A 113772-nucleotide genomic window follows, 5' to 3' on the forward strand; every position below is an offset into this window, starting at 1 on the left:
TCGCGCCATCCATGGCGCTCACGCCCCCGCAACCGGACCCACCCCGCCTTCGACAGTTTCCTGCGGTGTGTTGGAACGGATCTGACCCCAGATTGATTTCGATATCTGACAGAAGTGTCGACCAAGGTCGACACCTACCAACAGCCGTGGAGTTCTGTCAGAGGTGGGGCGGTGTCGGAGTGCGGGGTGTCAGCCGCACGGATGCGGCTGCCAAGCTTACAGGGACGTACTTGCCGCGTCCCCGCACTCCGACACCGCTCCGCCATCCCACGGAAAGCCCGCTTTTGCTGTTGAGGTTGCCGGCCAGCGGCCGGCACTGCCGCGGGTGCAGGGCTGCAAGCCCTGCCGAACAACCCCCTAATCGTGACCGCTGTCGTCCAGGCTGATGATGCCGCGGCGCAGCGCCTGGGTTACCGCATGCGTGCGATCACCCACGCCCAGCTTGTCCATCAGGCTCTTCATGTGGGCCTTCACCGTCTGCTCAGAAATCTGCATGCGTTCGCCGATGCGCTTGTTCGACAGGCCACCGGCCACGTGCCGCAGTACCTCGGTCTCGCGCGGTGACAGGCGGTCTTCGATCACATGCGCGGCGATGCTGGCGGCCACCGCTGGAGGAATCGGCGCACGGCGGCCACCGGCCACCATGCGGATGGTGTCGACCAGTTCGTGGCGCAGCATGTCCTTCAGCAGATAAGCGCTGGCACCCGCCTGCAGGGCCCGCACCGCGCGTACATCGCCGCGGTAGGTGGTCAGCACAATGATGCGCGCACGCGGGTCCATCGCGCGGATCCGTACGATCGCTTCGACGCCATCCAGGCGTGGCATCTGCAGGTCCATCAGCACCACGTCGGGCTGCAGCTGCTGGTAGCGTGCGATGGCTTCCTCGCCATCGGCGGCTTCGCCGAGCAGGCGCAGGTCGGAATGGGCGCCCAGCAGCGCCGCCAGGCCGTCACGCAGCAACGGGTGGTCGTCGACCACCAGCACGCCGATCGGGGCAGGGGACTCAGTCATGGTTTGCTTTACTCCAGGGCCAGCGCCAACGCGATGGGCGGCGGTGATACAGGCGCCGGGCGGGAACCGCCAGCGCGACTTCGGTCCCCAGCCCGGCGCGGGTCCACAGCTGCAGTTCCGCACCGAGGCGCTGTGCGCGTTCGCGCATGCCCTGCAGGCCCCAATGACCATGGCCGGCGTTCTCGTCGGCGATGCCGACGCCATCGTCGCGCACGTGCAGCAGGAAGCAACGCGTGCCGTACGACAGCTCCACTTCGATGGCGCTGGCGTTGGCGTGGCGCAACGCGTTGCGGATGGCCTCGCGACCAATCAGGAACACTTCCTCCGCGGCATCGGCCTGTAGTGGTGGCGTCGCGCCCTCAACGGTCAGGCGCAGAGGATTGGTGCCATGCCCCGCGTACTCGGCGTGCACATCGGCCAGTGCCGAAGCCAGGTCGCGGCCGGCGAAAGGGCCGTCGCGCAATGCGTTGACGCGTTCGCGGCCCTCGGCCAGATTGCGCTCGGCCAGCTGCATCGCCGACTCCAGCTGGCCGCGCACTGCTTCTGGCGTCTGCGCGGACTGGCTGATTGCATGCAGGCGCAGGATCAGGCCCTGGCTGCCCTGCAGCAGGGTGTCGTGCAGGTCGCGCGCAATGCGTTCACGTTCGCCATTTCGCTCCTGCAGGCGGGCGCGGAACAGCGCGGCGAGCTGGCCACTTCGGATGCGCACGGCCAGTACGAGCAGCGCCAGCACGGCGGCCACGCACAGCAGCTTGAACCACACGGTCTGGATGAAGGTGGGCGCGATGCGGAAGCTGCGGCTGGCCGGGACCGTGCTCCAGATGCCGTCCTCATTGGCGGCTTCCACGTCGAAGCGATAGCTTCCCGGCGCCAGGTTGGTGTAATAGGCGCGGGTGCTGCTGCCTGCGTCCTGCCAGCCGTCATCGACGCCGGAGAGTCGATAGCGATAGCGGTTGCGCTCCGGGCGGGCCAGTGAAAGCGCCACGTAGTCGATCTGCAGCTGGCTGGTGCCGGCCGGCAGGCGCAGGCCGTCCCGCAGTGGTTGCTGTTCGCTGCCATACAGCACGTCGCCGATGCGAACGCTGGGTGCCAGTGTGTTGACGTGCGAACGCTTGGTGTCCAGCCAGGCCAGGCCCTGGTTGGTCGCCAGCCACAGAAGACCGTCGTCGGCCAGGGTGGCGGTGGCGATCGGCCCGCTCTGCAGGGCAATGCCGGGCATGCCATCCACCGCATCGAACAGGCGGGGCGTCACCTGCTGCCCTGCCTGCATTGCTCGGCGCAACAGGCTGCTCTCAAGACGCACCAGGCCACGGCTGCCATTGAGCCACAGATGCCCGCCCGCATCGGCGACCATGCCGGTGATGCCTTCGAGGACGCCGGCCATGTCGGTGCGCACTGCAACGAAGGGCCCCTCGCCGATGCGTGCGGCGAGTCCGGCTTCGCCGGCTACCAGCAGCAGGTCCTGATGCTGCAGCAGGGCGGTCACCGGCCCTACCGAAAGGCCCTGCGCTGCGCCGAAGGCATCGATGGTCGTGGTGCCCATCCGGCGCACGCGACCATCGGCGTAGCCGAGCAGCAGCTGGCCATGGGCGTCCAGCGCCAGGGAGGAGCAGGCCTGCTCGGGCAGGCGACTCGCCCGCTGCCATTGCTCGTCCCGGTAATGCAGCACACCGCGTTCGCCCGTGCATACCCAGGCCTGCGTCTCGTCAGGAAACAGCAGGGCGTGCAGCGGCTGCCCGGTGAACGGCGCGGGCAGCGGAATCAGCGTGGTACGGCCTTCGACAGTGCGCGCCAGATTGACCCAATCGAACTGCCAGATCGGCGCAGGTGCCTGCCGCGCTGCGGCCTGCAGCTGTGCGGCGCTGCCTTCCAGCAGGGACCGCCGCAGGTCGTAGGGCTTGAGGTCTTCACCGTAGCCGTACACCCGTCCGTCAGTGGTGCGCACCAGCGAGCGGTAGGGATCACTGGGGCCGACCGCCAGGGTGTGCACGCTGCGCGCGCGGAAGCGGTTGAGGCCAAGATTGGTACCTACCCAGAGGTTGCCTTCGCGGTCGGCGATGATCGGCACCGCCGAGGTGGCCGTCAGGCCATGCGGTGAATCGAAGCGCTCCATGCGCACGGCTCGGGTGCCGTCGAACGTGACCCGGGCGACGCCTCCATGCGGGCTCATCGTCGCCCACAGCGCGCCGTCGGTGGTGAACTGCATGCGGGCAGCGACCAGGTCGGGCAGGCGCCTCGCCTCACGTTCGGGCCCGGTCAGCAGACCATGTGCGTTTGCCAGTGGCGAGGCGCCACGGACGCGGTCGGCCAGCCACACCTCACCCTGCGGGTTCTCCACCAGTGTTGCCATCTGCGAGACGGCGATGCCGGTATCAATGAAGACCGCCTGGTGGGGTCCGCGCATCCATATCTTCAGATCCGCCAGTACCCAGAACGTGCCACGGCTGTCATGCAACACCCATTGCACGCGGTGTTCCGGCAGCCCGGTGGAGGCCGGCGGGGGTTGCCAGCGCCGGCCATCGAACCAGCGCAGTCCACCATTGATCGCTGCCCAGAGGCGGCCCTCGCGGTCCTGGCTGAAGTGCGGCACCACGCCGACCGGTACGCCCTGTTGCCGACCGTAGTTGTGCAGTTGGCCGCGTGCGAGTTGGCTGATGCCGGCCTGGAAGTAGCCGATCCACATTGCGTCATCGCGCCCGACTGCCAGGGTGACCATGTTGGTGGACGGGAAGCTGCTGCCCGGTGGTGGCGCCTGGCGTTCAAAACGGCGGCCGTCGAAGCGGTACAGGCCAGAACCGGTCGCCAGCCACAGCAGTCCATCACGGTCCTGCGCAATGTCCCATATATCGCCAGGCGCACCCTGGCCGACCCGCCATGCGGTGTGCTCGTAGCCGGGCAGTCCGCTGCTCAGGGCGGGACGCTGCACGGCGAGCGCGGGCAGGGCGGTCATCAACAGCAGGCACGTCAGCAGCGCCGGTAGGCGACGCAGGAACGGGAAGGGGCGGCCACGCATGGTGCGCATTCTGGCAGGTGCGGGGCAGGCCAGGGTGACCCGAACGGGGTAGGCGGCACGCGGTCCGTTTCGATATCACGCCGGCATGCCCCGCGGAGCCCGGTCATGCAGCGCCTGTTCGTGATGTTTCCCGACCGTGGCCCGGGCCTCGGCCTGCTGTGGCTGCGGCTGTGCGTTGCGGCCGCTCTTTGCGGGCCCGATATGCCAAGCGGCTGGTGGTCGGCCTTGTACCTGCTGGCCGTAGCGATGCTCGCACTTGGTGTGCTGACACCACTGGCGGCAGTGATGGCGGCCGCGGGTCTGTCCACGCTGCCCGGGCCTTGGCCACTGGCGCTGCTGCCTCTGGCCCTGCTGGTGCTGGGGCCGGGCGCCTATTCGCTGGACGCACGGCTGTTCGGTCGCCGCGTGATCGGCCGCCGGCCTCCCCCATTCGGGTAGGTGCTGGCCTCGACCGACGGGGGTAGGGCATCGTGCAGACGCCCCGCACCATGGGCCACCCCCTCGCGGCGACCTCGATGGCCACCGTTACTCCACAGGAATTCCCCGCTGCGTCGCTGGCACCACAGCAGGTCGCAGCATTGCAGCGTGCATTGCGCTATGTCGATGAACACCTGTCGCAGCCGCTGCGGGTGACCGAGCTGGCGGCGGCCGCCTGCGTCAGCCGCTTCCATCTGGTGCGCCTGTTCCGTACCGGTACCGGTGCCAGCCCGTTGCGCTATGTGCGTCGCCGCCGCATCGAGCGTGCGCGCCAGCTGCTGCCGGGTGCGCAGTTGCCGATGGCCTGCCTGGCCCAGCAGCTGGGCTTCTTCGACCAGAGCCATTTCGTCCGCAGCTTCCGCGCGGAGACCGGCTGCAGCCCCGGCCAGTACGTCGCCGGCGATGCCGCCCTGTTGCTTCCCCTTGATCGTGTTTCCAACGGAGTCCATCCATGAGCCTTGCCACCGCCACTCCCGCCCCGGCGCTGCTGTCGCCGACCGACCACGCCCTGGTGCTGATCGACTTCCAGTCGCAGATGGCGTTTGCCACGCACACCATCGACATCTCCGCGCTGCGCAACAACGTGTCGCTGATCAGCAAGGGTGCCAAGGGCTTCCACGTGCCGGTGCTGCTGACCACGGTGGCGGAAGCCTCGTTCTCCGGCCCGATGTTCCCCGAACTGCCGCAGATCTTCCCGGGCCAGACGGTGTTCGACCGCACCTCGATGAATACCTGGGAAGACCAGCCGGTGATCGACGAGATCAACCGTATCGGCAAGCGCCGGCTGGTGATGGCCGGCCTGTGGACCAGCGTCTGCATCGTCGGCCCGGCGCTGTCGGCACTGGCGCAGGGCTTCGAGGTATATGTGATCACCGATGCCTGTGGTGATGTCAGCGAAGAAGCGCACGAGCGTGCGATCACCCGCATGGTGCAGGCCGGCGCGGTGCCGATGACCAGCGTGCAGTACCTGCTTGAGCTGCAGCGCGACTGGGCACGGGGTGAAACCTACGACCTGACCACCGGCATTGCCCGCGACCACGCCGGCGGCTACGGCATCGGCATCCAGTACGCCAAGCGCATGTTCGGCGCGCAGGAAGGCGGGCACTGAGCATGGTGGCTGGCCATGGCCTCGACCTGGCCCTGCTGATGCTGCGCGTGGCGGCAGGAGGCTTCCTGCTGCCGCACGCACTGGGCAAGCTGTTCGGCTGGTTCGGCGGTCCGGGGCTCTCTGGTTTCGCCACCGAGCTGCGCGGCTTCGGGCTGCCGGCAGCGGCACCGTTGCCGTTGCTGCTGGCCCTGCTGCAGGTGCTGTCCGGGCTGGCCGTGCTGCTGGGATGGCAGACCCGCATCGCTGCGCTTGCGGCGGCCGCCTTCATCGGTTTCACCGTCCTGTTGGCCCTGCCCAAGGGCTGGTTCTGGATGCGCGGCGGCAGTGAGTACCCGGTGATGTGGACCACGGTACTGCTGGCCATCGCGCTGGCCGGGCCCGGCACCTGGGCGCTGGACGTCCACCGACTTCCGGGAGACCTCGCATGAGTCACGATCCACTCGATCACGGCCGCCGCAACGTGGTGCTGGCCAGCGGTGCCGCTGTTGCGCTCAGCCTGGCCGGTCGCGCCGGTGCTGCACTCGATTCCACTTCCAAGGAGCGTCGCATGAGCACGCTGGTCATCCGCAATGCCCGCATTACCACGCTCGATCCGCAGCAGCCGCATGCGCAGGCGCTGGCCGTTCAGGACGGGCGTATCGTCGCCGTTGGCAGCGACGAGGACATCATGCGTGGCTGGGGCAATGAAGCGACCCTGATCGACGCGCAGGGCCGGCGCCTGCTACCCGGCCTCAACGACAGCCACACCCACCTGATCCGTGGTGGCCTGAACTACAACCTGGAGCTGCGCTGGGACGGCCTGCGTTCGCTGGGCGACGCCCTGGACATGCTGAAGGCCCAGGTCGACCGCACGCCCGCTCCGCAGTGGGTACGCGTGGTCGGTGGCTTCACTGCCGCGCAGTTCAACGAGAAGCGCCTGCCGACGCTGCAGGAGCTCAATGACATCGCGCCGGATACCCCGGTGTTCCTGCTGCACCTGTACGACCGCGCACTACTCAACCGTGCCGCGCTGCGCGCCTGCGGCTACACCAGGGACACGCCGGATCCGCCGGGCGGGCAGATCGTGCGTGATTCGCTGGGCAACCCGACCGGGCTGCTGCTGGCCAAACCCAATGCGTTGATCCTGTACGCCACGCTGGCCAAGGGCCCGCGCCTGCCGATCGAATACCAGGCGAACTCGACGCGCCACTTCATGCGCGAACTGAACCGGCTCGGCATCACCTCGGTGATCGACGCCGGCGGCGGCTTCCAGAACTACCCCGAGGACTACCAGGTCATCGAGCAGCTGCGCCGCGATGACCAGTTGACGGTGCGCATCGCCTACAACCTGTTCACCCAGAACAAGGGCAGGGAAGTGGATGACTTCCGTGGCTGGAGCGAGATCCTGCAGCCGCGCCAGGGCGATGACCTGCTGCGCCACAACGGTGCCGGCGAGATGCTGGTGTTCTCCGCGGCTGATTTCGAGCTGTTCAACGAACCGCGACCGGAGCTGCCACCAGAACTGGAGCCGGAACTGCACGACGTGGTGAAGCTGCTGGTCGAGAAGCGTTGGCCGTTCCGCATCCACGCCACCTACGACGAGAGCATCAGCCGCATTCTCGATGTCTACGAACAGGTGAACCGTGAGGTGCCGTTCGATGGCCTGCACTGGTTCATCGACCACGCCGAGACCATCACCCCGCGCAACATCGAGCGCATCCGCGCGCTGGGTGGCGGCATCGCCGTGCAGCACCGCATGGCCTACCAGGGCGAAGCCTTCGTCGAGCGCTATGGCGTGCAGGCCGCGCGGCATACGCCGCCGGTCAGGCGCATGCTGGCCGAAGGCGTGCCGGTCGGTGCCGGTACCGACGCCACCCGCGTGGCCAGCTACAACCCGTGGGTGGCGTTGTCCTGGCTGGTGACCGGGCGCACCGTGGGCGGGCTGGCCCTGTATGGTGATGAGAACCTGCTTGAACGCGAACAGGCCCTGCGCCTGTGGACCCAGGGCAGCGCCTGGTTCTCCGGCGACGAGGCGGTGAAGGGCACGCTGAAAGCCGGCCAGCTGGCCGACTTCATCCTGCTCTCGGCCGACTTCTTCCGCGTCGACGATGCGCAGATCGCCGACATCACCAGCGTGCTGACCGTGGTCGGTGGCCGCATCGTGCATGCCGACGGCGACTACGCCGGGCTGGCGCCGCAGCTGCCGCCGGCGATGCCCAACTGGTCGCCGGTCAACAGGTTCGGTGGCTACCATGTCGGCGGTGCTGCCACCGGGTTGGCCGCCGCCCATCTCCACCATCACGGCGTGGCCTGCAGTACGCATGGTGCTCACGGTCATGCCGCGCGACATGCGGCGCCCACCGATGACCTGGCCGCCTTCTGGGGCGCGATGGGATGCTCGTGCTTCGCGTTCTGAGCCTGGCGCTGCTGGCCGTGCCATCGCTGGCGCTGGCCTGCGAGGGTGGCCATTGCACTGGCGCCGGCGGCGGCCAATTGCGGTGGGACGCCTCGCTGCGCCTGCGTGGCCTGTACTACGACCCGACCCGGTTCGGCATCGGTGGCAGTGAAGATGGCTACGGCCTGCTGCGCGCGCTGGCCTCGGCCACCTATGCGGAGGACAGCTGGCAGGCGAAGCTGCAGCTGGGCGTGCATGCCGAGAATGGCAAGGCAGGCGGCCCTGGCCGCACCGACCGCAGCGCGCTGGACGTGCAGCAGGCGTACTGGCGCTGGCAGCGTGGCAGCTTCCACCTGCAACTGGGCCGGCAGGAAGCCGGCTATGGCAGCTCGCGGCTGCTGTCGGTGCGCGATGGGCCGAATATCCGCCTGGCCTTCGACGGTGCGCGCCTGGGTTGGAAGGGCCGCCTCGGTACGCTTGACCTGATGGCGCTCCGGCCGGTGCAGAACCGGCCGGGAGCCTTCGATGATCATGGCGAACACGGTGCCCACCTGTGGGGTGCCTATGCCACCACGGCACGCGGGCAGGGCGCAGGACAGTGGGATCTGTATCTGCTCGACTATCGCCGCGAAGGTGCGCGCTTCTCGGCGGGTTCCGGCACCGAGCGCCGGCAGACCGTGGGCGCGCGCTGGTTTGGCCAGGCCGGTGCACTGGACTGGAACAGCGAGCTGGTGGCGCAGGGCGGCGACCTGCGCACGGCCTCGGGCAATCTCGATATCCGCGCCTGGACGCTCGCTACCGATACAGGGTGGCGCTGGACGGACCTGCAGCTGCAACCGCGGTTGGGGCTGAAGGCGGACATCGCCAGTGGCGATGGCAATCTGCGCGATGGGCGGCTGGGCACGTTCAACGCGCTGTTCCCGAAGTCGGCCTATTTCAGCGAAGCCAGCCTGCTGGCCCCGGCCAATCTGATGGACGTCCAGCCGACCCTGGCCCTGCGTCTGCACGACGCGGTGACGACGGAACTGGGCGTACAGATGGCCTGGAAGCATCGCCGTGCCGATGCGGTCTACACCACGCCGGCACCGCTGGTGGCTTTGCCGGGCAGCGCCGGTGGCGCGCGCCGCATCGGCACTCAGTACAAATCCGAAACCCGCTGGCAGGCCAGCAAACACTGGCAATGGCAGCTGCAGCTGGCCTGGGTCGATGCCGGTCCTGCACTGAAGCAGGCCGGTGGCCAGGACACGCTGTTCGCCTCGATCGTTGGAGCATGGCAATGGTGAACGCAACCGCGTCGCAACCCCCCGCACAGGCCGCAGGTGCCTGGTCCCCGCTGAAGATCAGGATGTTCCGCTCGATCTGGCTGGCGATCCTGGCCAGCAACATCGGCACCTGGGTCAACGACGTGGCCGCCGCCTGGGTGATGGCCGAGCGTACCGGCTCGCCGTTGATGGTTGCCCTGGTGCAGTCGGCCACCACCGTGCCGATCGTGCTGCTGGCGCTGGCCGCCGGAACGCTTGCCGACATCGTCGATCGCCGCAGGTACCTGCTGGCGACCCAGGGCTGGATGCTGCTGGTCGCCGCGATAATGGCGACACTTACCGCGATGGACATGCTCACCCCGCAGCTGCTGGTGCTGCTGACCTTCTGCATGGGGTGCGGTGCAGCGATGGCGATGCCGGCGCAGGCCGCGATCGTGTCTGAACTGGTGCCGCAACCGATGCTGGCTTCGGCAGTGGCGCTGAACTCGATAGGCATCAACATCGCGCGCTCGATCGGCCCGGCTATCGGCGGTGTGATCGTGGCGCAGCTGGGTGCGGTCTGGGCGTTCGGCTTCAACGCCATCACCTTCGCCGCGATGCTGTTCGTGGTGTGGGGCTGGAAGCGCGACCCGAAGCAGTCGAGCCTGCCGCCGGAGGGTTTTGGCGCAGGGCTGAAGGCGGGCCTGCGTTATGCCAGCCGTGCCGGACGCCTGCAGGCCGTGCTGATCAAGTCGGTCGGCTTCTTTTTCTTTGCCGCGGCGATGAACGCGTTGCTGCCGGTGGTGGTGCGTGGGCAGATGCACGGTGGGGCCGGGCAGTACGGCATGCTGCTGGGCTGCATCGGTATCGGTGCAGTGGGCGGTGCCTTGCTGCTGCCGAAGCTGCGCGCGCAGATGGATCGCGACCTGCTGGTGCTGCTGGCCACGCTCTCACTTGCGCTGAGCCTGGTCGGGCTGGCGCTGACCCGCAGCTGGTACGTGCTGCCATTGGTGATGCTGATCAACGGTTTTGCCTGGATCACCGTGCTGTCGTCACTGCAGATTGCCGCCCAGACCGCGGTACCAGCGTGGGTACGCGCGCGTGCACTGGCGCTGTACATCATGGTGTTCTCCGCCGGCATGGCGGCCGGTGGCCTGAGCTGGGGTGCGCTGGCTCAGCGTACCTCGCCGGAGCTGGCGTTGCTGGTGGCTGCCGCAGGTGCGGTGATCGGCGGATTGCTGGTGTGGCGCGTGCGCATCGCCGGTACCGAAGACCTGAACCTGCGTCCGGCCGGGCACTGGCCGGCACCAGAGCTGTCGGTGCCGGTGTCGAACGATCGCGGCCCGGTGCTGGTCACCATCGAGTACCGTATCGACGACGCTGATCGTGCCGCGTTCCAGGCGCAGATGCGCGCGCTGGGCACGATCCGCCGCCGCGATGGGGCCGTGGTCTGGGGCGTGGTCGAGGATGTGGCCAGCCCGGGCATCCACCTGGAGTATTTCGTGACCCCGTCGTGGCTGGAGCACCTGCGCCAGCACGAGCGCATCACCGCCGACGACAAGGCGATCCAGGAAGTGCTGCGGGAACTGCATCGCGGTGAGCGCGCACCGGTGGTACGCCACTTCGTGGGTGGGCATGACCCGCTGCCGAAGACCGGGGTCCCGCACCACCACAGCGACATCTGACAAAAAGGGGACGGAGGGGATCAAGTCGTTTGTGCACAAACGACTTGATCCCCTCCGTCCCCTTTTTTGTGCGGCGGCGCTGGGTAGCGCCGCCGCGGTGAATCACTTACGCGCGAACGCCAGCAGGTCGGCGTTGAACTGGTCGGCGTGGGTAACGGTCAGGCCGTGCGGCGCACCGGGGTACACCTTCAACTCGGCGTCCTTGATGATCTGCGAGGACAGCTTGGCCGAGGCATCGAACGGCACGATCTGGTCGTCATCACCGTGCACGACCAGCGCCGGCACATCGATCTTCTTCAGGTCCTCGGTGTAGTCCACTTCCGAGAACTCGTGCACGCAGTCGTACTGACCCTTGACGCCACCGAGCATGCCCTGCAGCCAGAACGCATCACGCATGCCCTGGGTAACGGTGTTGCCGTCGCGGTTGGCGCCGAAGAACGGCGTGGTCAGGTCCTTGAAGAACTGCGAGCGGTCACCGCCGGTGCCTTTGCGGATGCCGTCGAAGACGTCCAACGGGGTGCCGGCCGGGTTGGCTTCGGTCTTCAGCATCAGCGGCGGCACCGCGCCGACCAGCAACACCTTGGCCACGCGCTTGCTGCCGTGGCGGCCGATGTAGTGGGCCACTTCGCCGCCACCGGTGGAATGGCCGACCAGGATCGCATCCTTCAGGTCCAGTGCTTCGATCACTGCGGCCAGGTCATCGGCGTAGGTGTCCATGTTGTTGCCGTCCCAGGTCTGGCTGGAGCGGCCGTGGCTGCGACGGTCGTGAGCGATCACGCGGAAGCCGTTCTGGCCCATGAACAGCATCTGCGGGTCCCAGGCATCGGACGACAGCGGCCAGCCGTGGGCGAACACGATCGGCTGGCCGGTACCCCAATCCTTGTAGAAGATGCGGGCGCCGTCGGCGACGGTGACGAAGTTGCTCATTGCGGTTTCCTTGGCGGAAGGGAGGGAAGGCACTGGCAGTTGTGCCGGTGCCTCCGGCAGTACAGCGCAGCGCCAGGCCGGCGACTTGCACGGCTGTGCTGGATTACACCGGATGTGACGCATATCGCTCTGGCACGAAGCCGTTCCGGCATTGAGGATGGCGATAGCCCTGCTGAGGAGCCTGCGATGTTGAATGCGTGTTGGAGTCCGCTGTTGTGCCTGCTGCTGGCCGCGGGCGCGCACGCTCAGACCAACGTCTACAAATGCGTGGACGGGCCGCATCCGGTCTACCAGCAGACGCCGTGCCAGGGGCATGCGGAATGGCGCTGGGAGGTGCCGGCGGAGCCGGCCTCAACGGGTGCAACCGTGTCCAAGGCGGCGAGCCCAGCCTCAAGCCGTCCGCGTGTGGTACGGCAGGCGCGTGCGCGGGCTGCACTGATATCGATCAGCGCGGATCCTGCCGCCTGTGAGCGCGCGCGGCAGCAACGCGCAAAGGTGCTGGCCAATGGCAAGCGCATGGACTTCGTGCAGCGCCGGCAACTGGACGATGCCGTGCATGAGGCGTGCCGCTGACACGAAATGGTGCCGGAAACGACAACGGCGCCCGCAGGCGCCGTTGGACAGGATGCGAGGTGCTGGACCTCAGCGACCGTCGCTGGCAGCCGCCGGTGCCGGCGAGGGCACGCTGTCCGGCTTGGGCAGGCTCAGCTCCGGGTTGCCCTGTTCGGCCTGCAGGATCTGGATGCGGCGCTGCAGGGAATCCAACTGGCTGTTGGTGCTCTGCACGTCGCTGCTCAGGCTGACCGCCTGCTGCTGGGCCTGCTGAAGGGCGGCGCTGACCTGGGCCGACTGTGCCTGCTGCTGTTCCATTTCCTGCTGCAGGGTGCGCAGGCGTTCCTCGTTGTAGGCCACCAGGCGCTCGGTATAGCGCTTGCCGGCCTCCAGGCGGGTGGTGTCGATGTAGACCTGGGCCAGCTGCTCGGACTGCTGCGCGAAGGTGCGGTAGACACGCTCGGCGTTGTCGACGGCATCGGTCTTGATCACCCGCCAGAAATTCTTCTCCTGGAACAGGGCGACGTAGTAGGTCAGGGTGTTGGCATTGAACAGCAGGCTGGCGCCGTAATTGCCGTTGTAGGTGGTACGCAGCTCGGTCAGCTGGCGGGCATCCATCAGCTGCTTGAGCTCGTCAACGGTGTTGCGTACCACCGGTGCGGTACGTGCGGCCGGCTCTGCGGCTGCTTCGCGGTCGCCACGGGCAGCCATCGCCGCCGGTGCCACCAGCATCATGGCCACGGCCAGCAGTGCCGCGCCGCGCGCGTGCCGGGCGAAGACCGCGCCCCCTGAAGTTTCTCGCATGTCTAGACCATCCACGGATGAGTGTGGGTTGAGATGAAGGTGGTTCCCCGCCGGGAGTCTAGCATGTGCGCGGGCGCCGCCAAGGGCGCCCGTCACGGGTCAGTAGACCAGTTGTGCGGGCGTGCACTGGATGGACTGGACACGCACATCCGTACGGCCCAGTTCCAGGCCCAGTACCTGGGCCAGCAGCGAGCGCAGCAGCGAGCCGACACTGTTGAGCAGCGGCTTCAGGACGTCCAGGGCGGGCTTCAGCAGGAAGCACAGCAGGCCCGAACAACTGACCGGACCATTGCCGGGGGCGGTGACGCCGTCGCCGGCGAACTGGTCCAGGAAGCCGGCATCGGCGGTCTGCAGGTAGGAAGTCAGGTTGTACTTCATGCAATTGTTGTAGGTGGTGTCATCCAGGGCGCCGATCAGGCTGTTGCACTGCTTGACCAGCAGCCCACCCACAAGCGCTCCCAGGACGCCATCGAGGAGCCCCGAGCCAACCCCGGTCACTGCGTTGCGGAATCCTTGCCAGACCTTGCCGTCGACCATGCAGGTCACCAGCACACAGCTGGTCGGTACCCCCTTGGTGATGTCCCAGTTTCCCAGTGGTTTCAATCCCTGCGTACTGTCTCCGAATTCCAGCAGCTTGATGGTTGCGTCGACATCGTATCGCTTGCGACCAACGTTGGCTGCTTTCAGGTAGCGATCGGCCAACTGCGCTGCGGTCGAGCCCTGGCTCATGCCATCGTCGCGCGGATCGAGCACCCCGGACAGTACGCGCAGCAGTTCGCTGACCAGCTCGGACACGGCGGTGCCCACCTCCAGGGAGTTGACCTGGGTTGAACCGGTCGCGCCGGCGGGGAGGGTGAGGCTTTGCGTGTCGGTCAGCGTATTGACCTTGATGCTGTCATTGATCAACGGGGCGCCGAGCAGTGTCAGCATCTGTTCCTTCTGCAGGGTGTCGCCACAGACATTCTGCTTGGAAAACCGCTCGCTGTCGGCCACCTTGCCGACGCAGGCGCGCAGCACGGAGGACTCGACCTTGATCGTCGCCGTGGGAGGCGTGCTGCCACATTGCAGGCTGGTCAGGGTCGCCATTGCATTGGTCACGTCTGCATGGACCGGCAGCTTCAGGCGGATGCCCAGCAGTGAAAGTACGCCGCCTGCAACGGGGATGTTGTTGGTGTCGATGTCGAGGAAGACGCGGATCTGCGCGTTGTAGGCGCGCGAGCCAATGCCTCCGATGGCGATCGACGGCGGCTCCACCACGGCGGCTTTCGCATTGACCAGGCCCAACAGGTTGAGGTCGTTGACCGAGACCGCGCGGCCGCCATTGGCTATGCTGATGCTGGTCCCTATAAGGTCCAGCACATTGACATCGGCCTGCAGCGCGCTGGAAATCGTTCCATCCGGCGCGACCACGCGTGCGAACAAGCCGCCGCCGCTGTCATCGGAGCCGAGTTTCACCTCCAGCTGCTTGAGGTCGATGCCCTGCACGACCAGGGCATTCTCCAGCGCACTCAGGTCCACGTGGGCAACGCCCTGCTGGGTGAGCAGGTCAACGGTCGCCTGAAGGATCTTGCCCAGCTTGACCCTGCGGCCCGCCAGCAGATTGTTGAACTCGGCCACGCCCATGTTGACGTCGATCGGAATGCCCAGTGCCTGCAGCAGTCCGTTCGGGGTGATATGCGCCTGTGCAAGGCCGTCGTAGCCGAGCAGGGTGGTCTTGTCGAGGTCGGCACCCACCAGTTTCAGGACATTTCCCAGTGGCGTGTTGCCGTTGATGCGGAGCAGTTGCGAGCCGACACTGAAAACCGCCGTGGGCTCTGCACGGCGCGCCACGGCCTGGGCGGTCACGGTCGGCAGGCTGCTGTTCTGCCCGAAGAAGGGAAGCACCGCGCGGCGGGTGATGACACGAACGGCGTTGCGTTGATTCGCAGCATCGACGGCCGGGCTGAAGTGCCCCTCGGTGGCCCGGGTCACGTTCCAGTTTCCGCAACGGATTTCCAGGCTCCCAGCGAACCTGTTCTGGGTGAGTGCGCTCTGCCGCGCAGCACTGTTGTCGCTGTTGTCCGAGGTGCACAGCTCCAGCCGTTGCGCTCCCGCCAGTGCGGCCAGATCAGCGACTTTCTGCGCATCGCGCTTGGCCCAGAACAGGTAACCGATCTCGATCAGGCCCAGCATCGCCAGCAACGCCAGCATGACCAGCATCATGGTGATCGACATCCCGCCCCGTGGGCGGCTGAAACTGAACTGGCGTGGGCGTTTCATGGCCTACCTCAGCGTCCGGATGAGGATGATCCCTTGGACTTGGCGACATCGGTTTCAAAGAAGTCCGGGATCTCGTGTTCGAAGCTCTTGATGTAGCGGGCGTAGCTCAGCGTCGCTTGGTCGCCGAGGATCGGCAGGTGCTGCCCGGCCTGTTGCCCCGATGCCTGCAGGCGGAACAGGTTGCGCGTGGTATCGCCGATCTGGCTGCGGCCGGGTCGCGCGGCTGCAGCATTGCCATCGGTGATGGCCACTGCTGCGGGCGCCGCCTGCGGCACCGGTGCTGGCGGGGCCACCAGGTCCACGGTGGCCAGTGACTCGGACTGCAGCGGCTGCGACGTCGGCACAGCCGGCGTGCTGCCGCCAAGCATCTGACCGGTCAGCGGCTGTTGCTGCGCCTGCACGGCAGTGGCCGGTAACAGGCAGATCAGAACGGGCAGCAGGCGTCGGGTCAGGGGCGTCGCGGTCATGGTGTGTTCCCGTTCGGGTGGTCGGAGGTGCTGAAGCGTTCCAGCATCGAGGGCGGCAGGCGCTGCGGATCGCGTTCGTCGCGGCTGTCGCGGCGTGGTTCCGCCGCCAGTCGCGTGGCGGCGGGCGGGTTGCCGACGGCATCTCTGGCGAGAGCACGCGCAGTGGCCGGCACGGCTGCGGCAGCGGCCGATGCGGCCTGGCGTTGTTGCAGGCGGGCACGGATCTGCGCCGCCTGCTGCTGGATGCTGAGCCGGGTCTCGTCGTTGAGGTTGGCCTGCTGGGCGAGGCGTTCGGCGGTGGTGGTGTCGCCACGCAGCACCGCCCACAGCGCGAGGTTGGCAGTGGCCTTGGCATTGCCCGGCGACAGCTCCAGCGCCTTGGCCAGGGGTTCGCGCGCGCGCTCGAACTGCCCGGCGCGCAGCCGCGCATAGCCGAGGTCGCCGAGATAGCTTGTATTCAATGGCTGCAGTTCGGTCGCCCGCGCCAGTGCCTGCTCACTGCCGGCGTCGTCGTCGCGGCGCGCGGCAATCAGGCCCAGGCCATGTGCGGCCGCGGCGGCCTGGGGACCACTGGAAAGATCGCGGTACAGGGCGATCGCAGCATCGGCCTGGCCGGTCTCGCGCAGCGCGTCGGCCTGCAGCAGACGCAATGCCGGCGGATCGCCGTGGCGCTGACGGAAGGCGTCGACGTGGGCGAGCGAGGCATACCATGCGCCTTGCTGCTGCATGCGTTCGATCAGCTCCAGGTAGGCATTGCGGCTGTCCTGCGGCGCCGGTTCGGGCGCGGCCAAGCTGGGCGCGCGCAGGTACTTCGGTGTGGTCGATGCACAGCCGCTGGCGCCGGCAACGGCGGCCAGGGCAACAATCAGGCAGGAAGTGCGCAGGGCAGGCATCAGGGGGACCCCATCTTGGACATGGTAGTGGCCAGCGCGACCAGCGCCGGGCCGGCAAGGACCAGCATCAGCGCTGGCAGCAGGGTCAGCATCATCACCACGGTCATCTTCACCGAGAGCTTGCCGACCTTTTCCTTCAGCGTGTTGCGACGCTGTTCGCGCAGGCGGATGCTGAACTGCCGCAGCGGCTCCTGCACCGCGCCGCCATGGGCGTGCACCTGCAGGATCAGCTGCATCAGGCTGGTCAGGTCATCGTCTGCATAGACCTCGCTCAGCCGGCGCAGCGACTGCGCGCGCGTGCGGCCATGGGTATAGGCGACGTTGGCCTCCTGCAGTTCGCCGCCGAGGACCGGCAATGCATCGCGCAGCTTGTCGCCGAGCGTCTGCAGGCTCTGGTCCATGCTGAAGCCCACGCCCTGCAGCAGGCGCAGCAGGTCGATCAGCAGCGGCAGCTCGTTGTCGACCGCGCGCCGACGGCGCTTCACCCAGGAGGAGAGAATGAACTTGGGCAGCAGCAGGCCAGCGGCCAATGCGCCGATGATCACCATGATCCTGGCCAGCCCGGTGACGCTGCTGAATGTCAGCACCAGTGCCAGCACCAGCACGGCCAGCAGCAGGCGCAGGCCGAGGTAGATGGCCGTACCGCGGCGGGTGTTCCACCCGGCCAGATCCAACAGCAGCCGGTCTTCATTGGCCAGCAATGCCGCTTCCAGGCGGCCGCCGCTGAGGGCACGGCCGAAGCGTTCGAGCCAGCCCAGCGAATCGTGCCGTGCAGGTTCGGGGTCACGGGACGCCTCGCGCGGCTGCAGGGCGGTCTTCAACGTGGCCGTTGTACGCTGCTCACGATGGCTGCGTACCCAGCCGCCGATACCCAGCAGGGCGATACCTGCAGCCAGTACGAGCAGGGAGAGGGCGAACCAGGCGCTGGCGCTCATCGGTCGTCTCCGGCGGGGCGGGGGTGGTTCATAGCGATTTGGCCAGGCGATACAGCAGGAAGCCACCGACAAGCTCCATGCCCAGTGCAAGCAGCAGGATCTTGTGGCCAAGCGGATCGTGCAGTACCGGCTGGAAGAAGTCCGGGCTGGCGATCGCCATCAGCACCGCGCAGGCCGGTGGCAGCAGGCCCAGCACCCAGGCTGACATGCGCGTCTCCGAGGTCGTTGCCGCAAGCTCCTGCTGGGCCTGTTCCAGATCGCGCATGAAATCGCCCATGCGCTGCAGGATCTGGTCGGAGCGCCCGCCGATGCGCACGCTGACACCGATCACCACCGACAACACCTTCAACACATCCATGCGATAGGGATGCGAGGCCTGTGCGAGTGCACGGTCCAGCTCCATGCCACTGCGCGCAAAGCGCACCGTAGTGTCCAGCAGCCCGCGCAACGGCGCGCTGGTCTGCATCGAAGCAACCTGGAACGCGGCCTGCAGGCTGTTGCCCAGTGCCGTCAGCCGCACCAGGTTGTCGAGGAAGTCCGGCAGCTGATGCAGCAGTTGCGCACGCAGCTTCGTGGTCCGCCGCATCACCCACAGCCAGCAGCCAAGCAGGTACAGCAGCAGGGTCAGCGGAAACATCCATGCGGTGCCCAGCCGCAGCATCGCCACCACCGACAGTACCAGCCCCGGTACCAGCAGCATGATGGGAATTTTCCAGCCGGTCTGCAGCCCTGCGCGCTGCAGCAGGCCATCCAGCGGCAGCACGCGGCGCCCGGTGCTGGCGGGCCGCGCCGGATCGTTGGCAGCGGTGACGGACGGCCCGGCGGGTGCTCCGCCCGTGGCGCTTCCGCGCGAAAGCTGCTGCTCGGCGTGCCGCATTGAAACCTGGCGTTGTTCACGGCTGCTGGCCGTGCCCCACAGCCAGGCTGCCAGCGCCAGCAGCACGGCGATGATGCTCAACATGCCCAGCAGCGCGCCGGTTCCCATGCTCAGAAGTCTCCGTAGAGCGATTCGCGCAGTTGTTGGCGGAACGGCTCCAGCTTGTGTGAGTGCGGATGGAAGCCCAGCCCGACCCAGCGATCGATCTCTTTGCCGTTGCCGTCGATCTGCAGCTCGTGGCGGAACATTTCCTGGGTGGTGATCAGGTTGTCGCTGACACCGGTGATCTCGGTGATCGATACCAGCACGCGGCGCCCGCTGCCCAAGCGCGAGATCTGCACGATGAAGTCGATGGCACTGGCGATCTGCCGGCGCAGGCTGTCCTCGCTGCCCTGGAAGCCGGCAAAGCCGGCCAGCATCTCGATCCGGTACAGGCAGTCGCGCGGTGAGTTGGCGTGGATGGTGGCCATCGAGCCGTCGTGGCCGGTGTTCATTGCCTGCAGCATTTCCAGCACCTCGGCGCCGCGCACCTCGCCCACCACGATGCGATCGGGGCGCATGCGCAGGCTGTTGCGGACCAGATCGCGGATGCTGACCGCACCGTGGCCTTCGGCGCCACCGATACGGCTTTCCAGGCGGACCACATGCGGGTGGTTGAGCGAGAGCTCGGCGGTGTCCTCGACGGTGATCACGCGCTCGTTCGCGGGGACGTAGCTGGCCAGGGCGTTCAGCAGCGAGGTCTTGCCGGAGCTGGTGCCGCCGGATACCAGGATGTTGCAGCGGCCCAGCACCATCGCCTTCAGCAAGGCCTGCATCGGCGCATCGAAGGTGCCCTTGGCCAGCAGTTCATCGGGGGTGAACGGGTCCTTGCGGAACTTGCGGATGGACACCATCGGTCCATCCACCGCCAGTGGCGAGATGATCGCGTTGAGACGGCCGCCGTTGGGCAGGCGCGCATCGACCATCGGATTGGAGTCATCCAGCCGGCGCCCAAGCGGGGCGAGGATGCGGCGCAGGATGCGCAGCAGATGCGTATCGTCGGTGAAGCGCTGGGTGGCCCGCTTGAGCTGGCCGCCCTGGGACACGTGCACATCCTTGAAACCGTTGATCAGGATGTCTTCGATGGACGCGTCGTGCAGCAGGTCGTCCAGCGGGCCAAAGCCGGTCAGCTCCTTGACCAGGCCGTTGGCCACCACCTGCATTTCCTCTTCGTTGATCGGGATGCGCCACTCCTGGATGAAGCCCACCGTCTGCACCTGCACCCAGCGGGCGATGGTGTCGGGCGCCCAGGAATCGATGTCGATGCGCTCGTCCTCGATGCTGTTGAGCAGGTGCTCATGCGCTGCCGACAGCACCTTCTGGTACTGCTCGGTCTGCGCGAACGGCTGATGGCCCGGCGTGCTTTCGGGCAGCACCGGCCGGGCAACGGCATGCGGGAAAGGGGTTACCTTGTCTTCCATTGCGATCCACCCAGGGCAAGGGAGAGTCTTTCCCGCAGGCCCTGCGCCTGCACCCGGCAAGCGGCCGGGTCCAGGCGCGAAACCAGTGGGGCGAGGGCACGCAGATAGGGGTCACGCGGTGCATCCTGCAGCAGCAGGTGGCCCTGGCTGGCAGCCAGGCGCACGCGCGGTCGTTCGGGAAGCGTCGCCAGCAGGGGCACCTCGAAGCGGCGCGCGATCTGCTCCGGGCTCATGCCGCTGCTGTCATCGTGGCGGTTGATCACCAGCTGCAGGCGCTTCTCGCGTTCGCGCTGCCCGGCAAGATGCTTCAGTGCCTGGTCGAGCGACACCAGTGTGGCGATGGAGGCATCGGTGACCAGCCAGATCTCGTCGGCCTGGTCCAGCAGCAGCGGCGGCAGCTGACGCAGCGGGCAGCCACCGGCATCACACAGCACGCTGGCGAACACGGTGCGCAGGCGCTGCAGCAACGCACCCGGATCGGACGGCGGTACCGCATCGCTGCCGCTGGCGCGGTCCAGCAGCACCAGCCCGGAATCGTGACGGGCCATGGCCGTGCGGGCGAGGGTGGCATCGATGCGGCTGGCGTTGCGCAGCGCGTCTTCGTAATGGAAGCGGCTGTCCAGGTTGAGGTACAGCGCGAGGTCACCCGAAGGCTGGGCCAGCTCCATCAGCAGGCCGTCCTGAAGCAGTGCCTCGCCCTGTGCCAGCGCACGGGTCTGCTGTGCCAGCACCGAGAGATGTGCGGCCAGCGTACTGGTGCCGACCCCGGCGCGCACGCCCAGCAGCACGATCAGGCGCGCCTTGTGCGCGTGCTGCGCGGCGGCAGCTGGTCGTGGCGACAGGGCGCGACGCAGCGCGGCCTCGATACCGACGTTGTCGCTGTCCAGATCCAGCACATCACGCAGGCCCGCCCGCAATGCGATGACGACGCCTTCCACCTGGCCGGCGCTGGTGGCACCGACGGCAACCAATGCCAGATCCGGCTCTGTCTGTTGCAGTTGCTGCGCCAGCACGCTGGAGGCGGCCGCATGCTCGGGGCGGAAATCGAGCAGCACAAGGCTCTGCGGCCCACGTTGCAGATCCTGGGCGGAGGTCGGCGTACTGCTGTCCTGCCAGTGCAGGGTAGTGGTCGGCGGCAGTTTGGCCGCCAGCCGGGGCAGCAGTTCGCGATCCATTCCATACAGGACCAGGTTCATCGGCGGTCCTTGCGGATGCAGCGGCTGGGCAGTGGCATAGGGCATGGGCGTGGTATCGCAGGCATCATGGAATCAGCGTGAGAAGCCGGGCACCGGGTCCTGGCTGATCGGACCCAGCAGCCAGGCGCCCCATTCGGGCATGTGCGGCTTGGCTTCGCGGTCGCCGGGCAGTGGCAGGTCGGTGTTGCGTGCCAGCGGCTTCACCAAGCGTGGCGTGACGATGATCACCAGTTCCTTGTCCTGGCGCTTGTAGTCGAAGTTGCGGAAGAACGAGCCGATGATCGGCAGGTCACCCAGCAGCGGGATCTTGCCGACGCTGGACACCACGTTGGAGCTGACCAGGCCACCGATCACGAAGCTCTCGCCATCGCCCAGCTCGACCGTGGTGTCGGCACGGCGGGTGGTGATCGAGGGAGTCTGCACGCCGTTGAGCGCGATGGCGTTGCTGTAGTCCAGGTCACTGGCTTCCGGTGCGACTTTCAGGGCGATGCGGTTCGGCGCCAGTACCGTCGGTGTCACGGTCAGGCCGATGCCGAAGGGCTTGTAGGTGATCGTCGTGGTGCCCAGCCCCTGCGGTTCCAGGATCGGCAGCTCGCCGCCGGCCAGGAAACTGGCGCTCTGTCCGGACAGCGCGACCAGTGTCGGCTCGGCCAGCACGCGCGCCATGCCATTGCTCTGCAGCAGGTCGACGTCGGCATTCCACAGGCCCTTGGTCGAGCCGAATACCAGGCGGAAGGCCGAAGAAATGGGTGATTCGGCTTCGTTGCCGGAGTTGCCTTCCTTCATGCCGGGCAGGATGCCGGTGTTGCCCGGCAACTGGCCGCCCGGGCGGGCGAAGCCGTAGGCGAAGTTGCCGTTGCGGTTCTGGAAGCTGATGCCGATCTGCTTCAATGCGGTCTTGTTGAACTCGACCACCTTGACCTCGACCTGGACCACGCCGCCGCTGCTCACCGTGGATGCGTCGGCAAGCAGGCCCTCCTTGCCCAGCGCCATGGCGGCGGTCTTCTGTTCCTGCATGTGCGAGAGCACGCTGTCGGTGCTTCCCTGCAGCAGGCCCTGATTGTCCTGCTGGGTGAATACCAGCCCGTTCGCGCCGGTGTCGGCCGCACCCTGCACCGCGCTTTGTACCCGCACCTGCAGGCGCTGTGGTTCGGCCTGCTTTCGGTGCCAGAGCAGCAGCGTGGTAGTGCCAGGCGCCTTGCCGACCAGCAATGCCTGGCGCTGGCCGCGCAGCATCACGATATCGGCCACGCCCGGATCGGCAATGGCGACCCGCTCCAGATCGCCCGGCAGGGTCCAGGGACGCTGCTCACGCGCCTGCAGCACCAGGTCGTCGGCGGCCACGCTCGTCGCCGGTGCCAGCAGCACCAGCAGCAGGGCCAGCCAGCGCTGGCGGGGGGAAGGGCGTGGACTGCGGCGACGTTCGGTCATGGATGCGCTCGATGCAGGTCAAAGGGAACCACGGGGGGCGGAGCTGTCGCCTCGGATGATTTCGATACCCGATGTGCGCGGGGCACTGCGCCGCGGTGCGGGTGCGCGTGCCGGGGCATCCTGGGCGCTGCGCGCCGGTGTGTTGCTGCGCCCGGCCAACGCATCGCCGTCGATGCCGGCGAAGGCGTGATTCTCTGGCCGTTGCAGCGCAAGCTGCTGCTCCGCATCAAGCCCCCGCAGCGGATCGATCACCCCGCGTGCCTGCGGGAACAGCGCCAGATCGGGCTGGCCGGAATCGGCAGGGTTGCGCAGGGCCAGGAACAGCTTGCCCTGCTGTGCACCCAGCAGCAGCCGGTTGGCGTCGGCCACCGGTACCGCCAGTACCGCGCTGCGTGCGGGCTGGGCAGTCTCGCTGCCCGTGCTCTGGGTGCTGCTGCTTCCGGTGATGTCAGCGGCGCGCGGATCGTTGCGGGCATCGGCTTCAGTGCTGGCAACAGCGTCATGGTTGGCCGGGGCGATGTCCTGCTGGCCATAGCTGAGCACGCGCAGGCGTGACAACAGCAGGCGCGTCTGTGCTGCATCGGCCGGGCCGCTGGCGCTGGATTGGGCAGTGCGCAGGTTGAGGAACACGTCGACGAAATCACCCGGAAGGATGCGGTTGCCGGCACCCACCAGCTCGTCCACCGGGACCGCGAGTGCGCGTTCCCCGGGGCGCAGCTGCAGCGAGAATCCCTGCGCGAGTGCATTGCTGCTGATCGCCGTGCCTTCGGCGATGTCCTGCACCGGTACCTTTCCGACCACGGCGGAAATGCTGGTGGCGGCACCGGCAACCGGGGCGCTGCGCTGTGCCAGACGCAATCCGTTGGCAGAGATCGGTTCGCCGGCCGGCAGGCGTGCCACCGCCTCCACCACGGTGATCGCCTGGGCATCGCTCCGCGCGACCGGGGCAACCGTGGCCGGCGCGGCCTGCTTGCGCCCGATCATCAAGGCGATCACCGCCAGCAGCACGGCCAGCCCGATCAGGGCGACGGCAGCAATGCGGGTCAACTTGAGCATGGAACCGTCTCCTGTACCGAACGTCAGTTGCCGCTGCCGAGGTCGAGCTGAGCGACCGCGACGCTGCGGATGGGAGCCCGCATCACCCACTTGTAGAGCGTGGCGGTGCCGGGCAGGAAGGGGTGGCTTGCGTAGTCGTAGCTGACTGTCACGGTCATGCACTGGGCGCTGGCCAGTCCGGCGCAGGGGGCCTGCGCCGAAACCAGAATGGCGTTGCTTCCGCCATTGCTGCAGTCGACCGGCTGACCCGAGAAGTTCAGCAGCCACTGCATCGAACTGCGCGCCGCAACACAGGCTGCAGTACGGCGTTCGTTGGCGCTGCCATAGCGGAGCGATGCGCGCGCACCCTCGGCCGAGGCGGTTGCCAGGGTCTGCTGGGCCGCCATGATCATCACGCCGGAGAACGTGAACAACAGCAGTGGCAGCAGGCCCAGCATCAGCATCAGTGCGAACTCGATGCTGGCCACGCCGCGTTGCCGGCGTGGGTTCTGGATGTTCATGCCACACCTCCGTACGTGCTGATGAGGATCCAGGCGATGGCGGATACCGCCAGGTAGGCGGCGTAGGGAATGCCTTGGCGTCCCTGGCGGGCGCTCTGCATTCCGCGTAGCGCCGGGTGCGAATGCCATTGCGAACTTGCCCGATGCATATGGGCTTGAAGGCCGATGGGCAGTGCTGGACCCAACCGGCGTGATACCAGCACCAGTGCGGCATGTGCGCCCGCTGCCAGGCTGGCCGCGATCCAGATCGGCAGCAGTGCCTGCCAGCCCAGCATCAATCCCAGTACCGAAAAGAATTTGACATCGCCGGCGCCCATCCAGCGCACTGCATGGAAAGGCAGCAATGCGACCAGGCCGAGCGCCGCGCCGGCAATGTGGGAAGCCCACGGCAGGCGCGGCGCGTTGAACTGTCCGGCGATGAGCACGACAACGGTGATCGCGCATGCGGACAGCAGCCAGGCGTTGGGCACCCGACGGGCGTACAGATCGCTGATCGCGATCCGCAGGCACACACCGATGGCCAGCAATCCCAGCAGTGTCATCGCACCCTCCTTTGTCCGTCAGTGGACGGTCAGCAGCTGCTGTCCCTGATCAGCCTGGGAGCGGCTCAGGCCGGTGGGTTGCCTGACGCCTTGTCGGCAAGCTTGGTGAGATTCTCAAAGAGCGTTTCGAAGAAATCCTTGATCTGCGTGCTGCCCAATGCGATCAGGACACCCGCAATCACAGCCGCCAGCAGGCCGTACTCGAGTGCGGTAACGCCATCTTCTTCCTTCAGGAACTTGCGGATCGATGCGTTCATGACGTTTGTCTCCCTCTACCTGTCTGCTACAGGACACCTGTTGGGCGGTGGCCCGGCTCCGCCGGGATCGTCCGCGGACCTCCGCACGTCCTGGCGGAGGAGGCACGCCGGGATGGACCCGCCATGCTCAAGCAGGGTGATCGATTCCAGGCGGGACGCCGTTCGCGCAACCGCGACCGCACGGCGCGGAGCCGGTGGTCGAGGTGTCGAGCGATACGTGCATGGTCATGCTGTCCCCCTGGGTGCGGTCATTATCAAAGACCGGATCACCGTGTTATCGACTTTGCCTGAATGGCGGCCGGCTGCAACCGGAACCTATATGCAAATTCGGCAGAATCCCTTCGGTCCTTAATTTTTCACGCGGGTTCTGTGACGGAAATCCGTTCGTTCGCAAAACGATTCATCGACGTGCAGATAATGTGAGGCAGGTTTTTCAGTCGCATGCGAAAACTGTGCCAAACACCACGACCTTGTTTTCACGTCTGTATCCATCTTATTCAATGCAGTGCAGATGTTTACCCCGTTGAATTATCGGGCATACTCGTATTCAAGTACTCGCGTTTCTTTTGGGGTGCGCACTTTGCTGGCGCGCATCCCGGCGATGGAAGAGATTCCATGAGAGGTGCGCGCCCTGTCAGGCAGTGGGGGCCGTATCGCACGACGGATAATCGGGGGACGACACTGTCATGGTCGATGGTGGGGTAGGAGACAGCGACGACAGCGGCCTGCGGTCGATCGACCTGGCGACGCTGAGCGGCGTGCTTCGTGTATGTGATGTCGAACTGCTACTGCTCGATGGCAATGGGCCGCGGGCGGCCTTCGCTTCACGCGTGCACGAGGAGGCGTTGTTCTGCAGCATCAGCTGTGGATTCCATTGCCGTGGACGATTCATGCTGCCGCCGGACTGGGCGATGCTGGGGTATCTGCACGCGACCGATGAAACCCTGAGCTGGTGCCACGGTGTACCGCTCGTACCTGGAATGGCGTTGACCGTGATGCCGGAGGGTATCAGCGAGTTCACCCTGAGCCCGGGCACGCACATGACCCTGATGCTGGTGCCGGTGGCACGGGTGCAGCGCAAGCTGACCGAACTGAGCCTGCGCAGTACACCGCCGGCCGGACAGGCACTTTCGCTGTTCAATCTCGCCAGCGAGGCCGCCCCGCTGGCACAGCACTACCAGCAGCTGCACCTGCAGCTGGGCCAGGGCACGGGGCTGCAGCCGGAAGAAACCGAGCGGCTGCTGCACGAACACGTGCAGGCACTGCTGGGCGCGGGTTCCGCCGATCGCCCGGGTTGCAGCCGTGCGCGGCGCACGCATTATCTGATCGCACAGCGGGCGGAAAACTTCATGCGCCTCAACCTGCGCCGCAATATCTACATGAACGAGATCTGCGATGCTGCCGGTGTCAGCGAGCGTGGCCTGCGCTACGCGTTCGAGGACCTGTTCGGCACGTCGCCCAATCGTTACCTGTCGATGCTGCGCCTGTGCGCGGCCTGCCGCAGCCTGTCGATGGCTGATTCCAGCCGCCGTTCGGTCAAGGCCATCGCCCTCAGCTGTGGCCTGTGGGACCTGTCGCGCTTCGCCGACAACTACCGCAAGGTCTTCGGTGAACTGCCGCGTGACACGCTGATGCGCGCTCCCGCGCAGATCGGCCAGCCAGCTTGATTCAAGCCCCGTAAGGGTTTCCCGGCAGTTCCTGCCGGAATTGCATATCCGCTTGCCGATATGGTTGCCGCTTCTGCATAACCGGCTGCCGATTCCGACCGTGGATTTGCCGGAATGCGCGATTGCCGTGCCGGAATGAAGTGCGCAGCCGCCGTTGCAAACGCTGAAATGTCAGTCACCTGCCTAACGGCAAGTCCACTGACATTCCAGTTGTTCGCCTACGGGGGAAATGCTCATGAACCGCATCTACCGGCGTGTATGGAACCGCCAGCTCAATGCTCTGGTTGTGGCCTCGGAACTGGCCACCGGCGACAGCGGCGGCAGCGCCGCCCGCGATCCGCGCAGTGCACTGCTGATGCCGACCGCACTGGCCCTGGCCCTGCTGTGCGCGCTGGCCAGCGGGCATGCAGGCGCGTCCGAATCCAATCAGTCTCTACGTGACCTGCAGGCACTGGCCGCGAAGTACGCGCAGCCGATGCCGGCCAAGGTCGACGCGGAAGTGGCGCTGGCTGCCGCATCGCGCCAGGCGCAGAGCAGTCCGGCGATCAGCGCTGACGCGCGTGTCGACCTGCAGCTGAGTACGAACTCGCTGCCGATCGTACGCGACGTGCTGCCGGCCACCGTGCAGGTGAAGCTGGCGGCGAACGCCGCGCCGAAGCAGGTCGCGGTTCCTGCGCTGGCTGCCGATGTCCGCGCCAATGTCGGGCTGGGTCATGCAGCGTCCCATGTGGCGAAGATTGATGCATCGCTGGCGGCCAACGCTGCGCCGTCCGCGCATGCGCCGCTCGGTGTGGCTGCGGATGCCCAGGCGAAGGCCGGCGTTGGCATCGCCGGTACCCAGGTGGCCTCGATCGATACCGGTGCCAAGTCGGCCGCCGCTGTTGCTGGCGCACCGGCTGGCTCGCTGTCCGGCCTCAAGGCGTCCGTTGACGGCAAGGTGGATTCGCAGCTGAAGCTGGCGGGCCACCAGATCGACGGCCAGGGGCAGGTCAAGGCGACGGCGGCGGTCACGCTGCCGGCCAAGGAGGAGCTGCCGGGCGAGACTCATGATCGTGCGATCACCGCGGCCTTCGATACCGGTGTTGCCGGCAAAGTGCGCGTGCAGGCGCCGGATGGCCAGGAGGTCGTGGCCGACCGCAATCTGAAGCTGGCCGGCCAAGCCACCGTGGCAGCGCAGAACAGCGCGCTGGGCGTCGGTGGCCTGGTGGGCGGCGTTGTCGGCGCAGCAGGTGGCGCCGTGGGCGGCGTGCTTGATGGCACCGTAGGCAACACGGTTGATGCGGTCGGCGGCGCCTTGCACGGCACGGTTGGAACGGTAGGCGGCGCAGTGGGCAGCACGCTCAATGGTGCCGTTGGCACGGTTGGCGGAGCCGTAGGCGGTGCGCTCAACGGCACCGTTGGAACTGTCGGTAGCGCGGTGGGTGGTGCGCTCAACGGTGCGGTTGGCACGGTCGGTGCAGTTGGCGGCACCGTGGGTGGTGCACTCAACGGGACGGTCGGTTCGGTCGGCAGCACCGTCGGTGGTGCGCTCAACGGTGCGGTTGGCACGGTCGGTGCAGTTGGCGGCGCCGTGGGTGGTGCACTCAACGGGACGGTCGGTTCGGTCGGCAGCACCGTCGGCGGCGCGCTCAACGGTGCGGTTGGCACGGTTGGCGCAGTCGGCGGCACCGTGGGTGGTGCACTCAACGGTACGGTCGGTTCGGTTGGCGGTGCCGTGGGCGGCACGCTCAACAATACGGTGGGTGCAGTAGGCAGCACCGTCAGCGGTGTACTCAACGGCGCAACAGGTGGCAGCACCGGCGGCCTGGGTGGCCTGCTGGGCGATACACTCGGCAATGTCGGCGGCGCCGTCGGTAACCTGCTGAATGGCAACCTCAACGGCACCATCGGCAATCTCGGCAGTGCCGTAGGCGGCCTGGTCGGTGGCACGCTCGGCGGCCTCGGCCTGACCAAGCCCTCGGCGATCCCGCCGACCAGCCCGAAGGCGCCGGCTCCGGCCGACCCGAACGCTGGCCTGATCATCGGCACCGGCGGCCTGGTCGGTAATGTCGGGCAGCTGATCGGCCCGACCACCACCAGCCTGTTCGGCGGCAACGGCTACCTGAGCAACGGCAACCTCAAGCTCAGCAACGCCAACGTGATGCAAACCTACTCGACGGTCAATGTGCTGGGACTGCCGGTGGTCAACCTGTCGCCGGTCGGCAGCACCCTCAATGGCCTCGGCGGCGCTGTCACCGGCGGCAGCTCGCACCTGACCCTGATCGGTGGCGTCACCTCCGACAGCTACATCTACAACATCAACAACGGCAATCCGGGCGGCCTGCTGGGCCTGTTGCTGCCGAAGGATTCGCCGGCCTGGGCAGCCAAGTGCCTGGACATCGCCTTGGCCGACATCTCCTGCTGGGCCGTCAACGCCGCGCAGGACTACCAGGTGCTGATGGGCGACGGCGCCTTCGCCAACGGCTCGAAGGAAGTGGTGATCGGTGCCAATGCGCGGCACGAACTGCCGAAGGTCGATGCCAACGTGGCCTTCCCGGGTGCAGGCACCAATGACCCGAGCAACCCGACCGGCGTGCCGACCGCGGACTACGCCGCACGCATGGGTCACTCGGTGATCGTCGGTGACAGCGCGGTGGGTACTGCCAACGGGCAGACCCTGCTCGGTGCCGAGGCCACCTCGAACCAGGCCAATTCGGTCGCACTGGGCTACCGCTCGGCCGCGCTGCGCGGTGCCCAGGCCAGCTACAGCGCCTATGGCCTCACTGCGCCGCAGGTCTCTGCCGGTGAAGTGTCGGTGGGTACCGCCGGTGGCGGTGAGCGCCAGATCACCAACGTCGCGGCGGGTAGTGTCAATACCGATGCGGTCAACGTGGCCCAGCTGAAGGGGGCCATCAGCCTGATCGATGATGTGGCGGCCGCTGCGGTGACCTATGACCTGGACGGTGCCGGCAACCCGAACTATCGCCGTGTCACGCTCGGCGCGGGCACCGGCACCACCACCATCGGTAACCTGGCTGGCGGTGCGGTCACGGCCGGCAGCCTGGAAGCGGTCAATGGTGGCCAGCTGGCGGCGACCAATGCTGCCATCGCCAGCTTCTTCGGCGGCCGCGCAGCCTTCGATCCTGCCAGTGGCGCGTTCACTGCGCCCCTGTTCGAGATCAGCACCATCTCCACCGGCGGCGCCATCGCCAAGGGCCTGTATGAGAACGCTACCGATGCCTTCGCCGCGGTCGATGGCTCGCTGGTCAACCTCAACACGCAGATCACCGACATCCGTAACGGTGGCACCAAGTACCTGCGGGTGAACTCGACCGGTACCGAGGCCCTGGCCAGCGGTGCCGACTCGATCGCAGTCGGCACCAACGCCCGCGCAACCGCGGCCAACAGCATCGCGGTCGGTGCCGGCAGCCTGGCCGATCGTGCCAACAGCGTGTCCATCGGTGCCGCCGGTGCCGAGCGTCAGGTCACCAACATGGCGGCCGGTACCGCAGCGACCGATGCAGTCAACCTGGGCCAGCTGCAGGCCTCGGAGCAGGGCGCCCTGCGCTATGACCTCAACGGCGACGGCAGCGTCAACTATGCCAGCGCCACGCTGGGCCAGGCTGGCACCGCCACCACGCTGCGCAACCTCGGCCCGGGCCAGGTCAGTGCCACCAGCAGCGAGGCCATCAACGGTGCCCAGCTGTTTGCCGCCAACCAGGCCGTGGCCACCCACCTCGGAGGTGGTGCAGCGGTCAATGCCAGCGGTGTGCTGACCGCACCGACCTACGCGATCAACAACGTCGCCGCCAACGGCACCGTCACCAAGGGCAGCTACAACGACGTCGGTACCGCCTTCGATGCCGTCAGCAACTCGCTGGCCAACGTCGCCGACCAGACCGGCGAGATCGACAAGCTGGCCGTGAAGTACGACGTCGACGGCAGCGGCAACGTGCTCAACAGCGTGACGCTGACGGGCACCGGCACCGGCGCGGTGAAGATCACCAACGTCGCCGCCGGCAGCATCCTGGCCGGCAGCAGCGATGCCATCACCGGCGACCAGCTGTTCAACACCAACAGCACCATCGCCAACTACTTCGGTGGCACCACCGCGTACAACGGCACCACCAATGTGTGGACCGCGCCGAAGTTCAGCATCTCCAGCATCGCCACCGACGGCACGTTTACCAGCGGCGACTACAACAACGTCACCGCCGCCTTCACTGCGGTGGACGGCTCGCTGAAGGTCCTCAACCAGCGCATCACCAACGGCGGCGGTGGCAGCGCCTACCTGGCGGTGAACTCGACCGCAGCGGCTGCAACGGCTGCCGGCGCGGAAGCGGTGGCTGTCGGCCCGCAGGCCAGTGCGGCCGGTGCCAACAGCGTGGCGGTCGGCAACGGTGCCAGCGCCAGTGCAGGCAACAGCGTCGCCCTGGGTGCCGGTTCGGTGGCCAGCGTTGGTGCGCAGAGCGGCTACACCGGTGCCTACGGCCAGACCGGCGCCAGCAACTCGGCCGGTGAGGTCTCGGTCGGCAGCACCGGCAGCGAGCGCAAGATCACCCACGTTGCCGATGGCTCCGACACCTACGACGCAACCAATGTCGGCCAGCTGAAGAATGGTGTGAACTACGCCATCGATGAGTCGAAGAAGTACACCGACCAGAAGATCCAGAACATCACCAACGTGGCCGGCAGCTTCCGCGCCAACAACACCAACAACCTGGCCGATCCGTCCGCCAGCGGTGCCAACTCGGCCGCCGGTGGTGCAGGCTCCACCGCCGCCGGTGCCAACTCGACCGCGCTGGGCAATGGTTCGCAGGCGCAGGCCGACAACTCGGTGGCGCTGGGGGCGGGTTCGGTGGCGAACCGGGCCAACACGGTCTCGGTCGGTGCCAGCGGCGCCGAACGCCAGGTCGTCAACGTGGCTGACGGTTCGCAGGCCACCGATGCGGTCAACGTGCGCCAGCTGCAGGCCTCGCAGCAGGGCACGATCCGCTACGACACCACGGTGAACGGTGCGACCAACTACAACAGTGTCACGCTGGGCAGCACCAACAGCGGCCCGACCACGGTGCGCAACGTCGCCGCCGGCACCGCCGGTACCGACGCAGTCAACGTGGACCAGCTGAAGTCGGGCATGGCGCAGACCCTGGACTGGTCGAAGGCCTACACCGACGAGCGCATGGGGGGCTTCGAGCGCGACCTGCGCAAGACCGACAATCGCGCCTCGGCCGGTATCGCTTCGGCGATGGCCACCGCAGCCCTGCCGCAGCCCAGCGAAGCGGGCCGCAGCATGGCCTCGGTCGCTGCCGGCAGCTACAACGGCGAGTCGGGCGTGGCGGTCGGTATCTCCGGTGTCTCCGAGGGAGGGCGCTGGATCTACAAGTTCAGCGGCTCCACCAACAGCCGTGGCGAGGCCGGTGTGGCCGTCGGTGCCGGCATCCAGTGGTGATCCCCGCCGCCGGGCCGCACGCGCGGCCCGGCATCGCGGAAACGTCCATAGGGGGAATGACATGAAACAGCATCGCATCGCCCGCACCGGCCAGATGGCCGCAGTGCTGGGCCTGGTCCTGGGAATGGGCCTGCTGGCCGCCTGTCGCAGCCATGCGCCGGCCGCCGAGGGTCCTGCCGAAACCACCGCCGTGCAGTTCCCGGAGGCTTCGAAGGCCTCGTTGAAGGAAGGCATCTATCCCGACGTCGCCGACCTGCGCCGCTTCGCGCCGGGCATGAGCAAGCGCCAGCTGTATACCTTGCTGGGCACGCCGCACTTCAACGAAGGCATGTGGGGCGTGCGCGAGTGGAACTACCTGTTCAACTTCCGCACTGCGCAGGGCGCGGAGTATTTCACCTGCCAGTTCCAGGTGCGCTTCGACAGCAAGGGCATCGCCCAAGGGGGCTACTGGAAGCCGGAATCGTGCGCGGCGGTGCTGGAACCGCCGCGGCCGCCAGCGCCGCCAGCACCGGCACCGTTGCCGGAGCAGCCGCTGCGGTTGTCGGCGGATGCGCTGTTCGGGTTCGACAGCGCGGTGCTCAGTGCCGAAGGCCAGCAGGCCATACAGGGCGTGCTGGCGCAGGTGCGCGAGGCCAGTCAGGTGCAGTCGATCCGGGTGACCGGGTACACCGACCGTATCGGCAGTGCCAGCTACAACCAGACCCTGTCGCAGCGGCGTGCCGAGGCCGTGCGCAGCGCGCTGGTGCAGGGTGGGGTGCCTGCGGCCAGCATCAGCGCCGAAGGGCGGGGCGCAGCCGAGCCGATCGTGCAGTGCGAGCAGCGCAACCGTCGCGAGCTGATCGCCTGCCTGGCGCCGAACCGGCGTGTGCAGATTGCTGGAATGGCCCAGCCGCGCTGAGAGTCCAACACCGGGGTCATGCCCCGGTATCCCGAGTCCCCCCTGACCGTCGGCAGGACGTGGTTACGTCTCCCCCGTTGACCATGCCTGCCGGCGGCTCAGGTTTTCCATGGTGCACGCGATGAACGCCCAATTCCTGCCTCTTTCCATGAAGACGGAAGCCACATTGAGTGTGTACGGCCAGCTCGGCAACCATGCGGTGGTGCGCATTCCCGGGCGGCGCCTGCCGGGCTTGATCCTGCAGGCAGACACCGTGGCCGGCTTCCTTGCCCAGCTGCAGGAAGCCCAGGCCTGCCTGCGCAGTGGTCGCGCACAGCGCACCGACGCCGAACTGGACATGCTCATCGACGTGTTGCAGCAGTGGTATGCGCTGATCGAATCGCGCCTGGCCGACGCCGGCGAGGCACTGTAGAAGAAAAAGGGGACGGAGGGGATTAAGTCGTTCCCGGCACGGCAGGGACATGGACGACTTAATCCCCTCCGTCCCCTTTTCTGTGTCATGCGCGTGCGCGGATCAACCAGCAGGCAGCATCCACGCGGACCCGATCGCCGTCGATGAATGGTGTGAATGCTGCCAGCGCCTGGTCGCGCAGCCCAGCGGCCTCCGCTTCGGGCAGCGCCCGCAGCGCCTGGCCCACCGGGCCCAGCTGGCCGACGTAGGTCGGCAGCTCATCGCGTGCGATCGAACACGGAAGGTCCACCGCAACCACCTCCACATCCTTCCAGCCGGCAGCCTGCAACAGGCGCTGCACGCGTTGGCCATCTGCGAAGGCGAACTGTCCCGGGGCACCGGGTACGCGCGGCGGAAGCTCAAGCGCATCGCCGACCGCGCGCTCGGCCGTGGTCATGAATGGATTCTCGTCAGCGCTGCGCCAGGCAATGAAACGCAGGCCGGCACCGGGCCGCGTGGCGCGGTGCAGGTTGGCGAAGGCCGCACCGGTATCCTCGAAGAACATCACCCCCAACCGCGACTGGATCCAGTCGAAGTGCGCGGAAGGCAGAGGGTGCCGTTGCGCGTCGGCAAGGATGAAGTCAGCGTCCAGCCCCGCCGTTTCTGCCCGTTCGCGCGCCATTGCCAGCATCGGTGCGGAGATATCCAGGCCGGTGCAGTGGGCGGCCGGGCGTGCCGCACCGGCGGCAAGCAGGCTTGCGCCCGTGCCGCATCCGATGTCGAGCAGTTGCGTGACGGTTTCTGGCAACTCGGCGACCAGCAGGTCGGCCATCGGCTGGAACAGGCCATCGAGGATGGCCTGCTGGGCGACCCAGATCTGGCCGCCGGGGCCGTTCCAGAGGGTGTTCTGATCAACGGGGGATGGGCTGGCCATGGTCTTGCCTTGTCGGGAAGTGGCCCATAGGTTGCTGCTTGAAGACGACTTGAGGTCAAGCCCATGCGTGAACTGGATATCGGCGAGGTGGTCAAGCGCAGTGGCGTGCCGGCCTCGACCCTGCGCTACTACGAACAGCTGGGGCTGCTGCAGGCACTTGGGCGTCGCGGCCTGCGCCGGCAGTATGACGAGCAGGTGCTGGAACGGCTGGCGCTGATCGGTCTCGGCCAGGCGGCCGGGATGTCACTGCAGCAGATCGGGGCATCGCTGCCGCCGCAGCGTGGATGTATCTCCCTGGATCGTGAGGCGCTGCTGGCGCAGGCTGATGTGCTGCAGAGGCAGATCACCCAGCTGCAGCGGGTGCGCCGGCACCTGCAGCGCGCGGCGGCCTGCCCGGAAGCGCAGGATGCGCGGCAGTGCGGTTCATTCCGCAAGCTGCTGCGGGCGCAGCAGCGCATGGCGGGTGGGTGAGTTGCCGGAACCGGCTCAATCGCGGGTGCTGACTTCCCAGGTGGCATGCAGAACGCCCGGCACGTGCTCCATCCGCGCCAGCACCACGTCCAGCTCATCGGCACTGACGGCCGTACTGACCAGCACCGCGATCACATCGGTGGGTGCATCGGCATGCTCGACCACCTGCACATCACCGACCGGATACTGCGCTGCTTCCAGCGCGTCGACCAACCGCTCGCGCACGCGCGGCACGGCTTCGGCATCCACGCTCAGGCGCACTTCGTAGGTCGCCTCGGTGGCGGCCTCATTGATCGGAATGCGGTTGATCGCATTCACCAGCGGCCGCAGCAGGGTGTTTCCGGCGATGATCAGCACGGTCAGCAGCACGCCTTCGGCCAGCATGTCCGCGCCGGTGCAGCTGCCCACCGCCGCAGAGCACCACAGGGTGGCGGCGGTGTTCAGGCCGCGCACGTTCATGCCTTCCTTCATGATCACGCCGGCGCCAAGGAAGCCGACGCCGGAGACCACGTAGGAGATCACCCGCACCGCCTCGGCGCTGCCGGCGATGCGCATGCCCAGGTCGACGAAGGCAGCGGCGCCGACGGCCACCAGCACGTTGGTGCGCAGGCCGGCGGTGCGCTGCCGGTACTGGCGTTCGGCGCCGATCAGCGTGCCCAGTACGAAAGCGGCCAGCAGGCTGACCACGGTGTCGGCGAAGGGACCGGCCTGGAAGGTCTCAATAAAGCGCATGGCCGGAGTCTACCCCGGTCATGTGACGGTAGATCCATGCCATGCGTGGATACCCGGATGGGCCACAAACGAATTAATCCCCTCCGTCCCCTTTTTCGGGATCAGTCGGTGTCGTCGACGCGCTCGCCCATCAGCTCGCGCTGGCGCTTGTCCAGTTCTTCGGCGTAGCGCTTGCGCACGAAGGCTTCGGAGACGACGCCCAATACCTGGCCGTCGGCAGCCACCACCGCCAGCTCGTCGGCCTGGGTCTGGTCGAAGCGCTGCATCACGCTGACCACGTCGGAGGACGGTGCCAGCGAGACGTCACGGTTCTCGGCCAGTTCGCCGATCAGGGTTTCCGGCTTCACGCCATCGCCGTAGACCCGTGGAATCTGCACGATGCCGGCGTAGTGGCCCTCGCTGTCGATCAGGATCACCCGGGTGCCCGAGCCCAGCGGGAAGCGCTGGCGGAACGCGGCGGCATCGAGATCGGCCGGGGCGGTCGCCACGCCCTTGCGCATCAGCCGGCCGGCGTTGAGGTTCTGCACCCACCCCACGTCGCGGGCGCTCTTGATGGTCTCGCCGCGCAGGTGCATGCGCCAGGTCGAGAACGAGTAGCCGAACCACTGCCGCACCAGCGTGCTGGACACCAGTACCGCGCTCATCACCACGCTGGTCAGCAGGAAATCGTGCGTGCCTTCCAGCACCAGCATGGCCATGGTCATCGGCGCGCCAACGACGGCGGCGGCCAGTGCGGCCATGCCGGCCAGCGCGGCCGAGGTGGCGTCGATCACCGGAACGCCGGTGGCCATGCCCAGCAGTCCAGCGAACAGCGCGCCGACCAGGGTGCCCATGAACAGCGAGGCGAAGAACAGTCCGCCACGGAAGCCGAAGCCCAGCGAGATGCCCGAGGCCAGGCACTTCAGGGTCAACAGGCCGCCGATCCAGATCAGCGGCAGGTGCGTGGTCAGGTCCAGATGCAGGGCGCCGTGGCCGGACGACAGCACCTGCGGGCTGGCCAGTGCCAGTGGAATCAGCAGCAGTCCACCCACCACCGGCCGTCCCCACGCGGGCAGGGGGCTGCGCTTGACCGTGCCTTCGATCGAGGCGATCAGGCGCATGATGGCGATGCCGACCATCGCGCAGCAGCAGCCGAGCAGGCCGTAGATCGCGTAGTCGGCGGCGCGCACGTCGATGGTCGAGGCCGCTGGCAGTAGATAGGCTTCGATGCCGGCCTGGTCGGCCACGAACGCGCCGGCCAGCGCTGCGACGGCCACCGGTGCCAGCGCAGCAGGGGTGTAGGCGCCGATGACGATCTCGAAGGCGTAGAACGCACCGGCCAGCGGCGCACCAAACGCAGCGGCGATGGCACCGGCGGCACCGGCACCGACCAGGATGCGCACGTCGTTGCGACGCAGGCGCATCACCCTGCCCAGCTGCGAGCCGCTGCCCGCGCCCATCTGCGTATACGAAGCCTCAAGGCCGACCGACGCGCCGCAGCCGTTGGACAGCAGGGTCTGGGTCAGCACGATCAGGTTGTCGCGCATCGACATGCGGCCGCCGTGCAGCGCATTGGCTTCCACCGCATCGAGCAGTGGCCGTTTCAGTCGCGTCGCCGCCAGGCTGACCAGGCCGACCAGCAGCCCGCCCAGTGGCAGCACCAGTAGCGCGGTCCAGGTCAGCGAGGGCAGGGAGCTCAGCCGCATGCCGTCGTCCAGCCCATACAACGTGCCCTGCAGCCAGCGCGCGATGCCCGACTGCAGCAGGGTCAGGTAGCCGGCGATCAGGCCAACCAGCAGCGCCAGCGCGATGAACCACAGGTCGCTGCCGCGCAGCCGCAGGCGCAGGCCCTGGAAGGCCAGATGCAGGCGCGATGGCGAAACGGGCGAAGACATGGTGGCGGCATGATACGCCGCCACCGTGAGCGCCACCGTCACCGCATCGGGCGGCTACCGGCTCAGAAGCGGTAGCGGCCCTGTACGTAGAAGGTGCGCGGCGCGGCCACCATGCGGCCTGCGTTGCCATCGACGTTGCGGGTGTACCAGCGCTTGTCGGCCAGGTTGTTCACGCCCAGTGCGATCTCGCTGTCACCCAGCCCCGGCACCTGCCAGGCCACCTGGGCATTCCACAGGCGTACGCCCGGCACGCGTCCCACGCGCGCGTCAGCGCTCTCGGCCCAGGTGTTGGCGGCGTCGGAGAACTGGCCGCTCTGGTGGGTGCTGGAGACGTTGAAGGTCCAGCCGGCCAGCGCGTAGCGGGCGCCGATGCTGTCGGTGTCGCGCGAGTAGAACGGCACGTCCAGGCCACGGTTGTCACCGGACTGCTGGATCGCCTTGGTCCAGGTGTAGTTGGCGTACAGCTCCAGCCCGGCCAGCGCGCCGTCCTCGGCGAAGTGGTACTCCAGTGCGCTCTCCACACCCTTGTGGTCGGTGGCACCAATGTTCTGGAAGGTGGGCGGGGTGATGCCCGGCACCTGCAGGATCTGGTTGTCGAAGCGCATCTTGAACACGGTCATTTCCGCGCGCAGTGCCCCATCCTGCCAGCGTGCGCCCAGCTCGGTGGTCTTGGCCACTTCCGGGTTCAGCGGATTGCTGGTGGTCTGCGAATTGAGCTGGATGTTCTGTACCGGTCCGAACGAGGTGGTGTAGTTGCCGAACACGGTCAGCTGCGGAGTCAGCAGGTAGGCGATGTTGATCGAGGGCAGGGCCTTGTCGTTGCGGCTGCTGAAGGTCGCCGTGCCTCCGGCCTGGCGGCGGCCCATGTCGATCCATTCCATGCGCACGCCGGGCGTGATCCGCCACTGGCCGATCGCAATGCGGTCGTCGATGTAGAAGGCGTGCGCGTCGGTGGCGTTGTCGAAGCGGGTGGTGGCACTGGCCGCGCCGGTGCGGCGGGCGACGGTGTAGCTGCGGTCGTTGCCGCGCTCGCGCAGGAAGCGGTAGCCGGCGGTGATGTCATGCACCGCGCTGCCCCAGTGCAGGCGCTGGGTATAGCGCGGCTCGATGCCGAGCACGCGGTAGTCGCGCGGCTGCACGGTCAGCTGGGTGTTGGCGGCGTTGATCAGCGAGCTGGCACGGGTGCTCTCATTGTAATAGGCCAGCACCTCGAACTCGCTGTTGGCCGACAGCGTGTTGGTGTAGCCCAGGTCGATGCCGGTGCGGTGGCCCTTCCAGAAATCGGTCGGCCGGGTGTTCTGGAACGGATCGGCCTCGTACTGCGCACGGGTCAGGCCGCCCGGCGTCAGCGAGCGTACGTCGTAGTAGGACAGCTTGGCACGCAGCTCCTGCTGTTCGTCGATGGCGTAGGCGAACTTCAGCGCGAGATCGTTGAAGCGGTCATCGCTGCCCTGGCGCCAGCCGCGACCATCCTGGCCGGAGTACAGCAGGGCGGCGCCCAGATCGTTGTCGCCGGTACCGCCAAGGAAGGCGTTGTACTGGGTGCTGTCACCGCCGCCATGGTCGTAGGCGGTGTAGCGGACGCCGGCTTCGCCGTGCAGGCCGGCCTCGGTGGGAATGGCGCGGGTGCTGAAGTTGATGATGCCACCGACGTTCTGCGGCCCGTAGCGCACCGCGCCGCCGCCGCGCACCACGTCGATCGACTCGATGTTGGACAGGCTGGTCGGCGCGAACGACAGCTGTGGCTGGCCATACGGCGCCACCGCCAGCGGCACGCCGTCCAACAGGACGGTCGAGCGCGGCGAGTAGCGCCCGGTGAGGCCGCGCACGCCGATGTTCAGCGACACCGAACTGCCAGCGGTGCCGGAGTTGTCGGTGACCTGCACACCCGGAATACGGCGCATGGCATCGCCGATGCTGGCCGCGCCGCTGGCCTCGATGCGCTGGCGGTCGACCACGGTGCGCGCGCCGGCAAAGCGCTTGACGCTGTCATGCAGGCCGGTACCCAGCCAGCTGCCGGAGACCTGGATGCTGTCCAGCGTGGTGGCGCCGTCCTGGGCGAAGGCACGGGTGGTCGGGAGCAGGCACAGGGCGAGGGCGGCGGCCAGGGGCAGGCGGGCCGGTTGCAGGGCGAGGATGGGCATCGGTGCAGGCTGTGGAAGGTCGTAAATGAGAATTATTGCTGATTCCATTCGCTATTGGAATGCGCCTTCGGTTCATGCCGATGCCCCGGTGATACAGTGGGCGATTGCTTCCTGACTCGCTGAGATCTGCCATGTCCCAAGCCGCTTTCTACCCCGTCGGAACCCCTGGCCAGCCGTGGGGAGCGGCGGAACGGGAGGCGTGGCGTGGCCGCCAGCAGCGCCTGCGTCGCTATGACGAGGAGGTGCTGCCCCGCATCGAGGCGCTGGCTTCGCGCTTCGACAAGGTGGCCTATGGCCAGCTCGACTACGCTGGCGAGACCTACACTCTGTTCGCCCTGCGCAGCCGCGATTGGAACCCGGCGCTGCCGGCTGCCCTGGTTACCGGTGGCGTGCACGGTTATGAGACCAGCGGCGTGATGGGCGCGCTGGAATTCCTCGAAAAGCACGCCGCCGACTACGCCGGCAAGGCCAATCTGCTGGTGGCACCGTGCGTGAATCCGTGGGGCTTCGAGCGCATCAACCGCTGGAACTTCGATGCGATCGACCCGAACCGCAATTTCCGCGCCGATGGCCCGGCCCGCGAGTCGACCGCGCTGATCGAGCTGATCGCACCGATCAAGGACCAGTTCGTGCTGCACATCGACCTGCACGAGACTACCGACAGCGACGAGAGTGAGTTCCGCCCGGCGTTGGCCGCGCGTGACGGCAAGCCGTTCGAGCCGGGCCTGATTCCGGATGGCTTCTATCTGGTGGACGACAGCGAGAACCCACAACCGGCCTTCCAGCAGGCGGTGATTGCCGAGGTGGAGAAGGTCACCCACATCGCGCCGGCCGACGACAAGGGCGAGATCATCGGTTCGCCGGTGGTCGCTCACGGCGTGATCGAGTACCCGCTGGTGAAGCTGGGCCTGTGTGCCGGCATCACCGGTGCGACCTACACCACCACCACCGAGGTCTACCCGGACAGCCCGCGGGCGACCCCGCAGCAGTGCAACGACGCCCAGGTGGCAGCGGTGTGCGCGTCGCTGGATTACGCGCTCGCCCATCGTTGATCGGATAACCGGCTGCCCATCCACGCATGGTGGGTGTGTCACCCCAACGCGTCGGCCCACCACAGCGCCGCCGGCCCCGGCGGCGTGTCGCGGCGCCACAGCAGGTCGCTGTGGATGCGTCGTGGCCAGCCGGGCAGAGTCAGTTCCACCAGCTGCCCGCGGTCGTAGCGCTGTACCAGCGCGCGTGGCAGCTCGGCCCAGCCGATGCCGTCCTCGGCCATCTCCATCACCATCAGGTAGTCGGTGGCGGTCCACGCCAGCCCGGTAACCGCCCGCGCATGGTCGACCTCCGCGCTCAATCGCACCTGCCGGTACCGTGCCAGCTGGGAAGCTGCGCGACGGCCGGCGTCGGCCAGCGGATGGTCGTGCGCCACATACACCGACAGCTCGCTGTGATGGGCCAATGGCCGTGCCACCAGACCATCCGGATAGCTTTCCTGGCGCGGCAGCAGGCCCAGCGCGGCGCGACCACTGTCGACCAGTTCCAGCACGTCTTCGCCTTCGGCATCCAGCCATTCCAGTTCGATCTCGGGGAACGCTTCGGCAAAGCGCTGCAACACGCGCTGCTCCGGATCGAGCTGATACACGTCGGAGAACACCACGGTCAGCCGCGCTTCGACCGGGGCGGCCAGCCGCACGCTCAACTGCTGCAGGCGGGTATCGGCGGCGAGGATTTCCTGGGCATGGCCGAGCACCTGGCGCCCGGCTTCGGTCAGCTGCGGGTAGCGTCCACTGCGGTCGAACAGGCTGACGCCCAGGTCCGCCTCCAGGTGGGCGATGGCGGTGCTGACCGTTGATTGGGTCTTGCGCAGGCGACGCGCCGCCGCCGAGAACGATCCGAGCGCAGCCGCTTCGACGAACGCCTGCAGGGATTCAGGGGAATAGGGCATTGATCCATCGCTCCTGTCGATGGTATCCATTTTGAATCGACCGTAAAAGGCGATGATACTGTCCGCCGTCGCCCCTGTCTGCGGGGCATCCACGCATGGCGTGGATCTACTGAGGGCGGGGCGCTGTCCGCGTCCCGCAAGGAGTTTTACATGTCCCGTACTGTTCCCGCCCGTGGCGCGCTGGTCGCCTGGGCCTGCCTGACCGTGGCGATCGTTGCCGAAGTGGTCGGCACCTCGTTCATGGCCCATGCCGCCCGCGATGGTGGCTGGACCGGCTACCTGATCATGGCCGGCGCGTTGGCGCTGTCCTACTTCTTCCTTGCTCAGTCGGTGCGCCGCATCGCCGTGGGTGTGGCCTACGCAGTCTGGGAAGGCCTGGGCCTGACCCTGCTGACCGTGGTCGGCCTCACCGTGTTTGGCGAGAGCCTGTCGCTGCAGCAGCTGGCCGGCCTCGTGCTGGCGGTGGTCGGCATCGTCTGTGTCACCCTCGGGGAGGCGCACTGATGAATACCCTGGCCCTGTTTTTCGTGATCTGTTCTGCGCTGATCGACGTTGCCGCCAACATGATGGTGGCCAAGTCGGAGGGCTTCCGCCGCTGGCGCTGGGGCGTCGGTGCGATCGTCATGGTCTGGATCGCCTTCGCCCTGCTGGGCCAGGCGGTGCGCTACATGGACCTGGCCACCGCCTATGCGATGTGGGGTGCAATCGGCGTGATCGGTACCGCCACTTGCGGCCGCCTGCTGTTCGGCAACCGCCTGCGCCCGATCGGCTGGATCGGCATCGCGCTGGTCACTGTTGCGGTGCTGCTGCTCAGCACCGCGAAGTAACGCGTTGTTGTGCCAACCAAGGTTGGCACCTACGCGTGCTGAGTTGCTGGTTGGCACCTACCCGTGCTGAGTTGCTGTGCCAACCCGGGTTGGTACCTGTCAGAGCGTGAGCCGCAGCATGCAGACGCCCCGGGGATGATCTCCCCGGGGCGTCTGCATGCTGCAGCGGTCAGAAGCGTGCGGTGAAGTTCAACCGCGTGGTGCGCCCCGGGCCGGGCATCAGGCTCATCGCCAGCGTGTCCATGTAGTAGGTGTTGCGCAGGTTGCTGACCACCAGTTCCACCTCGGCCTTCTGGGTGAACTGCCAGCGCGCATAGAAGTCGTAGATCGCGGTCGGCAGGTAGATGTTCTGCAGGCCTGTCGAGCCGGTGGTGTTCCAGGGCTTGTCCAGTTCATGGGTCGGGCCGCTGTTGTAGGTGCGGCGGATGCCGGTATCCAGCCGCTTGTCGAACAGGCGGAAGCCCAGCGTGCTGTGGATCGAGTACTTCGGTGGATTCTGTGCGTTGACGAATGAGGTACCGAAGCCGCCATCCACGCAATCCGGCGTGGTGTCCAGCTTGCTCCACTTCGCATAGGGGTCTTCGCGCAGGCGCTTGGCGGTGGCCGCGTCGCAGGTGCGCGCGCGCTGGTAGTAGCTGGCCGACAGGTCCAGGTAGGCGATGCCGGCGTCATAGCCGGACTGCAGCTCGTAGCCGGATACCGTGTAGTTGTCCACGTTGTCGACATAGAACGCCCAGTTGCTGGAGTCGAAGCGACGGGTGATCGCGTTGTCGATATCGTTCTTGAACCAGGCCACCTTGAACGCCAGGCGGTCGCCATCGCGCCACAGGTCCTGCTTGAGCAGGCTGAAGCCGATGTCCCAGGAACGGTTCTTCTCCGGCTTCAGGTCGGCCACCGGTGCCGAGGTGCTGTTGCCCAGCGTCGATTCGAACAGACTGGGCATCTTCCAGCCCTGCGCGTACTTCACGTAGAAGAACATGTCCTGATCGAGGTTGAAGCGGGCCTCTGCGTACGGCGCGAAGCCGTGGCCGGAACGGCGGATCGCCGGCTTGTAGCCCCATGCGGTGGGAATCTGCTTGGTGTAGAAACCGTTGGCGCCGCGCGGGTCGGGAATGAAGCCATCGAAGTCGTAGCTCTGGCCCAGCGTGCTGCCGCCGTAGGGCGTAGCGCGCAGCGAGTCATACGTGTAGTTGCCCTGTGCATCCGGGTACCACTCCTTGTACCAGCCCGGCAGCAGCTGGCCCCCCTTGCTCAGGCGCGCGAAGGTATAGCGCAGGTCGCGCGATTCGCTGACGAAGGCCACGCGGTTGCGGTCGCGGGTGCGGTAGTCGATGAAGCGGCCGCCTGCGGTCAGCGACAGCCAGTCCCACGGCTGCCATTGCAGCGAGGCGACAACGCTGGCTTCGCGCCGCGTGCCGGAGCGCAGGTAGCGGTTGTTGTTGTAGTCCACAGGCAGCACCGGCGAGTTCGGTGCGGTGTCCTCATGCTGGAACGCAGCGCCGTAGCGCAGCGTCCAGTCGCCCAGGCTGTTGCTGAAGCGGGTGGTGTTGCTGCTGTCCACGCCCCAGCGCCGGGTCTTCACGTCCGACTGCAGGCCCGGGCCATAGGTTTCCCCCAGCGTGTCAGGCATCTGGTCGTTGGGCACGTCCTTGAACAGCGGCGTGTTGGCGATGTTGCTGTTGAACATGCGGCTGGTGGCGGTGGTGAACCACAGCGTGCTGCTCAGGTCCAGCCACGGGTGTGCCTCGGGCCGGTAGCGGTGGCGCAGCGAGGTGGCGTTGAGCCGCATTTTCCCGGGCTCGAACTGGAACATGGTGTTGGCCTTGTCCACGTAGGTCACCCATTCGTTGGACTCACCGACACGGCCGATCGCCGAGGGCATGATCTCGCCGAAGCTGGAGTTGAAGTAGCGGTGGCTCAGCTCCAGGCGCTGGTCGGGGTTGGGCGTCCAGGTGAATTTCAGCAGCGCCGATTCGTTGTCGGTATGCGTGTTCAGCACCTCATCGCCGGGGTGGTACATGTCCGAGACCGCCTGGCTGGACATGCCAGTACCGCCGCTGGACAGGTGCTGGTCGTCGTACCGGTGCGCGCCGTTGCTGCCAGCGAAGTAGTTGCCCTGGCGGCGACGCGCGTAAGCGGCCACCAGCTGCCAGTCCTCGCCGCGCTGGGCGAAGGCCACGCTGCCGTTCCAGTCGCGCGGGTCACGCAGGCTGTTGCGGTTGTCGCTGCCGCGCGCGATCTGCTTGAAGGTACGGGTGCGGTCGATGCTGTTGTCGGCCACGCCACCGCGCACGCGCAGTCCCCAGGCCTCGCCCTCGTCGAGGATGTCATCGACGTTCAGCGTCTCCATGTAGATCACGCCGCCGATCGCGCTGGCGGCGTTGGCGGCCAGGCTCGGCCCCTTCTCGATGCTGATCGCGCTGATCAGGTCCGGGTCGAGGTAGCTGCGCTGCTGCACACCGGCATAGCCGCGGTACACGTCGATGGCCTGCTGGCCGCCGTCGATGATCACCGGCACCCGGTTCTGGCCCTGCAGGCCGCGGATGTTCACGTCCAGCGCACCACCATTGCGCACGTCTCCGGTGTGCACGCCGACTGCGCCGGCCAGCACATCGCCGATCGACTGGCCGCGGAAGCGTTCCAGCTGCTGGTGGTCCAGATGCACGCGCGAGCCGCTGTCGCGGTATACGGCATCGGCATCGGCCAAGCCCCACGGCGAAGCACCTTCGCTGGCCTGGCCAGCTACGCGCAGGGTGCCGATCTGGCGCACACCAGCATCGGTGGCGGGGGCGGCCTGCAGCACCACGCCGCTGGCATCACGCTGGAACGACAGGCCGGTGCCGGCCAGCAGCTGCGCCAGCGCGGCCTCGGTGTTGAGCGAGGCCTGCACGCCGCTGCTGTGGCGGCCGCGGGTCAGGCGCGCATCGGTGGCGATGGACAGGCCGGACTGCTGGCCGAACGTGGTCAAGGCCTGGTCGAGCGGTCCGGCCGGGATCTGCCAGCGAACGGCAGCGGCGGCATCCTGTGCGTGGGCGGCCGCCGGCAACAGGCACGGCGTGAGCAGGGCCAGGCACAGCGCGATGGCAAGCGGGCGAGGGGAAGGGCAGGGTCGTTTCATGGGGGTGGCAACATCCGCAAGGGGTTCCCTTGTAGTGCCCGCCGAGCGCGCAGAAAGGGAACCGCGATTTCAACGCGGACGCACAACGGTCCACCACGGCCAACGCTGCTCGATGTGGATCGGCAGGGCGCGCGCCAGCAGTTTCAGGGCCTGCAGGCTGTCCAGGCGCGGCAATACCGCGGTGACATTCAATGCGGACAGTGCCGGATCACAGCCCAGATAGCCCTGATGGTGACGGGCCAGTTCGTCGATCACCCGGATCAACGGCGTGTCCTGCACCTGCAGGCGTCCGTCCTGCCAGTCGCCGCGCAGAGGATCGGCAGCGACCGTTGTGTGTCCCCCCATCGGTCCGATCTGCAGCGCACTTCCCGCAGGAACATCCAGCGCCGCACCGAACATCGGCAGGCACCGCACCACACCCTCGAACACGTCCAACCGGCCGTCCTGCGCTTCGCGGCCGACCGCGAAGCGGGTGCCGATCGGCTGCAGGCGCGCCCCGGGCACATGCACGGTCAGGGGCAGGCCGACGAATGCAGGGTGGTGGCCGGTCTGCAGCAGCAGTTCGCCGCGCAGCAGATGCAGGGCGCGGTGGCCGTTGCCGATGTCGACGGTCACTTCGCTGCCGGCGTTGAGCCACAACTGGCTGCCATCGGCCAACGTCCAATGACCGGTACGCCCGGCAGCTGTGCGGTGCGTCTGCAGGCGGCGCTGCGCCTGAAGCCCATGCAGGCCGAGCAGGGAGACCGCGCCGATGCCGAGGGCGCCACCGATGCCGCGCAGCGCCCGCCGCCGGCGAAGGCGCGCAGCATCAAGTGCAGTTGCGGCTGCCGGAGCCGACAGCGGGGCGAACGATTGCCAGACCGCCTCGACCCGTCGCCAGGCGTCGGCGTGACCAGCATCGGCCTGCAGCCAGGCGTGCCAGCGTTGCTGGTCGCCGTCGCTCCAGCCCTGTTGGCGCAGCGCGAACCATTCGGCAGCCTGTTCCAGCGCCGGGCCGGCCAATGCCGCGCTCATGCCGCCGCGTCGCCGGACAGGCGCAGGCAATGCAGCATCGCCTGCCCCATGTACTTCTTCACCATGCGCTCGGACACGCCCAGCTGCACGCCGATCTCTGCATAGCCCAGGCCGGACAGCCGCGCCAGCAGGAACGCGCGCCGTGGCCGCTCGGCGAGGCCGGACAGCATGTCGGCGATGGCATGCAGCAACTGCAATGCCTGGGTGCGCTCCTCTGCCGAGGGATGCACCGGCTCCGGTTGGGCGGCCAGCGCGGTCAGGTAGGCGCGTTCCAGGTCCGCGCGCTGCCAGTGGTTGACCAGCAGGGCGTGCGCGATGGTGCTGAGATAGGCGCGCGGCAAGCGCAGTTCTGATGGATCGACACGACGGCTGAGCAGGCGCAGGAAGGTGTCCTGGGTCAGGTCGGCGGCGCAGTCGGCGTTGTGCGTGCGGCGGCGCAACCAGCCGAGCAGCCAGCCATGGTGTTCGCGGTAGAACCCCGCCAGCGCAGTGCTGGAGGCGGCGGGCACGGCCATCGGCATTGATCATTAATGAGAATGATTCCCATTATAGGGTGATCGAGCGGCGCGCGACAAACGTTGCGCGGGGCGCAGCGGGGGAGGTCGCCGGATTTGCGATGCCCGACGTGCTCGCCGACACTGCGGTTTTCCACAGGGAGTGCCCGCATGTTCAGCCACATCACCGTTGGAACGAACGACATGGACGCCGCGCATCGCTTCTACGATGCACTGTTCGGTGCGTTGGGCGCACGTCCGGGCGTCTTCGATGACAAGGGCCGTCTGGTGTATTTCAAGGATGGCCGTATGTTCATCGTCACCGCGCCGATCGACGGTCAGCCGGCATGCCACGCCAACGGCGGCACCATCGGCTTCACCCTCGACAGTGCTGAGGCCGTGCGTGGCTGGCAGGACGCCGGCGTGGCCCATGGCGGCACCGCCATCGAAGACCCGGCCGGCATCCGCAGCATGGCCGGGCGCCAGCTGTTCCTGGCCTACCTGCGCGACCCGGATGGCAACAAGCTGTGCGCGGTGCATGTGATGTCGTAATTGGACAGTACGCGCGTGGCCGCGTCGCAGGCAGTGCGCGCGGCTGTGCTCGCAGGCGTCTGCCGGCGCGCGCGTGATAACACGTAATGGTGGATCGGGCCTGTGACCGCTGGCCACAACTTCATGCTCTGTCCACTGCGGTTCAGCCACAATCGGTCGGCTAACCCTTTGATCTACCGGAGAACGCCGCCCCATGGATGTACTGGAGCCGCAACAATCCCCGGTGCGCACCCTTCGGCCTGTGTTCGCCTTCGCGGCGATCGTTGTCGTGGCGTTCGCGCTGTTCGTCAGCCTGTTCCCGCTGGGCGCAGGCCGCCTGCTGCTGAAGGCGCAGGACTGGGCCGCACTCAACGTCGGCTGGTACTACCTGCTGGCCATGACCCTGTACCTGGTGTTCGTGGTCGGCGTGGCGCTGTCCAAGTACGGTGGCATCAAGCTCGGTGCCGACCATGACGAACCGGAGTTCAGTTACCTCTCCTGGGCCGGCATGCTGTTCGCTGCAGGCATCAGCATCACCCTGTTCTTCTTCTGCGTTTCCGAGCCGCTGACCCACTACCTGCAGCCGCCGCAGGGCGATCCGGCGGCGGGCGAGGCCGGCGCGCGCCAGGCCATGCAGTTGCTGTTCCTGCATTGGGGACTGCATGGCTGGGGTGTGTTCGCGCTGGCGGCGATGGCGATGGCCTACTTCGCCTACCGCCACAACCTGCCGCTGGCACTGCGCTCGGCGCTGTACCCGCTGATCGGCAAGCGCATCAATGGCCCGATCGGTTATACCGTGGACGCGCTGGGCATCGTCGCCACCGTGTTCGGCATCGGCGCCGACATGGGCTTCGGCGTGCTGCACCTCAATGCCGGGTTGGCGCACCTGTTCAACATCCCGCATTCCAACCTGGTGCAGATCATGCTGGTGGTGGCGATGATGGGCGCGGCGGTGGCCGTGGCCGTCTCCGGCGTGGAGAAAGGCGTGCGCTGGATGGCCAACATCAACATGCTGCTGGCGATCGCGCTGGTGCTGTTCATGCTGTTTGCCGGGCCGACGCAGTACCTGTTCAGCACCTTGATGCAGAACCTGGGCGACTACCTCGGTAGCGTGGTCGGCAAGAGTTTCGATGTGTATGCCTACGGCGGCCGACCGGAATGGCTGGGCGGCTGGACGGTGTTCTACTGGGCCTGGTGGATCGGCTGGGCGCCCTTTGTCGGGCTGTTCATCGCGCGCATCTCGCGCGGCCGCACCATCCGCGAATTCGTGTTCGGCGTGCTGCTGATTCCGCTGGGCTTCACCCTGGCCTGGCTGTCGATCTTCGGCAACAGCGCGCTGGACCAGGTGCTGCACCACGGCCAGCAACAGTTGGCGCAGCTGGCGGTGGATGATCCACCGACCGTGCTGTATGCGCTGCTGGACGGCTACCCCTGGAGCCGCGCGGTGATCACGGTGACAGTGCTGGTCAGCTTCATCTTCTTCGTGACCTCGGCCGACTCGGGGGCGGTGGTGTTGTCCACGCTGTCCTCGCATGGCGGCGCACCCGAGGATGATGGTCCGCGTTGGCTGCGGGTGTTCTGGGGCACGGTGATCGCGGTGCTGACCGCGGGCCTGTTGCTGGCCGGCAGTATCGACGCACTGAAATCGGCGGTGGTGCTGGCGTCGTTGCCGTTCTCGGCGATCCTGTTGTTGATGATGTGGGGGCTGACCCGCGCCTTCAGTGACGAATCGCACCGCAAGCGCGCGCTGCAGTACCGGCCATCGCCGCTGATCGGCGACGATCGCCACCACCAGGGCTGGCGCCAGCGCCTGAGCCAGGCGATGCATTTCCCGGTGCGCGACCAGGTCTACCGCTTCATGGATGACACGGTGAAGCCGGCGATGGAAGCGGTGGCCGAGCAGCTGCGCGGGCAGGGCTGGGACGTGGCCACGCGCTTCGAGGCGGGCGACATGGAGTTGACGGTCAACCATGGCGAGCAGCAGGACTTCCTGTACCGGGTGATCCTGAGCGGTTACCTGACCCCGTCGTTCGCCGCACAGCAGCTGCGCAACCAGCGCTACTACCGCGCCGAGGTGCACCTGTTCGAAGGCAGCCAGGACTACGACCTGGTGGGCTACAGCCGCAAGCAGATCATCAACGACATCATCAGCCAGTACGAACGGCACCTGCAGTTCCTGCACCTGAGCCGGTGATGCGGTGGGTGCGGACCGTTGGTCCGCACCCCCTGTAGAGCCGAGCCCGCGCTCGGCTCCTCGGTGTCGGAAGAGCAGCCGAGCATGGCTCGGCTCTACAGTGGCAATCAGAACCTGTAACGAGCGCCCAGCGAGACGAACTGTCCGCGCAGGTTGTACTGGCTGATGTCGAAACCGTTGGAGCCACCGGCGGGGTCGAACGGCGGGTCCTTGTCGGTCAGGTTCAGCACCGACAGCGACAGCGTGGTGTTGGGAATACCTTCGTACGCTACGTACAGGTCCAGCTGGTGATACGGCTTGATGCGGTCGCGCAGGCCCGGGTTGCTGGTTGCCGTCGCCACACGCTGGTCGTAGCCACTCACGTACTGCAGGCTCAGCGTACTGCTCCAGTCGCCCACCGCCCAGTTCAACGAGGTGGTGCCGCGGGTACGCGGCAGCGCGCCGTGGCGGTTGTTGCCGGCGCCGTCATACGGTGCCTGCCCAGCCACCAGCGGCTGCTTGAAGCTGAGCAGGTGGGTCCAGCTGCCGGCCACGGTGAAGTTGCCCCAGCCCACGGTGCGGAAGGTGCGGTTGGCGTCCAGGTCCAGGCCCGAGGTGGTCAGTTCGCCCTGGTTGGCGTACTGGTTGGTGATGAACTGGATGCGTCCCTGCGCATCACGTTGCACGCGACCGGGGAACAGCGTCGGGTTGTCGACGATGAACTGCGCGCTGTCCGGCTTGACCAGGTTGTCCTGCTCGATGCGGTACCAGTCCAGGCCGATGCTGGTATCACCATCCGGCGACCACACTGCACCCACGTTGAAGTTGCGCGAGCGCTCCGCCTTCAGATCCGGGTTGCCGGTGCGGATGTTGGTCACGCCACGGCTGCCGCCCGGTTGCAGCGGATCCAGCGGATCGATCACCGAGCCGTAGCTGACGGTCTGGCCCGGCGCGATCTCCGGCAGCGAGGGTGCCCGGAAGCCGCGGGAGAACGAGCCGCGCAGCAGCAGGCTGTCCAGCGGCTGCCAGCGCAGCGCCACCTTCGGCGAGAACGCCTTGCCGAAGTCATCGTAGTGATCGCCGCGGCCGGCCACCTGCAGCTCCAACGTGCGGTGCAGTGGCACGCTCAGTTCGGCATAGGCGGCACTGACCTGGCGCTCGCCGTTGACCACGTTGATGGCCGGGCGCAGTTCGGTGCCCGACAGCACCTGCGCGCTGGTGCGCGCATCCAGCGATTCCTTGCGGAACTCGGCACCCCAGGCGAAGCCGACCGTACCGGCGGGCATCTCCCACAGCGAGGTCGAGGCCTTCACGTTCAACGCGTGCAGCTTGTACCAGCCCGGACGCTTGGTCTGCAGGCGCAGTGCATCCAGCGCGCCCGGCGTGCTGGACGGGTTGAGGAAGTTGTAGCTGCCCTCGCGCAGGATCTGCTCGAACGCATAGCGATTGACGAAGTTGTCGACGTACTCGCGCTGTGCACTCTGCGAGGTCAGTGCCGCCACTTCCCAGTCCCAGCGTTCGCCGCTGCCGCGCACGCCCGCCAGGGCACGGTAGAACACCTGCGTGTTGTCCTTCAGGCGCGGGCCGAGGTCGAAGAAGGTGTACTCGAACGGCAGTGGCGTGCTGCCCGGGTTGTTGGGATGGCCGACCGGCAGCACCGCCGGCACGTCGATGAGCGTGCCGGTAGCCGGGTTGTAGGCACGCAGGCCGGGGCCAACGGTCAGCGGCGCACTGAAGATCTGGTCGGCCTTGTTGTGGCTGTACAGCACGTCGGCGAACGCTTCGACACTGTCATTGAAGCGGTAGGTCGCACTCAACGACGCCTGCAGGCGCTCGGCGCCGGGCTGCAGGGTCTTGAACGGCTGCGCGTTGAAGGCGCAGGCCTGGCCGGGCAGGGTGCTGCCGAAATCGCTGTAGGGACGCAGCTGACTGCCATCCGGGCAGTTGGCGAACGGTTGCGGCGCGCGCGGGTTGGACAGCCAATTGCCACCGGCGGTGGACCAGCCGGCCAGGCGTCCGCCGGGCTTGTCGCGGAAATCGCCGCTGCGGGTATAGGCGCGCTGGTCGGCGTCGAGGCGATCACGCTTGAGCAGGTCCAGCCCGAACAGCACGTTCCAGCCCTGCTGCTCCAGGTCGCCGAAGCCGGCCAGCAGGTTGGCCTTGCGTTCGTCCAGGCCGCCCTGGGTGGCGGTACCGAAGCCGCCGCCCACTTCCACGCCCTGGAAGTTCTTGCGCAGGATGATGTTGATGACACCGGCGATGGCGTCGGAGCCATACACCGCCGAGGCGCCGTCCTTCAGCACTTCGATGCGTTCCACCGCGCTGATCGGCAGCGCGTTGAGGTCGACGAAGGTGTCCTGGGTATTGAGCGCGAAGCCGAAGTTGGACACGCGGTAGCCGTTGACCAGCACCAGTGTGTTCTTCGGCGACAGGCCACGCAGGCCGATCGAGGCCGAGCCGGCGGCGAAGCTACCGGTGTACTGCTCGTCGAAGCTGTTGCCGGCATTGGCCGACAGGTTGCGCAGCACGTCGGTGAGGGTGGAGCGGCCGGTCTGCTCGATCTGTTCGCGGCTGACGATCTGCACCGGGTTGGGCCCGGCGGTATCGCTGCGCTTGATGTTGGAACCGGTCACCAGCACGGTGCCGAGGGTGGTGCTGTCCTTGCCGGTGTCGGCGGATTCAGCGGCGCCGGCAGCGCCGCCGGTGAGGCCCAGCGCAATGGCGCCAGCAAGCAGGTTCAGGGTGGTGCGGTACATGGAAGCGACAACGCCGAACGGGGGAGGAGCCGTCAGTACCGCATGCAGGTACATGCACGTTCCAATGACGAAAGCGCATTCAGTTATGCATCACAGGTTCTTAACGAACCGGCTCGGTGGGTGCGGACCGTTGGTGCGCACGCCCCTGTAGAGCCGAGCCTACGCTCGGCTCCACACACTGGCCGGAAAGCAGCCGAGCATGGCTCGGCTCTACAGAACGCAATGTCAGACGATCACGGCCGCAGCAGCACCTTGCCGTTACGACCCGAACCCGCACCGGCCTTCGCTGCCTGGGCGATGTCGTCCAGTGCGAAGATCTGCTCCACCGGCAGCGTCAGCTCGCCGCCAGCCGCACGCTTCAGCAGTTCGCCAACCAGCCGGCGCTTGTCCTCCACCGCCATCGCCTGGCTGACCTTGCTGCCCCAGAAGCCCTTCACCGTCGCTTCCTTGTAGATCAGGCCGCCGGCCGGGATGCGCATCGGTTCGCCGCTCATCACGCCGAACGACACCAGCGTGCCGTTGTGGCCGAGCAGGTCGACCAGGTCACCGCTGGCGTCGCCGCCGATGGAATCCACGGCGGCCGCCGCCTGTGCTTCGCCGGTCGCTTCACGAACGCGATCCTTCCAGCCGTCCACCGAGGTGTCGAACACATGATCGATACCCAGGGCCTGCAACTGTGCGGCGGCATCCGCATTGCGCACCAGGTTGGCTACATGCACGCCACGCGCCCGCGCCAGCATCGCCAGCGACTTGCCCACCGCGCCGTTGGCGGTGTTCTGCACGATCCACTGGCCCGCCTCGACGTGCAGGAACTCCAGCAGCATCAGCGCGCTCAGCGGCATGGCGATCAGCTGCGCGGCCATTTCGTCGGGGATCGCCTCCGGCATCGGAATCACCATGCGTGCCGGCGCGATGAAGGCCTCGGCCCAGGTACCGTGTACCGAGGCCGCGGCGACGCGCTGGCCGATCTGCAGGCCGTCGACACCATCGCCGAGTGCATCGACCACGCCCAGCGCTTCACTGCCACCGATCGCCGGCAGGGTCGGCTTGTAGCCGTAGAGGCCGCGCACGGTCAGCAGATCGTGGTTGTGGATCGAGGCCAGCACGGTGCGGATGCGCACCTCGCCGGGGCCGGGCTCAGGCAGCGGCGCATCGGCAATGGCAAGGACGTCGGCCGGGTTGCCGAAGGAGGGGTACTGGGCAGCGCGCATGGGCGGTGTTCCGGGGAAAGTGGATGTTGTACCGAACTGGGGACGCAGGCGTTGTCGACAAGGCGCCGCAGCTGCAACACGGCATCCTGCGACTGATCGTCGCGACATGTGCTGATTACCGCATCTTGTGTTGACGGTTCGGGATATCCCCACTATGTTGTGGCCGTCACTCCCGGTCAGCCGCCGCCGCCGGACATGCAGCAAGCGTCCCGCGGCCCGCCCCTGAAGGCTTGCCGTGTCGACGCGGCCGCCATCGTGCGGACGCAGGTCGCCCCCACGGCCCGGATACCGGCCGCAGGCGCAGGCAGATGCCGACGACCTACGTTCCCGTGCCCTGGCAATCCACCCGTTCGCCCCGTGCGCCGGTATCGCGTTCAGGGCCGCCATGGCATCGACCGCCAAAGCGCGTGCGAGCCTGGAGTTTCACCACCATGACCGACAGTACCTTCCGCGTGGCCGATCTGGCCGGCGCCGGCGACGCCTTGCGCGCCGGTGGCGAGCGCGTGCCGACCTGGATCACCAAGGAGGCCGGCAACCGCCGCCTGCCGTTCGAGGCCGAGCGCCTGCAGCGCAGCATCGACGCCGTGCATGCCGAGTTCCCGCAGCTGGACGTGAGCGACTATCGCCGCGTGGTGCAGGCGATGGTCGAGCGCAAACCGAGCATCAGCGCCGACGACCTGGTCGATCTGCTGATCCGTGAGGCCGAATCGCGGGTGGACCTGGTTGCACCCGAGTGGGAACAGTTTGCCGCGCGCATCTACCTGCGCCGCCTGTACAAGCGCGCCAGCCGCAACCGCTTCTACGACGTCGGCCTGAAGTACGGTTCGTATGTGGGCCTGCAGGAAAGCCTGGCTGACCGCGGCATCTACAGCAACGACATCCTGCGCTGCTATTCGAAGGAAGAGCTGCAGCAGGCCGGCGAGATGATCGACCCGGAGCGCGACCGCCTGTTCGCCTACAACGGCCTGTACCTGCTGGCCACGCGCTATCTGGCCAGCGACCGCAGCCGCGAGGTCTACGAACTGCCGCAGGAGCGCTGGCTGACCATCGCGCTGTACCTGATGCAGGAGGAAAAGCCGCGCGAGCGGCGCATGCAGCTGGTCGGCGAGGCGTACTGGGCGCTGTCCAACCTGTACATGACCGTCGCCACACCGACCCTGGCCAATGCCGGCAAGGTGGGTGGGCAGCTGTCCAGCTGCTTCATCGACACGGTGGACGACAGCCTGCAGGGCATCTATGACTCCAACACCGATATCGCCCGCGTGTCCAAGCACGGTGGCGGCGTCGGCGCCTACCTGGGCTATGTGCGCAGCAGCGGCGCGCCGATCCGGGGCGTGGCCAATTCCTCCGGCGGCGTGGTGCCGTGGATCAAGCAGCTCAACAACACCGCGGTGTCGGTTGACCAGCTTGGCCAGCGCAAGGGCGCGGTGGCGGTGTACCTGGACATCTGGCACCGCGACATCGAAGCCTTCATGGACCTGCGCCTCAACAACGGCGACCAGCGCTTGCGCGCGCACGATGTGTTCACTTCGGTGTGCGTGCCCGACCTGTTCATGGAAGCGGTCGAGCGCCGCGCCGACTGGTACCTGTTCGACCCGCACGAGGTGAAGCAGGCCAAGGGCTGGTACCTGCAGGACTTCTACGATGAGACGCGCGGTGCGGGCAGCTTCCGCGACCGCTATGCCGAACTGGTGGCCGACGAGCGCATCAGCCGCCGCACGGTGAAGGCGATCGATCTGTTCAAGCGGATCATGCTCAGCCAGTTGGAGACCGGCAATCCGTTCCTGTTCTACCGCGACGAGGTCAACCGCCGGAACCCGAACAAGCACGCGGGCATGATCTATTCCAGCAACCTGTGCACCGAGATCCTGCAGAACATGAGCCCGACGCGGATGATCCAGGAGATCGTCAGCGGCGACCAGATCGTCACCACGCGCCGCGCCGGTGACTTCGTGGTCTGCAACCTGTCCTCGATCAACCTCGGCCGGGCAATCAGTGCGCCGGATGACCTGCTGGCCACCGACGTACTGGAGCGCCTGATCCCGATCCAGGTGCGCATGCTCGACAACGTGATTGACCTCAACGCGCTGCCGGTGCCGCAGGCCACCATCACCAACCGCAAGTACCGCGCCATCGGCCTGGGCACGTTCGGTTGGCACCACCTGCTGGCGCAGCAGGCGATCCAGTGGGAATCACCGGATGCCGAAGAATTGGCCGACCGTCTCTACGAACGCATCAACTTCCTGACCATCCAGGCCAGCGCGCAGCTGGCGAAGGAGAAGGGCAGCTACCCGATGTTCGCTGGCAGCGACTGGCACAACGGGCGTTACTTCCGTGACCGCGACTACAGCGGCGCCGCGTGGGACAGCCTGGCCCGCGAGGTCGCCACGCACGGCCTGCGTAACGGCTGGCTGCTGGCCGTCGCGCCGAACATGAGCACCGCGCAGATTGCCGGTTCCACCGCGTCGATCGATCCGATCTACAGCGCGTTCTACTACGAGGAAAAGAAGGACTTCCGGCGGCCGGTGGCGGCTCCGGGCCTGTCGCTGGAAACCTGGCCGTACTACGAGAAGGGTGCCTACAAGGTCGACCAGTTCGCCAGCGTGCGCCAGAACGCCCGCCGCCAGCGCCATGTCGACCAGTCGATCAGCTTCAACCTGTATGTGCCGAGCACGATCCGCGCGAGCACCCTGCTGGAGCTGCACCTGAGCGCCTGGCGCGAAGGCCTGAAGACCACCTACTACGTGCGCTCCAACGACATCGACATCAGCGAATGCGAATGGTGCGCCAGCTGACCATCCACGGTAGCGCCGGGCCACGCCCGGCGAGCGCATCGCGCGGCCGTCGCACATTCCGCCGGGCATGGCCCGGCGCTACCCCCTGCAGGTAACACCATGGCAACCCCCCTCGACCGCATCAAGATCCTCGAACCGCGCCATCCCAACCGCAGCACCGGCATCATCAACGGCCGCACCAGCGGCATCCTCAACTGGAACGACATCCCTTACCCGTCGTTCTACCGGGCCTACAAGGAGCTGTCGACCAACTTCTGGATTCCCGACGAGGTCGACATGAAGCTGGACGCCCGCCAGTACGGCGAGCTCAACGCACGCGAAAAGAACGCCTACGACTCGATCATCGGCCTGCTGGCCACGCTCGACTCACCGCAGACCCGTTTCATCTACAACGTGGCCGAGTACATCACCGACCCGGCCGCGCATGCCAATGCGGCGATTATCGGCCAGCAGGAAGTGATCCATAACGAGAGCTACAGCTACGTACTGGCCTCGATCACCGACCTGCCGAACCAGAACCGCATCTTCGAGATCGCCCGCACCCACCCGACCATCATCAAGCGCAATGCCCCGATCATGGGCGCGTATGACGACTTCATGCGCGAGAAGACCGCCGAGACCCTGCTCAAGTCGCTGATCCAGTCCTCGATCCTGGAAGGCATCAACTTCTATTCCGGTTTCGCCTACTTCTACAACATGGTGCGGCAGAACCGCATGAACGGCACCGGCAAGATCATCAGCTTCATCAATCGCGACGAGCTGGCCCATACCAAGTTCATCAGCGAGCTGATCCGCGCCATCATCGGTGAAAACCCCGAGCTGCAGACCAATGAGTTGACCGCCTACGTGCACCAGTCATTCGAACATGCCATCGAGCTTGAGACGCAGTGGTCGTCGGAGGTGCTGGATGGCATCGATGGCATCGACGTGGACGAGATGGTGCGTTACGTGAAGTACCGCGCCAACAAGATGGCCGGCATGCTCGGCATCGAGCGCCTGTACAGCGACACCACCGACAACGTGATGCCGTGGATCAAGGCCTACGCCGACAACTTCACCGAGACCAAGACCGACTTCTTCGAGATGCGCAATGCAAGTTACAAGAAGACCAACGTCGACAACGGCTTCGACGATCTCTGAGCCTGGCGCCGCGCTGAGCATCCTGATGGTGGTCGCCTCCTTGAGCGGCAACACCCGCGAACTCGGCCGGCAGATCGCCGAGCGCTGCCGTGCCGTGGGGCATGCCGTGCACTGGTACGAGGCCGACGACCTGCGGCAGGCGCCGCCGCTGGCTGCCGGCGAGGCCGATCTGGTGCTGCTGGGCTGCTGGACCGACAACGCCGGCCGCACGCCGGCGGAGATGAAGGCATGGGTGGCCGGCATCGCCGAGCGCGGCGAGCGGCCACGGCAGCTGGCGGTGTTCGGCACCGGTGAAACGCAGTGGGGGCAGGAGTACTACTGCGGCGCCGTGCACCGGCTGATCCGCTATTTCCGCAGCGACTATCCGCCGCTGGAGATCGAACAGATGCCGCATGGCGAGCGTCATGCCGAAGCCATCGACGCCTGGACCGATGCGGTCCTGGCCCACTACTGGAGAAACAGCGATGCAGATCATCGACGCCACCACGCCTGAGCAGTTCCAGCAGCTGCTGGCCGAGCACCCGCGGGTGCTGGTGGATTTCCATAAGGACCAGTGCCCCGGGTGCCGGATGCTGGAGATGTCGCTGCATCGGGTGGCCAACAGCGTAGCGGGGCAGGGCACGACCCTGCTGCGCGTGCAGTTGGAAGTGCTGGGTGAGGCGTTCTTCAGGGAGCTGGGACTGCGGCAGACCCCGACGTTGTCCCTGTTCCGTGACGGTGATGAGCGCACGCGCCTGGCAGGGTTCCAGTCACCGCAGCAGATCGAGGCCGCGATCGCGTTGCATTTGTAGAGCCGAGCCCATGCTCGGCTGCCGTTCGCGCGGTGAGCGATGAGTCGAGCATGGCCCGACTCTACAAGGGCATCCACGCATGGCGTGGATCTACCGGGGCAGGGTCCGTGGTTCGGCGTCAGGCTCCGCTGAAGGTATCCACCAGCAGCTTCACGTTCAACACCACGATCACCAGCGCGATCACCCAGGCAATCGCGCCCAGCCAGCGTGGTGCCACCAGCGCGCCCATCGTCACTTTGTCGGTCACGATCCGCACCAGGGGAATGATCGCGAACGGCAGCTGCATCGACAGCACCACCTGGCTCAGCACCAGCAGCTTCACCGCGCCCTGGTCGCCGAACAGCATGATCACCACCACCACCGGAATGATCGCCAGTGCGCGCGTGATCAGCCGACGCAGCCACGGCGGCAGGCGCAGGTGCAGGAAGCCTTCCATCACGATCTGGCCGGCCAGCGTGGCGGTCACTGTCGAATTCAGGCCCGAGGCCAGCAGGGCAATTGCAAACAGTGTCGCCGCCGCGCCCACGCCCAGCATCGGCGCCAGCAGCTGGTGCGCCTGCTCGATGTCTTCCACATCGAAACGGCCATTGGCATGGAACACCGCCGCCGCCAGGATCAGGATGCTGGCGTTGATGAACAGTGCCAGCGTCAGCGCGAGGGTGCTGTCGGTCACCGCCCAGCGCAGCGCGCTGCGACGGCCCTCGTCGGTGCGCGGATAGGCGCGGGTCTGCACGATGGAAGAATGCAGGTACAGGTTATGCGGCATAACCGTGGCACCAATGATGCCGATGGCGATGTACAGCGCGTGCGGATCAGTCACTACCTGCGCGCGCGGAATGAATCCGCCCAGCACGTCCATCACCGGCGGTGCGGCCAGCGCGATCTGCACCATGAAGCAGCCGAAGATCACCATCAGCAGCGCGATCACGAACGCTTCCAGCGCCCGGAAGCCGCGGTTCATCAGCAGCAGGACCAGCAGCGTGTCCAGCGCAGTGATCACCGCACCCCACAGCAGCGGCAGGTCGAACAGCAGCTTCAATGCGATCGCGGTGCCGATCACCTCGGCCAGGTCGCAGGCGATGATCGCTGCCTCGCACAGCGCCCACAGCGCCAGGTTCACCGGCTTCGGGTACCGCGCGCGGCAGGCTTGCGCCAGGTCCATGCCGGTGGCGATGCCCAGCCGTGCCGACAGCGCCTGCAGGATCACCGCCATCAGGTTGGAGATGAGGATGACCGACAGCAGCAGGTAGCCGAAGCGCGAACCGCCGGCGAGGTCGGTGGCCCAGTTGCCTGGGTCCATGTAGCCGACCGAGATCATGTAGCCCGGGCCGAGGAAGGCCAGCAGGCGGAACCACCAATGGCCCTTGTCGGGAACGGCGACCGAGGCGTTGAGCGCGCCCAGGCTGGCCGGGATGGAGGCCGAAGGGTCGTGGGGCGCCAGGGTGTTCATGGGTCCGAATATAGCTCCTGCTATAGTCATTAGCAATGTGAAACAATCGTCTTTATCGCGTTACTGGTCCAGAATTCAGTTTCAAACCCGGAGTAGACCGGAAGGACAGGCGCAGGCGTGGGCAAGACCGACGATTCGACATCGCTGAAAAGCACCCCCTTGATCGAGGCTGAGCGCCAGGTCGAGAGCTTCCGGCAAGTGCGCGAAGCGCACCGGATGGAGCTGGTGGAGGACTATGTCGAGCTGATCTCGGACCTGCTGGCCGACGGCGGCGAGGCCCGCCAGGTCGACATCGCCACCCGCCTGGGCGTGGCCCAGCCCACCGTGGCGAAGATGCTGCGGCGCCTGGCCCGCGATGGCTGGGTGGTGCAGCGGCCGTACCGCGGCGTGTTCCTGACCCCGGAAGGCGAGGCGCTGGCCCATGCCAGCCGCCAGCGGCACCAGACCGTGGAGCGTTTCCTGCTGGCGCTGGGCGTGGACCCTGATACGGCACGGCGTGATGCGGAGGGTATCGAGCACCATGTGAGCGAGCAGACGCTGGCGCTGTTCGAGGCGTTCGTGCGCAAGGCCGAGGGCGAGGCGCCGTAACGGTAGCGCCGGGCCATGCCCGGCGGCCGTTCGCGCGATCCCGGTTTTTGTAGAGCCGAGCCATGCTCGGCTGCCGTTTGCACGGTGATGGAATGCGTCGAGCATGGCTCGACGCTACAGGTCAGGCGGGCAGCGGGCCTGTTCCTGCGCGCACGCCCGTTTCGTCCATTCCTTCAACACCGGCTGCAGGCCTTGGTAACGCCGGCCTTGCCAGCCATTGGTCAGCACCGTGCCGTCGGCATCGATCAGTACCAGATTCGGCGGTGCCAGCCCGGCCAATGTCTGCAGGGCCGGCATGCGCGCAGCGCGGCGCGGGTCAAGCACCGGCCACGGCATGTCCTGCGCGTGCATGTAGCGGCGCAGCGCGCTCTCGCTCTCATCCTGGCTGACGTACACCACTTCGGTATCGGCGCCGGCTTGGCGCAGGGCATCACGCACGCTGCGCAGCGTGGGTACGAAGGCATGGCACGGTGCACACCAGTCGGCACCGAAGTACAGCGCCACCAGTTTCGGCGGCTGTGTCCATTGCATCGGTCGCAGCGAGCGCTGTTCCGGCCGCATCAGCGAGGCCGAGACCTGCGCGTGCAGGTCCGCAGCCATCGCCGGTGCGGCCAGCAGCACGGCACAGGCCAGCAACAACGCTCGCAGAGCTTCAGAACACATAGCGCAGGTTGACGTACCACGAACGCGCGAAGCGCGGCCCGTAGACATAGTCGCTGTCACGCAGCGCGCCCACTTCCAGATCTTTCTGGCGCTGATCGAACACGTTCTTGACACCCGCGGCCACCGACACTTCCTGCTGCGCCTGCGCGCCCAGATGGCGGTGCCAGCGAGCACCAAGATCGGTGACCAGGAAGGAACGCGTACGGTGCAGCTCGCCCAACCGGTTGTTCAGCACCGACATCGGCCCGGTATGGCGCAGCGCGACGAAGGTTTCCCACGGCTCGGCGGGCATCCAGCTGAGCTGCGCCAGGCCGGTCCAGCGCGGGGTCTTCAGGTAGTCGCGGCTTTCGATGATGGTGTCGCCACCGTCGCCGGTGTCGTCGAAGATGCGCTGCGGTTCGCGGAAGCGCGAGCGGTACCACGAGGCACCGGCGGTCAGGCGCCACTGCGGCGACGGCTGCCAGCCGAGGTTGGTTTCCGCCCCCAGCACGTTGGAGCCGGAGGCGTTGTAGCGCAGCTGGCTCAGTTGTCCGTCATCGCCGCGCTGGATCTCGCCCAGCGCGAAGGTGTCGCGGATGCGTGCATAGGAGGCGGTAGCATCCCAGCTCCACACTGGATTGGCCGGGTCCGAGCGCCAGTCGAAGCCGAACAGGGTGGTCAACGCGCGCTCTTCCTTCAGGCCATCGGTGTTGCGTACGCGCACCTGCTCGCCACCCAGCGTATCGACGTGCACGTCCTCGACGAAGATCTCCGGTGCACGGAAGCCGGTGGCGACGCCGGCGCGCCACTTCAGGTTCGGGGTGGCCTGCCAGGCCAGGGCGATGCGCGGCGAGAACACCGCGCTGTCCAGCTCCGAGCTCTTGTCCACGCGTGCGCCCAGTACCAGGTCGACGTTGTCACGCAGGCTCCATTCGTCCTGGATGAAGGCGCCCAGGTTGTGGAAGGTTGCATCTTCCAGCACCGCCAGGCGCTGCCCGTCACCGGTGCGGTTGTCGTCGCGCAGCGCCTCGTGCTTGTACTGCACGCCGAAGGCCAGCGCGTGCGCGCCCAGCCGCCAGTTCAACTGGCTGTCGATGTAGTGCAGCGGGTTGTGGGTGCGGCCGTATTGGCGCCACGAACGCGAGGCCGCGCTGCCGGCCACGTTGGGATCCAGCTGCGACGGGTCATGGCCGGGGGCAGACGGATCGGTAACCACGTCGCCAAGACCGCCGTAGAAACTGTCGCGGTCGATGTCGGCGAAGGCGTAGGCCAGGCGGAAATCGGCGTCGGCATTGATTTCCTGATCCCACGACACGCTGCCGCGCCGGTATTTCGTATCCAGCGATTCGGCGATGTTGGTTAGGTATTCGGGCTGATCCAGTCGATTGCCGCCACGCCGGGTTTCATCGGTCACCTGCAGGTCCAGGCGCAGCCGCGTGCCTGGCGTGGGCGCGTACCAGGCCTGCAGCCCGCCGACCTTGAGGTTCTTGCGGGTGATCTCGGTGTAGCCGTCACCGTTGTAGTCGATGCCGCTGTTCCAGTTGCGCTGGGCAATCACTGAAAGCCCGGCGTCGGCATCTTTCGCCACCAGGTCCAGGCGCACGTCGGCATTCTTCTGCGGTGTGCCCTTCAGGACATCCACGCCGGCCTGCACATGGCCACCGCTGCGCGCCGGCAGCGGCGGAATCAGGTTGATCACACCGGCCACCGCACCCGGGCCGTACAGCGCCGAGCCGCCGCCCTTGACCACTTCGATGCGGTCGACGAACCCGGCCGGGATCTGTTCCAGGCCATAGACGCTGCCCAGCGTGGACAACAGCGGGATGCCATCGAACAACAGCTGGTTGTAGGCACCGGGCAGGCCCAGCAGCTGCACTTCGCTGGTGTTGCAGTTCTGGCAGTTGCTTTCCACGCGCAGGCCGTTGATCAGCTCGGCGGCGCGCGAGAAGTCGGTGGCCGCGCGCAGCGCGATGTCTTCCTTGCGCAGCACTTCGGTGCGGATCGGGACATCGGATAGCAGGCGTTCGCTGCGGGTGGCGGTGCTGACCTTGACCTGCACGCGGTCCAGCTCGGTCGGCTTCGAGGTGGCGGCCAGTGCAGGCAGCGGCAGGGTCAGGGCAATGGCGGCGGCCAGGGGCAGCCGATGGAAGAGGGGCGTGGCAACGGGCATGAGGGCGTCGTCCTTGGGAGAAGAAAGGCGGCGAGGGCGACCTGGCTGACGCATATGAAAGCAGCGGCTTATGAATATAGCAAGTGCTATATAACGAAGCCGAGGCAATTGCGATTGGGGCGCCAGTCGAGTCAGATCATGCTTGTGTTATAACATTACATAAAACGACCGCAACCCTGCCGGTGGTCATGTCCATAGGATGGAGTTGCCGTATAGGCGCGGTCGGATCGTCAGCCGCGACGGAATGCGGCGGGGGTACGGGCGCCGACGATGATCATGCGGATCATCGTGGAAATCTGTTCGACCAGTTCCGGATCCTTCTCCGGCGGCAGGTCCATGGCGGTGGCACCCATCGCGAAGACCAGCCGGGTGATGGCCTTGGCCACCAGTTCGGGGGCATGCAGCACGGCGCCATCCAGCGCGGCCAGGCGCACCAGGTCGTGCTGCAGCTCTTCCTCGAAGTAGTGCAGCTCACGCTCGACCGCGTGCTTGAAGTCGTCCGAACCGACCGCGCCTTCGCGCAGCAGTACGTGCAGCAGCTTGTCGTCGGCGCGCAGCTGCTCCATGAAGGTCTCCACCGAGACCCGTACCACGCTGGTGGCGGTGGAGGTGGCGCGCTGGCGGGCCTCGCCGATGATGGTGCGCAGCGAACGGCCGGCTGCATCGATCAGCGCCACGGCCAGTTCGTCCATGTCGCGGAACTGCCGGTAGAAGCTGTTCGGCGCAATGCCGGCCTCACGTGCCACTTCGCGCAGGCTGAGCGTGGACAGGCTGCGGTGCGGCCCGATCAGTTTCAGGGCGGCGGCCAGCAGATCCTCGCGGGTCACCGTACGGCGGGCCGGGCTGTTGGCATCTTCGGGCGTCGACAAGGCGGTGGCGGCGGCCATGGGGGTTCCGGTAGGGCGAGGCTGAATCATACCCAATCCGGTTCAATATACACATGTATACACAGGTGTATGTGCGCCCGTATAGTTCACTCATGAGCGCTGTCGTCCGTCCGTCCCTGTTCTCTCCGTACCGCTGGGTGTCGCCGTCGCTGTTCGATTTCTGGGCGGGCCAGCTCAATCCCCTGTGGACCCTGCGCGAGCCGGTGGCCCGCCTGGTCCGCCGCGAGCCGGCTGGCGAGGGCGCGGCGACCCTGGTCCTGCGCACCAACCGGCACTGGGCCGGCATGCGCGCCGGCCAGCACGTTAACCTCGGCGTCGAGATTGAAGGACGCCTGTGCCAGCGCAGCTACAGCCCCACCGCACTGGGTCGGCGCGAGCTGGCGATCACCGTCAAGGCGATCGACGGCGGCCGGGTCAGCCAGCATCTGGTCAACCATGCACAGCCGGGCGAACTGTTCCGCCTCGATGCCGCCTTCGGCGAGTTCCAGATGCCGGCCGCGGCGCCGGTGCTGCTGCTGGCTGCCGGCAGTGGCATCACGCCGATGCGCAGCCTGTTGCGCGACGCCTGCCAGCGGCCGCTGGCAGCACCGGTGGACCTGTTCTACTGGGAGCGCACTGCTGCCCATCTGCAGTTCCGTGATGAACTGCGGGCGCTGGCTGCGGCACATCCGAACCTGCGCGTGCATCTGCTGGCCACCCGCGAGGGTGAGGCGCCGGCCGCGCGAATTGATACCCATGATCTGCAGGTGGCCGGTGATGACACGCCGCTTGCGCAGCGCCATGTGCTGGCTTGCGGCCCGGACGGCTTCGTTGCCGCTGCGCGCGAACGCCTGGCGCACCAGGTGGCCGGCTTCCAGGCCGAAGCCTTCACCCCGCCGGCGCCGCTGCGCGATGCCAGCAGCGAAGGAGAGGTGTCGCTGACGCTTGCGCGCAGTGGCCGCCAGCTGAGCGTGCCGCGTGGCCGCTCGCTGCTGGAAAGCCTGGAAGCGCATGGCATCAAGCCCAAGCACGGTTGCCGCATGGGCATCTGCAACACCTGCACCTGTGATCGCGTCAGTGGCGCCACCCGCCACCTTCGCACCGGCGACCTGCAGTCCGAAACGGCACAGCCGGTGCGGATCTGCGTGAGCGCACCGACCACCGACCTGACTCTGGATCTCTGAGGACGCCTGCCATGACCCGCGCTACCGACCGTGCCCTGAGCACCGCCGAGATGCATGCCTTCGGTGAGGAACTCGATGCGATCCGCGACCGTGTGATCGGCAGCCTCGGCGCCTCCGATACCCGCTACATCCGCCGTGTGGCTGCCGCCGTGCGATGGTTCGGCGTGGGTGGCCGTGGCCTGCTGTTCCTGGCAGCATTCTCGCCGCTGTTCTGGATGCCGCTGCTGTGGCCGGCCGCGATCACTGGCACGCTGCTGCTGGCGTTGTCGAAGATCCTGGAGAACATGGAGCTGGGCCACAACGTCATGCACGGCCAGTTCGACTGGACCGGCGACCCCAAGCTCAATGGCAACACCTACGAGTGGGATATCGTTGCCACCGCCGACAACTGGCGCAAGACCCACAATTTCCGCCACCACACCTATACCAACGTGCGTGGCATGGACGATGACATCGGCTACGGCCTGCTGCGCATCTTCCCGGAACAGCGCTGGAAGCCGTTCTACCTGCTGCAGCCGATCATCGCGCCGATCTTCGCGCTGCTGTTCCAGTGGGGCGTGGCCGCGCAGGACCTGCGCCTGGGCCGTTGGCTGAAGGGCCGCATCAGTGGCCGTGCGATGTGGATGCAGACCCGCCCGGTGGCGCGGAAAATGGCCCGCCAGGTGCTGAAGGACTACGTGTTCTTCCCGCTGCTGGCCGGCCCGTTCTTCCTCACCGTGATGCTGGGCAACATGGTGGCCAACGGCCTGCGCAACATCTGGACCTACGTGATCATCTTCTGCGGCCACTTCACCGCAGAGTCGGAAACCTTCCCGAAGGAATGCCTGCGCAATGAATCGCGCGGTCACTGGTACCTGCGCCAGCTGCGCGGTTCGTCCAACATCAGCGGCGGCTTCCTGATCAATGTGCTGTCGGGCAACCTCAGCCACCAGATCGAGCACCACTTCTACCCGGACCTGCCGGCCAACCGCTATGCGGCCATTGCCAAGGAAGTGAAGGACATCTGCCGCCGTTACGGCCAGCACTACAACAACGGCTCGCTGCCGCGCCAGTTCGGCCAGGTGGTCTGGCGCATCCTGCGCCACGCGTTCCCCAGCAAGCCGCGCCGCCTGCCGATGCCGGACATCATGTCCGCACCGGCATCGGCCAACGCGGGCTGATCGACTCAGCCCGCCTTCGCCAGGGCCGCCTGTTCGCGGTCCAGGCGGCGCAGGAACACCTGCATTTCCTTGTGTGCCTGCTGGTCACCCTTGCTGCCGGCCACGCTCAAGCCGCGTTGCCATGCTTCGCGCGCCGCCAGCGGCTGGCCACTGGCCAGCCAGGCTTTGCCCAGCAGCTTCCACGCCGCGGAATACTGCGGATCAAGCACCACGCACCGGCCCAGATGGGTGGCCGCGCGCACCGGGTTCCCCGCATCCAGCCAACCCTTGCCCAGGCCGAAGCGCAGCAGCGCGCCGTCCTTGCCGTTGGCAAGCATGCATTCCAGGGCTTCGATGTTCATCCGCGCACCTCCACCAGCAATTCGGTGGGGCCGGGCTGGAAGCGGCCACGATGGAACAGCAGCGGCGCGCCGCCGTTCTCGTGCACTTCGATGATGCGGCCAGCCAGCAGCAGATGATCACCCACCGGCCACTGTGCGTGGCGGGTACAGGTGAGATGGGCGACCGCACCGGCGATGCGTGGTGGGGCATCCTCGTCATCATCCAGCAATGCCAGGCCGTCGAAGCGGTTGCGGACCTGCGGATCGGCAAAGCGCCGGGCCAGCGCTTCCTGGTCGGCCGCCAGCACGCTGATCGCAAAGCGGGTGGCGCGCTGGAAGGTGGACAGGCTCTGCGCATGCAACGCCAGGTTCCACAGCACCAGTGGCGGCTGCAATGACACCGGCACGAACGAATTGATGGTCAGGCCGATGGGTTTGCCCTGCGCATCGCGCGTGCAGACGATTGCCACGCCGGTAGGAAAGTGACCGAGCAGCCGCCGCAGGGCCCGCGGCGGCATCTCGACCGACGGCACCGGGGCCGGGGCGGGGAAAACCCCCGCCCACGGCCCGGCGTACGGCAGCGTTTCGCCGCTCATGAGGCCCTGGCCTGGCGGTAGCGCCGGCCGACCTCGGCCCAGTTGATGATGTTGAAGAACGCACCGATGTAGTCCGGGCGACGGTTCTGGTAGTGCAGGTAGTAGGCGTGTTCCCAGACATCCAGTGCGAGGATCGGGGTGTTGCCGGACAGGCCCACGGCCGCACCCATCAGCGGGCTGTCCTGGTTGGCGCTGCTTTCCACCTGCAGGCGACCATCGCGATCGCTGGTCAGCCAGGCCCAGCCGCTGCCGAAGCGGGTCTGCGCCGCCTTGGTGAAGGCCTCCTTGAAAGCATCGAAACCGCCGAGGTCACGGTCGATGGCGGCGGCCAGTTCGTCATCGGGCGCACCACCGTTGGTGCTGAGCACGGTCCAGAACAGGCTGTGGTTGGCGTGGCCACCGCCGTTGTTGCGGATGGCGCCGCGCTGCGCCTCGGGCACGGCATCGAGGTTGGCGATCAGCGCCTCGACCGGCTGCTCGGCGATGCCGGCCTGCTCGATGGCGGCGTTGAGGTTGTTGACGTAGGCCTGGTGGTGCTTGCTGTGGTGGATCTCCATCGTGCGCGCATCGAAATGCGGCTCGAGGGCGTCATAGGCATAGGGAAGCGGGGGAAGCGAGTACGACATCGAAGCAATCTCCGTGGGGAAGGCCAGAGAGGCTGGCCGTGGGGAGATCGTTATCGCACCTCAACATTGGTTGAGGTCAAGGGGAAGGATTGAAATGCGTGAAAGGGAGCAAGAGCGACGTTGTAGTGCCGGCCACTGGCCGGCAATCAGCGAAGGTCGGGTTGGCGGCCAGCGGCCGGCACTACGAGAACCCGCTTTTCGAACCTCACCGGCGCGCTGATGTGTTGCCCGCGCTCGCAGGAAACCGTCGGGTGGCGGGGGAAGGGGCTGGCCGGGACACGCCGTAAACCCATCCTTGGGGGCTCGATGGCGCCATCCATGGCGCCAACGGTCCCGGCCAGCCCCTTCCCCCGCCACAACCGATATCAACAAAAGCGCCGGCAGACGAACCCGCCGCCAGCGCCTTCATCAACTCAACTCAACCAATCCTTGCACGCGCCATCTACCTGATCGCCGCACGCCTGCTGCATCCGCTGCTGCAACCGCGCCAGCGTCTCCGCGCCCTGGTGCTTGCCGCTCCACGCCTTCAACTGCCCGGCCAGGCGCTCGAAGCGTTGGCGGGTGCGCTGGTGGTAGCCCGACGGCTGTGCCTCCAGCTCGGCGATCAGCGAGGCGGTCGCCTGCTCGATGCGTGGTGCATCGTTCGGTGCCAGCTTCAGCAGGCCTTCCACGTACAGCACGCCCCACTGCACGCGGGTGGCCGGGCCCTGTGCACCGTCGTAGGCACGCTTCAACCACTCCAGCGCACCGGCGGTGTCGCCGCGCTGCTCGGCCAGTTCGGCCAGCTCGGGCATGTAGTAGTACGGCTGTTCGCTGCGCTTCAGTTCCGCCAGCAACAGCGACTCGGCGCCTGCGTCGTCGCCGACCTGGCGTAGTGCGTAGACCGCGCTGCTGATCGTGGCCTGGCGCGCATGCGCATCGGTGGCGGCAGCGTCGGCAGCAGCCACGCGCTGCTTGACCCGATCAACCAGGGCCGCGGGCAATGCGCCCTTCGGCTGCTGCAGGCGGGCCAGCGACACTTCGGTCAACGCACGCGACAATGCGTCGTCGGCGCGGTCGCCGCGCTCGGCGTCTGCCCGCTCCAATGCCACCAGCAGCTGCTGTCCCAGCGTGTTGCTGGTGGCCGGCCCGGCACTGGCCTGCTTGACCAGCTGCACGCCTGCATAGCCCAGCAACTCACGGTTGCGGCGGACTTCGGCGGGCTGCGCCAGCACGGCCTGCAGCAGCTCGCGTACTTCGGTGGGCGAGGCATCGGGCTTTTCGGCCGTTGCCGAGGCCAGCAGAGCGAAGCGGCGCTGCAGGGCAGCGTCGGGTGCGGCCTTGGACAACTGGCGCAGCACATCCTCGCTGCTGCGCTCGCCGGCCAGGCGGTTGGCGTCCACTTCCCAGCCGTAGTCGCCCAGCACCTGCCAGTCTTCTGCGGCCAGTCGGTCCGGCGTTGCCAACGCGGTGGCCAAGGTGGCGGCAACAGCACCGCGGCGGCCTGCGGCGACGGTCAGTGCCCGGGTCAGTTCGGTGGCATCATTGCCGCCGGCCACGCGGGTGATTTCGTTGCGCTTTGGGTCCAGCACGATCAGGGTCGGATAGCCGCGTACGCCGAAGCGCTCACCCCAGGCTTGCGCACCTTCCTCGTCGCCATCCAGGTAGACGGGAACGAATTTGCTGGTCAGCGCGATGAAGGCCGGGTCCTTGAACAGGCCCGCCTTGAGCTGGTTGCACGGTGGGCACCAGACGGCGCCCCAGTACAGCAGCACCGGCTTGCCGCTGTCGGCGGCCTCGGCGAAGGCATCATCGACATCGCCCTGGCGCCAGGCGATTGCCTTGGCCGGCGCGGGCACCTCGGCGGAGTTGGCGATGGAGACCGGGGCCGGGGTGCAGGCGCTCAGCGCCGAAGCCAGCAGCAACATAGAAAGCGCGACGCGCATCGGCAGCATCTCGAAGGGCAGGGTGACAGGCCATTGTAGGAACGGCCGGGGAGCCTGCTGATTCAGTTTGCTTATGACGGGCGTGCCGCAGGGCATGACGCCCGCCGGGCATTGGCCGGCGGATGCCTTCAGGCCGCTGCCCGCACCATCTGCTGATACACCAGCCCATTGAACTCGCCGACGTCGCCGTCCAGCACGAAGCCATAGCGCAGGTAGGTTGGCACTGCATTGAGTGAGGCGCGCACGGTCAGGACCGGCTCGCGCACCTGCGGGAGCACCGCGTCGAACAAAGCATGGCCGATGCCCTGGCCCTGGTAGCCGGGATCGACGAACAGCATCGCCAGGTGCCGGCCTTCCTTCAGTTCGATCACGCCGACGACGCGGCCGTCCTGCTCGGCCACCAGGATGTGGTTGTCGCCCTGCAGGCGCGCGCCGAACGCTTCGGCCGCGGCGACGCTGCCGAAGGTGGCGATGCCGGCCGCGCTGAGCGAAGGTGCGACCGCCGCAGTGAAGGCAGCCAGGCACACCGTGCTGATCGCGGGCAGGTCATCGACGTGGGCAGGGCGGATCGTCGGCATGCAGTGTTCTTCCGGTGGTGGGCGGCGCGTCATCGTTGCCCCATGCCTGCACGCTAAGCTGGCGGCATGAGTGATTTCAATCCCGCGTACGCTGCCTTGTTTCCGCAGCAGGGTCTGAGCCTGGGCCTGATGACGCCCGTGGCGTCGCATGGGTTGGCCGATCCACGTGAGGCGCGACGTATCGCGCGACTGGCCGATGACCTGGGCTTTGCCGCGTTGTGGACGCGCGACGTGCCGCTGATGGTGCCGCAGGGTCCGGACGCGACAACGAGCGCGTTGGACGACCCGTTCCTGTGGCTGGGCATGCTGGCTGCGGCGACCGAGCGCATCGTGGTCGGCAGCGCGGCCATCGTGCTGCCATTGCGCCATCCGCTGCAGGTGGCGAAGTCGGCCTTGAGCCTGGACCGGATCAGCGACGGCCGCTTCGTGCTGGGCCTCGGGTCTGGCGATCGGCCGGAAGAGTTCGCGGCATTCGGCGAATACCTGGAGGGCAGGGCGGCGACGTTCCGTGAGCGCTGGACCTTGTTGCGCGCGGCGTTGTCACCTGAGGCTGAAGAAAGGGCCGAGGTACTGCAGGTAACCGGTGGCTTCGACGTGCTGCCGGCCCCGGCCACGCGCATTCCGATGCTGGTGGTGGGCACTGCGCGGCAGAGCCTGCAGTGGATCGCACGGGAAGCCGAAGGCTGGGCCACCTATCACCGCGAAGAGGCCGCGCAGGAAGGGCGCATCGGCCTGTGGCAACAGGCGCAGGCGCAAGGCGCTGGGCCAGGCAAGCCGTTCGTGCAGTCGATGTTGCTGGATCTGCAGGCCGATCCGCAGGCACCGCCCGAGCCGCTGCCACTGGGCCTGAAGGTCGGCCGCGACGGCTTGCGTGACTACCTGCTGCGCGTGCATGCGCAGGGCGTGGGGCACGTGATGTTCAACCTGGTCGACAACGGGAGGCCGATGGACGCGGTGCTGCGTGAGATCGGGGAGCACGTTCTGCCATACACGCTCCGGTAGGTGTCCACCTTGGTGGACACGCTCCAGCAGTCGAGCACGGCTCGACTCTACATGGCGTTCGCATCTGCGTATCATTCGCATTTGATATCCCGATGCCGGAGCCCCGCGTGACCCAACGTTCCCCCATGCCCCCGACCGGACGCCTGTTCGCCGCGGTCGCTTTCATCGAGGCCGTGACCTGGGCCGGCCTGCTCATCGGCATGTGGATGAAGTACGGCCCCATGACCAACGTGGCGCTGGTGAAGCTGTTCGGGCCCCTGCACGGCGCGGCCTTCCTGGTGTACGTGGCGGTCACGCTGTTTGCGGCGGTGCGCCTGCGCTGGCCGTGGTGGGCCAATGCCCTGGCCCTGCTGGCGGCCATCCCGCCGTTGGTGACGCTGCCGCTGGAGTGGTGGTTCAAGCGCCGTGGCCTGCTGGGCCTGCGTGCGATGCGCTGAACCCACTGTTGCATGCCCATTCAAGAGAATGGGTATCAAATGCAAATACGAGCCGTTATCATTTGAGGGTGGCATCCGGTCCTGAGTGGGGCGGGTGCCGGGCGGGGCGTGCAGACGCGCCCGGCCAATCCTTTCCTGTTACGGCTGGTGTTTCATGCACGCACGTCCCGTCGTTCCCGGCTTGCCGGCGCTGGTGTTGGCTGCCCTGATCGGCACCATGGCGATGATGTCCTTCGTCGCTGTGATCGGCCCGGTGGTCCGCATGCTCGGCCTGTCCGAGTGGCATGCCGGCCTGTCGGTCACCGCCGCAGGCGTGCTGTGGATGCTGGCCGCGCGCCCCTGGGGCCAGCTCAGCGACCGCATCGGCCGCAAACGCGTGCTGATGCTGGCGATGAGCGCCTACACCGTCGTCTATATCGCGCTGGCGGTGTTCATCGATGTCGCCCTGCAGGCAGTGCCGCCGGTGCTGGTGTCAGTGCTGGTGCTGGTCGGTGCGCGTGGCCTGATCGGCCTGTTCTACGCGGCTGTGCCTCCTACCGCAGCGGCGCTGATCGCCGACAGGGCACCCACCGGACAGCGTGCAAAATTCCTCGCCCGCCTGGGCAGTGCCAACGCGCTGGGCATGGTGCTCGGCCCGGCCGCCGCGGGCTGGCTGGCCTATACGAATCTGTCGCTGGCGCTGTACGTGGCCGCGCTGCTGCCGTTGCTGGCACTGGCATTGCTGGCCTGGCGCCTGCCGGCTACACCGCCCGTGGTGGGCGCGTCCGCACAGCGCCGCACGCCGATGAGCCGCCTCGACGCGCGCCTGTGCCTGCCGCAGCTGGCAGCGTTCATCGCCATGGTCTCGGTGACTATCGCGCAGGTCACGGTCGGCTTCTTCGCAATTGATCGCCTGGGTCTGGATGCGGCGACCGGCGCGCGCATGGCCGGCATTGCACTCACCGCCGTTGGCGTCGGCCTGATCCTGGCGCAGGCGCTGGTGATGAAGCTGGAGGTGCATCCACGTCGCTGGATCGTCCTCGGCGCTCTCATTTCCGGCATCGGCTTCACTTCGGTGGCGGGCGTGCAGCAGGCCTGGCAATTGCCTGCGGCGTATGCGCTGGCTGCGTTCGGCATGGGCTTCGTATTCCCCTCGTTCCAGGCGCTGGCCGCCGATGCGGTAGAGGCGCACGAGCAGGGCGCCGCCGCAGGCACCGTGGCGGCCGCGCAAGGGCTGGGCATGGTGGCCGGGCCGATGCTCGGCACGCTGTTGTATCGCGGCGGGCCAAGCCTGCCTTACCTGCTGGTGGGCGCGCTGCTGCTGTTGCTGTGCGCGCTGGCCGCAGCGCATCGGATGAAGGAGACCCCATGAACGATTCCCTGATGCAGGGCGCGTGGCCGGAGGCTGCGCCAGCACCACAGGAGAGCACCGACGACGCGTCGCTGTTCCTGCTGCAGCATGCCGGCCAGCACGTGCACGCCCGCGGTTGCCGCGCCACGTTGCCAGCCGGTGCACTGGCGACGTTGGCAGAACGCGTTTCGGAGTTCTTTGCCCAGCAGCGTGGCGGCCCGGGCCTGCTGGTTGGCGCGGTGCCGTTCGAGCCGCGTGCCGACGATGCGCTGTACCAGCCCGAGCGCCTGCTGCCGGCGCTGGCACTGCAGCCGCAGGCCGCACCGCCGCTGGCCGGCGCCCTGCGGGCCGAACCTGTGCCGCAGGACTATGCCGCTGCAGTCGCTGCGGCAGTGCAGGCCTTGCGTGCGCCCGAGCAGAACCTGCATAAGGTGGTGCTGGCGCGCAGCCTGCTGGCACGCACCCGCCAGGCGCTTTCTCCGGACGTGCTGCTGGCACGCCTGGGCGCGGATCCGTCGGTGGCGACCTACGCGGTGCCGCTTCCGGTGGAGCTGGGCCAGGCACCGGCCTGGCTGGTCGGTGCGACGCCGGAGCTGCTGCTGCGCAAGCGCGGCGCCGAACTGTTGTCGCATCCGTTGGCGGGTTCCGCGCGGCGCAGTGCCGATGCCGCCGAGGACGGGCGTGCGGCGCAGGCGCTGCTGGCCTCGACCAAGGACCACGACGAGCACCGCCACGTGGTCGAAGCCATCGTCGAAGGCCTGGCACCGTACTGCAGCCACATCGATGCACAGCCGCGCCCGGTGCTGCATGCCACCGCCAGCATGTGGCACCTCGGCACCCGCATCCACGCCACCCTGAAGGATCCGCAGACATCGGCGGCCGAGCTGTTGGCACAGCTGCATCCCACGCCGGCGGTCTGCGGTACGCCGCGGTTGGCGGCGCTGCAGCGCATCCGCGAGCTGGAACCTGTACCGCGTGGCTTCTATGCCGGCGCCGTGGGTTGGTTGGACGCGCAGGGTGACGGCGACTGGTACGTGGCGATCCGCTGCGCGCGCCTGCAGGGCACGCAACTGCGCCTGTATGCCGGTGCCGGCATCGTCGCCGAGTCGCACCCCGAGGCCGAGGTGGCTGAAACCGCAGCGAAGTTCGCTGCCCTGTTGAACGCGCTGGGTGTCCATGAATCCGCGCCCGCCATCGAGCCTGCCGCATGAATGCTTCCGTTGAATCCTCCCGCCTGCCACTGCAGCAGGTGTGGCCCGACGCGCTGGTGGCGCGCTATCGCGAGGCCGGTCACTGGCGTGGCGAGACCTTCCCGGCGTTCCTGCGCGACCGTGCAGAACGCTATGCCGATGACATCGCGGTGGTCGCCGGCGACGTCCGCCTGAGCTATGCACAGCTGTGGCACGAGGCCGGGCGGATCGGCGCCGGCCTGTTGGCGCTGGGCCTGCAGCCAGGGGGGCGGGTGCTGGTGCAGCTGGGCAACACGGCAGGCTTCATCACCACGGTCTGTGGCCTGTTCCGTGCCGGGCTGGTGCCGGTGTACGCGTTGCCGGCGCACCGCATCACCGAGCTGGTGCACTTCGCCAGCAAGGCCGAAGCCAGTGCCTACATCACCACGGCACTGCACGACGGCTTCGATCACCGCGGGCTGGCGCGGGCGCTGCAGGCCGAGGTCCCGGCGGTTCGCCATGTGGTGATCGACGGCGATGCGGCGGAGTTCGTCGCGCTGGAGGCGCTGCAGGGCGATCGCAGCCAGCTGCCGGTCGATCCGGACCCGCAATCGGTAGCGTTCCTGCAGATTTCCGGAGGCAGCACCGGGCTGTCCAAGCTGATTCCGCGTACCCACGACGACTACATCTACTCGTTCCGCGCCAGCAATGACCTCTGCGGCATAGACCGCGACAGCGTCTACCTGGTCGCGCTGCCGGCTGCGCACAACTTCCCGATGAGCTCGCCCGGCTTCTTCGGCGCGCTGTACGCCGGTGCCCGCGTGGTGCTCAGCCCCGGCCCCGGACCGGATGCGGCCTTCCCGCTGATCGCACGGGAGCGGGTGACCTGCTGTGGCCTGGTGCCGCCGCTGGCGTTGCTGTGGGCGCAGGCCGCCGCCACCAGCAGGCATGACCTGTCCAGCCTGCAGGTACTGCAGGTGGGCGGCGCCAAGCTGGTGCCGGAAGCCGCGCGGCGGGTGATCGACGGCCTCGGCTGTACCTTGCAGCAGGTATTCGGCATGGCCGAAGGGCTGGTGAACTACACCCGCCTGGATGATCCGGAAGAACTGATCGTGGCCTGCCAGGGGCGACCGATCAGTCCGGATGATGAAGTGCGCGTGGTCGATGACCATGACCAGCCGGTGGCCGAGGGCGAGGTGGGGCATCTACTCACCCGTGGCCCGTACACCATCCGTGGCTACCACAACGATGCGGTGGCCAATGCGCGCTCGTTCACCGACGACGGCTTCTATCGCACCGGCGACCGTGTGCAGCAGCTGCCCGGTGGCTATCTGGTGGTACAGGGCCGTGCGGGTGACCACATCAACCGCGCTGGCGAGAAGATCTCCGCTGAGGAGATCGAGGACCACCTGCTGGCGCACCCGGGTGTGTTCGACGCCGCCGTGGTCTCCATTCCCGATGAGTATCTGGGCGAGCGCAGCTGTGCGTTCGTGATCGCGCAGGGCGAACCGTTCAAGGCCCAGGCACTGAAGGCCTGGATGCGCGGGCGCGGCCTGGCGGCGTTCAAGGTGCCCGACCAGGTCGTGTTCGTCGACAGTTTCGATACCACTGCGGTCGGCAAGATCAGCCGCCGCGAACTGCGCGCGCAATTGCGTGCGCGTCATCTGCAACAGACAGGAGGAACGCGCTGATGGCGCTGCCCCGTATTACCGACTATCCCTTGCCGACTGCCGCCGAACTGCCGCAGGCGCGTGGCCCGTGGCGCCCGCAGCGCGATCGTGTGGCTTTGCTGGTGCACGACATGCAGTGCTACTTCCTGGCGGCATTCGACGCCGGCAGCACGCCCTTGCGGCCGGCGGTGGACAACATCGTGCGCCTGCTGGCGCACTGCCGCGCGCACGGCATTCCGGTGTTCTACACCGCCCAGCATGGCGACCAGGATCGCCGTGACCGTGGCCTGCAGGCTGATCTGTGGGGGCCGGGCATGCGCCGCAGCGCCGACCACGAACCGATCATCGAGGCGCTGGCACCGCAGCCAGGCGAGCACGTGCTGGTGAAGCACCGCTACAGCGCCTTCCAGCGCAGCAACCTGGAGACGCTGATGCGGGTACGTGGGCGCGACCAGCTGCTGGTGTCCGGCGTGTACGCCCATATCGGCTGCACCGCGACCGTGGTCGAGGCCTTCCAGCGTGACATCGAGGCCTTCATCGCCGCTGACGCGGTGGCGGACTTCTCGCGTGCCGATCACGATCAGGCGCTGCACTGGATCGCACGCACCAGCGGGGTGCCGATGACCACCGACCAGCTGCTGGAGGTGCTGTGATGGCTGCCACGGGTGAGGTGCTGGATCTGGAGCGGATGCGTGCCGATGTGGCGCGCGTGCTGGAGTGCACACCGGCAGAGATCGGTGACGACGACAACCTGATCGACCTGGACCTGGATTCGATGCGCATGCTCGGCCTGGTCCTGGCCTGGGGCAACACCGGCCTGCCGCTGGAGTTCTCGCAGCTGGCCGAGCACACCACGCTGCGCCAGTGGTGGGGCGTGGTGCAGACGCTGCAGGCCGCACAGAGCGCATGAACGCCGTCGCGCTGGCCACGCCGGTGGCATTGACCGAGGCCCAGGCGGGACTGTGGTTCGCACAGCGGCTGGCACCGGACAACCCGTCGTTCAACACGGCACATGCGGTGTGGATCGAGGGGCCATTGGATGTGGCTACGTTCGTTGCAGCGGCAGACCAGGCCGCAGTTGAGGCAGAGGCCTTCGCGCTGCGCTTTGCCGAAGGGGCCGATGGCCAGCCGCTGCAGTGGCATGACCCCGCACACGTGCCGTTGCTTTCGGTGCGTGATGTGTCCACCGAGACGGATCCCGCCGCTGCGGCACGCAACCTGATGCACGCCGACCGGCTGAGCCCGGTCGATCCCACCCGCGACCGGATCAGTCAGCAGGTGCTGCTTGAGCTGGGCGGGCAGCGCTGGGTCTGGTACCTGCGCGTGCATCACCTGGCGGCCGACGGATACGGCATGGCGCTGTTCACTGATCGCGTGTGCGCGTTGTATGCCGGTCGTACCGGTGAGCCACTGCCGGGGCTGACTGGCGTGCTGGCCGATGATGCCGCCTATCGTGCCGACCCGCGCCGCACGCAGGCCGGGCAGTGGTGGCGCGAGCACATGCAGGGGGCACCGGCGGGCGTCGGCCTGGCCGGTACGCTCGCGGCCAGTGACGACGCGCTGCGCTGGGTGCAGCCGCTCGATGCGGCATTCCGTGAGCAGTTGCTGCAGGTATCGGTACGTTGGTTGCAGCCCTGGCCGGACGTGCTGGCCGCGTTGTCGGCCGAGTACCTGCGGCGGATGAGCGCGGCCGATGAAGTGGTGCTGGGCGTGCCCTACATGGGCCGGCTCGGCAACGCGTCGGCACGGGTACCGGCGATGGTGATGAATGTGTTGCCGCTGCGCGTGGCCGCCGGCGAGGGCAGCGTCGAAACCTTTACCCGCAGCCTGGGCCGGCAGCTCAGCCAAGGGCGCAAGCACGGCCGTTACCGAGGCGAGCAACTGCGCCGGGACCTGGGCCTGGTGGGCGCGCAGCAGCGCCTGCACGGTCCCATGGTAAATGTGCAGCCGTTCTACAAGCCACTGGCGCTGACGGGCGTGCAGGCGACGCTGGAGGTGCTGTGCACCGGGCCGGTGGATGACCTGACGCTGGGCTTCCGCGGCGATGGCCAGCGTCTGCTGGATCTGGAGATCGAGGCCAATCCCGCGCTGTACAGTCGCGAGGATGTCGAGGCGCACGCGGCGCGGTTGCTGCATTTCGTGTCGGCGGCACTGCAGGCTGACGATATCGCAGCCGTACCTCTGGCGACGCCCGAGGAGGCGCAGCAGGTGCTGCACGGTTTCAATGCCACCGCGCACGCGCTGCCGGAGACGACCCTGGTCGAGCTGCTGCAGCAGGGCATGGATCGGGACCCGCACGCGCCGGCACTGGTGTTCGGCGACACTACGCTGGACTACGCAACGCTGGAAGCGCGCAGCTTCGCGCTGGCGGCACAGCTGCGGGCAATGGATGTCGGCCCGGGCAGCGTGGTGGCGGTGGCATTGCCGCGCTCGCTGGAGCTAGTGATCGCTCTGGTCGCGGTGCTGCGAGCAGGCGCGGCCTACCTTCCGCTGGACCTGGCCCATCCCGATGAGCGGCTGGCACGTATTTTCGCGTCGGCACAGCCGGTGTGCGTACTGGCTGCGGCGGACGTATCGGCGCGCGTGGCCGGCGTACCGGTGCTCGCGCCGGAGCAGTGGACTGCGCTGAGTTTTGCCGCACCGTGGGCCGATCCGGCACCTGACGATGCGGCCTACGTGATCTATACCTCCGGCTCGACCGGCGAGCCCAAGGGCGTGGTCATCGAACACCGTGCCATCGTCAACCGCCTGCTGTGGATGCGCGAGCACTACGACATCCGCGCCGATGACCGCGTGCTGCAGAAGACCCCGGCCACCTTCGACGTCTCGGTCTGGGAGTTCTTCCTGCCGCTGCTGTGCGGAGCCACGCTGGTGGTCGCCGGGCCGGACGCGCATCGCGACCCCACCGAACTGGCGCGGCTGATCCGCGAGCATGGCATCACCACGGCGCATTTCGTGCCGTCGATGTTGGATGCCTTCCTCGCTGCACCGGCCTCCGAAGGGCTGCAGCTGCAACGGGTGTTCACCAGTGGCGAGGCACTGGATGATTCGTCCCGGGACCGCTTCCACGCGCGTGTGCACGCCGAGCTGCACAACCTGTATGGCCCGACCGAAGCTGCGGTGGACGTCAGCTACTGGCCGGCGTCGGTGCAGGATCGTTCGCGGCCGGTGCCGATCGGGTTCCCGGTCTGGAACACCCGCCTGTACGTGCTGGACGCCCGGATGCAGCCGGTGCCGGTGGGCGTGCCCGGTGACCTGTACCTGGGTGGCGTCCAGCTGGCGCGTGGCTATCTCGGTCGCGATGACCTGACCGCCGAACGTTTCATTGCAGATCCGTTCCAGGCGGGCGAGCGTATCTACCGCACCGGCGACGTAGCCCGTTGGCGCCGCGATGGTGCGGTCGAGTATCTCGGCCGCAGCGACCACCAGGTGAAACTGCGCGGCTTGCGCATCGAACTGGGCGAGATCGAGGCGGCACTGCGCGAACTGCCTGGCGTGGAGCGCGTGGAAGTGCTGCTGCGCCAGGACGCGCCCGGCGATGCCCGGCTGGTGGCCTATGTGCCAACCGCGCTTGCCGATGCCGTAAAGCTGCGCAGCCACCTCGCCACGCGTGTGCCGGACTACATGGTGCCCTCGGCCTTCGTCGGTGTGGACCAGTGGCCGGTGACCGCCAACGGCAAGCTCGACCGCAACGCGTTGCCGAAGCCACCACAGCATGACGTCGCTGGATTGGCACCGCGCACGCCGCTGGAACAGGAGCTGGCGTTGCTGTTCGCACAGGCGCTTGGGCGTGAGGCGCCGGTGGCGGTGGATGCAGATTTCTTCAGTCTCGGTGGTGATTCGCTGTCGGCGGTGCACCTGCTGCTGGCGATCGAGCAGCGCTGGCGCTGCGATCTGGGTCTGGGTGCCTTGTTTGCGCAGCCCACCGTGGCCGCGCTGGCAGTTCGTATTGCCGAGCCGCCCGCGCTGGCTGATCACGCGCTGGGGCCGGTGATCGCATTGGCCGCGACCGACGCCGCCGGGCCCATGCCGCTGTTCGTGCTGCATCCGGCCGGGGGCATTGCCTGGAACTACCGCACCCTGGCCCGGGCACTGCAGCCGGCACGCCCGGTGTATGGACTGCAGTCGCCGGCACTGGACGCGCGGCAGCCGCTGCCGAGCAGCATCGAGGCGATGGCCAACGACTACGTACAGCGCGTGGTCGCATTGCAGCCAAAGGGGCCGGTGCACCTGCTGGGCTGGTCAGTGGGGGGCATCCTCGCCCAGGCGATGGCGGTGCGCCTGCATGAGATCGGCCGCGACGTCGGCGAACTGGTGCTGCTGGACGCCTATCCCAGCGAGTGCTGGCGGGCCGAGCCGGAACCCGATCCCATTGCCGCATTGCGGGCACTGCTGGCGATTGCCGGCCACGATCCGGATGCACATCCGGAACTCGACAGCCGTGAACGCATTCTGGGGTTCCTGCGCCGTGGCGGCAGTGCACTCGGCAGCCTGCCGGATGTGGTGCTCGATGGCGTGGTGCGCGCGGTGACCGGCACCAATCGACTGATTCGCGAACATATTCACCAACCGTTCGACGGCACGCTGGTGCACGTCCGTGCTGGTCGGGATCATCAGGCGCGGCCACAGCTGCAATCGACGTTGTGGCGGACCCACGCGCGCAGGGTGCAGGCGCTGGAACTGCCGTTCCTGCACGCCGAACTGACCGGCCGCGATGCGGTGGCGCAGCTGGCGCCGTGGTTGTCGGCGCGGCTGCGCCACTGGGATGAGCAACAGGAGATCGCAACATGCAGTTGACCGGTTTCGATGGCCGCGTGGCGTTGGTTACGGGTGCATCCGGCGGCATTGGCGAGGCGTTGGTACGGCTGTTGGCCGAGGCCGGCTGCACGGTGGTGGCGACCGATCGCGAGACGCCGCGCGTGGCCGATACCCGGGTGAAGTCGCTCGCACTCGATGTAACCGACAGCGCCGCCGTGGACGCCTTGGTGGATCAGGTCGAGTCCAGCATCGGGCCGATCATGCTGGCCGCCAGCGTGGCCGGCGTACTGCATGTGGGCGGCGTCACCGGGACCACCGACGACGACTGGCGCCGGGTGTTTGCAGTCAATGCCGATGGCGTGTTCCATGTCGGAAGGGCGTTGGCGCGGGTGATGTCACCGCGTCGGCAGGGCGCGATGGTTACCGTCAGTTCGAATGCGGCCGGTGTACCAAGGCACGGCATGGCGGCCTATGCGGCCTCCAAGGCCGCCGCCACGATGTTTACCCGCTGCCTCGGGCTGGAACTGGCGCCGCTGGGCATCCGCTGCAACATCGTTGCCCCGGGTTCAACACTGACCCCAATGCAGACCGGCATGTGGCTGGACGAGCATGGTGCCGAGCGGGTGATCGCCGGCACCCTTGAAACCTACAAGGCCGGCATTCCGCTGCGCAAGCTGGCCACCCCGGAGGACATCGCGCACTCGGTGATGTTCCTGCTCTCCGAACAGGCCGGGCATGTGGCGATGAGCGACCTGTATGTGGACGGCGGCGCCACCCTGCGTGGGTGAGCTTTTGTAGAGCCGAGCCCATGCTCGGCTGTTCCTTCAGAGATACGGATGCCTGAAGGAAAAGCAGCCGAGCATGGGCTCGGCCCTACAACAAACAGCGGGTTGATCCGGTAGCGGCGGGCCAAGCCCGGCGACGATTCAAGGCAGGGTCAGGCGGTACACCAGCACGCGGTTGTCGTTGTCGTACGGGCTGTCGCAGGCCTGGCCCTGCATGCGGCAGTGGCGGGCGATGAAGTCGTTGTCGTTGCCGATCAGCAGCAGTACGTCGTTCGGGTGCTGCGGGTCCAGCGCCGGCAGCACGTCCATGGCTTCCCACTTCTCTGACAGCAGTCCGGCATGTGGGCCGCGCTTTGTGTCCAGGTCCAGCCCGGCACGGGCCAACTGCGGGCGGTCCAGCAGGTTCAGCAGTTCGTCGCTGCGTGCTGGCATGATCTCCGGCTTCAGCGCGGTGTCGGTCGGGTCGGCCAGAACCGAGGCCGTGCCGGTTTCATAAGCACGTTCGGCCAGGTTGGTGGCATCGGCCACATCGACCAGCAGCACCGACTTGTAGACGATCGGGTCGTCGCCGTCCTTGCCCAGCCCGTTTCCGTCGCGGGCCAGCAGCAGAAAGCGATGGCCGTCCAGCGCGCGCAGCTCGCTCTGCGCCGCGGTTCGGTCCAGCTTGCCCTTGCCGTCGTGCGCGTAGGCAGGCAAAGCCATCACGTAATGGCCGATCGGCTGCTGTGGCGTTGGCGAGGCCGTCACGTCGTAGACCAGCACGCGGGTGTTGATGCGGCCCGCCGCGTTGCCCTGCGCGCTGTCCTGCAGCGTCGCGCTCTGCAGGGCGACGAACAGGCGGCTGCCGTCGGGTGACAGGCCCATGCCTTCCACGCCCTGGTTGTTGCGTCGACCGGTCTGCGGTGGCGCCAGCGAACCGAACGCCGGCTTGCCGTCGCGCTGCGGACGGATCGCGGGTGGTGCCACGATCACACCCTGCACCTGGCCCTGCGCATCGAAGTAGTAGACGTTGGCGGTGTACTCGTCGCCGATATAGAAGTGGCCATCTGCGGTGAACTGCAGTGACTCAGCATCCAGCGAGACCTTGCCCGCACCGGCGCCGCTGGCCGGCGAAGGCAGCACCACCTGGCGCTGAGTGACCGTGTGGTCGCCCGGGTCGGCACCGGTGAACGGCTGCCCGTTGAAATCCTTCAGTACCACGCCCTTGTCGGGCACCATCGCCAGCGTGCCAAGCTCGGGCTCTCCCGGGGAAACGTCGATGCGCAGCTGCATGCGCTCGACGCGGCCGGTGTAGTCGTAGAACAGGCCAGCCTCGGGATCGTTGCGGCCGCGGTCGGGCAGGGTCCACAGCACGCCTTCGTAGCCGTTGGCAGTGCGCTTCCAGGTGCCGGGCTGCACCGCCAGCGACGAGAACGATCCCAGCGTGTCGCCCAGGAAGTCCACCGTGCCCGCCGGCACCCGCCCGGCGGCGACCAGGCCTTTGTCCACATAGGTGCGACCGCCCAGCTGCAGGGTGCGCGGCGCTGCGCCCGTCGCCTCATGCGGAGCGGAGTATCCGCTGGCGGAGAGAGTGGCCAGCAGCAGGGCGGTCGTGAGCATGAGTGGACTCCGGGCGGTCAATCAGAAGCGAAGGTCGATCGTACCGAACACCTGGCGCGGTGCCGAGGCATGGAACACGTACAGCTTGCCGGCCGGGTCGCTGGGTGCGAACACGCTCGAATCCAGGTTGCTGGCATAGCGCTTGTTGGTCAGGTTGGTCACGTTGAACGACAGGCGCACGCCCTTGGCGAAGCCGACCTGGCCGAAGTCATAGCCACCGGCCAGATCGAACACGGTAAAGCCGCCGAAGCCCTGGTCGTTGGTGTAGGTGTAGAAGCGTTCGCCGGTGTACTTGCCGCGCAGGCTGGCAAACCAGCCGTCGTCGCGCCAGGTGATCTCGGTGGCCAGCAGCTGCTTGGGCGTATCGGTCTGGATCTTGCCCTTGATCTGCTGCTCGACGCCCGCCTGCACGTAGTTGGACGCATAGGTCGAGCGGTTCAGCGAGGCCGAGGTGTACCAGCTGAAGTGCTCGTTCGGGGTCCACAGCACGGTCAGCTCGGCGCCGCGGCTGTCGACGCCGCCCACGTTGTAGAAGCGGTTGCCGCAGGTCGGGCCGACCGGCTGCCGCGAGTCGCAGGGGTTGTACTGCAGCAGGCGGTTGTCGAAGCGCACGCTGTAGGCCGCGACCGAGGCCTGCAGGGTATCGGTGACGAAGCGGTAGCCGGCCTCCAGCGAGCGGGATTCTTCCGGCTTCAGGTTGCCCTGCGCGTTCCAGGTGGCCTGGCTGACTGCCTGCGGGCCCAGCTTGAAGCCGCCCTGGAACATGGCGATGTTCTCGGCGTAGCTGGCGAACACTTCGTGATGCTCGGCCAGGCGGAAGTTGGCGCCGATGCTGGGCAGGAAGTTCTTGCTGGCCTTCAGTGAGCCGGTGGCGAACTGGTTGTTGGAGGTCGGCGAGATCGGCGCCTTCGCGTCGCCCGGCAGGGCCTGCGCATCGGAGGTGGCATGCGGGCTCTTGGCACCGAACTCCAGGGTCAGGCGATCATCGAGCAGGCGCCAGGTGTCCTTCAGGAAGAACTGGTGGGTCTTCCAGCGCGTGCGCTGGGCGAACACACCGACATCGGAGGGCAGGGTGTTCATGCCACTCAGGTCGCGCGGGCCGTCCACGGCGGTCTGGTAGCGCTCGGCGCTGCTGGTGTTGCGCTCGTACCAGACGCCGCCCTCGATGCGGTGCGCGCCCAGTTCCCAATCGAACGACAGCGTGCCGCCATCGCGGTCGATGGTATAGATCGTGTTGCGGAAGATGATCGGGATTTCCTGCGCGGTGCCCTTGTTCGACCACGCTCCGCTGTTCCAGTTGTGGCCTTCGCCGCGGTCGTCGTGGTGGTAGGCCAGGGCACGCAGGCTGAAACCATCGGCCAGGAAGAAATCGCCGGCCAGGTAGTACAGGTTGTCATCGCGCAGGATCTGCCCGGCGGTGAACGCACCGTCGGCATCCTTGTCCGGGCCGCTGCTATCGCACTTCTTCGCGTTGAAGCTGGCGGTATTGCAGTAGGCCTTGGCCACGGCCGTGTTCCAGTCCGGCGCATAGCCGCCCCAGTCCCAGCCCAGCCCGCGCGACATCTCGTCCTTGGACAGGTAGAAGTAGTCCGCCTGGGTAGTGCGCGAGGTATCGACGAAGCCGGTGATCTGGCCGCGGCCAAAGTTCCACACGCCCTTGGCGTTGAACTGCTTGGTGGTGGATCTGTTGTAGGCGGTCTGGTCGTTCCACAGATCGGAGACGGCATTCATGCCGGAGATATAGCCGGAGAAACCGTTGTACTCGCCGCTGTCCACGCGCACGAAGGTGCGGCGGTTGGCATCGCTGCCGAAGGTCTGCACCACGCGGCCGCCGAGTTCCTGGGCCGGGCGGTCGGAGGTGTACGAGATGGTGCCACCGAGGTTGCTGGTGGACGGCGTGCCGAGGCTGCCGATACCCACGGCCAGTTCGGCGCCGGCCATGTTCTCGCTGATCAGCGCACGGTTGATGGTCAGGCCGTTGTAGTTGTTGTACGCGCCATCGCCCAGCGGCACGCCATCCAGCGTGTAGCCGAGGCGGGTGGAGTTGAAGCCACGCAGGCTGAGAGTCATCGACTGCTCGTTGGTGCCCAGCGCATCGGCCGACTGCGCGTTGACGCCCGGCAGCAGGTTCAGGGTCTTCTGCAGGCTGGTACCCGGCGGCAGGATGTCGAGGTTCTCGCGGGTGATGCGCTGCACCTGGCGCGCTTCACCGCTGCCGATCACCGAAACCGCATCGAGGTCGGTGGCGGACGTGCCATGGGAGGTCGGGGCAGCATCCTGCGCCCAGGCCGCGGGAGCAAGCGCGATCGACAGCGCGGCGGCCAACAAAGTCTTCGTCATGTTGCAGACACTCAGGCAGGCACGAGCCACCGCGCTGGCGCGGAGCTCATGGAATTGAAAAGGGGAGACAAGCGATGCGACTGCAGGCGCTGCACGCGCCGTGGGTCCACGTGAAAATGGTGCGCTAGACAGATGACTGTCTGGTGACACCGCTACACGCGTGGCATGCCGGAGCATGCATTGATATATGCCAACCTTGGTTGGCATGCGCGGCGTCGTTGGTGGAACGCCAACCAAGGTTGGCGTCTACGGGGGCGCCGAACGAGGTCGGCGTCACTGTGCGATCAACCCGCGTTGCGCGGCTTGCGCGTGCGCTTCGGCTTTGCGGTGTCACCACCGCTCACGGCACCGTCCTGCAGCGCCTGCAGCCAGGACAGGGTGTCCACGTAGTCGATGAAATGGCGCAGGTAACCTGGGCTGGTGGCCTGCAGCGTGTCCAGCATGCGCTGCACCAGCACCGCCGAGTTCAGCGGGCCGCCGTCAGCCGGAGCCTCGGCGCGCAGCGAGCGGCGCACCTGCAGTTCGCTGCGCAGTTCCGACCACTCGCGCTGTACCTGCTGCAGCATCGGCACCCGCGGGTAATGCGGCAGCGAGCGCGACCCCGCATCGAGGTCGCGCACCAGTGCGCGCAGTCCCTCCAGTGCGGGCGGCTTACTTGGCATCCGGGGCCTTGGGCTTGGGAATCGGCGCGATCTCCACGCGACGGTTGCGTGCGCGTCCTTCCTCATTGGCATTGGAACTGACCGGCTGCTCGCTGCCGAACGCGGCGGCGAACACGGCGTCAGCCGGTACGCCATCGGCGATCAGGGTACGGGTCACGGTCAGCGAACGTTGCGCGGACAGCTCCCAGTTGTCGGCGAAGCGGCGGTTGCCTTCGCGCACCGGCGCATCATCGGTGAAGCCGCTGACCATGAGGATTTCTTCGCGACTGCCCAGATAGGCGGCCAGCGGTGCCGCCAGGCTGCGCAGCAGCTCCTGGCCTTCCGGCTGCAGCTGGTCGGAGTTGAGCGCGAACAACACGCTGCCGCTGATGCCGATGCGGCCGTCAACCAGCGTCACGCGACCGGCAGCCAGCGGGCCAGCCAGTGCCTGTTCGAGCGTCTGCAGGCGCTTGGCTTCGGCCTGGCGCTGCTTCACTTCCTGGTCCAACCGCTGCGACAGCTCCAGCTGCACCGCGACCACACCCACCAGGATCAGCACGAACGCACCCAGCAGCACCGACATCAGGTCGCCGAAGGCGGCCCAGATCGGGGCGTGTGAGCCGCCATCGACCTCCAGCTCGTCGCTCATGCGCTGCCGGCCTTGCCGCGGCGCGTGGCCAGCTGCTGCAGTTCTTCCATCACCTGCTTCTGCGACAGCAGGCTGAGGTCGACCACCTCGCGCGCCTGTGCCACGTAGTAGGCCAGCTGCTCATCGCTGCGGGCCAGCGAGGCATCCAGTGCGCCGCCAATCTGTTCCAGGCGGCCGGAAAGCTCGGTGGAGGCACTGCCGAACTGCGCGACCGCCTCACCAAAGGTGCTGGCCAACTGGCCCACTTCACCGGCGCTGCCGTTGAGCGCTGCGGCGATGCCGTCCAGCTTCCCGGTCTCGGCGGCGATATGGTCGGTGAAGCGGTTGCCGACGCGCTCCAGCAGCTCGGCCGAACCGCCGACCAGCGCGTCCACGGCGGTGCGCTGTTCGTGCGAGGCATGGTTGATCGCATCGAGCAGGGTCTGCACGGTGGCCAGCAGGCGACCGCGTTCTTCCAGCATTGCGTTGTCACGCACCAGGCTTTCAGAGAGCGTGCTGCGCAGTTCGTTGATGACGTCGGCAGCGGCCTTCGGCGCGGCTGCCGCGGTCTGCAGCAGGGTGGAGACTTCGGCCAGCGTTGCGCTGGCCTGTGCACGACCGTTCTCGCCGATCTGCTGTGCGGTCGCCGCCAGCGTGTCGCAGACCTGCTGCTGCTGCGCAGCCAGGCGCTCGCCGTTGGCCCGCAGGCGCTCGGCCAGGTCGGTGGAAACGTGCTGCAAGGCATCGCTCCAGCGCTGCAGGCGCTGTTCGTCGCCGGCCTGCAGCTGCGCATGCAGCGCGGCATGGGCTTGCTGCAGTTCGGCGCTGACCGCGTCCCAGCGCGCCTGGCGCTGCTGTTCGCGAGTGTCCAGGCAGGCCTGCAGTTCGGCGTGCGCAGCTGCGGCGGCAGCCTGGGCGGCCTGCCACTGCTGCGAGCGCTGCTGTTCGTGGTCCTGCAGCAACGACTGGCTGGCGTCGTGACGCTGCTCCAGTGCCCGCAGCAATGCCTGCGCATGCTCGTCCAGCTGCTGGCCGGCCGCCAGCAGCGCCTGCTGCTGGCGCTCGACCAGCGCGCTGTTCAGTGCCTGCTGCTGCTCGATGGCGGCGCGCCAGGCCTCGGCGTTGCCGTTGGCATCGGCCTGCAGGCGCTCGCCGATGCGCGCGACCAGTGCTTCGGCCTGCGTGCCCTGGCCATCGCTGAAGGCCTGCAGGTGCTGGCGCAGATCGTCCACCAGGGCCTGCTGTGCCTGGCTCTGTTCACTCACCACCTTGGCCCAGCTGGCTTCGGTCGCAACGCGGCTGCGCTCGAAACCGTCGCTCAGGCCAGCCAGCTGCTGCTGCACGGCCTGCTCGACGCGGGCGTGCAGTGCTTCGCTGTGACGGGCCAGGCCAGCCAGCGTGGTCTCGGCCATCGGCTGCAGCGCACCGCCGATGGCGGCGGCGCTGGCTTCGGCGCCTTCGCGCAGCGACTGCTGCAGCGAGACCGCCAGACGCTCCTGCAGCGCCTGGCTCTGGGTCAGGAATTCGGCCTGGCCGGCCAGCAGGCGCTCGTTGGCGGCCGTGCTGTGCTGTTCAAAGGTCTGTGTCATCGCCTGTAGGCGGTCGACCAGTGCCGGCAGCGCGGCGGACTGTGCCTGCAGCAGGCGCAACGACTCGGCGCGCTGCCAGGCCTGCGAGTAGGGATGCAGGTCGCCTGCAATGGCCCGGTCCAGCTGCTGCACGGCCTGCAGCCGATCCCGACGCAGCAGCGCCGCCAGCAGGCCGAGCATGGCCGAGCTGGCCACACCGGCGATCGAGGTACCGAATGCCACCGCCAGGCCCTGCACCGGCGAGGCCAGCGAGCCGCGGATGGCGGCCATGTCGGTCGCGCTCTGCAGGGCCAGTCCGGTGCCACGCAGCGTGTCCATCATGCCCAGCAGGGTACCGAGCATGCCCAGCAGCACCAGCAGGCCGACCAGGTAAGGGGTCAGCACCGGTGCGGGCAGGGCGGTGCGCTCGCCCTCCACGCGCAGGCGCACGGCGTTGCGCAGGCCTACCGGCACGCGCTCCAGCCAGGGGGAGAGGCTTTCCTTCGCGCTGGACAGGTCGTTCAGTGCGGCGCGCAGGCCGTTGCTGGCCTGGCGGTAGCGGTACAGCTCCACGCCACCGGCGATGTAGCAGGCCGCGATGATCGCCGCCACCGCTGCACCCAGCGGATGCACCGAAACGTAGCCAATGCCGATCCAGCACACGGCCAGCAGGCCGACAAGGAAGACAACGACATGGAAAGCAGTTCTGGACATGGTGTTCCGGTCAGTGGGAGCGCAGGGCGTCTTGCAGCCCTTCGATCGGGTGGAAGCGCAGCTGCAGCTCGGCGAGCAGCAGCGTGCGCATGTCATGGCGGAAGGCCGTGCGCCAGCCGGGCTGGCCGTGCACGCGTTCAAATCGGGCGCCGAGCACGGCCGGCGCAGTGGCCAGCAGGCTGTGCTCGCGCGGGGTGAGGGTCTGTTCCATCACCGCATCGACCTCGGCCAGCCGCGCCAGCTCGGGCGAAACCTGCACCAGCTGGTCGCGCAGGCGGCCGCGCAGGCGGCCCGTGGCGGTCTGGATGGCCTGCTGCAGTACCCGGTAGCGCTGGCGCAGCGAGGCGAAGTTGGGTGCGGCGGCAGCTTCGGCCAGGTCCAGCAGGCGCTCGGCCTCGGCATCCTCGCGGATCGAGGCCAGCAGGCTGGCGTGCGCCTGGGCACAGTCGGCCAGCACATCCTCGACCGCTTCGACGGCTTCACCGGGCTCGGGCAGGCGTCCGCCGAGCGCCCCGGACAGGGCCACGGCACGGCTCCAGTCCACCCACTGGCCGAGGCGATCGGTCAGGGCGGGACTGGTGGCCGGCATCGCGCCGTCGCTGAGACGGGCGAGCAGGCGGAGGAACTCCGGTCCACCCAGGACCGGCTGCGCTGCGTTCGCCATCAAGGGGTGTGGGGCCAAAAACCATTGATTTTACAACCAGATGACCCCGGCTGGATGAAGGCGGGGCGGGGCGGGGGCGCCCGCAGGCGCGACAAGGCTTAGAATGTCCGGCTGCACCCATCCCGTTCGACCCCTGGAGTTCCCCAATGACCGTTGCGCAGTTCTACCCGATCGGCACCCCCGGACAGCCCTGGGGCGACGCGGAACGCGCACAGTGGCGGGCCCGCCAGCAGCGCCGGCGCAGCTACCACGACGACGTGGTGGCCGCGCTCGAGCGCCTGGACGACAGCTTCGATGTGATCCAGTACGGCCAGCTGGACTATGCGCCGGACCATTACCCGCTGTTCGCCGTGGTCAACCACGACTGGAACCCGGCGCTGCCGACCGCGCTGATCACCGGTGGCGTGCATGGCTACGAGACCAGCGGCGTGCACGGTGCCCTGCAGTTCCTGGAGCAGCAGGCGGAGCGTTACCTGGGCCGGCTGAACCTGATCGTGGCGCCGTGCGTCAGCCCGTGGGGCTACGAGCGCATCCAGCGCTGGAACCCGGACGCCATCGACCCCAACCGCAGCTTCCGTGACGGCGGCCAGATCGTGGAAGCCGCCGCCCTGATGGCCTGGGTGGCCGAGCGCAAGCCGAACCTGCTGGTGCACCTGGACCTGCACGAGACCACCGACAGCGACCTGCACGAGTTCGATCCGGCGCGTTGTGCCCGCGACGGCAAGCCATTCGAGCGCGACACCATTCCGGATGGTTTCTACGTGATCGGCAACAGCGAAGATCCGCAGGCCGAGTTCCAGAAGGCATTGATCACCGCCGTGGCCCCGGTCACCCATATCGCCCCGGCCGATGCCGAAGGCAACCTGGTCGGCCTGCCGCTGCAGTCGCCGGGCGTGGTCTGGGGTGAATCGCGTTCGATCGGCGCCTGCGCCGGCTTCACCGACGCGCGCTTTGCCACCACCACCGAGGTCTACCCGGACAGCCCGCGCACCAACCCGCAGGAATGCAACGACGCCCAGGTGGCGGCGGTGTGTGCGGGCCTGGATTTCGCCCTGGCGGCGCAGTAGCGCGCCACGTTCCGGGCAGCGACCGGCATCAGCCGGCGCCTTTCTTTGGCCGGTGAGGTGGCCACAGCCGGCGAAGCCGACGCGCGGCAACCTGCGAACACATCCAGATCGTGCTGGTACACCCCGCTGTTGACCGCGAACAGGCCCAGCAGCGAGTGGAAGAGGTTGTCGTGGCTGTGCGCCCGGTGCAGGGCATTCTGGTGCAGGCAGGCCAGGTCCAGGCCTGCGTTGCGGCTGAATTCCGGTGAGAACCACATCACCATCGGCACCTGGGTCTGCTCGCGCGGGGCGATGAAGTAGGGCGTGCCGTGCAGGTACATCCCGCGTTCGCCCAGCGACTCGCCATGGTCGGACACATAGATCAGTGCGACATCACGCTGGTCCGCATAGCCCTGCAGCAGGTCGATGGCCTTGCCCAGCAGGTGGTCGGTGTGGACCAGAGTGTTGTCGTAGGTGTTGACCAGCGCCTCGTTGCTGCAATGCTGGATCTGGTTGCTGTCGCAGGTCGGGCTGAAAGCCCGCGACGCTGCGGGATACCGTTCAAAGTAGGTCGGCCCATGACTGCCGAGCTGATGCAGCACGATCAGGGCGTCGCCGTTGATGGCATCGATGCGTGCGCCCAACTGGTGCAGCAGCACGTCGTCGTAGCAGGTGCCGTCGGCGTTGACGCACTGGCCGGCCACCTTCAGCGCAGGCATGTCCTCGGTCGGTACGCGTTCGCACACGCCCTTGCAGCCGCCGTTGTTGTTGTTGCGCCAGAGCACGCGGATGCCGGTGCGCTGCAGCATGTCGAGCACGTTCTCCTCGGTTGCGGCGCGCACGTCGTCGTACTGGCCTCGGGTCATCTGCGAGAACATGCACGGCACCGAGATGGCCGTGGCGGTCCCGCATGAGGAGACATCATTGAAGCTGATGACCCCTTCCTTGCGCGAGAGCCGGGGATTGGTCGCGCGTGGGTAGCCGTTGAGCTGGAAGTTCTGTGATCGCGCGGTCTCGCCGACGACCAGGATCACCAGCTTCGGGCGCGGGCCCGGCGCGCGCTGTGCGTCCATGCCAATCGCGCGCAGCGGTTGCTGGCGGGTGCTGTAGAGACCTTTCAGATAACCGTGGGTATGCCGCACCACGTTCAACGGCAGCACCTGGTCGCGGATGTGGCGGTTGTTGCGCAGCAGTGAGGAATAGTCCTTGTAGAACGCGAAGCCGATTGCCAGCAGTACCAGCAATGACGCCAGAACGCTGACTGGCCACACCAGCAGCGAACGTATCGAACCGGCCCCGCTGGTGGTGCGCACCAGGGCCAGCCCGGCAGCGGGCAGCACGCCCAGCGCCAGCAGGGTCAACAGCAGTGGCAGCGACAGATAGGCGTTCAGTTCGGCCTGGTTGGTCTCGAACACGTTCTGCACCATGCTGCGATCGATCAGCACGTTGTAGTGCAGCATGAAGTAGCTGCAGGCGGCGCTGACGACAACGAGCAGCACCAGCAGCGGCCTGCGCAGGAACGGCAGTGCCAGCAGTGGCGTCAGCATCAGGTTGAACAGGCAGAAAAGCACCACCGGCAAGCTGGCCAGGAACAGCATGCTGCGCAGGCTGTTGAGGTCGATCAGCCCCCACAGCGTCTTCCAGAGGGCGATGTTTCCAATCGTGGTGAAGAACAGTGCGGTGGCCCAGACCAGAACGATCGGATGGGGCCGTGGAAAACGGCGGCGTTGACGCACGAGCAGGTTCCGTGGAGCGGGAGTGCGCGCAGTATCGAAACCGCTTTATCAGGAAGTTGTCAGGTTGGGCGGACTAGCCCAGCAGGATCACGCCCCACACCGCGCCCACCATCAACAGTGCGGTGGTCTGCGCGGCGCTGCCCATGTCCTTGGCGTTCTTGGACAGTGGATGCTGTTCCAGTGAGATGCGATCGACCACTGCTTCGATCGCCGAGTTGAGCAGTTCCACCACCAGGCTGATGAAGCAGACCGCCAGCACCAGCGCCCGTTCGAGCTTGCTGATGTCCAGTACGAACGCTGCAGTGATCAACAGCGCGTGCAGAAGCAGCAGTTGGCGAAAGGCCGCCTCGCCGCGGAAGGTGGCGATGAAACCATCGCGCGAATGGATGAGGGTGTGGAAGATGCGGCTCAGGCCGCTCTTGCCGTGCGGGTACTTGCCGCTGTCCTTGGGGTGCTGCATGCCGTTTCCGCCGTGAAGTGAGCAATCCCCAGCATGTGCAGGCGCGCGTCAGGAAACCGTCAGATGGGCCACTCCAGGCTGAACCGGCAGCCCTGCTGCGAGGAACGCACCGTCATCCTCCAACCCAGGTGCTCGACGATGCGCTGCACGATGGACAGCCCCAGTCCCTCGCCATTGTGCGGGCTGCCGGGCACGAAGCGCTGGAACTGCTGTGGGTCGATACTGGAGGGCAGGCCGGGTCCGGTGTCGGCGACGGTGAGTGCGGTGTCGTGGAGGGTGATCCTCACTTCGCCCCTTTCGGTGTACTGGCAGGCGTTGCGCAGCAGGTTCCAGATCACGCTGTGCGCCAAATCTGCGTTGGTGTCCAGCACGGCGTCATGCCGGGCATCAAACGCAACGATCACCGGCTTGCCGGAAATCCACGGTTGGCAGCGCTCCATGCAGGATTCGATCAATGGGCGCAGGGCCACCTTGTTGCGCGGCACGGAGCCGGGGGTACGTGAGAGCAGCAGCAGGCAGGACAGCTGGCGCTGCATCTCCTGGGTAGTGCGCAGGATACGCTCCGCGCTGGGGACCAGGTGGCTGTCGGACGGAAGCTGGCAGGCAAGGGTTTCCGCAGCGCCGCCGATGATGGCCAAGGGCGTGCGCAGCTCATGGCTGGCATCGCCGCTGAAGCATTGCTCGCGATGCAGGAACCGTTCGAGCTCATCACTGTGCCGGGCGAAGGCACGGGCGAGTACACCGATCTCGTCGCGGGCGTCCTGACAGGGAAAGGGCTTCCGCCCGCTCTGCACGGCATCGGCCAACTGCGTGATGGGCGCGATGACGTGCGATGCCACCCTGCGACCGATCAGGAAGGCGCCGAGCACGCAGATCGAAATGACCACCGCGGCAAAGGCATTGATCAGGTGTTCCAGGTAGCCATAGGGTGCAGCGTCCTGCAGCAGGTAGTAGCGCTGGCCGCCACTGTCGAACACACGCAGGTGCCACTCGTCGGGTCCTGCTTCGCCGTGGTAGCCCAGGCCGTACTGGCGCAGCACCATCGGCACGCTATGGCTGTCGTACAGCTGGCTGCCCGGGGGCAGGGCGGTGCGCTCGCCACGGGCCAGTGCTGCCTGCAGCTTGTGCACGGCACTGTCCTGGGTCCGGGCGATGACCGCGGCCCTGACCTGGTCGTAGTCCACCTGTTCGGCCAGGACGATGAAGCCCATCGCGCCGGCCATCAGCAGCACGAACGAAATCGTGATGCGGGTACGCAGGGCCAGGCGGCGGTAGAGAGCGGCAGGGGTCACGCCGGCATGCGCCAGCCGACGCTGTGCACCGTGGCGATCAACGTGGTGTCGAAGCTGCGGTCCACCTGCAGGCGCAGCTCATGGATGTGGGTACGCAGCGCGCCGCTGTCCGGTGGCTCGTCGCCCCAGACCAGGTATTCCATCTCCTGCTTGCGCACCACGGCCGGGGCCGCGCGTACCAGGCACATCAGCAGTTTGTGCGACGTAGGCGTCAGCGCGATGCAGCGCCCCTGTCGCCAGGCCTGCGGCGAGCGCGTATCTACCTGCAAGTCCTTCCACGCCAGTACGCTGTCGACCTGACGGCCCTGGGCGCGTCGCACCAGGGCCTTGATCCGCGCATCCAGTTCCTTCAGCGAGAACGGTTTGACCAGGTAGTCATCGGCGCCGAGAGCGAGGCCCTGCACGCGGTCCTCGACCGGATCGCGCGCGGTCAGCATCAGGATCGGCACCGGGTTCTGGAATTCCCGGCGCAGCTTTCGGCACAGCGTCATGCCATCCAGGCGCGGGAGCATCAGGTCCAGCAGGATGGCGTCGTAGTCGTGCTGCGTGGCCCGGCGCAGGCCGCTGGCACCGTCGCGGGCGTCGTCCAGCACGTAGCCGATAGGCTCAAAGAAAGCGTACAGGTTGGCTACGAGCTCGGGGTTGTCTTCGATGATCAGCAGGCGGGTCATGGCGTGCGTCCTTGCGCGTGGCCGAACTGTGCCCGATCCCTGACTGATTGCCAATGCGCATGCTGAATGGTTCGCGGCCTGGGTTCGGCCGCGTCAAGCGACGTTCAATCGGCCGGCATCTTCGGAAACGAACTGCCAGCCGATATCTTCCGGTTTGTCCGAAAAGAACAGGCTCATGTAGGTCGGCTTGTCCTTGTTGATCAACGAGGTGCGGAACGATTCGACCACCTGTTCGATGGCATTCACATCAGCCGATGATGGGCGCTGGCTTGCGTGGGCCGGCAGGCCTGCGGCGAGGCACGCAGCGAGAAGCGCGTTCTGGATTCCGGTGGCTCGCATCGTTCATGACGGCCTTCGTAGGGTGGAAGCGCCACCGGGGCCCCGGCTACAGGGCCCCGGCGCGCTCCGCATTCAACGATGCAGCGCGTCGATGATCAAGCCGGTCGCGATCTCCACCAACAGGTACTCGGTGTCGGACTGGCGCACCCAACGCTGGCCGCGACCCGGATTGCGCAGGTCATAACGCGCGTAATCGTCCACCCAGTAGCGGCGGTCCACTTCGGCCCAGGGCAGGCGGTCGCCACGACGCCAGGCCTTCTTCTGCCAGCCGGGCGGCGGCGCATCACGGTTGTGCGGGCCGCCGGCATGCGGCGGCGGGCCGTTGCCGCGGGCGTGATGCGGCGGGTCAGCGAAGGCGGGGGCCGCAGCCAACGCGGTGGCGGTGGTCAAAGCGATGGCAAGCAAACGTGTGGTCTTCATGGAAGTGCCTCCGTCATGGCCGCAGCATGCGGCGCTGTGGCGGGAATATAGGGCAGTCAGTGTGAATGAATACGGGTTTGGGAGGCACTTTTCTGAACAGACGGCGCGGCCTGCAGCCGCTGCCAGGCAACGGGTCACTGGACCCCGCTCGGGGCTGAATCTGTTGCAGCCCAGCCTCCACCCAACGACAGGAAAAGATCCATCTGCCGGTCAATGCGCTCCGCGCGCGAGACGGCCAATGCGGACTCCGCATCTGCCAGCGCGGCCTGGGCCGAAAGCAGGTCGAGAAAATCGATCCTGCCGAAACGGTAGAGCTGCTGCGCCTGCCCGGCGGCCCGCGCTGCATCCCCACGCGCCTGCGCCAGGCTGCGCTCGCGTTCAAGCTCCTGCGTGCAGGCAGAAAGCGCGGTCTCGGTCTGGCGCAGTGCCTGCAGCACGACGCCGTCAAAGGACGCGAGCGCGGTATCTGCATTGGCACCTGCCGCTGCGACGCGGGCCTTGGCCACGCGGCGGTTGGGCCAGTGCCATGACAGCACGGGACCGATGCTCGCACCGAAGCCGTCGGCCGACAGCAGATGCGCCGGTGTGCCGGCCACGCCCGAAGAGGCGCCCAAGGTGATCTGCGGATAGAGACCCGCCGTCTCGACACCGATCATTGTAGTCGCGGCGGCCAGGCTGCGTTCGGCTGCGCGTACGTCGGGGCGCCGCTGGAGCAGTTGCCAACCATCACCGACCGGCAGCGCCTGCTCCAGCTCCGGGGGGCCTGGGCAGGCTTCGGCCTCCCTGGGATAGTCCGCCGGGAGCCTGCCCATCAATGCGGCCAGTTCGAACAGTGCGGCCTGGCGTTCCGCCAGCAGGTGCGGTATCCCCGCCGCGCTGCGGTTGACGGCGGCACCGGCACGGCTGACATCGAAGTCCGTTCCGCGCCCTCCGGCAGCCAGGCGTCGGGTTGCCTCCAGCGTGGCGCGCTGTATCGCCAGCACCTGCCGGGTCGCAGCGAGCGTGTAATTGCTTGTGCAGATCTGGAGATAGGCACGGGTGACGGCAGCAGCGACGACCACGCGGACCTGGTCGCGTGCCGCAGCGACGGCCTCGGCGTCCGCGTTGGCGGCTTCGATGCCGCGGCGGATGCCGCCTGCAAGATCCAGTGGATAGGAGAGGTGAAGGCCCAGCGCATACGACTGCGGCGCGGCCGACGCCTGGGTGTAGCCACCGGCATGGGTGAGCGTGCCCGATGCATCCACGTCGGCTTGCACGGCACCGCGCGCGCGGTACTCCAGCACGGTTGCGCTGGCGCGCCGAAGGTTGGCATCGGCGGCGCGCAGGTCGGTATTGGCCGCCAGTGCTTCGCGTACGTAGGCGTCAAGCCGGGGGTCGCCGTACAGGTGCCACCATTGATCTGGTGGCGCGTCCTGGCTGAACGATGCCTCCTGGCCCGAGACGAACGCCCGCGCCACCTGGGGGGAGGCCGCGACCGCATTCGCAGGCAGGTGATAGTCGGGGCCGGATACGCAGGCCGTCATGGGCAGCAGCAGGGCAAGCAGCCCACCGCGTAGTGTTCGCACGCTCACTTGCAGGCTCCCGGTGCCGAGGGTGTGATGGTCACACTCGCAGTGCGACCCACGATCAGGCGGGTATCCGACGGCGCATCATCGATGCGGATGCGTACCGGGATGCGCTGCGCCAGCCTCACCCAGGTATAAGTTGGCGCCACGGCGGGCAGCAGGTTGTGTGTGCTTGAGCGCTGATCGTCGGCAATGCCGGCGGCGATGGTATCCACGTGTCCGCGGACGTCGTGGTTGCCGCCCATCAGCCGGGCCACGGCGGCATCGCCCTCGGTGATGCAGGCCAGTTTGGTTTCCTCGAAGTAGCCCTCGATACGCAGGCTGCCGGTGTCGATCAGCGCCAGTGCCTGCGCACCGGGTTGCAGGTAGTCGCCCGCGTGCAGGTCGAGGTTGGTGATGATGCCATCGGTGGTTGCACGCACCTCGGTGCGTTGCACGTTGAGCTGGGCAACGCGCTGTTCGGCCCGTGCCTGCGCCAGCGCGGCCAGCTCGGTATCGACCTTGGCGGCATTGCGTTCGCGGGTTTCCGAAGCGACCAGGTTGCCAAGTGCGTTGTCCCGCGCCGATTCGCGGCGGGCCAGCGCCAGCGTGGCATGCGCGCTCCTGACCGCCGCGTCTGCCTTCTCCAGCGTGGCGGCGAAGCGTGGCTGATCGAGCACCAGCAGCAGCTGGCCGGCACTGACCCGCTGGTTGTCGTGCACCAGCACCTGGGTGACCAGCCCCCCCATGTCCGACGCAACGCGCACCACATCGGCGCGCACCCGCCCATCCCGCGTCCACGGGCGCATTTCGTAACGATTCCAGAGGGAGAGCGCGGCAATGGCGGCAAGCGCACACACGCCCAGCGTTGCGCTCCAGCGCCCGATGACAGCAAGCAGGTCTTTCATTTCATTTCTCGAGCAGGGGCGAGAGCCGGATCATCAGCTCCGCCAGGATCACGAACAGGGACAGGCCCACCAGCGGCCGCGCGGCGAACAGCCGGTACAGACCGAGGCTGGCGAGCAGGCGTGAAGTCAGTATCGACAGCGCCAAGGCGGCAGCGGCCACGGCGAGCAGGCCGGGAATGAGCACGCCATCAATGGAAAGATCAGAGAGCATGCGGTCAGTGCCGATGGGTGAGCGGTGAGGCCAGCAGGTCGCGGCGCAACCCGCTGAGCAGGTGCAGCAGATTCCCTCGATCGGCCTCGGCGATGGCTGTTGCGGCCTCGCGCATGCAGTCCAACAACTTCAGAAGATGGGCATCGACACTGTGTGCCGCGTGGGCGCGGATCCTGAAATGTGCGGCGACGCGTTCGATCAGCGCCGCATGAAGCGGCCGTACGTGTGGGTTGTCCAGATACTCTTCCAGAGCGCGGAGCTGGTTGGATGCATGTGCCGCACGAACGTCCGCAAACAATGCCCGCAGGTCGTGTGTTGCGCTGGCACGGCCCTGCAACCTGGGAGCGAGCAGCCCGATGCGATCCAGCATGCGGCTGAGCCAGGCTCGGGTCACATCACCTCGTCCGGCGGCGTGTCGTGCGATGTCCCGGCGGATCGAACGCTCCAGCCGTGCGCGGTTGCGGCCTGCATCGGCGGTCTGGAACAGCTGCATGCTGCACAGTGCCACCGTCGTACCCACGAACAACGCAACGCTGTTGTTGAGTGCGCCGACGATGTTGACCGTGCTGGTCGCACCGAGGCCCGCGATGAGCGGGAAGGTCAGTACCACGCCCAGGGCGGCCATGATGAAGGGCGGCCGGGCAAGGAACGATCCGCACAGCAGCAGCACCGGCGCCAGCGCGGCAATCAGGCCGAGGAAATCGGACAACGCGGGGAAGATCAGCAGACCGTAGAGCAGGCCGACGGCAACGCCGATCAACGACCCGACCAGATAGCGCATGACATGCGGCGCAGGCGCTTCGATCGTGCCGAACAGCACGCACGCCGTGCCGATGATGGATACCGCCGTGGCGCCCTCCGACCAGCCGGTGACGATCCACAGAACGCAGCTCAGCAGGATGCCGGCGAACGCGCCCAGCGCGCTGCGCAGGGCAAGCCGATGATCCCGGTGAAGTACCGCACCCTGCACATGTCGCGCAAGGCGGGCAGGCACATGCCGACGCCAGTCGGGACGGGCAGTGTGCAGTTGCGCCTGCAGCACGCGGCAGTCGGCGTGGGCGAGGTCGAGCTCGGTCTGTTGCGCGGCGAGGCCGGCCTGCAGCAGATCGCGCCAGCCCGTTGCATCCATCGCGCCGGCCTGTGGTGAACGCAGCCGGTCGATGGAATCTTCCACCGCGCTGGACAGCATCAGGACGTCCAGCATCCGGTCGTGCAGGGCGCGCAGGATCTGCACCTGCGCCACGCCGTGGGCGCTGTCGTAGGGCAGGTGGATCGACAGCACATGCAGCTCGAGCAGGTCGGCGGCCACTTTCGAGCGGTCCCTCGCCAGTACCATGTCCGATGCACCGGCGCGCATGTCCCGTGTCCATCGTTCCGCATCATCCAGCACGGCAGCAACCCGTACGTGCACGCGCATCGAGACCCGGCGCGGCAGCACCAGCGCATGGACCAGCGTTGCGGCAAGGATGCCGATGGCGATTTCCTGCACCCGCGTGATGGCGATGGTGAACACGTCTCCCGGCACCATCACCGCAGGAAACCCAATCAGGCTGGTGGTATAGCCGGCCAGCAGGAACGCATACGCACGCGGCGTGCGGTCGAGCATCGCCAGGTACAGGCACAGCGCCATCCACGCCGCGAGCGCGGCGCTCAGCACCAGGGGGGCATTGGCAAATCGTGGCACCAGTGCGACGGTGGCGAAGGCCCCGCCCACGGTGCCGAGCAGACGGAACAGGCCGCGGCTGAGTGTCGCCCCGGAAAGGGGCTGCGACACCAGATAGACCGTGCCGATCACCCAGAACGGGCGGTTCAGGCCGATCCGCAGGGAGACATACAGCCCCAGCGACGCGGCGAGCAGGCATTTGAGTGAGAACAGCACCGCCTCCTGGTCGGTCCTGAGGGCAGGGCTTTTCAACCGGGCGAATGCCTGGAACAGGTGGGGAAGAAAAGGTGTGGGGAGGTGCATGCGGGTCATGCTAGTGATCGGCCGCACTGGCGAATTTCGCTACAATGACAACCAATCGCTAAAACCGGTCAATGTGAGAATGGCTCGCATTTCGCTCCCCGGCTTTGACCTGGACCCGGACGAGACCGATCGCCCGGCGGTCGCCAGCCGCCTGCAGGTGGCCGAGCACGACGCGGAGATTCCCGTACATGAGCATCGCAAGGGCCAGCTCATTCTTGCGCTGCATGGGGCGGTGACCTGCGAAGTGGCCAGCGCGTTGTGGATCGTGCCGCCCCAGTGTGGCGTCTGGATTCCGGGTGGCATGCCGCACAGCAATCGCGCCACCGCCAACGCGCGCCTGTGCTATCTGTTCGTCGAGCCCGGCATCGTCGATCTGCCCATGCAGTGCGTGACGCTGGCGATCTCCCCGATGCTGCGGGAGATGATCCTGCACCTGGCCGACGCGCCGCTGGACTACCCGCATGGCAGCCACACCGACCGGCTGGCGCGGGTGTTGCTGGACGAGCTGGTACAGATGCCTGCCGAGCACCTGTCGTTGCCGGTCAGCCATCACCCGAAGGTGCGTGCATTGGCTGCGGCATTGTCGGCTGATCCGGCAGACCGCAGCACCATCAGCCAGTGGGCCGTGCGCCTGGCCCTGGGCGAGCGCACGCTGACCCGGTTGATTGAGCGAGAAACGGGCTTGTCCTTCGGACGCTGGCGGCAGCAGCTGCACCTGCTCATCGCCATTCGTGAACTCGCCGCGGGCGCACCGGTACAACGCGTTTCCGAGACGCTGGGCTATGAGTCGGTGACGGCCTTCATCACGATGTTCAAGAAAGCGCTTGGCCTTTCCCCGGCGCGGTACTTTGCCGTGCGGCTGCGCGGGCAGTAGCGGGGAACAATGGGGGAAGCCGTTGCCCGGAACGGCTACTTCGAGGTGTCGGAGACCGATGGAATCGCGGCCACCACCGCAGCAGGATCCTCGCGCTGGAGGGTGTGGCCGGTTGCCAGGTAGCGGTGCGAGCCGCGCGTGAATCCCGAGAAGAGCAGGGCGCGTGCGGCAGATTGTGCTGGTAGTGATGTGAGCTATGAACACGGACTCCCTGTAGAAGAAGTCATGGGAGCCCGGCGTAGGCCGCTGAATGGCCACGGATGCTTGAATCTGTGACCGGTTACGCGGCTCCACACTTGAACGTGCAAGCGTCTTCAACGATAAAGGCGGCATGTAGCACTGCCGCATACCGGACCAGGGACGATCCGAAGCATGACGCGGGGAACACCTTCGCGTTCTCGTTCCCGCCGGCGCTGTGTTCGTCCAGGAAGGAGAACAGGGATGTTGGAACGACTGAAGACCATTTCGTGTGCCGTGCTGGCGATTGTTGCCGTTGGCTGCATTGCGCCGGCTGTTGTACAGGCGCAGGAAAGCAAGATCACCTGGCGTATTTCCCAGCCCGGCGGCGACGCGACCCAGTACAAAACCCAGCAGGCGGCGGTGGCCGGCATCAAGAATCTGCCGGCGCCCAGCCCCTTCCCGCCGGAGTTCCAGTTCGGCTGGCAGTACGTCGACAAGATCAAGTCGAAAGTCGTGGACTTGAACGGAAATACGTCGATTACCTACTGGATGGGAAAGACGCAGCCCTCCGACCCTGACTGGACTTACTACGGCGCGGGTGATGGTGGCTTCTTGTCCGAAGAGGAAGTGCTGGAAGCGCTCATTGCAGACTTGCAGGACATCAATCCCCAGTGTCCTGGGGAAACTGCTGTGCCGGAAGGAGAATGGGGCCCAACTGCTCCAGGGATGGACGGAATTTCGGAGGTCAGGGAGTACCGGGTCACCGGCATGCTGGGCAGCAATTCGGCGGAGTCTCCGTGCGTGCCCTTCGACGCAGGAACGACAGGGCTTGCTCGCATGCGACGCTTGAACTGCCCGATCCCCTTCACGCAGTGGTCCAACACACACAACGCCTGCGTCAGCGAAGAATTCGTTGCAACCATTACCTCGAAGTCGCAGAAGTGCGACAAGGACGGCGGCAACGGTAGCTGCCCCATGTCCCGCAACGATGCAGCGGCGAACATGAGTCCGATTCCCGACAAGGACCCGGCCTCCAACGGCGGTACCTGCGACGGCAATGTCGGCAACCCATGTGATGTCAAAACGGGCGAGAAGTACGAGATCGCGCCGGACTTCGATCTGGGCTGGATCGCGCTGACGCGCTTCTATCACTCCGGCATCTCCACCTCATCCGGTGGCGTCGGTTATGGCTGGACCCATTCGCTGGGCGCCCACCTGGCACTGGATGGCGTTGACAGTGTGGGCATCATTGAAAGCACTGGTTTCCAGCGTGCATTCAAGAAGATCGGGCAAGCCTATGAGGCGGACGACGACAGTGGCGATCGTCTGGTCCAGAACGGCAACTGGACACTGTACACGGCCGATTCCATCTCTACCTTCGGCGCGGACGGGCGTCTTGCCGCCAAGCGCTTCGCGGATGGCACGTCGCTGACCTACATCTATGACGACAGCGACCGCCTTGCAGCCGTCACCCACAGCAGTGGCCGCACGCTCGAGTTCGTTTACCAGTCCAACGACTATGAGGCGCTGATCAGTTCGGTGCTGGTCGAAGGCATTCCGCTCGCCACTTATACCTACACGCCGCAGAACCAGGTCGCCACGGTGACCTATGCGGGTGGTGGTGTGCGGACGTATCACTACGAGAACCAGGACTTCCCCCAGCACCTGACCGGCATCACCGCCGAGGACGGTCGCCGCTACAGCACCTTCACCTACGATTCCATCGGTCGTGTGATCTCCAGTCAGCATGCCGGCGGTGCCGATGGCGTGACGCTGGCCTACAGCCCCAATGGCGGTGCGGTGGTGACCGACGCGCTGGGGCGGCAGACCGACTACACCCTGACACCCGGAGGCGATAGCGCTCCGTCGCGCAAGGTGACCGGCCTGACGGATTCGCAGGGAACCGTCAGCCGAACCTACTACGACCAGAGTGTCGACTTCCGCCGGCGTCTGAATACCTACACCGATCGCCGCGGCATCCAGACCAAGCACACCTATGCGCAGGGCACCGATCCGGTGAGCGGTCGTGCCGTCAGCATCCATACCGTGACCGAAGCGGTCGGCTTTCCCGAGCAGCGTGTGGTGACCACGGCGCGCGACGTCGAAACCAATGCGGTACTGACCACCCGGATCGGTAGCCGCGAAACCCGCACGGCCTTCAATTCCCGACGCCAGCCGACGGCCAACACCGTGACCGACACCGCTTCCGGTCAGACGCGCATCACCAACTACACGTACTGCGAAGCCGCTGATGTGGCAGCGGCAGGCAGCTGCCCGGTGGAGGGGCTGCTGAAGAGTGTGGATGGCCCGCGCACGGATGTGGCCGATGCCGTTACCTATGCCTATTACTCGGCGGATGATGCAGGGTGCGCGACGGGAGGTGCCTGCACCTATCGCAAGGGCGACCTGCGCAGCGTGACCAATGCGCTGGGCCAGACGGTCGAGACTCTGGCCTACGACGCTTTCGGACGGCCGTTGTCGGTCAAGGATGCCAACGGCGTGGTCACCGACTACACCTACCATGCTCGCGGCTGGCCAACCTCGGTCACCGTACGTGGCGCGACCACTGCCGAGAATCGGGTCACCCAGATCAGCTACTGGCCGACCGGCCAGGTGCAACAGATCACCGAGCCCGACGGCAGCAGCGTTTCCTATGTCTACGATGCGGCGCTGCGCTTGACCGATATCGAGGACAACGCGGGCAACACGATTCACTACACGCTGGACAATGCCGGCAATCGCCTCAAGGAAGACACGCTCGATGCAGGCGGTACCCTGCGCCGTACCCTCGCACGGACGTTCAACACACTCGGCCAGCTGACCGCACTGAAGGACGCAGGCAACCACGCTACCGGCTTTGCCTACGATGCTAACGGCAACCCGCAGACCGTGACCGACGCCCTGCAGCGCGTGACCAGCCAGCAGTACGACCCGCTGAACCGCCTGGCCCAGACCTTGCAGGACGTGGGTGGCGTGGCCGCCGAGATCCGCAGCCAGTACAACGCGCTGGACCAGGTCACCCAGGTCACTGACCCGAAGGGCCTGCATACCACCTACGCCTACAACGGATTCGGTGACCTGACCGGGCAGGTCAGCCCGGACAGTGGCGCCAGCAGCTTCACCGTGGACGCCGCCGGCAACCGCAAGACGGCCACCGATGCACGCGGCATCACTGCCACCTATCACTACGATGCACTCAACCGCCTGATCGGCATCGCCTACCCGGACCCCAATCTGGACGTGGGCTACAGCTATGACGTGGCGCCGGCCGCCTGTGCCGCCGACGAGCGCTTTGCCAAGGGCCGCCTGGGGCAGGTGCTGCACGCCAATGGCAGCACCCAGTACTGCCATGACCGCTTCGGCCAGGTCACCCGCAAGGTGCAGACCGTCAATGGTGTGGCCAGCACCCTGCGCTATGCCTACAGCAAGACGGGTCGCTTGACCGCGTTGACCTACCCCGACGGCAGCGTGGCCGACTACGTGCGCGATACCCAGGGCCGCATCAGCCAGATCGGCCTGACCCGCCCCGGCCAGGCGCGCCAGATCGTGGTGAACAACGTGACCTATGCGGCCTTCGGCCCGGCGACCGGCTGGACCTATGGCAATGGCCGCCAGCTGCAGCGTCCGCTGGACCTGGACTATCGCCCGCAAGCGGTGCATGACCCGGCTGCAGGCGGCCTGTCGCTGGGCTATGGCTATGATCCGGTCGGCTCGATCACTGAGCTGAAGAATGGCGCAGGCTCGACGGTGCTGGCCAAGTACGCCTACGACACGCTGGGCCGACTGACCCAGACCCAGGACGGCGCGACCGGCACGCCGATTGAAACCTATGCCTATGACGCCACCGGCAATCGCACTGCGCTGACCACCTCAGCAGGCACCGCCAGCTACACCTATCCCGCAACCAGCCACCGGCTGACCGCCGTGGATGGCGAGGCGCGCAACCATGACGCGGTGGGCAACACCACCAGCATCGGCGGCAAGACGTTCACCTACAACGATGCCAACCGCATGAACGCCGTGAAGCAGGGCGATGCCGTGCTGGAAAGTTATGCCTACAACCACCGCGGCGAGCGCGTGCTGCGCACCCCAGCCGGTGGTGCGGCTCAGATCACCCTGTACGACGAGGCCGGGCAGTGGCTCGGTAACTACTCGGCCACGGGCCAGGCGCAGCAGCAGGCCATCTGGCTGGACAACTATCCGGTGGCGCTGATCAACACGCCGGCTACCGGCGTGCCGGAGCTGGCCTACGTGCAGCCGGATCATCTGGGCACGCCGCGCGTGGTGATCGACCCGGTGCGGAATGTCTCGATATGGGAGTGGAGCAACAAGAGCGAGGTGTTCGGCAACCAGATTCCGAGTCTTGATCCGGATGGCGATGGTGTGGCGTTCGAGTTGGCGCTGCGCTTCGCCGGGCAGCAGGCGACGGATGCGAGTGGGCTGTTCTACAACTATCGGAGGGAATACGACCCGGCAGTGGGGCGGTATACCCAGAGCGATCCGATTGGGTTGATGGGTGGACTGAACTCGTTCGCGTATGGAAGCGGAGATCCCACTGGCCGTGTCGATTCGCTAGGCTTGGCCGATAGAAAATACATACCTCAGGCCGTACCTGTTTCACCGGAGTTGCAGGCGGTCGGAAATCGGCTCCAGAGGCTGGCAAACCAAGCAGCGTCCACCATCGACGCCACCTGTGGATGGCGTTGCTCACTGCCTTGGATACGCGGAACGCTCATCCATAGTGAGTTCAAGCGCCTGGTGGATACCACATGCCCGACGTCTCAGTATGCGACTGAGGTGAGCTACGCTGGCCGTAGGGTTGTTAGGTATGGGTACCCGGGGTCCTCACGGGCGGACGCTGTGTACGGCCCAGTTGATGCACCTCAAGCCATCTTCGATCTGAAGACTGGTTGGGCTTACATCTCCTGGGATCAGTACAATAAGTACGTCAAGAATCTCCCCGAGGGAACTCTCGTGGTGGAACTTAAGCCTGAAGGCCGTTGATAAGATGAACAAGCGATACATTTGCAGCCTTCTGCGGAAAAGGTCCGGCCTGATCGGCGGGTCAAGCGGATATTTTTTCCGAAGTGACTATGACTATGTGGCACAAGGAATTGTTCTGGAGTTCGTCCCAAGGGGGCTCTATGTATGGAATTTTGTATTTCCATTGTTTGACTCCTTTGGGCCGCATCTTTCCTACAGCAGCCGAATCGCGGATCGGCCGTTTATCGGAAGGGATCAAATGGCAGACGATGATGTGGTTGAGAGCATTCTTTCATCGATCGAGCTGCGAAACGTTATTGAAGCGAAGTCTTCAATGACCTTGATGGAATTTGCATCATTTCTCGAGACGCGGGGCTTGAGAGGTGCTCACGCTCATATCAATCATGCAACTGCATTGGCGCTATTGGGGAAGACGGATCTAGCGCTGAAGTTGCTGAAGGAACTAGTCCCGGCGTTGGATGATCATGATCTGAAACTTTGCGATTCTCTAATAGTGGCCCTGAATCTTGGAGTTGAGGCGGTCAAATCGATGCTGGACGTGGTGAAGGAGAAGAATGTTAAGAAGCTGGGCGGCGCCTGATCCAAAGGTTAATCGTCCAGTGTTTCCCGGGTAGCCATCAGCCGCCAAGTGCCTGCTGCGTCTCGAACTTTATCGGGGCGGCTCGTCGCTGGAGCGGTGGCGCTGTCTTGGGTTCTAGAACATCTCGATGTGCAGGGCGACGTTTGCGCGTGTCTCGTCGTGATTGCTTTAGATCCTCTGCTTTGTATGTTCCCGCTACTGTCGCTGGAAGAAGTTCTCCATCGATGCGTTGTCATGGCTGTTTCCTATCCGGCTCATGCTGCACAGGATGTCTGCTCGCGCAGAACGCTCTGCCAGTTTTACTGGGTGAAGAGCGAATTGAGTTCGCCAGGGTTGACGATAACGAGCCGGGACTTGCTGATCTTCTTGATCGTTGGAAAGCGGTCGGCTATCCGCTGTCCGGCCTGAAGTGTTTCGGTATCGAGACCCGCTCGACCGGAAGCGTCATTCTCATCTACGCCAAGACATGGCGGATCGAGCATCTGCTGATGGCGGGCGCGGTGCTCTGAAGGACATCCCGTGCCCAGATTCCTCACCCCCGACGAGGTCTCCCTCATCCACAGGCTGCTGCCTGGGGCGACCGAGCTGTCCGAACGGTTGTTGAAGGATCTGGCGCTAGCCCAGGTGGAGGACGTGGAGGTCGTCGGATTTGGGGGTGTAGTGTTCCTGTCCAGCACGACCCAGGTCTTCGGAAGTGACATTGCCACGGCGATGCTTGCCGATGCCGACGGCGTGCCGGTGAGAGTCACCCTGTGCCTGGACAATCACGATCAGCTCTTCGAGCTGGAGCTGTGGAAGGCGGACTTCTCACCGATCATCGGCGTCGATCTGAGGGGCGCTTTCAGCGAGCATTGACGCCTGCTGAAAGCGTTCCTCGCTTAAGGGCGTTGCGCATCGCGCTCACCCTTCGGGCTGCAACCGCCCCACCGCCTGCGCGCACAACGACTGGCAGGCCATGACCAATCCCTCCATCACCCGGTCGCCCACGTACTCTTCCGGTTCGCCGTTCTGCCGCGTGCGTTCCGCCGCCAGCAGCATTTCCAGCACCACCCGCAACCCGCTCAACGCACAATCGGCATCGGCCAGAGCCAGGCAGCGCCCGGGCAGCTGGTGCCGCTCCGGCCAGGGTTGTCCGTCGGCCGCCGCACCGGAGCCGATGCGGTGGAGATTGGCAATGAAGGTGTTCCTGTCCACCGCAGGCGCAGCCTGTGGCGAACCGTCGTCGCCGGCGGTGCTGCGGTAAGCGTGCAGATGCGGGAAGTCCGATTCGTTCATGGCGAGGCTCCGTGCAGGGCAATCGGTAGCCGCCACCCGAAAGGTGGCGGGCGGTACGTGGTTCGAATCCGGGTTGGCCTCAAGCCGGCGGGCGCGAACGCCCCCAACGCACCGCCCGCCATAGCCGGCAGTCGGATTGCCAGCCGGCGCCACGCATGGTGACGCCGGCTGGCAAGCGCACTTACTCAAGGCCAACACGGGATTCGAAGCCCGGCCACCCTTTTCCGGTGGCACGCCATCTGAGCCCTTGGCGCTGTGCAATGCCAATCAGAAGAGTTGCAAACATCACTCGATTGGAGACGCTTTCGGCATTCTCCCACGCTGTTAAGCACTGCCAGCACAGGCTGGCGCGGTGATCCGCCCGCACCGTGCAATCTGCGACAGGTGTCGAGGTTGGAAGGAGGAAGGGGGCGGGTGGGGAGGGGCGATGGCGACAGGGATAACAGGACCGGTAGCGCCGGGCCACGCCCGGCGAGCCGACGGCGCATGAACATGGAGGATTCCGCCGGGCATGGCCCGGCGCTACCGATTCCGTTGTTCCTTGACGTTCCCAGCCACCAAGCGCAGGCTTGTTCAGCACGTTTCCTAAACAGAAGGAGACTTATGACCGCGACCGCTTCGCTGCACCCAACCCCCGACACTCAGGGCCGTTCCCGCCTTTGGAGTGTTTTCTGGCTGCAGGGCGTCATTCCCAGCAATATTCTGTGGGCGGTGGCCCTCTGGGCCCTGGCCAACCAGCGCACCCCGCTGCTGCTGGGGGTATTTGCCGTGCTGCTGCTCTATACCGGCTGGATCATCCCGGCGGTCTGGCGGGCGGCGCCCGCCGCGCACAACCCCAACCTGGGCGTGGCGGCGCGCGGGCTGACCGTGGCCTGGGGGCTGAACACTGTGCTGGTGATCTTCTTTCTGACCTTGCAGCTGGTGGCTCAATAGAACTGGACAGGCTCGCCGCCCCGGTCGAAGGCGGCGAAGCGGCCGATCTGACCGTCGTGGATGGCGTTGACCATCAGCTTCAGCGGGCGCGCGGCTTCGTCGCTGTTGGGTGCGAAACCACCTCTGCCATCCAGTGCCGCCACGAACACCAGGTCCCAGTCAATGCCGGTGGTGGTCGACTCGGCCGCCAGCGCCTGGAAGCTGGGCACCTCGTCCGGCAGCTTGTCCACGCACAGCACCGGCGACAGGGTGCCGCCCTCGCGGCGGTCATGCCGGTCGCGCTGGTCACCGGTGGGCGATTCGGGCAGCTCGGCGCGCACGAATACGAACAGCAAGCGTTGCGGTTCAGCCTGCTGGCCGGCGGCATGCAGCAGTTGCTGGAAATCGTTCATCATCATGAGGGTTGTCACACGCCCGCTGCACGGAAAGCCGCATGCTGCCATAACGCCTGCCGCGCGGGGCCGAAGACGATTGATTTAAGTCATGCCCATGGAACTGAAGGCCGCGTACTCTGGCAATCGTTCCAGCAGGCGAGGGTATCCGGGCCGTTCCGGGCACAGGCAAGACGGTGGAGCAACAAGGTGGACCAGCCATGAGCCAACTCACCGACGGTTTCGGACGCAGCTTTCCGTACCTGCGCCTGTCGTTGACCGAAGCCTGCAACTTCCGTTGCAGCTACTGCCTGCCCAACGGTTACCAGGCCGATGGCCGCCCGCGCTTCCTGCAGGTGGATGAAATCGCGCGTCTGGTGCGTGCGTTTGCCGCGCTGGGCATGAGCAAGATCCGCCTGACGGGTGGCGAGCCCAGCCTGCGCAAGGACCTGGATGAGATCATCGCCACCGTGGCGGCGGTGCCGGGCATCCGCAAGGTGGCCATCACCACCAACGGCACGCTGCTGCCGCGGCGCCTGCCGGGGTGGCACCGCGCCGGCCTGACCGCGCTGAACGTGAGCATGGACAGCCTGCAGCGCGAACGCTTCAGGACCATCACCGGGCATGACCGCCTGCCGGAGATCGAACAGGGCCTGGCCTTGGCGCAGGCGCTGGGCCTGCCGGCGATCAAGCTCAACGCGGTGCTGCTGCGTGGCCTGAACGACGACGAGCTGCCGCAGTGGATGGACTACCTGCGCGATCGTCCCTTCAGCGTGCGCTTCATCGAACTGATGCGCACCGGCGACAACGAAGCCTATTTCCAGCGCCACCACCTGCGCGCCGACGTGGTGATCGAGCAGCTGCTGGCGGCTGGCTGGCACGAACGGCCGCGCGCCGCCGATGCCGGTCCGGCGCGCGAGTTCGGCCACCCTGACCATCGCGGCAGCATCGGCATCATCGCCCCGTATTCACGCGACTTCTGCAAGGGCTGCAACCGCCTGCGGGTGACCGCCAAGGGCGACCTGCGGCTGTGCCTGTTCGGCGAGTTCGGCGTGCCGCTGCGCCCGCTGCTGCAGAGCGACGATGACCATGACGCACTGCTGGCACGCATCACCACACAGCTTGGCCTGAAAGCGGCCGGGCATGGACTGCACCAGGGCCAGACCGGGCTGACCCCGCACCTGGCCTCCATCGGAGGATGAGCAACACGATGAGTGGGGAATTGAATGCGGCCTTCCATATGGCCGATGTCCGCAACAAGCGCATCACCCGCCGACGTGCGGTGGCGGTGGGCGAGCTGCATGCCGGTCCAGTGGCCTATCCGCTGATCGTCGAGCGCCGCCTGCCCAAGGGCGATGCGCTGGTGATGGCCGAGATTGCCGGCCTGCAGGGCGCCAAGATGGCCTCGATGCTGATGCCGCTGTGCCATCCGCTGCCGCTGGAACTGGTGCAGGTGTTCTGCGCGCCGGTACCGGAACGGCAGGCGATCCGCGTGTGGTGCGAGTGCGCCAGCGAGGCGCGCACCGGCGTGGAGATGGAGGCACTGGCCGGCGTCAACGCGGCGCTGCTTACCCTGTACGACCTGAGCAAGCCGGTGGAACCGGCCCTGCGCATCGAAGGCATCCGCCTGCTGTTCAAGGAAGGCGGCAAGCGCGGTGTCTGGCTGCACCCCGACGGCATGGACGATGCCGAGCGCACGCGTTTCAAGCCGCGTGCGCCGAAGGGCCTGGAGGGCGCGGCCTGCGCGGTGATCACGCTGAGCGATCGCGCCAGCGACGGTACCTATGAGGATATCTCTGGCCCGACCCTGGTGACCGGCCTGAAAAAGCTGGGCGGCGAGGTGGTGGCCGCTGAGGTGTTGCCCGATGGCATCGAGCCATTGGCGGGCCGCCTGCAGGCCTTGGCCGCCGAGGGCGTGCGCCTGTGCCTGTGTACCGGTGGTACCGGGCTGGGCCCGCGTGACCTGACCCCGGAGGCGCTGCGTTCCCTGAACGCGCGGCCGGTACATGGCCTGGCGCAGATGGTGCGGGCACTGAGTGCACAGCACACGCCGATGGCCTGGCTGAGCCGCGCCGAGGTGGTGCAGCTGGGCAACATGCTGGTGTTCGCGCTGCCCGGCAGCCCGAAGGCGGCGGCGCAGTGCCTGGACATCCTGGCGCCGGTACTGGGCCACGCCCTGGCGATGGTCGAGGGGGATGGCCACGCATGATCCCCTACAGCGAAGCCCTGCAGCACTTGCTGGACGCGGCCACGCCGCTGCCGGCCGAGCATCTGCCGCTGCATGAGGCCGCGGGCCGCACGGTGGCCCGTGACATCCACAGCGGGCAGTCGTTGCCGCCGTTCGACAATTCGGCGATGGACGGCTTCGCGCTGCGCGCCAACGGCGCGACGTTCGAAGCTGGTACCGAGTTCGCTGTGCAGGGCTGGCAGGCAGCAGGCGATGCCGGCGCCGAAGGCGGCGAGGGTGCCTGGGAAATCATGACCGGTGCGCGCATGCCGGTCGGGCTGGATACGGTGGTGCCGGTCGAGAATGTGGAGATCCTCGCCAGCGAGGATGGTCGCCCGACCCGCATTGCCCTGAAGGGCACGGTAAAGCCGGGCCAGAATGTGCGCCTGCGTGGCGAGGATGTGAGCGACGGCGAGCGCGTGCTGCAGGCCGGGCAGGTGCTGGACATCAACGCGCGCGCCTTGCTGCATGCGATCGGCGTGGGCGAGGTGGCGGTGGTGGCGCGGCCAAAGGCGGCGGTGATTGCTACCGGCAAGGAGCTGGTGACCGAGGCGGCGCAGCCGCTGGCATCCGGGCAGATTCGTGACAGCAACCGGCCGTATCTGGTCGGCCGCCTGCAGGCCGCCGGTGCCGAGGTGGTCTGGCAGGGCACGGTGGGCGATGAGGTGGCGGCGTTCAACGCGGTCCTGGATGAAGCGCTGGAAGCGGGTGCGCAGCTGTTGATCAGCACAGGCGCGGTGTCGGCCGGCCGCTACGATTTCATTCCCGACGCGCTTCGCGGCCGGGGTGCGCGCATCGTGTTCCACAAGGTGGCAATCCGCCCGGGCAAGCCGTTGCTGTTTGCAGTGCTGCCCAACGGCGCGCTGTATTTCGGCCTGCCGGGCAATCCGGTCTCCGCTGCCGTGGGCCAGCGCTTCTTCATCGAGCCAGTGCTGCGCCGCCTGCTGGGGCTGGCACCGGAGCCGGTGCTGACGTTGCCGCTGCAGGCCGACGTGCGCACGCCGCCGGGCCTGCGCTTCCACGCGCGGGCGCGGGTGGAAGTGGATGCGCAGGGTCGCCTGAGTGCGCGCGTGCTGGCCGGGCAGGAGTCGTTCCGTTTGATGTCCATGCTGCAGGCCAACGCCTGGGTGGTGCTGGAGGCTGAGGGTGACCTGGCCAGCGCCGGCACCTACGTGCGCGTGCAGGGCTGGGGTCACCACGAACCGGTGCAGCTGGTGAGCCAGGAGTCATGATGAAACAGGTGAATCTGCAGTTGTTCGGTGCATTTTCCGATCTGGATGCCAGCCGCGAGATTGCCGTGGATGTGGCCGGTGGCACCGTGGCCGATCTGCGCCAGGCGCTGCGCGAGCTGCTGCCGCTGCGTTGGCCGGGATTCCGTGCCGGCCTGCTGGATTATTCGGCGTTCGCCGACCAGCAACGCGTGCTGCGCGACCACGAGGCGCTGCCCGAGGATGGCCGTGTGGCGATCCTGCCCCCGGTGAGCGGGGGCTGAGCGATGAGCGAGAAGATCATCGCGAAGGTGGTGGACCGCGCGCAGGCGGCGATCGATCCGGCCGAAGGCATCGCGGCGGTATCCGATCCGGGCTTCGGTGGCATCGATGTGTTCATCGGCAAGGTGCGCGACGTCAACATCGGCCGGCCGGTGACCGGGATCACCTACGACCTGTTCGAGCCGCTGGTGTTGAACGAGTTCAAGCGGTTGGCCGCCGAGGTCGAGGCGACGTTTGGCCCGAAGCTGATACTGTATGTGGCCCATGCCAAGGGCCGGTTGGGCATTGGTGATGTGGCGGTGGTGGTGGCCGCCGGCAGCCCGCACCGGGACGAGGCGTTCCGCGCCTGCCGGCAGTTGATCGAGGTGGTCAAGCACCAGTGCCCGATCTGGAAGCAGGAGCATTACGAGGACGGCGACAGCGCGTGGAGCGAGGG

97 protein-coding genes and 3 pseudogenes (1 of these 100 only partly in view) are annotated in these 113772 nt (G+C 66.9%); 45 read left to right on the plus strand and 55 right to left on the minus strand.

Features of this window, described 5'->3' with window-relative positions:
• Positions 1 to 357 precede the first annotated feature (357 nt).
• Together ACTJJM_RS00005 and ACTJJM_RS00010 are read right to left on the minus strand one after the other, a co-directional pair.
• Entirely contained in the window at positions 358 to 1011 is a 654-nt protein-coding gene (locus ACTJJM_RS00005) for a response regulator (protein WP_010485096.1), read from the minus strand.
• On the minus strand, positions 1004 to 4033 hold the full coding sequence (locus ACTJJM_RS00010) for a sensor histidine kinase (protein WP_440865026.1): 3030 nt from the start codon (positions 4031 to 4033) through the stop codon (positions 1004 to 1006). The genes ACTJJM_RS00005 and ACTJJM_RS00010 overlap by 8 nt, the downstream gene beginning before the upstream one ends.
• 96 nt (positions 4034 to 4129) lie before the next feature.
• On the opposite strand from ACTJJM_RS00010, the gene ACTJJM_RS00015 reads away from it, so the two are divergent.
• From ACTJJM_RS00015 to ACTJJM_RS00045, 7 genes are all read left to right on the plus strand, one after another.
• Entirely contained in the window at positions 4130 to 4462 is a 333-nt protein-coding gene (locus ACTJJM_RS00015) for a hypothetical protein (RefSeq protein WP_010485100.1), read from the plus strand.
• A gap of 50 nt (positions 4463 to 4512) precedes the next feature.
• The gene (locus tag ACTJJM_RS00020; RefSeq protein ID WP_019337880.1) at positions 4513 to 4956 is read left to right on the plus strand and encodes a helix-turn-helix transcriptional regulator; all 444 of its coding nucleotides are present in this window, start codon (positions 4513 to 4515) and stop codon (positions 4954 to 4956) included.
• Entirely contained in the window at positions 4953 to 5609 is a 657-nt protein-coding gene (locus ACTJJM_RS00025) for a hydrolase (RefSeq protein WP_010485105.1), read from the plus strand. The genes ACTJJM_RS00020 and ACTJJM_RS00025 overlap by 4 nt, the downstream gene beginning before the upstream one ends.
• Before the next feature lie 2 nt (positions 5610 to 5611).
• Positions 5612 to 6037: a DoxX family protein gene (locus ACTJJM_RS00030; RefSeq protein WP_010485107.1), complete on the plus strand. Its 426-nt coding sequence runs from the start codon at positions 5612 to 5614 to the stop codon at positions 6035 to 6037.
• A 119-nt stretch (positions 6038 to 6156) separates the two neighbouring features.
• Positions 6157 to 8004, plus strand: a complete 1848-nt coding sequence (locus ACTJJM_RS00035) for an amidohydrolase (RefSeq protein ID WP_313312014.1) — start codon at positions 6157 to 6159, stop codon at positions 8002 to 8004.
• Positions 7983 to 9266, plus strand: a complete 1284-nt coding sequence (locus tag ACTJJM_RS00040; protein WP_313312003.1) for an alginate export family protein — start codon at positions 7983 to 7985, stop codon at positions 9264 to 9266. The genes ACTJJM_RS00035 and ACTJJM_RS00040 overlap by 22 nt, the downstream gene beginning before the upstream one ends.
• Positions 9260 to 10909: an MFS transporter gene (locus tag ACTJJM_RS00045; RefSeq protein WP_010485113.1), complete on the plus strand. Its 1650-nt coding sequence runs from the start codon at positions 9260 to 9262 to the stop codon at positions 10907 to 10909. The genes ACTJJM_RS00040 and ACTJJM_RS00045 overlap by 7 nt, the downstream gene beginning before the upstream one ends.
• A gap of 102 nt (positions 10910 to 11011) precedes the next feature.
• Here the strand turns inward: ACTJJM_RS00045 and ACTJJM_RS00050 are convergent, their stop codons facing one another.
• Entirely contained in the window at positions 11012 to 11836 is an 825-nt protein-coding gene (locus ACTJJM_RS00050; protein ID WP_241874040.1) for an alpha/beta fold hydrolase, read from the minus strand.
• A gap of 186 nt (positions 11837 to 12022) precedes the next feature.
• Between ACTJJM_RS00050 and ACTJJM_RS00055 the strand changes: the two genes are divergently transcribed.
• The gene (locus tag ACTJJM_RS00055) at positions 12023 to 12409 is read left to right on the plus strand and encodes a hypothetical protein (RefSeq protein ID WP_241874065.1); all 387 of its coding nucleotides are present in this window, start codon (positions 12023 to 12025) and stop codon (positions 12407 to 12409) included.
• A gap of 69 nt (positions 12410 to 12478) precedes the next feature.
• Here ACTJJM_RS00055 and ACTJJM_RS00060 read toward each other — a convergent pair whose 3' ends face one another.
• The 13 genes from ACTJJM_RS00060 to ACTJJM_RS00120 all read right to left on the minus strand — a co-directional run bounded on the left by ACTJJM_RS00060 (position 12479) and on the right by ACTJJM_RS00120 (position 25065).
• A complete protein-coding gene (locus tag ACTJJM_RS00060) occupies positions 12479 to 13192 on the minus strand; it encodes a DUF2968 domain-containing protein (protein WP_043402505.1) in 714 nt (237 codons plus the stop codon).
• Positions 13193 to 13291: 99 nt separating this feature from the next.
• Positions 13292 to 15451: a TadG family pilus assembly protein gene (locus ACTJJM_RS00065; RefSeq protein WP_440865027.1), complete on the minus strand. Its 2160-nt coding sequence runs from the start codon at positions 15449 to 15451 to the stop codon at positions 13292 to 13294.
• Between the two features lie 8 nt (positions 15452 to 15459).
• Positions 15460 to 15918 carry a DUF3613 domain-containing protein gene (locus ACTJJM_RS00070; RefSeq protein WP_043402502.1) on the minus strand — a complete coding sequence of 153 codons (459 nt, stop codon included), beginning with the start codon at positions 15916 to 15918 and terminating at the stop codon, positions 15460 to 15462.
• Complete coding sequence (locus ACTJJM_RS00075) at positions 15915 to 16811, minus strand: Flp pilus assembly protein TadD (RefSeq protein WP_191849544.1); 897 nt, start codon at positions 16809 to 16811, stop codon at positions 15915 to 15917. Before ACTJJM_RS00075 ends, ACTJJM_RS00070 begins: the two co-directional genes overlap by 4 nt.
• Complete coding sequence (locus ACTJJM_RS00080; RefSeq protein WP_010485128.1) at positions 16811 to 17746, minus strand: type II secretion system F family protein; 936 nt, start codon at positions 17744 to 17746, stop codon at positions 16811 to 16813. The genes ACTJJM_RS00075 and ACTJJM_RS00080 overlap by 1 nt, the downstream gene beginning before the upstream one ends.
• 28 nt (positions 17747 to 17774) lie before the next feature.
• Positions 17775 to 18731: a type II secretion system F family protein gene (locus ACTJJM_RS00085; protein ID WP_049410331.1), complete on the minus strand. Its 957-nt coding sequence runs from the start codon at positions 18729 to 18731 to the stop codon at positions 17775 to 17777.
• Between the two features lie 2 nt (positions 18732 to 18733).
• Positions 18734 to 20083, minus strand: coding sequence for a CpaF family protein (locus ACTJJM_RS00090; protein ID WP_241874039.1), 1350 nt, complete (start codon positions 20081 to 20083; stop codon positions 18734 to 18736).
• On the minus strand, positions 20068 to 21324 hold the full coding sequence (locus tag ACTJJM_RS00095; protein ID WP_313411572.1) for an AAA family ATPase: 1257 nt from the start codon (positions 21322 to 21324) through the stop codon (positions 20068 to 20070). The genes ACTJJM_RS00090 and ACTJJM_RS00095 overlap by 16 nt, the downstream gene beginning before the upstream one ends.
• Before the next feature lie 27 nt (positions 21325 to 21351).
• Positions 21352 to 22710, minus strand: a complete 1359-nt coding sequence (locus ACTJJM_RS00100; RefSeq protein WP_313411574.1) for a type II and III secretion system protein family protein — start codon at positions 22708 to 22710, stop codon at positions 21352 to 21354.
• A gap of 18 nt (positions 22711 to 22728) precedes the next feature.
• Positions 22729 to 23766 (minus strand): Flp pilus assembly protein CpaB, encoded by a 1038-nt coding sequence (gene cpaB / locus ACTJJM_RS00105; RefSeq protein ID WP_241874037.1) that lies wholly within the window; start codon positions 23764 to 23766, stop codon positions 22729 to 22731.
• Between the two features lie 23 nt (positions 23767 to 23789).
• A complete protein-coding gene (locus ACTJJM_RS00110; RefSeq protein ID WP_010485140.1) occupies positions 23790 to 24266 on the minus strand; it encodes a TadE/TadG family type IV pilus assembly protein in 477 nt (158 codons plus the stop codon).
• The gene (locus tag ACTJJM_RS00115; protein ID WP_019337869.1) at positions 24263 to 24808 is read right to left on the minus strand and encodes an A24 family peptidase; all 546 of its coding nucleotides are present in this window, start codon (positions 24806 to 24808) and stop codon (positions 24263 to 24265) included. Before ACTJJM_RS00115 ends, ACTJJM_RS00110 begins: the two co-directional genes overlap by 4 nt.
• 65 nt (positions 24809 to 24873) lie before the next feature.
• Positions 24874 to 25065, minus strand: coding sequence for a Flp family type IVb pilin (locus ACTJJM_RS00120; protein ID WP_010485145.1), 192 nt, complete (start codon positions 25063 to 25065; stop codon positions 24874 to 24876).
• 686 nt (positions 25066 to 25751) lie between these two features.
• Here ACTJJM_RS00120 and ACTJJM_RS00125 point away from each other — a divergent pair.
• From ACTJJM_RS00125 to ACTJJM_RS00140, 4 genes are all read left to right on the plus strand, one after another.
• The gene (locus ACTJJM_RS00125; protein ID WP_010485148.1) at positions 25752 to 26732 is read left to right on the plus strand and encodes an AraC family transcriptional regulator; all 981 of its coding nucleotides are present in this window, start codon (positions 25752 to 25754) and stop codon (positions 26730 to 26732) included.
• 235 nt (positions 26733 to 26967) lie between these two features.
• Positions 26968 to 32163, plus strand: a complete 5196-nt coding sequence (locus tag ACTJJM_RS00130; protein WP_440865028.1) for an ESPR-type extended signal peptide-containing protein — start codon at positions 26968 to 26970, stop codon at positions 32161 to 32163.
• Positions 32164 to 32224: 61 nt separating this feature from the next.
• Complete coding sequence (locus tag ACTJJM_RS00135) at positions 32225 to 33061, plus strand: OmpA family protein (RefSeq protein ID WP_043401444.1); 837 nt, start codon at positions 32225 to 32227, stop codon at positions 33059 to 33061.
• A gap of 121 nt (positions 33062 to 33182) precedes the next feature.
• A complete protein-coding gene (locus tag ACTJJM_RS00140; protein WP_014037513.1) occupies positions 33183 to 33473 on the plus strand; it encodes a DUF6959 family protein in 291 nt (96 codons plus the stop codon).
• Positions 33474 to 33558: 85 nt separating this feature from the next.
• Here ACTJJM_RS00140 and ACTJJM_RS00145 read toward each other — a convergent pair whose 3' ends face one another.
• A complete protein-coding gene (locus ACTJJM_RS00145) occupies positions 33559 to 34386 on the minus strand; it encodes a class I SAM-dependent methyltransferase (RefSeq protein WP_029550798.1) in 828 nt (275 codons plus the stop codon).
• 63 nt (positions 34387 to 34449) lie between these two features.
• On the opposite strand from ACTJJM_RS00145, the gene ACTJJM_RS00150 reads away from it, so the two are divergent.
• The gene (locus ACTJJM_RS00150) at positions 34450 to 34857 is read left to right on the plus strand and encodes a MerR family transcriptional regulator (RefSeq protein ID WP_019337863.1); all 408 of its coding nucleotides are present in this window, start codon (positions 34450 to 34452) and stop codon (positions 34855 to 34857) included.
• Positions 34858 to 34872: 15 nt separating this feature from the next.
• Here the strand turns inward: ACTJJM_RS00150 and ACTJJM_RS00155 are convergent, their stop codons facing one another.
• The 3 genes from ACTJJM_RS00155 to ACTJJM_RS00165 form a co-directional block, all read right to left on the minus strand.
• Positions 34873 to 35589, minus strand: coding sequence for an MgtC/SapB family protein (locus ACTJJM_RS00155; RefSeq protein ID WP_005409984.1), 717 nt, complete (start codon positions 35587 to 35589; stop codon positions 34873 to 34875).
• A gap of 101 nt (positions 35590 to 35690) precedes the next feature.
• Positions 35691 to 37463 (minus strand): chloride channel protein, encoded by a 1773-nt coding sequence (locus ACTJJM_RS00160; protein ID WP_049481304.1) that lies wholly within the window; start codon positions 37461 to 37463, stop codon positions 35691 to 35693.
• A gap of 62 nt (positions 37464 to 37525) precedes the next feature.
• Positions 37526 to 39607 (minus strand): TonB-dependent receptor family protein, encoded by a 2082-nt coding sequence (locus ACTJJM_RS00165; RefSeq protein ID WP_241874034.1) that lies wholly within the window; start codon positions 39605 to 39607, stop codon positions 37526 to 37528.
• Positions 39608 to 39738: 131 nt separating this feature from the next.
• On the opposite strand from ACTJJM_RS00165, the gene ACTJJM_RS00170 reads away from it, so the two are divergent.
• Positions 39739 to 40659, plus strand: a complete 921-nt coding sequence (locus ACTJJM_RS00170; RefSeq protein ID WP_241874033.1) for a M14 family metallopeptidase — start codon at positions 39739 to 39741, stop codon at positions 40657 to 40659.
• 38 nt (positions 40660 to 40697) lie between these two features.
• Here ACTJJM_RS00170 and ACTJJM_RS00175 read toward each other — a convergent pair whose 3' ends face one another.
• Positions 40698 to 41549: a LysR family transcriptional regulator gene (locus ACTJJM_RS00175; protein WP_241874032.1), complete on the minus strand. Its 852-nt coding sequence runs from the start codon at positions 41547 to 41549 to the stop codon at positions 40698 to 40700.
• A 150-nt stretch (positions 41550 to 41699) separates the two neighbouring features.
• Here ACTJJM_RS00175 and ACTJJM_RS00180 point away from each other — a divergent pair, with 150 nt between their 5' ends.
• Positions 41700 to 42053, plus strand: a complete 354-nt coding sequence (locus tag ACTJJM_RS00180) for an SMR family transporter (protein WP_010485170.1) — start codon at positions 41700 to 41702, stop codon at positions 42051 to 42053.
• Positions 42053 to 42376 carry a DMT family transporter gene (locus tag ACTJJM_RS00185; RefSeq protein ID WP_012480533.1) on the plus strand — a complete coding sequence of 108 codons (324 nt, stop codon included), beginning with the start codon at positions 42053 to 42055 and terminating at the stop codon, positions 42374 to 42376. The genes ACTJJM_RS00180 and ACTJJM_RS00185 overlap by 1 nt, the downstream gene beginning before the upstream one ends.
• Before the next feature lie 169 nt (positions 42377 to 42545).
• Here ACTJJM_RS00185 and ACTJJM_RS00190 read toward each other — a convergent pair whose 3' ends face one another.
• From ACTJJM_RS00190 to ACTJJM_RS00200, 3 genes are all read right to left on the minus strand, one after another.
• On the minus strand, positions 42546 to 45494 hold the full coding sequence (locus tag ACTJJM_RS00190; protein WP_440865029.1) for a TonB-dependent receptor domain-containing protein: 2949 nt from the start codon (positions 45492 to 45494) through the stop codon (positions 42546 to 42548).
• Between the two features lie 69 nt (positions 45495 to 45563).
• Positions 45564 to 46508: a FecR family protein gene (locus tag ACTJJM_RS00195; RefSeq protein ID WP_241874899.1), complete on the minus strand. Its 945-nt coding sequence runs from the start codon at positions 46506 to 46508 to the stop codon at positions 45564 to 45566.
• Positions 46505 to 47023 carry a sigma-70 family RNA polymerase sigma factor gene (locus tag ACTJJM_RS00200; protein ID WP_109815114.1) on the minus strand — a complete coding sequence of 173 codons (519 nt, stop codon included), beginning with the start codon at positions 47021 to 47023 and terminating at the stop codon, positions 46505 to 46507. Before ACTJJM_RS00200 ends, ACTJJM_RS00195 begins: the two co-directional genes overlap by 4 nt.
• A gap of 150 nt (positions 47024 to 47173) precedes the next feature.
• On the opposite strand from ACTJJM_RS00200, the gene ACTJJM_RS00205 reads away from it, so the two are divergent.
• Together ACTJJM_RS00205 and betT are read left to right on the plus strand one after the other, a co-directional pair.
• Positions 47174 to 47554 carry a VOC family protein gene (locus ACTJJM_RS00205; protein ID WP_010485179.1) on the plus strand — a complete coding sequence of 127 codons (381 nt, stop codon included), beginning with the start codon at positions 47174 to 47176 and terminating at the stop codon, positions 47552 to 47554.
• A 193-nt stretch (positions 47555 to 47747) separates the two neighbouring features.
• A complete protein-coding gene (gene betT / locus ACTJJM_RS00210; protein ID WP_010485181.1) occupies positions 47748 to 49727 on the plus strand; it encodes a choline BCCT transporter BetT in 1980 nt (659 codons plus the stop codon).
• A gap of 107 nt (positions 49728 to 49834) precedes the next feature.
• On the opposite strand, the gene ACTJJM_RS00215 is transcribed toward betT, so the two are convergent.
• Complete coding sequence (locus tag ACTJJM_RS00215; RefSeq protein ID WP_241874029.1) at positions 49835 to 52516, minus strand: TonB-dependent receptor; 2682 nt, start codon at positions 52514 to 52516, stop codon at positions 49835 to 49837.
• Positions 52517 to 52695: 179 nt separating this feature from the next.
• The gene (locus tag ACTJJM_RS00220) at positions 52696 to 53673 is read right to left on the minus strand and encodes a zinc-binding dehydrogenase (RefSeq protein WP_197602001.1); all 978 of its coding nucleotides are present in this window, start codon (positions 53671 to 53673) and stop codon (positions 52696 to 52698) included.
• A gap of 431 nt (positions 53674 to 54104) precedes the next feature.
• Between ACTJJM_RS00220 and ACTJJM_RS00225 the strand changes: the two genes are divergently transcribed.
• The 4 genes from ACTJJM_RS00225 to ACTJJM_RS00240 all read left to right on the plus strand — a co-directional run bounded on the left by ACTJJM_RS00225 (position 54105) and on the right by ACTJJM_RS00240 (position 58399).
• Positions 54105 to 56468, plus strand: a complete 2364-nt coding sequence (locus tag ACTJJM_RS00225) for a ribonucleoside-diphosphate reductase subunit alpha (RefSeq protein ID WP_440865030.1) — start codon at positions 54105 to 54107, stop codon at positions 56466 to 56468.
• A gap of 99 nt (positions 56469 to 56567) precedes the next feature.
• Positions 56568 to 57608 (plus strand): ribonucleotide-diphosphate reductase subunit beta, encoded by a 1041-nt coding sequence (locus tag ACTJJM_RS00230; protein ID WP_024957408.1) that lies wholly within the window; start codon positions 56568 to 56570, stop codon positions 57606 to 57608.
• Positions 57609 to 57633: 25 nt separating this feature from the next.
• Entirely contained in the window at positions 57634 to 58101 is a 468-nt protein-coding gene (locus tag ACTJJM_RS00235) for a flavodoxin (protein WP_100050636.1), read from the plus strand.
• Complete coding sequence (locus ACTJJM_RS00240) at positions 58073 to 58399, plus strand: thioredoxin family protein (RefSeq protein WP_005409967.1); 327 nt, start codon at positions 58073 to 58075, stop codon at positions 58397 to 58399. Before ACTJJM_RS00235 ends, ACTJJM_RS00240 begins: the two co-directional genes overlap by 29 nt.
• A gap of 118 nt (positions 58400 to 58517) precedes the next feature.
• On the opposite strand, the gene ACTJJM_RS00245 is transcribed toward ACTJJM_RS00240, so the two are convergent.
• The gene (locus ACTJJM_RS00245) at positions 58518 to 59849 is read right to left on the minus strand and encodes an Nramp family divalent metal transporter (protein ID WP_241874896.1); all 1332 of its coding nucleotides are present in this window, start codon (positions 59847 to 59849) and stop codon (positions 58518 to 58520) included.
• Positions 59850 to 59966: 117 nt separating this feature from the next.
• Here ACTJJM_RS00245 and mntR point away from each other — a divergent pair, with 117 nt between their 5' ends.
• Positions 59967 to 60437, plus strand: coding sequence for a manganese-binding transcriptional regulator MntR (gene mntR, locus ACTJJM_RS00250; RefSeq protein ID WP_006372477.1), 471 nt, complete (start codon positions 59967 to 59969; stop codon positions 60435 to 60437).
• 114 nt (positions 60438 to 60551) lie between these two features.
• Here mntR and ACTJJM_RS00255 read toward each other — a convergent pair whose 3' ends face one another.
• The 3 genes from ACTJJM_RS00255 to fabR all read right to left on the minus strand — a co-directional run bounded on the left by ACTJJM_RS00255 (position 60552) and on the right by fabR (position 64136).
• On the minus strand, positions 60552 to 61100 hold the full coding sequence (locus ACTJJM_RS00255; protein WP_440865031.1) for a thioredoxin-like domain-containing protein: 549 nt from the start codon (positions 61098 to 61100) through the stop codon (positions 60552 to 60554).
• Positions 61090 to 63249, minus strand: a complete 2160-nt coding sequence (locus tag ACTJJM_RS00260; RefSeq protein WP_440865032.1) for a TonB-dependent receptor plug domain-containing protein — start codon at positions 63247 to 63249, stop codon at positions 61090 to 61092. Before ACTJJM_RS00260 ends, ACTJJM_RS00255 begins: the two co-directional genes overlap by 11 nt.
• A 230-nt stretch (positions 63250 to 63479) precedes the next feature.
• Positions 63480 to 64136 (minus strand): HTH-type transcriptional repressor FabR, encoded by a 657-nt coding sequence (fabR, locus tag ACTJJM_RS00265; RefSeq protein WP_019336273.1) that lies wholly within the window; start codon positions 64134 to 64136, stop codon positions 63480 to 63482.
• A 92-nt stretch (positions 64137 to 64228) separates the two neighbouring features.
• Between fabR and ACTJJM_RS00270 the strand changes: the two genes are divergently transcribed.
• Together ACTJJM_RS00270 and ACTJJM_RS00275 are read left to right on the plus strand one after the other, a co-directional pair.
• The gene (locus ACTJJM_RS00270) at positions 64229 to 65299 is read left to right on the plus strand and encodes a ferredoxin reductase (protein ID WP_313411590.1); all 1071 of its coding nucleotides are present in this window, start codon (positions 64229 to 64231) and stop codon (positions 65297 to 65299) included.
• An 11-nt stretch (positions 65300 to 65310) separates the two neighbouring features.
• Positions 65311 to 66459 carry a fatty acid desaturase family protein gene (locus ACTJJM_RS00275; protein WP_010485207.1) on the plus strand — a complete coding sequence of 383 codons (1149 nt, stop codon included), beginning with the start codon at positions 65311 to 65313 and terminating at the stop codon, positions 66457 to 66459.
• A 5-nt stretch (positions 66460 to 66464) separates the two neighbouring features.
• Here the strand turns inward: ACTJJM_RS00275 and ACTJJM_RS00280 are convergent, their stop codons facing one another.
• From ACTJJM_RS00280 to ACTJJM_RS00300, 5 genes are all read right to left on the minus strand, one after another.
• A complete protein-coding gene (locus ACTJJM_RS00280) occupies positions 66465 to 66800 on the minus strand; it encodes a tetratricopeptide repeat protein (RefSeq protein WP_019336271.1) in 336 nt (111 codons plus the stop codon).
• Positions 66797 to 67375: a flavin reductase family protein gene (locus ACTJJM_RS00285; protein ID WP_021204258.1), complete on the minus strand. Its 579-nt coding sequence runs from the start codon at positions 67373 to 67375 to the stop codon at positions 66797 to 66799. The genes ACTJJM_RS00280 and ACTJJM_RS00285 overlap by 4 nt, the downstream gene beginning before the upstream one ends.
• Positions 67372 to 68001, minus strand: coding sequence for a superoxide dismutase (locus ACTJJM_RS00290; RefSeq protein WP_049480884.1), 630 nt, complete (start codon positions 67999 to 68001; stop codon positions 67372 to 67374). The genes ACTJJM_RS00285 and ACTJJM_RS00290 overlap by 4 nt, the downstream gene beginning before the upstream one ends.
• 413 nt (positions 68002 to 68414) lie before the next feature.
• Positions 68415 to 69935, minus strand: coding sequence for a thioredoxin family protein (locus ACTJJM_RS00295; RefSeq protein WP_272773640.1), 1521 nt, complete (start codon positions 69933 to 69935; stop codon positions 68415 to 68417).
• Positions 69936 to 70054: 119 nt separating this feature from the next.
• Positions 70055 to 70504: a GNAT family N-acetyltransferase gene (locus ACTJJM_RS00300; RefSeq protein ID WP_049455092.1), complete on the minus strand. Its 450-nt coding sequence runs from the start codon at positions 70502 to 70504 to the stop codon at positions 70055 to 70057.
• Between the two features lie 66 nt (positions 70505 to 70570).
• Between ACTJJM_RS00300 and ACTJJM_RS00305 the strand changes: the two genes are divergently transcribed.
• The 9 genes from ACTJJM_RS00305 to ACTJJM_RS00345 all read left to right on the plus strand — a co-directional run bounded on the left by ACTJJM_RS00305 (position 70571) and on the right by ACTJJM_RS00345 (position 81658).
• Positions 70571 to 71506, plus strand: a complete 936-nt coding sequence (locus ACTJJM_RS00305; RefSeq protein ID WP_049455093.1) for a TIGR03571 family LLM class oxidoreductase — start codon at positions 70571 to 70573, stop codon at positions 71504 to 71506.
• Positions 71507 to 71631: 125 nt separating this feature from the next.
• Complete coding sequence (locus tag ACTJJM_RS00310; protein WP_440865110.1) at positions 71632 to 71943, plus strand: DUF3817 domain-containing protein; 312 nt, start codon at positions 71632 to 71634, stop codon at positions 71941 to 71943.
• Positions 71944 to 72097: 154 nt separating this feature from the next.
• Positions 72098 to 73294: an MFS transporter gene (locus ACTJJM_RS00315; RefSeq protein ID WP_021204252.1), complete on the plus strand. Its 1197-nt coding sequence runs from the start codon at positions 72098 to 72100 to the stop codon at positions 73292 to 73294.
• A complete protein-coding gene (locus ACTJJM_RS00320) occupies positions 73291 to 74484 on the plus strand; it encodes an isochorismate synthase (protein WP_049455095.1) in 1194 nt (397 codons plus the stop codon). The genes ACTJJM_RS00315 and ACTJJM_RS00320 overlap by 4 nt, the downstream gene beginning before the upstream one ends.
• Positions 74481 to 76133: a (2,3-dihydroxybenzoyl)adenylate synthase gene (locus ACTJJM_RS00325; protein ID WP_313411599.1), complete on the plus strand. Its 1653-nt coding sequence runs from the start codon at positions 74481 to 74483 to the stop codon at positions 76131 to 76133. The genes ACTJJM_RS00320 and ACTJJM_RS00325 overlap by 4 nt, the downstream gene beginning before the upstream one ends.
• Positions 76133 to 76765 carry an isochorismatase family protein gene (locus ACTJJM_RS00330; protein ID WP_313411601.1) on the plus strand — a complete coding sequence of 211 codons (633 nt, stop codon included), beginning with the start codon at positions 76133 to 76135 and terminating at the stop codon, positions 76763 to 76765. The genes ACTJJM_RS00325 and ACTJJM_RS00330 overlap by 1 nt, the downstream gene beginning before the upstream one ends.
• A complete protein-coding gene (locus ACTJJM_RS00335; RefSeq protein ID WP_019337842.1) occupies positions 76765 to 77022 on the plus strand; it encodes a phosphopantetheine-binding protein in 258 nt (85 codons plus the stop codon). Before ACTJJM_RS00330 ends, ACTJJM_RS00335 begins: the two co-directional genes overlap by 1 nt.
• On the plus strand, positions 77019 to 80909 hold the full coding sequence (locus ACTJJM_RS00340) for an enterobactin synthase subunit F (protein ID WP_311068577.1): 3891 nt from the start codon (positions 77019 to 77021) through the stop codon (positions 80907 to 80909). The genes ACTJJM_RS00335 and ACTJJM_RS00340 overlap by 4 nt, the downstream gene beginning before the upstream one ends.
• Entirely contained in the window at positions 80900 to 81658 is a 759-nt protein-coding gene (locus tag ACTJJM_RS00345; RefSeq protein ID WP_043396371.1) for a 2,3-dihydro-2,3-dihydroxybenzoate dehydrogenase, read from the plus strand. Before ACTJJM_RS00340 ends, ACTJJM_RS00345 begins: the two co-directional genes overlap by 10 nt.
• Before the next feature lie 138 nt (positions 81659 to 81796).
• Here ACTJJM_RS00345 and ACTJJM_RS00350 read toward each other — a convergent pair whose 3' ends face one another.
• The 6 genes from ACTJJM_RS00350 to ACTJJM_RS00375 form a co-directional block, all read right to left on the minus strand.
• Positions 81797 to 83254, minus strand: a complete 1458-nt coding sequence (locus ACTJJM_RS00350; RefSeq protein ID WP_049455099.1) for an esterase-like activity of phytase family protein — start codon at positions 83252 to 83254, stop codon at positions 81797 to 81799.
• A 21-nt stretch (positions 83255 to 83275) separates the two neighbouring features.
• Positions 83276 to 85594, minus strand: a complete 2319-nt coding sequence (locus ACTJJM_RS00355; RefSeq protein ID WP_049455100.1) for a TonB-dependent receptor — start codon at positions 85592 to 85594, stop codon at positions 83276 to 83278.
• A 284-nt stretch (positions 85595 to 85878) separates the two neighbouring features.
• Positions 85879 to 86256 carry a DUF2894 domain-containing protein gene (locus ACTJJM_RS00360; protein ID WP_049455101.1) on the minus strand — a complete coding sequence of 126 codons (378 nt, stop codon included), beginning with the start codon at positions 86254 to 86256 and terminating at the stop codon, positions 85879 to 85881.
• Positions 86246 to 86884 carry an OmpA family protein gene (locus ACTJJM_RS00365; RefSeq protein WP_005409939.1) on the minus strand — a complete coding sequence of 213 codons (639 nt, stop codon included), beginning with the start codon at positions 86882 to 86884 and terminating at the stop codon, positions 86246 to 86248. Before ACTJJM_RS00365 ends, ACTJJM_RS00360 begins: the two co-directional genes overlap by 11 nt.
• Positions 86881 to 89145, minus strand: coding sequence for a DUF802 domain-containing protein (locus ACTJJM_RS00370; RefSeq protein WP_049455102.1), 2265 nt, complete (start codon positions 89143 to 89145; stop codon positions 86881 to 86883). Before ACTJJM_RS00370 ends, ACTJJM_RS00365 begins: the two co-directional genes overlap by 4 nt.
• Before the next feature lie 10 nt (positions 89146 to 89155).
• Positions 89156 to 89809, minus strand: coding sequence for a DUF3348 family protein (locus ACTJJM_RS00375; RefSeq protein WP_049455103.1), 654 nt, complete (start codon positions 89807 to 89809; stop codon positions 89156 to 89158).
• A gap of 146 nt (positions 89810 to 89955) precedes the next feature.
• Here ACTJJM_RS00375 and ACTJJM_RS00380 point away from each other — a divergent pair, with 146 nt between their 5' ends.
• A complete protein-coding gene (locus ACTJJM_RS00380) occupies positions 89956 to 90876 on the plus strand; it encodes a M14 family metallopeptidase (protein WP_010485250.1) in 921 nt (306 codons plus the stop codon).
• Here the strand turns inward: ACTJJM_RS00380 and eptA are convergent.
• The 10 genes and pseudogenes from eptA to ACTJJM_RS00430 form a co-directional block, all read right to left on the minus strand.
• Positions 90780 to 92591, minus strand: coding sequence for a phosphoethanolamine transferase EptA (gene eptA / locus ACTJJM_RS00385; protein ID WP_049455104.1), 1812 nt, complete (start codon positions 92589 to 92591; stop codon positions 90780 to 90782). The two genes, ACTJJM_RS00380 and eptA, sit on opposite strands and share 97 nt — an antisense overlap.
• A 73-nt stretch (positions 92592 to 92664) precedes the next feature.
• Entirely contained in the window at positions 92665 to 93051 is a 387-nt protein-coding gene (locus tag ACTJJM_RS00390) for a diacylglycerol kinase (protein ID WP_049455105.1), read from the minus strand.
• A 59-nt stretch (positions 93052 to 93110) separates the two neighbouring features.
• Entirely contained in the window at positions 93111 to 94343 is a 1233-nt protein-coding gene (locus tag ACTJJM_RS00395; protein WP_049455106.1) for an ATP-binding protein, read from the minus strand.
• Complete coding sequence (locus ACTJJM_RS00400) at positions 94340 to 95014, minus strand: response regulator transcription factor (RefSeq protein WP_019659910.1); 675 nt, start codon at positions 95012 to 95014, stop codon at positions 94340 to 94342. Before ACTJJM_RS00400 ends, ACTJJM_RS00395 begins: the two co-directional genes overlap by 4 nt.
• A gap of 117 nt (positions 95015 to 95131) precedes the next feature.
• Positions 95132 to 95353: pseudogene (locus ACTJJM_RS00405) on the minus strand (nuclear transport factor 2 family protein); the annotation flags it as partial.
• 72 nt (positions 95354 to 95425) lie between these two features.
• The gene (locus ACTJJM_RS00410) at positions 95426 to 95773 is read right to left on the minus strand and encodes an RcnB family protein (protein WP_021204235.1); all 348 of its coding nucleotides are present in this window, start codon (positions 95771 to 95773) and stop codon (positions 95426 to 95428) included.
• Between the two features lie 134 nt (positions 95774 to 95907).
• Complete coding sequence (locus ACTJJM_RS00415; protein WP_241874886.1) at positions 95908 to 97344, minus strand: efflux transporter outer membrane subunit; 1437 nt, start codon at positions 97342 to 97344, stop codon at positions 95908 to 95910.
• Positions 97341 to 98225: an efflux RND transporter periplasmic adaptor subunit gene (locus tag ACTJJM_RS00420; RefSeq protein ID WP_440865033.1), complete on the minus strand. Its 885-nt coding sequence runs from the start codon at positions 98223 to 98225 to the stop codon at positions 97341 to 97343. Before ACTJJM_RS00420 ends, ACTJJM_RS00415 begins: the two co-directional genes overlap by 4 nt.
• A gap of 1 nt (position 98226) precedes the next feature.
• Entirely contained in the window at positions 98227 to 98436 is a 210-nt protein-coding gene (locus ACTJJM_RS00425; RefSeq protein ID WP_019337823.1) for a DUF1656 domain-containing protein, read from the minus strand.
• 4 nt (positions 98437 to 98440) lie between these two features.
• The gene (locus ACTJJM_RS00430; RefSeq protein WP_241874885.1) at positions 98441 to 100315 is read right to left on the minus strand and encodes an FUSC family protein; all 1875 of its coding nucleotides are present in this window, start codon (positions 100313 to 100315) and stop codon (positions 98441 to 98443) included.
• A 166-nt stretch (positions 100316 to 100481) separates the two neighbouring features.
• On the opposite strand from ACTJJM_RS00430, the gene ACTJJM_RS00435 reads away from it, so the two are divergent.
• Positions 100482 to 101276, plus strand: coding sequence for an AraC family transcriptional regulator (locus tag ACTJJM_RS00435; RefSeq protein ID WP_100445940.1), 795 nt, complete (start codon positions 100482 to 100484; stop codon positions 101274 to 101276).
• A gap of 35 nt (positions 101277 to 101311) precedes the next feature.
• Here the strand turns inward: ACTJJM_RS00435 and ACTJJM_RS00440 are convergent.
• A pseudogene (locus ACTJJM_RS00440) lies at positions 101312 to 101446 on the minus strand (alpha/beta fold hydrolase); the annotation flags it as partial.
• A gap of 271 nt (positions 101447 to 101717) precedes the next feature.
• Between ACTJJM_RS00440 and ACTJJM_RS00445 the strand changes: the two are divergent.
• Together ACTJJM_RS00445 and ACTJJM_RS00450 are read left to right on the plus strand one after the other, a co-directional pair.
• Entirely contained in the window at positions 101718 to 106460 is a 4743-nt protein-coding gene (locus ACTJJM_RS00445) for an RHS repeat-associated core domain-containing protein (RefSeq protein WP_440865034.1), read from the plus strand.
• A 4-nt stretch (positions 106461 to 106464) separates the two neighbouring features.
• Positions 106465 to 107040: a hypothetical protein gene (locus ACTJJM_RS00450; protein ID WP_224328223.1), complete on the plus strand. Its 576-nt coding sequence runs from the start codon at positions 106465 to 106467 to the stop codon at positions 107038 to 107040.
• A 37-nt stretch (positions 107041 to 107077) separates the two neighbouring features.
• Here the strand turns inward: ACTJJM_RS00450 and ACTJJM_RS00455 are convergent.
• A pseudogene (locus tag ACTJJM_RS00455) lies at positions 107078 to 107339 on the minus strand (IS3 family transposase); the annotation flags it as partial.
• Positions 107340 to 107559: 220 nt separating this feature from the next.
• On the opposite strand from ACTJJM_RS00455, the gene ACTJJM_RS00460 reads away from it, so the two are divergent.
• Positions 107560 to 107895 (plus strand): DUF6984 family protein, encoded by a 336-nt coding sequence (locus ACTJJM_RS00460; protein WP_197597706.1) that lies wholly within the window; start codon positions 107560 to 107562, stop codon positions 107893 to 107895.
• Between the two features lie 45 nt (positions 107896 to 107940).
• On the opposite strand, the gene ACTJJM_RS00465 is transcribed toward ACTJJM_RS00460, so the two are convergent.
• The gene (locus ACTJJM_RS00465) at positions 107941 to 108315 is read right to left on the minus strand and encodes a hypothetical protein (protein WP_440865035.1); all 375 of its coding nucleotides are present in this window, start codon (positions 108313 to 108315) and stop codon (positions 107941 to 107943) included.
• Positions 108316 to 108918: 603 nt separating this feature from the next.
• On the opposite strand from ACTJJM_RS00465, the gene ACTJJM_RS00470 reads away from it, so the two are divergent.
• Complete coding sequence (locus ACTJJM_RS00470; RefSeq protein ID WP_010485292.1) at positions 108919 to 109248, plus strand: hypothetical protein; 330 nt, start codon at positions 108919 to 108921, stop codon at positions 109246 to 109248.
• On the opposite strand, the gene ACTJJM_RS00475 is transcribed toward ACTJJM_RS00470, so the two are convergent.
• Positions 109242 to 109646, minus strand: coding sequence for a hypothetical protein (locus ACTJJM_RS00475; RefSeq protein ID WP_019337817.1), 405 nt, complete (start codon positions 109644 to 109646; stop codon positions 109242 to 109244). The genes ACTJJM_RS00470 and ACTJJM_RS00475 overlap by 7 nt on opposite strands.
• Before the next feature lie 194 nt (positions 109647 to 109840).
• On the opposite strand from ACTJJM_RS00475, the gene moaA reads away from it, so the two are divergent.
• The 5 genes in view from moaA to ACTJJM_RS00500 are tightly spaced (at most 8 nt apart) and all read left to right on the plus strand, a layout consistent with a single transcriptional unit that may run on beyond the window.
• The gene (moaA, locus tag ACTJJM_RS00480; RefSeq protein ID WP_010485296.1) at positions 109841 to 110821 is read left to right on the plus strand and encodes a GTP 3',8-cyclase MoaA; all 981 of its coding nucleotides are present in this window, start codon (positions 109841 to 109843) and stop codon (positions 110819 to 110821) included.
• 8 nt (positions 110822 to 110829) lie between these two features.
• Positions 110830 to 111828 (plus strand): bifunctional molybdenum cofactor biosynthesis protein MoaC/MoaB, encoded by a 999-nt coding sequence (gene moaCB / locus ACTJJM_RS00485; RefSeq protein WP_054171908.1) that lies wholly within the window; start codon positions 110830 to 110832, stop codon positions 111826 to 111828.
• Positions 111825 to 113078, plus strand: a complete 1254-nt coding sequence (locus ACTJJM_RS00490; protein ID WP_054171907.1) for a molybdopterin molybdotransferase MoeA — start codon at positions 111825 to 111827, stop codon at positions 113076 to 113078. The genes moaCB and ACTJJM_RS00490 overlap by 4 nt, the downstream gene beginning before the upstream one ends.
• On the plus strand, positions 113078 to 113338 hold the full coding sequence (locus ACTJJM_RS00495; protein ID WP_019659891.1) for a MoaD/ThiS family protein: 261 nt from the start codon (positions 113078 to 113080) through the stop codon (positions 113336 to 113338). The genes ACTJJM_RS00490 and ACTJJM_RS00495 overlap by 1 nt, the downstream gene beginning before the upstream one ends.
• 3 nt (positions 113339 to 113341) lie before the next feature.
• A protein-coding gene (locus tag ACTJJM_RS00500; RefSeq protein WP_019659890.1) for a molybdenum cofactor biosynthesis protein MoaE crosses the window boundary here: on the plus strand, positions 113342 to 113772 show its 5' portion. The gene runs 70 nt beyond the window's last position; the window shows 431 of its 501 coding nt (coding positions 1–431); the start codon lies at positions 113342 to 113344; its stop codon lies beyond the right edge, outside the window.

Origin of the sequence: Stenotrophomonas sp. 22692 (assembly GCF_052045015.1) — a bacterium.
Taxonomy (GTDB): Bacteria; Pseudomonadota; Gammaproteobacteria; order Xanthomonadales; family Xanthomonadaceae; genus Stenotrophomonas; species Stenotrophomonas geniculata.

Coding starts and splice junctions, on each gene's coding strand:
- ACTJJM_RS00335 (WP_019337842.1), top strand. CDS start 76,765: ATGGCTGCCACGGGTGAGGTGCTGGATCTGGAGCGGATGCGTGCCGAT.
- ACTJJM_RS00040 (WP_313312003.1), top strand. CDS start 7,983: ATGCTCGTGCTTCGCGTTCTGAGCCTGGCGCTGCTGGCCGTGCCATCG.
- ACTJJM_RS00350 (WP_049455099.1), bottom strand. CDS start 83,254: ATGCTCACGACCGCCCTGCTGCTGGCCACTCTCTCCGCCAGCGGATAC.
- ACTJJM_RS00255 (WP_440865031.1), bottom strand. CDS start 61,100: ATGTGTTCTGAAGCTCTGCGAGCGTTGTTGCTGGCCTGTGCCGTGCTG.
- ACTJJM_RS00285 (WP_021204258.1), bottom strand. CDS start 67,375: ATGAGCGGCGAAACGCTGCCGTACGCCGGGCCGTGGGCGGGGGTTTTC.
- ACTJJM_RS00300 (WP_049455092.1), bottom strand. CDS start 70,504: ATGCCGACGATCCGCCCTGCCCACGTCGATGACCTGCCCGCGATCAGC.
- ACTJJM_RS00020 (WP_019337880.1), top strand. CDS start 4,513: ATGGGCCACCCCCTCGCGGCGACCTCGATGGCCACCGTTACTCCACAG.
- ACTJJM_RS00235 (WP_100050636.1), top strand. CDS start 57,634: ATGGTGGTCGCCTCCTTGAGCGGCAACACCCGCGAACTCGGCCGGCAG.
- ACTJJM_RS00270 (WP_313411590.1), top strand. CDS start 64,229: ATGAGCGCTGTCGTCCGTCCGTCCCTGTTCTCTCCGTACCGCTGGGTG.
- ACTJJM_RS00475 (WP_019337817.1), bottom strand. CDS start 109,646: ATGATGATGAACGATTTCCAGCAACTGCTGCATGCCGCCGGCCAGCAG.
- ACTJJM_RS00260 (WP_440865032.1), bottom strand. CDS start 63,249: ATGCCCGTTGCCACGCCCCTCTTCCATCGGCTGCCCCTGGCCGCCGCC.
- ACTJJM_RS00420 (WP_440865033.1), bottom strand. CDS start 98,225: ATGAAAGACCTGCTTGCTGTCATCGGGCGCTGGAGCGCAACGCTGGGC.
- cpaB (WP_241874037.1), bottom strand. CDS start 23,766: ATGCTCAAGTTGACCCGCATTGCTGCCGTCGCCCTGATCGGGCTGGCC.
- ACTJJM_RS00400 (WP_019659910.1), bottom strand. CDS start 95,014: ATGACCCGCCTGCTGATCATCGAAGACAACCCCGAGCTCGTAGCCAAC.
- moaCB (WP_054171908.1), top strand. CDS start 110,830: ATGAGTGGGGAATTGAATGCGGCCTTCCATATGGCCGATGTCCGCAAC.
- ACTJJM_RS00365 (WP_005409939.1), bottom strand. CDS start 86,884: ATGAGCGACGAGCTGGAGGTCGATGGCGGCTCACACGCCCCGATCTGG.
- ACTJJM_RS00190 (WP_440865029.1), bottom strand. CDS start 45,494: ATGAAACGACCCTGCCCTTCCCCTCGCCCGCTTGCCATCGCGCTGTGC.
- ACTJJM_RS00050 (WP_241874040.1), bottom strand. CDS start 11,836: ATGAGCAACTTCGTCACCGTCGCCGACGGCGCCCGCATCTTCTACAAG.
- ACTJJM_RS00160 (WP_049481304.1), bottom strand. CDS start 37,463: ATGTCTTCGCCCGTTTCGCCATCGCGCCTGCATCTGGCCTTCCAGGGC.
- ACTJJM_RS00495 (WP_019659891.1), top strand. CDS start 113,078: ATGAAACAGGTGAATCTGCAGTTGTTCGGTGCATTTTCCGATCTGGAT.
- ACTJJM_RS00315 (WP_021204252.1), top strand. CDS start 72,098: ATGCACGCACGTCCCGTCGTTCCCGGCTTGCCGGCGCTGGTGTTGGCT.
- ACTJJM_RS00075 (WP_191849544.1), bottom strand. CDS start 16,811: ATGCCTGCCCTGCGCACTTCCTGCCTGATTGTTGCCCTGGCCGCCGTT.
- ACTJJM_RS00290 (WP_049480884.1), bottom strand. CDS start 68,001: ATGTCGTACTCGCTTCCCCCGCTTCCCTATGCCTATGACGCCCTCGAG.
- ACTJJM_RS00245 (WP_241874896.1), bottom strand. CDS start 59,849: ATGAACACCCTGGCGCCCCACGACCCTTCGGCCTCCATCCCGGCCAGC.
- ACTJJM_RS00380 (WP_010485250.1), top strand. CDS start 89,956: ATGACCGTTGCGCAGTTCTACCCGATCGGCACCCCCGGACAGCCCTGG.
- ACTJJM_RS00030 (WP_010485107.1), top strand. CDS start 5,612: ATGGTGGCTGGCCATGGCCTCGACCTGGCCCTGCTGATGCTGCGCGTG.
- ACTJJM_RS00345 (WP_043396371.1), top strand. CDS start 80,900: ATGCAGTTGACCGGTTTCGATGGCCGCGTGGCGTTGGTTACGGGTGCA.
- ACTJJM_RS00375 (WP_049455103.1), bottom strand. CDS start 89,809: ATGGCGAACGCAGCGCAGCCGGTCCTGGGTGGACCGGAGTTCCTCCGC.
- betT (WP_010485181.1), top strand. CDS start 47,748: ATGGATGTACTGGAGCCGCAACAATCCCCGGTGCGCACCCTTCGGCCT.
- ACTJJM_RS00080 (WP_010485128.1), bottom strand. CDS start 17,746: ATGAGCGCCAGCGCCTGGTTCGCCCTCTCCCTGCTCGTACTGGCTGCA.
- ACTJJM_RS00110 (WP_010485140.1), bottom strand. CDS start 24,266: ATGAACATCCAGAACCCACGCCGGCAACGCGGCGTGGCCAGCATCGAG.
- ACTJJM_RS00005 (WP_010485096.1), bottom strand. CDS start 1,011: ATGACTGAGTCCCCTGCCCCGATCGGCGTGCTGGTGGTCGACGACCAC.
- ACTJJM_RS00225 (WP_440865030.1), top strand. CDS start 54,105: ATGACCGACAGTACCTTCCGCGTGGCCGATCTGGCCGGCGCCGGCGAC.
- ACTJJM_RS00425 (WP_019337823.1), bottom strand. CDS start 98,436: ATGCTCTCTGATCTTTCCATTGATGGCGTGCTCATTCCCGGCCTGCTC.
- ACTJJM_RS00195 (WP_241874899.1), bottom strand. CDS start 46,508: ATGAGCGCGGCATTGGCCGGCCCGGCGCTGGAACAGGCTGCCGAATGG.
- ACTJJM_RS00205 (WP_010485179.1), top strand. CDS start 47,174: ATGTTCAGCCACATCACCGTTGGAACGAACGACATGGACGCCGCGCAT.
- ACTJJM_RS00295 (WP_272773640.1), bottom strand. CDS start 69,935: ATGCTGCCGATGCGCGTCGCGCTTTCTATGTTGCTGCTGGCTTCGGCG.
- ACTJJM_RS00280 (WP_019336271.1), bottom strand. CDS start 66,800: ATGAACATCGAAGCCCTGGAATGCATGCTTGCCAACGGCAAGGACGGC.
- ACTJJM_RS00220 (WP_197602001.1), bottom strand. CDS start 53,673: ATGCGCGCTGCCCAGTACCCCTCCTTCGGCAACCCGGCCGACGTCCTT.
- ACTJJM_RS00215 (WP_241874029.1), bottom strand. CDS start 52,516: ATGTACCTGCATGCGGTACTGACGGCTCCTCCCCCGTTCGGCGTTGTC.
- ACTJJM_RS00170 (WP_241874033.1), top strand. CDS start 39,739: ATGTCCCAAGCCGCTTTCTACCCCGTCGGAACCCCTGGCCAGCCGTGG.
- ACTJJM_RS00185 (WP_012480533.1), top strand. CDS start 42,053: ATGAATACCCTGGCCCTGTTTTTCGTGATCTGTTCTGCGCTGATCGAC.
- ACTJJM_RS00100 (WP_313411574.1), bottom strand. CDS start 22,710: ATGACCGAACGTCGCCGCAGTCCACGCCCTTCCCCCCGCCAGCGCTGG.
- ACTJJM_RS00115 (WP_019337869.1), bottom strand. CDS start 24,808: ATGACACTGCTGGGATTGCTGGCCATCGGTGTGTGCCTGCGGATCGCG.
- ACTJJM_RS00140 (WP_014037513.1), top strand. CDS start 33,183: ATGAACGCCCAATTCCTGCCTCTTTCCATGAAGACGGAAGCCACATTG.
- ACTJJM_RS00330 (WP_313411601.1), top strand. CDS start 76,133: ATGGCGCTGCCCCGTATTACCGACTATCCCTTGCCGACTGCCGCCGAA.
- ACTJJM_RS00230 (WP_024957408.1), top strand. CDS start 56,568: ATGGCAACCCCCCTCGACCGCATCAAGATCCTCGAACCGCGCCATCCC.
- fabR (WP_019336273.1), bottom strand. CDS start 64,136: ATGGCCGCCGCCACCGCCTTGTCGACGCCCGAAGATGCCAACAGCCCG.
- ACTJJM_RS00145 (WP_029550798.1), bottom strand. CDS start 34,386: ATGGCCAGCCCATCCCCCGTTGATCAGAACACCCTCTGGAACGGCCCC.
- ACTJJM_RS00470 (WP_010485292.1), top strand. CDS start 108,919: ATGACCGCGACCGCTTCGCTGCACCCAACCCCCGACACTCAGGGCCGT.
- ACTJJM_RS00325 (WP_313411599.1), top strand. CDS start 74,481: ATGAATGCTTCCGTTGAATCCTCCCGCCTGCCACTGCAGCAGGTGTGG.
- ACTJJM_RS00035 (WP_313312014.1), top strand. CDS start 6,157: ATGAGCACGCTGGTCATCCGCAATGCCCGCATTACCACGCTCGATCCG.
- ACTJJM_RS00125 (WP_010485148.1), top strand. CDS start 25,752: ATGGTCGATGGTGGGGTAGGAGACAGCGACGACAGCGGCCTGCGGTCG.
- ACTJJM_RS00275 (WP_010485207.1), top strand. CDS start 65,311: ATGACCCGCGCTACCGACCGTGCCCTGAGCACCGCCGAGATGCATGCC.
- ACTJJM_RS00175 (WP_241874032.1), bottom strand. CDS start 41,549: ATGCCCTATTCCCCTGAATCCCTGCAGGCGTTCGTCGAAGCGGCTGCG.
- ACTJJM_RS00045 (WP_010485113.1), top strand. CDS start 9,260: ATGGTGAACGCAACCGCGTCGCAACCCCCCGCACAGGCCGCAGGTGCC.
- ACTJJM_RS00065 (WP_440865027.1), bottom strand. CDS start 15,451: ATGAAACGCCCACGCCAGTTCAGTTTCAGCCGCCCACGGGGCGGGATG.
- ACTJJM_RS00095 (WP_313411572.1), bottom strand. CDS start 21,324: ATGCCCTATGCCACTGCCCAGCCGCTGCATCCGCAAGGACCGCCGATG.
- ACTJJM_RS00165 (WP_241874034.1), bottom strand. CDS start 39,607: ATGCCCATCCTCGCCCTGCAACCGGCCCGCCTGCCCCTGGCCGCCGCC.
- ACTJJM_RS00200 (WP_109815114.1), bottom strand. CDS start 47,023: ATGGCCGTGCCCGCCGCCTCCAGCACTGCGCTGGCGGGGTTCTACCGC.
- ACTJJM_RS00360 (WP_049455101.1), bottom strand. CDS start 86,256: ATGCCAAGTAAGCCGCCCGCACTGGAGGGACTGCGCGCACTGGTGCGC.
- ACTJJM_RS00240 (WP_005409967.1), top strand. CDS start 58,073: ATGCAGATCATCGACGCCACCACGCCTGAGCAGTTCCAGCAGCTGCTG.
- ACTJJM_RS00085 (WP_049410331.1), bottom strand. CDS start 18,731: ATGGGAACCGGCGCGCTGCTGGGCATGTTGAGCATCATCGCCGTGCTG.
- ACTJJM_RS00010 (WP_440865026.1), bottom strand. CDS start 4,033: ATGCGCACCATGCGTGGCCGCCCCTTCCCGTTCCTGCGTCGCCTACCG.
- ACTJJM_RS00340 (WP_311068577.1), top strand. CDS start 77,019: ATGAACGCCGTCGCGCTGGCCACGCCGGTGGCATTGACCGAGGCCCAG.
- ACTJJM_RS00490 (WP_054171907.1), top strand. CDS start 111,825: ATGATCCCCTACAGCGAAGCCCTGCAGCACTTGCTGGACGCGGCCACG.
- ACTJJM_RS00390 (WP_049455105.1), bottom strand. CDS start 93,051: ATGCAGCACCCCAAGGACAGCGGCAAGTACCCGCACGGCAAGAGCGGC.
- ACTJJM_RS00310 (WP_440865110.1), top strand. CDS start 71,632: ATGCCCCCGACCGGACGCCTGTTCGCCGCGGTCGCTTTCATCGAGGCC.
- ACTJJM_RS00445 (WP_440865034.1), top strand. CDS start 101,718: ATGTTGGAACGACTGAAGACCATTTCGTGTGCCGTGCTGGCGATTGTT.
- ACTJJM_RS00305 (WP_049455093.1), top strand. CDS start 70,571: ATGAGTGATTTCAATCCCGCGTACGCTGCCTTGTTTCCGCAGCAGGGT.
- ACTJJM_RS00450 (WP_224328223.1), top strand. CDS start 106,465: ATGAACAAGCGATACATTTGCAGCCTTCTGCGGAAAAGGTCCGGCCTG.
- ACTJJM_RS00120 (WP_010485145.1), bottom strand. CDS start 25,065: ATGAACGCATCGATCCGCAAGTTCCTGAAGGAAGAAGATGGCGTTACC.
- ACTJJM_RS00435 (WP_100445940.1), top strand. CDS start 100,482: ATGGCTCGCATTTCGCTCCCCGGCTTTGACCTGGACCCGGACGAGACC.
- ACTJJM_RS00370 (WP_049455102.1), bottom strand. CDS start 89,145: ATGTCCAGAACTGCTTTCCATGTCGTTGTCTTCCTTGTCGGCCTGCTG.
- ACTJJM_RS00180 (WP_010485170.1), top strand. CDS start 41,700: ATGTCCCGTACTGTTCCCGCCCGTGGCGCGCTGGTCGCCTGGGCCTGC.
- ACTJJM_RS00130 (WP_440865028.1), top strand. CDS start 26,968: ATGAACCGCATCTACCGGCGTGTATGGAACCGCCAGCTCAATGCTCTG.
- ACTJJM_RS00155 (WP_005409984.1), bottom strand. CDS start 35,589: ATGCGCTTTATTGAGACCTTCCAGGCCGGTCCCTTCGCCGACACCGTG.
- moaA (WP_010485296.1), top strand. CDS start 109,841: ATGAGCCAACTCACCGACGGTTTCGGACGCAGCTTTCCGTACCTGCGC.
- ACTJJM_RS00465 (WP_440865035.1), bottom strand. CDS start 108,315: ATGAACGAATCGGACTTCCCGCATCTGCACGCTTACCGCAGCACCGCC.
- ACTJJM_RS00070 (WP_043402502.1), bottom strand. CDS start 15,918: ATGACCGCGACGCCCCTGACCCGACGCCTGCTGCCCGTTCTGATCTGC.
- ACTJJM_RS00150 (WP_019337863.1), top strand. CDS start 34,450: ATGCGTGAACTGGATATCGGCGAGGTGGTCAAGCGCAGTGGCGTGCCG.
- ACTJJM_RS00025 (WP_010485105.1), top strand. CDS start 4,953: ATGAGCCTTGCCACCGCCACTCCCGCCCCGGCGCTGCTGTCGCCGACC.
- ACTJJM_RS00355 (WP_049455100.1), bottom strand. CDS start 85,594: ATGACGAAGACTTTGTTGGCCGCCGCGCTGTCGATCGCGCTTGCTCCC.
- ACTJJM_RS00410 (WP_021204235.1), bottom strand. CDS start 95,773: ATGAAGACCACACGTTTGCTTGCCATCGCTTTGACCACCGCCACCGCG.
- ACTJJM_RS00015 (WP_010485100.1), top strand. CDS start 4,130: ATGCAGCGCCTGTTCGTGATGTTTCCCGACCGTGGCCCGGGCCTCGGC.
- ACTJJM_RS00055 (WP_241874065.1), top strand. CDS start 12,023: ATGTTGAATGCGTGTTGGAGTCCGCTGTTGTGCCTGCTGCTGGCCGCG.
- ACTJJM_RS00320 (WP_049455095.1), top strand. CDS start 73,291: ATGAACGATTCCCTGATGCAGGGCGCGTGGCCGGAGGCTGCGCCAGCA.
- ACTJJM_RS00090 (WP_241874039.1), bottom strand. CDS start 20,083: ATGGAAGACAAGGTAACCCCTTTCCCGCATGCCGTTGCCCGGCCGGTG.
- ACTJJM_RS00135 (WP_043401444.1), top strand. CDS start 32,225: ATGAAACAGCATCGCATCGCCCGCACCGGCCAGATGGCCGCAGTGCTG.
- ACTJJM_RS00060 (WP_043402505.1), bottom strand. CDS start 13,192: ATGCGAGAAACTTCAGGGGGCGCGGTCTTCGCCCGGCACGCGCGCGGC.